We start from the raw sequence: 94,417 nt of genomic DNA, 5'->3' as shown, positions 1-94,417 counted from the left end.
GCCGCTCTGCAGATAGCGATTGTAATACTTGCGGAAGGTCTGCGAGCAGGTCCCGTGGTGCCGATAGAAGTCGCCGACCCGGTTGAACAATGGCGATCGTCCAGCCTTCACCGCCTCATACTCCGGGATCAGAAAACGCCACTTCTGCAGATAGTTGCGCTCAATCGTCCGGTCATAGCTGTTGTCGCGCATCGGATCGTCCTCCGCTGGAGCGATCCAATCAGCGAATTAGTGAACATGCACAGCAATGACGGAGCTGCGGTAACAGTCCCGCCTAAATCTTCAGCTCTTTCCCCGTCACGCGCCGATACGCTTCCAGATATCGCTTGCTGGTCGCCTCCACCACGCTCGCCGGCAGCGGGGGCGGTGGGGCGTCGCCGTTCCAGCGGCCGGCGCGGCGCTCGACGTCGAGATAGTCGCGCAAGGGTTGCTTGTCGAAGCTCGCCTGCGGCTGGCCGGGCTTGTAGGTATCGAGCGCCCAGAAGCGCGAGGAATCCGGCGTCATGACTTCGTCGATCAGGATGATGCGGCCGTCCTTGTCGCGGCCGAACTCGAACTTGGTGTCGGCGATGATGATGCCCTGCTCGCGGGCCAGCTCCTCGCCGAGCGTGTAGATCGCGCGCGTCATGCTCTCCAGCGTGTAGGCAACCTCGTCGCCGACCACCGCGCGCATCCTCGCGATGGTGATGTTCTCGTCATGGCCGCTCTCGGCCTTGGTTGCCGGGCTGAAGATGGCAGGCTCCAGCTTCTCGCTCTCGACGAGCCCCGTCTTCAGCTTCTCGCCGGCCAGCGTGCCGCTCGTGGCATATTCCTTCCAGGCCGAGCCCGAGAGATAACCGCGGATCACGCATTCGATCGGGAACACGGTGGTGCGCTTGCACAGCATGGCGCGACCGAGAATCTCGGCGCGGTGGGGCATCAAGGCCGGCACGGCCGAGATGATCGCGTCGGTGTCGGCGCTGATCATGTGATGCGGCACCACGCCCTCCAATTCGTTGAACCAGAACGCGCTGATTTGAGTCAGCACCGCGCCCTTCATCGGGATGGTCTCGCCCATCACGACGTCGAAGGCGCTGATGCGGTCGGTGGTGACGAGCAGCAGACGGTCGTCGTCGACGGCGTAGATGTCGCGCACCTTGCCGCGTCCGATCTTGGGGAGCGGCAGGTCGCTTGAGAGCATGGTGGTCATCGGCAAAGCCTTCGCACAAGGAATCCGGCCGCGGCTGACAGCGCGGCCGGAAACCGGGATAGCCTATTCCGGCAGCGGAATGAACTCATGTTCCTGCGGAACTGCGGCGAAGCGGCCGGTTTTCCAGTCCTGCTTGGCCTGCTCGATCCGCTCCTTGCTGGAGGAGACGAAATTCCACCAGATATGGCGCGGGCCCTCCAGTGCATCGCCGCCCAGAAACATCATCCGCGTGGCCTTCAGGGCCTTCACCGTAATGCGGTCGCCGGGGCGAAAGATTAAGAGCCGCGGCCCCTCGTAGCGCTCGTTCGCGATCTCGACCTCGCCGTCGACCACGTAGATCGCGCGTTCCTCGTGATCGGGATCGAGCGGCACGCTCGCGCCCGCTGCCGCCGTGACCTCGGTGTAGAACCAGGGCGACACCATCGTAACAGGCGAGGCGATGCCGAATGAGGAGCCCGCGATCACCCGCGCGGTGAAGTCGCGCTCGGAGACCATCGGCAGGTCGCCGGCGGCATAGTGCTGGAATGACGGCGCGATCTCTTCAGATCCGGCCGGCAGTGCGATCCAGCTTTGCAAGCCGAGCATCTTCTGACCCGAGGCGCGCTGCGCGTCGGGCGTGCGCTCGGAATGGGCGATGCCGCGCCCTGCGGTCATGAGGTTCATCGCGCCAGGCGCGATCTCCTGGACATTGCCTTCGCTGTCGCGATGCATGATCGCGCCGTCGAACAGATAGGTGACGGTGGCAAGCCCGATGTGCGGATGCGGCCGCACGTCCATGCCCTTGCCGGAGACGAACTGCACCGGCCCAAAATGATCGAAGAAGATGAAGGGCCCGACCATCTGCCGCTTGCCATGCGGCAATGCGCGCCGCACCGCGAATCCGTCGCCGAGATCGCGCGTGCGCGGCACGATGACGAGATCGAGCGCATCGCAGGACATGGGATCGCCGAGCACGGGATCATTGGAGGGTTGCCAGCTCATGGGTGGGCTCCTTTTGACTTTCTTCGGCGCGATCGTAGCACGATTTCGCATCGCCGTCGCGTCAGAGCCTGCTGTCATGCCCCGCGAAGGCGGGGCATCCAGTGCGCTGCAGCCTTTCGGTTGAATCGCAACCGTCTCGGAGTACAGGATCGCCCGGTCCCGTCTCCGCAACGCTGCGCCGGGCCCACAGCAATGCTCGGCCGGCGAAGCTGGAGCGAAGACGGCAAGCCGGCCGATGACAATTGTGGTGCGAATGGTCCTTGAAAAAATATGCCTGACGAAAGATGTTCGCCTGATTTCAACCGCGACCGTCGCATCGCCGATGACATTTACCGCAACAGAACTAGCCTTTTGCGCCGCGTCCGTGGCGCTGCTGCTTGTGCTTGGGGCCTCGCTCGTCGCGGATTTCCGCAACGTCCTCGCGGCCCGGCTTGGCGCGGCCTTCGCGCTTGGATCGGCCGCGCATGCGGCGAGCTATTCGGTCGGCGTGTCGTCGCTGGCGCCGGCCTCGCATGCGCCGCTGATTGCATTGTCGACGGGCAACATCGTGGTGTTCTGGCTGTTCACGCGCGCGCTGTTCGACGACGAGTTTCGCCTGCGCTGGTGGCACGGATTGATCTGGGGACTGGTGACCGCGTTCAGCTTCGCTAACTGTCTCTGGATCGTAGCGGGCGGAAGCGTTCGGCTCGCCGTCACCATTGTCAATCTGATCGTGCTCGGTTTCATTGCGCTCGCGGTGGTGCAGACGATCAATTCGTGGTCGACCGATCTGGTCGAGCGCCGTCGCCGCGTTCGCGTCTTTATCGTCTGCGCGGCCGCGCTCTATGGCGGGGTGAACGCGCTGCTCCAGATTGGCGTGGCCGGCACGGAGGTTGGCGATATCGCCGACACGGTCAATGCGGGCGTGCTCGCCTGCATCGTTGCGGCCATCGCCTATGCGATGATGCGCGTCGATGGCGCCGGCCTGTTTCCTCTTACCGCTGAAACAGCGCGGCCGATTATTTTGAGCCAATCCCCAGCGGCAGAGCAAGCCTCCGACCAGAAGCTCATCGATGCCCTGATGCGGCTGATGGCGGACGAGCGGATCTATCGCCAGGAGAACGTCACAATCGGCGCGCTGGCGAACCGGCTGAAAATTCCCGAATACCGGCTGCGCCGGCTGATCAACCAGCGGCTCGGCTATCGCAACTTCAATGTATTCCTGAATAATCATCGGATCGAGGAAGCCAAGGCCGCGCTCGCCGATCCCGCCCAGGCCGAGGTCCCCGTCATCACCATCGCCATGGATGCCGGCTTCCAGTCACTCGGTCCCTTCAACCGCGCCTTCAAGGCGGTGACCGGCGTGACCCCGACGGAATATCGGCGGCTCAAGGCCAGCCCGGCGTGATGGGCTCTTCGCCTCTCCCCGCAAGCAGGGCGAGGGGACTGAGCGCCGTTGCCGCAGCATTCCCTATAATTCTGAAATAGCTCACTTATTTCAAAATCGGCCAGCCCATGCGCAATTCCGGCGAGGTCGTTTTCCAAATCCGGCGAGCAGTCCTCCCACGCCTCCTGCTTCGTCTCCGGCACACGCCCCCAAGCCGGAGACAGCCCGTGACCTGCCGCCACAACATCGTCCTCCTCACCACCATCGCCTGTGCCGGCCTCGCGCTCGGTGCTGCGCGCGCCCGCGACGTGCCGAAGGTCGCCACCGGCTTTGTCGCCGGCATCCTGTGCTCTGAGACCTTCGTCTCCGACCTCGATCCGCGGCGCACCTTCACCGAAACCAACGATGCGATGCCCGGGACCGGCCTGATCAGCTGGGCGATGGACTACCGGATCGATCGCGTGCGCAAGGACGTTACGGTGACACTGTTTGGCCTCGGCCGCAGCCATGCCGTCTATCGCGAGGGGCTCGGCTGCACGCTCGCGCATGGCGAGCCGCTCGCCGAAGTCATGCCGCCGCTGGACGACAGGCAGCCCGCGCTGCTTCCAGAGATCGCCGGCCCCGCGATCGTGCCGCCGCAAAGTCCCGAGGTTGCTGCCGCGCTCGACCGCGCCTTTGCCGAGCCGGCGCAGCCGCCCTATCGCCGCACCCGGGCGGTCGTCGTGGTGAAAGCGGGCCGCGTCATCGCCGAGCGTTACGCCGACGGTATCGGACCGGAGACGCCGCTGCTCGGCTTCTCCATGACCAAATCGGTGATATCGGCGCTCACGGGCGTACTGGTGCGCCAGGGCAAGCTGAAGCTCGACGGACCTGCGCCGGTCGTCGCCTGGAACGATCCGGATGATCCGCGCCATGCCATCAGCGTGGATCAATTGCTGCGCCACACCGCAGGGCTCGCGCTCGGCAGTTCGTTGCAGGCCTCGCTCGGCTCCGCCTTCGAGCCGGTCAACCGCATGAAGTTCGTCGAAGGCGACATGGCGGCCTATGCCGCGAGGATGCCGCTGGCAACCACGCCGGGCGCGGCGTGGAATTATCACGACGGCAACACCATGCTGCTCTCGCATCTGATCCGCAACGCGGCCGGTGGAACTCCCGCAGATGCACTGCGCTTCGCGCGCCGCGAATTGTTCGTCCCGCTCGGCATGCGCCATGTCACGCTCCAGCTCGACGGTGCCGGTACAATCGAGGGCTCGAGCGAGATGCTGGCATCGGCGCGGGATTGGGCGCGCTTCGGCCAGTTCTATCTCAATGACGGCATCGCCGGCGGCCAGCGCATCCTGCCCGAGGGCTGGGTGAGCTATTCGTCCTCGCCCACGCCGAAGGCCTGGGTCGGCATCGGCGCCGGCTTCTGGACCAACCTGGGCGACAGTTTCGGCGCGAAGTTTCGCATCGAGCGCGGCTGGCCGCGCGATGCCTTTTTTCGCCAAGGGCACGATTGGGCAGTACACCATCGTGATCCCCTCGGAGCGGCTGGTCATCGTGCGGCTCGGACGTTCGCCGAACTGGCCGCCAGAAGCGGATCGCGTGTTCGACCTCGTGCGCGACGTGGTGGACGCAACGCGCGAGAAGGGAAGGTAGCCGGGATGAATTGATGAAAGCAGAGCGAAGTGCCGCCTTTTCTTCCTTCTCCCCTTGTGGGAGAAGGTGGCGCGAAGCGCCGGATGAGGGGTCTGCATCCGCGAGTTCAACTGCTGAAGAGTTTGCGGAGGCAGACCCCTCACCCGTCTCGCCGCCGTCGCGGCGAGCCACCCTCTCCCACAAGGGGAGAGGGTGCAGCGTTCGTGTGGCGAGAGCTTACGACCTCCCCAGCTCGGTCGCCTTCGCCACCCGGTCGAACCGCTCCAGCGTCATGATCGCATCCGCAAACTTCTCCGCCCGTGCGTTCAGCACGGGCCGCGCCAGCGTCAAAAACTTCTGCTGCATCGCCTGCGTGTCGGGAAACGAATTCGGTTCGCCCGACGGGTCGGCATACAGTCGCTCATGCACGCCATCGTCCGTCGTGATGCTGACGCGGGCGCCGAACGGATGGGTGCGGCCGATTTCGAGCCGGTCGTCCTGCACGACGTCGAACCTGTCGGCGAGCGCGTCGATGGCGGCATCGCCCAGGCGGCTGTAGTCGTCCCAACCAAATGAGCCCTGGTCCAGCGCGAGCGCGCCGGTGAAGAACATCGAGAACTGACCGCCGACGATCGAGGTCGGATGCCGCTTGGTGGCGGCATCGCCGGTCAGCGTGATGCCGTTGCGATGCAGGCCGATCTCGACGCGCTTGACCTGGTCCGGCGTCAGATTGTGCTCGCGCCGCATCGCGATCAGCGCGTCGATCGCGGCATGGGTGTAGCGGCAGCTCGGATAGGGTTTGACGCCGATCTTCATGGTCTCGTAGCTCTTGCCGAGCTCGGCGACCGCCTTGCCCGGATGCGCGTCGTCAGTGTAGCCGGCGAGCAGGCCGTGCCTGCCCTCGACCGATTCCGTCGCGCCGACGAAATCGTTGCGCGCCAGTGTCGCGGCGATGACGCCGTTCATTGCGGCGGCGCCGACCTGGTAGCGCTTGTTCCAGGCGCCGTTGACCAGGAATTGCAGCGATCCGGCGGCCTGGCTGCCCGAGACGCCGAAGGCGGCGATGATCTGTTGCTCGGAGAGGCCGAACAGTTTTGCGGCGGCCGCGGCCGCACCATAGGTGCCGGCGGTCGCAGTCGGATGGAAGCCGCGCGCATAATGCGAGGTCGAATCGAGCGCATTGCCGAGCCGGCAGCAGACCTCATAGCCCGCGACGATCGCCGTCAGCACGTCGCGGCCCGACGCGCCGACCATCTCGCCGACCGCGAAGGCGGCCGGCACCACCGGAGCGCTCGGATGCAGCGAGGAATCGGCGTGGGTGTCGTCGAAATCGAGCGAATGTCCCAACGCGCCGTTGAGCAGGGCCGCCACCGCTGGCGTCCAGGTCTTGCTGTCGCCGAATACGGTGGCCTCGCCCTTGGTGTCGAGCGCGAGGGCTTCTAGCGTCTTCAGCATCGACGGGGTCGATTCCGCCTCGTTGCGGGCGCGGATGGCGCTGCCGAGGAAATCCAGCGTCAGCACTTTGGCGCGATCCAGCACCTCCGCCGGAATATCCTGGTATTTCAGATTGAAGACATAGGCGGCGAGCGTTGCGGTTTCGTGGGCCATCGTGTTTCCTCGTTTTGGCCGGCAAGTTAGGCGGGCTGATTTCGCCTTTCAAGCGGCCATGCCGGGGCGGGCATCAGCCATGCTTTTGCCTGGCTCAAGAGGATCTGACCAGGACGTTGACGATGACACGCGCAAGAGAGCTGTTCGACCAGATCCGGGCGCGACGGACGCAACTGGGGCTGGCGATCCGGGTCACCGTGGCGGCCGTCGCGGCCTATGCCATCGCCACCGCGCTGCATCTGCTCTTGCCGCTCTGGGCAGTGCTGACCTCGCTGATCGTGACCCAGATGAGCGTCGGCCGCTCGCTGAAGGCGACGCGCGACTACATGCTCGGTACCATCGGCGGCGCCATCTATGGCGGCGCCATCGCGATCCTGATCCCGTACTCCAGCGAAGCGGGCCTGTTGGGGCTTCTGGTGCTCTCGGTCGCCCCGCTCGCCTTCATCGCCGCGATCAATCCGAGCCTCAGCGCCGCGACGGTCACGGCCGTGATCGTGCTTCTGGTTCCGACCATGCATCACTCCGATCCCATGACCTCGGCGATCGATCGCGTCAGCGAGGTCGCGGTCGGCGCCATCACGGGGCTGCTCGTTTCGTTTCTGCTGCTGCCGTCGCGCGCGGTGCGGCAGATCCGCGCCAGCGCAGCAAAACTGCTCGAGCTGATCGCCGATGCCTTTACCGAGCTGCTCGCGGGCCTCACGCGCGGGCGCGACAACGATGCGCTGCACCGGATCCAGGACGGCATCGGCGCTGCCATGGTCAGCCTCAACGCGATTGGCGCCGAAGCCGAGCGAGAGCGCGCCGCGCGCCTGTCGAGCGGGCCGGACACCGGTCCCTTGCTGCGAACCATCCTGCGGTTACGGCATGACGTCGTGATGATCGGCCGCGCCACCGTGGTGCCGCTGCCAGCCGAAGTGCAGACGCGGCTCGCAGCCCCGCTGACGGAGGTCTCGACGGTGATCGCGCGTTTCCTGCGCTCGGCCGCCGCAGCCTTGCGGGAGGGCGCCGGTGCGCCGCCGATCCATCCCGTTCACGTCGCGCTCCAGCACTACGCCGAGGCCGTCGCCGCCGTTCGTCACGACGGTCTGATCCGCGGCCAGCCCAGCGACACCGCCGAGCGCTTCTTCGCGCTCGGGTTCTCGCTGGAGCAGATGCACCAGAACCTCTGCGACCTCGATCGCGTCGTCGGCGAATGGTCGGAAGCGGCGGCCGACAAGCCGGCGCGGTTGGCGGAGTGAAGCTAGCGCGTCACGATCCGTCCCATCATGCTGCGGACCACGAGCTTGTGAAAGGGCATGATGAGGCCGAGATAGGTCCTGCCCAGGAGATTATGCGTCCGCACCAGCGTTGTGGATGTTACCCACCGGCCGTCGGCATCGCAGGCAACATCGACCACGATACGGAAGTCGAGATGATGATCGTTGAAGCCAGCGATCAGCCGCTCCGGTGTTTCGCTCAGCACCGGAAAAAGGCCGATCATCCCGTGCGGTGCCGGTGCGCCATCGCCGGATGTTTTCAGCCCGAACGGCGTCACCAGGATGTTGCGCAGGCGAATCAGCACATCGATCCAGCGCGGCCCGTGCAGCACCATCCGCATGCAGGCCTCACGGGCATTCACGGTCGCAGCGCCGATCTCGACGCGAAACGCGTCGACGAACTGCGCGCCTGCTAGCAGCGTGCCGGCATCGACATTGGGGGTGACTTCGCGGACGGTCCCGATCATCCCGCCAATGTGCGCGTCAGCGTGCGGAAGCGCAAGATCAGGAGACCGGCATAGACGAAGGTCCCGACCGAGAAACCGATCCAGACGCCGACTGCGCCAAGGGCGGCGTTGAAAGCCAGCAGCCAGGCGATCGGGAAGGCGACGCACCAATAGCCGATCACCGCGAACAGCAGCGTCATCTTGGTGTCGTTGATGCCGCGCAGCGCGCCGCCCATGATGGTCTGGAGGCCGTCGGCGATGAAGAAGGTCGCGCCGACCACCAGCAGTGTCGCCGTCAGTTCGACGGTTGCCGCGCTTGCCTCGCTGCTGCCGAAGAACAGCCGTCCGAGCTGGTAGCGGCCGAGGATGATGGCGACCGTCAGCGCGGAGATCAGGACGATTCCGAGCACGGCCGCGACCAGCCCCGCGCGGTTCACCGCGAGCGGGTCGTTGCGGCCGAAGGCGTGGCCGACCCGTACGGTGGCGGCCATGCCGATGCCGAGCGGCACCATGAACAGCACGGCGGTGACCTGGAGCGCGATCTGATGCGCGGCGAGCGCGGTGGTCGAGATCAGCCCCATCAACAGCGCCGCCGAGGAGAACAGTCCGTATTCCATCAGCAGCGCGAACGAGATCGGTGCGCCGATCGCGATGAGCTGGCGCATCAAGGGCCAGTCGATCCGCCACAGTCGGGCGAGCGGGTGATAGTCCGCGAACGGTTTTCGCCATGCGGCAATGGTGAGCGCGGCGAGGAAGGTGCCGAGATTGACTAGCGTGGTCGCAAGCCCCGCGCCGAACAGGCCGAGCTTTGGTAGGCCGAACAGACCGTGGATCAGGACATAGACCAGCGCGGCATTGGCGGGGATCGCGGCGAGCGTGATCCACAGCGGCGCCTGCGGCCGGTTCACCGCGCTCATCATGCTGCGCAGCGCGATGAAGCCGAGCGCCGGCGCAATGCCCCAGGCCAATCCGTTGAGGTAGCGCTGCGCCAGCGCTGCCGAGTCCGGCGCTTGCCCGAGCGCGAGCAGGATGTGCTCGCCATAAAGCGGCGAGGCCATCATCGGCAGCGAGATCAGCAGCGCGGCCCACAGCCCGACGCGCAAGGAGCGGCGTATCAGCCTGACGTCGCCGGCGCCAAACGCCTGCGCGGCGAGCGGCGACACCGCCGACATCAATCCGAGCCCGAAGGTGAAGCTGACGAAATAAACCGTATGCGCGAGCGCCGCCGCGGCCACGGCGTCCTCGCCAAGCCGGCCGATCATCGCGAGATCGGTCGTGATCATCGCGATCTGCCCGAGCTGGGTCAGCATCAGCGGAACAGCCAACCGCAGCGTCTCGGCGAATTCCACGGCGAGATGATTTGACGGCACGCCGGCTTGCGGCTGCGAATGATGGACGGTGTCGAGCATGGCCGGTCCTTAGCACAGCCACACGTCGAAAACATGGCCTGCGTTTTTCCCCTCTCCCCTTGTGGGAGAGGGTGGCTCGCCGCGATAGCGGCGAGACGGTGAGGGGTTCTCTCCGCGAATTCAAATCAGAGCTTAGTTCGCGGATAGAACCCCTCATCCGGCGCTTCGCGCCACCTTCTCCCACAAGGGGAGAAGGGAAGAAAAAACTCACCCCTTCCGTTCCGGCACGCGCTTGATCTTCGCGCCCAGCGCGTTCAGGCGTTCCTCGATGCGCTCGTAGCCGCGCTCGATCTGGTCGGCGTTGTTGATGGTGGAGGTGCCCTCAGCGCAGACGGCCGCGAGCAGCATGGCCATGCCGGCGCGGATGTCGGGCGAGATCATCGATGCGCCGCGCAGGCGGCTAGGACCGGCGATGATGGCGCGGTGCGGATCGCACAGCACGATGCGCGCGCCCATCGCGATCAGCTTGTCGACGAAGAACATCCGCGATTCGAACATCTTCTCGAACATCAGGATCACGCCCTCGCATTGCGTGGCGGTGACGATCGCGATCGACATTAGATCGGCCGGGAAGGCCGGCCAGGGCTGGTCCTCCAGCTTGGGCACGTGGCCGCCGAAATCGTCCTGGATCTTCAGCGTCTGGTTCGAGGGCACGATGAGGTCGTCGCCCTCGACGCGGCAGAGGATGCCGAGCCGCTCAAACCCCATCCGGATCGAGCGCAGATGCTCGACGCCGGCGCGGGTGATGCGTAAGGGCGAGCGCGTCACCGCCGCAAGCCCGATGAGCGAGCCGACCTCGATATGGTCGGGCTGGATCCTGTAGGTCGCACCGCCCAGCGTGGCCTGACCGTGCACGACCATGGTATTGGTGCCAATGCCCTCGATCTTTGCGCCGAGCGCGACCAGGAAGTTGGCGAGGTCCTGCACATGCGGCTCGGACGCGGCATTACGCAAATAGGTGACGCCGCCGGCGGCGACCGCCGCGACCAACGCGTTCTCGGTCGCGGTGACGCTCGGCTCGTCCAAAAATACGTCCGCACCGGCGAGCTTTGGCGCGCGGAATTCGAGCCGGTCGGTTGCGGTCACCTTGGCACCGAGCTGTTCCAGCGCCAGCACATGGGTGTCGAGCCGGCGCCGGCCGATGACATCACCGCCGGGCGGCGGCAGCATCACTTCGCCGCAGCGGGCGAGCAGCGGACCTGCGAGCAGGATCGAGGCGCGGATGCGCACGCACAGCTCCGGGTCGAGATCGGCGGCACGGATGCTCTTGGCGTGGATGTGCAGCGTATTGCGCTCGGTCCACTCCGCCGCGGCGCCGACCGAGCGGACCAGCTCGACCAGTGTCTCGGTGTCGCGGATCCGCGGCACGTTCTGAAGCGTCACCGGTTGTTCGGTGAGCAGCGCGGCCGCAATGATCGGCAGCGCCGAGTTCTTGTTCCCGGACGGCTCGATCGAGCCCGAGAGCCGGTGACCGCCCTCGACGATGTATTGGATGGGCGCCAAATGGGGTCTCGCTGTCTTGTTGGTGGGGGTGGTTTTCGAGCCGGAAACTACAGAGAATTGAGTGCGGGAGCAATTGCGCTTGCTGCCGCTGACGTCCGTCCGTCAGCCCCGAAAGGCTCAAAGCAGGCCGATGATATTGCCGACCACATGGAGAATTGCGATCAGGATCAGCGCGCCGATCACGACGAAGGAGATCTCGATCGCAATGGCGCCGGTGCCGAGAATGGCCGAACCGGCCAACGGGGTTCATGCCACTTCGTCGCGATGGCGGTTGGGCAGGTTCACCTTTCCCGCCGGGGAGAGGTGAGCCCGCAGAGCGCCAAAGCGCAGCACGCCTCAGATATCGATCGTCGCGCTGAGCGAATGTTCCTGGATAAAGTCGCGGCGCGGCTCGACCACGTCGCCCATCAGCTTGGTGAAGATATCGTCGGCCTCGTCGACTTCCTTGACCTTCACCTGGAGCAGCGAGCGCCCGTCGGTGTTCAGCGTCGTTTCCCAGAGCTGTTCCGGGTTCATCTCGCCAAGGCCTTTGTAGCGCTGGAGCGTGATGCCCTTGCGGCCGGCGTCGGTGACGGCCTCGAACAGATCGACCGGACCGTAGACCATGTGCTCGACATCTCTGCGCCGCAGCTTGCCTGGGCGGGCATAAACGTCTTGAAGCTTTACCGTGTACTCGTCGAGCTTGCGGGCCTCGGCGGACCCCAGGAAGGCGTCGTCGATCACAGCGGCCTCCTTGACGCCGCGCACCGTGCGCTCGAACTGAAAGCCCTGGCCCTCGACATATTGCCCGACCCAGCCGCGCTCGACCTCCTCGGCTTGGTTGTCCAGCCGGCCTGCGATGTACTGCGCCGCAGCCGCGGCCTTCTCGGGATCGCCGTAGATCGCCTTGTTCAGCACGCCAGTGATGGCGGCCTGCTCGATGACCTTGCGGTTGTAGCGGCTGTGCAGGTTGCGCAAAATACTGCGGACCACGCGGGCGTCGTCGACCAGCGAGCGCAGGTCGCGGCCCGTACGGTCGCCGCCGGTTCCGGGAACGAAGACGCAATCATCGAGACCGGTGTCGATCAGATAATCCTCCAGCGCGCGTTCGTCCTTCAGATATTGCTCGGACTTGCCTCTGGAGACCTTATAGAGCGGCGGCTGGGCGATGTAGAGATAGCCGCCGTCAATGATGTCGCGCATCTGCCGATAGAAGAAGGTGAGCAGCAGCGTGCGGATGTGGGCGCCGTCGACGTCGGCGTCCGTCATCACGATGATCTTGTGATAGCGCAGCTTCTCGATCGAGAACTCGTCGCTGATGCCGGTGCCCAGCGCGGTGATCAGCGTGCCGATCTGCTCCGACGACAGCATCTTGTCGGGACGCACGCGTTCGACGTTGAGGATCTTGCCGCGCAGCGGCAGCACCGCCTGGAACTCGCGGTTGCGGCCCTGCTTGGCGCTGCCGCCTGCCGAGTCACCCTCGACGATGAAGAGTTCGGATTTGGCCGGGTCCTTTTCCTGGCAGTCGGCGAGCTTGCCGGGCAGCGAGGAGACCGACAGCGGGCTCTTGCGTGTCAGCTCGCGCGCCTTTCGCGCAGCCTCGCGGGCCGCGGCCGCCTGGATCACCTTGCCGACGATCACCTTGGCTTCGCTCGGGTGCTCCTCGAACCAGGCCTGGAGCGCCTCGTTGAGGATGTTCTCGACCACGGGACGCACCTCCGAGGACACCAGCTTGTCCTTGGTCTGCGACGAGAATTTCGGGTCGGGCACCTTCACCGACAGCACGGCGGTGAGGCCTTCGCGGCAATCGTCGCCGGTCAGCGCGATCTTTTCCTTCTTGGCGTTGGCCTCGGCATAGCCGTTGACCTGGCGCGTCAGCGCGCCGCGGAAACCGGCCAGATGGGTGCCGCCGTCACGCTGCGGGATGTTGTTGGTGAAGCACAGCACATTCTCGTGGTAGCTGTCGTTCCACCACAGCGCGGCCTCGACGCCGATGCCGTTGGCTTCCGCGCGCACCATGATCGGCGCCGGCACGATCGCCTTCTTGTTGCGGTCGAGATATTTGACGAACTCCTCGACGCCGCCGGAATAGTGCATCTCCTCGCGCTTCTCGACCGCGTGGCGCATGTCGGAGAGGGCGATGTTGACGCCGGAATTGAGGAAGGCGAGCTCGCGCAGCCGGTGCTCGAGCGTGGCGAAATCATATTCGATGTTCTTGAACGTCTCGGTCGAGGCGAGGAACGTCACCTCGGTGCCGCGCTTGCCCGGGGCATCGCCGACGACCTTGAGCGGTGCGACGGCATCGCCATGGGCGAACTCGATATAGTGCTCCTTGTTGTCGCGCCAGATCCGCAAGCCGAGCTTGCTGGACAGCGCGTTGACGACGGAGACGCCGACGCCGTGCAGGCCGCCGGAGACTTTGTAGGAATTCTGGTCGAACTTTCCGCCGGCATGGAGCTGGGTCATGATGACCTCGGCCGCCGAGATGCCTTCGCCCTTGTGGATGTCGACCGGAATGCCGCGGCCGTCGTCGCGCACCGTGACGGAATTATCGGCATTGAGGATGACGTCGACGCGCGTCGCGTGGCCCGCGAGTGCCTCGTCGATCGCGTTGTCGACGACCTCGTAGACCATGTGGTGCAGGCCCGAGCCGTCGTCGGTGTCGCCGATATACATGCCCGGGCGCTTGCGGACGGCGTCGAGACCCTTGAGCACGCGGATCGATTCCGCGCCGTAATCGCTCGCGTTGGAGAGCTCGTTTTCGGCAGCGGGCTGCCGAGCAGGTTCTGTCATGAGAGGCCTTCGAGATGTCGCCCGAATCAGCGGCGCAAAAGGCGCTGATTTGCAGGCTATTTGTGCCATGAAAGAGAGTTTGCGCCTAGCGCAAAGTATCTCCTTGCAACCCTTTGGGAAGATAGGGTTTTTGGACCGATTTTCAAGGCTTCCGAAAGCCGATTCACGGCGGTGCAAAAAGCGCGATTCGAAGGCGCGTTTTGGGTCTCGAAGCCCTGGTTTTCGCGGCTTGGAGGAGTGGTTCCGGGGCGTCTTGGAGTTGCTTCGAAATGGCTCGGTGACGCTTTACTCTCTCAATTCCGGCGCACCGGCGACACTGCTGCGCGCGCGGCATCAGCGCCGGGGCAGGGTGAGACTGTTCGTGGTGGCTGAATGACCCGGCACGCTCAGTCTATAGGCGTATTGGCCTGGCAGGTCCGGCGCTAGCGGCCTCAAGCAGCTAATTGCTGATGGAAACGGCCGGGGTTCAATGTGGCGGTCTACCTTCGGGCAGAAACTCGTCCGCTTTCGACGTCAAAGACTTCGCCGCTGGCGCCGATCTCGGCGAAGGCAGCGGGGTCCGCGCCGGTCAGCCAGACCTGCGCGCCGAGCTTCTTCAGCTCCTCGAACAGCGCCGCGCGGCGGTTCGGATCGAGATGCGCGACGACTTCGTCGAGCAGCAGCAGCGGCGCGATGCCAGTCATCTCGGCGACCAGACTCGCATGCGCCAGCACGAGGCCGATCAGCAGCGCCTTCTGCTCACCGGTCGAGGCATCGCGCGCCGGCATGCTCTTTGGCGCATAGACCACCTGGAGGTCGGTGAGATGCGGGCCGTCGGTGGTGCGGCCGGCGATGGCATCGCGCGGACGGTTATCGCGCAGGATCTGGCGGTAGCGGTCCTCGACCGACGTCGCGGTCTCGTTAAGCAGCGCGTTCTCCATCCAGCCGTCGAGCGCGATGTGCGCCGACGGGAAGGCGGAGGCCTGCGCGCGCGTATTGAGCATGCCGGTCAGCCGTGCCGCGGTCTGGCCGCGCGTTGCGGCGACCGCGACCGCAAGCTCGGCGGTCTCGCGCTCGATCGCGTCACACCAATGGTCGTCGTAATTGCGCGTCTCCAGCAGGCGGTTGCGCGAACGCAAGGAACGCTCCAGCGCCGCGATACGGCTGGAATGGTCGCTGTCGATGGCGAGCACCAGGCGGTCGAAGAAGCGACGTCGCTCGGAGGCCGCGCCCATGAACAGGCCATCCATCGCCGGCGTCAGCCACACCATGCGGATGTGGTCGCCGAACGAAGCGGCGGAATTGACCGGCTCGCGGTCGATACGGCAGCGCCGGCTCACGGGGCTGTCAGGCCGCGGCGCATCGATGCCGGTGCCGAGCGTGGCGAGCCCGAGCGCGCCCTCGACCTGCGCCGACACCGCCCAGGAGCCGTCGCCCTGGTTGTCGGCGACCTCTTCCAGCCTCGCCCGCCGCAGGCCGCGCCCCGGCGACAGGAACGAGATCGCCTCGATGCAATTGGTCTTGCCCGCCCCGTTCGGCCCGACCAGCGCCACCATATCAGCCGCCGTCTCGAGCCCCGCCGCCCGGTAATTGCGAAAATGCGTCAGGGTCAGGCGATGAATGCGGGAGGGGGTCATCAGTTCTTCGTCGTGAACGGGATTCTTCCCCTCTCCCCTTGTGGGAGAGGGTGGCGCCTCACGTAGTGAGGCGACGGGTGAGGGGTATGTTACCGCCCGGCAAGCTTTGCAAGGATGTCCTCCAATACAGAGGCGGACTGCTGAAGCACGTCATTATTCCAATAGCGCGCTATAGAGAAACCTTCTGCGGAGAGCGCGGCTTCACGAGCTGCATCGCGTTGCGATTCAACGTGCTGGCTTCCGTCGATCTCGATCACAAGACGCTTCTCGAAGCAGACGAGTCGAGAATGTAATTCTTGAACGGGACTTGCCGGCGAAACTTGAAGTCCGACAGGCGTCGCTCCCTGAGCAGCCGCCACATCGCGCCTTCCGCATCGGTCGGCTCGCGCCGCATATTCTTCGCAAACGCGCGGAGATGTTTGGGGACCGGCCGATGGGACGGCTCTTGCGGCACTAACCCCTCACCCGATCGAATATATATCCGCCAGCGGAGCTGCCCTCTCCCACAAGGGGAGAGGGCGCAATAATGCGCATCGCGCCTGGCTCACGAAGGATTGCTCGGGGCCGAGAGCCACCTCCCTCACACCCGCATCGGCATCAGCACGTACAGCGCGCTCTTGTCGTCGCGGTCTTGCACCAGGGTGGGCGAGCCGGGGTCGGCGAGCCGGAGCGTTGCGACGTCGCCTTCGATCTGGGCGGCGATGTCGAGCAGGTAGCGGGAGTTGAAGCCGATATCGAGGGCATCGGAGGCGTATTCGACCTCCAGCTCCTCGGTCGCGCTGCCGGAATCCGGATTGGTCACCGACAGCACCAGCTTGCCCGCCGACAGCGACAGTTTTACCGCTCGCCCGCGCTCGCTCGAAATCGTCGAAACACGGTCGACCGCGTTCTCAAAATCCTTCTTGTCGACGATGAGCTCCTTGTCGTTGCCTTGCGGGATGACGCGGCCGTAGTCGGGGAAGGTGCCGTCGATCAGCTTCGAGGTCAGCACCACGTTGCCGATCGTGAAGCGGATCTTGGCCTGTGACAGCTCGATCGTCATCTCGGCCTCGGTGTCCTCGATCAGGCGCTGCACCTCGCCGACGGTCTTGCGCGGCACGATCACGCCGGGCATGCCCTCGGCCCCCTTGGGCTGGACCAAATCGAGCTGGGCGAGGCGGTGGCCGTCGGTGGCGACGCCGCGCAGGGTCGCGGCCTTAGGCGTGCCGGCCGCATGCAGATAGATGCCGTTGAGATAGTAGCGCGTCTCTTCCGTCGAGATCGCGAACTGGGTGCGGTCGATCAGCCGCTTGACGTCCTTGGCGGCGAGCGAGAACGAGTGCGACATGTCGCCGGCGGCGAGATCCGGAAAGTCGTTCTCCGGCAGGGTCTGCAGCGTGAAGCGCGAGCGGCCGGCGCGGATCGCCAGCACCGCACGGTCGCCGTCGGCCTCCAGCACGATCTGCGAACCGTCCGGCAGCTTGCGCACGATGTCGTAGAACATGTGCGCCGGCACGGTGGTGGAGCCCGCGGTTGCGGTCTCCGCCGGCAGCGTCTCGGTCACCTCGAGGTCGAGGTCGGTCGCCTTCAGCGACAATTTCGCGCTCTCGGCGCGAACCAGCACGTTGCCGAGGATCGGGATCGTGTTGCGGCGCTCGACCACGCGATGGACATGGCCCAGCGACTTCAGGAGTTGCGCGCGTTCAACCGTAACCTTCATTGCACTACTCGCCCGATCCCCAAGATGAGAAGGCCGGGCGGCGGGACGCGCGCCACGGCACCGAAGACCCCAAAAAGCCGGATCATCCTGCCGATATGACCAAAGCTGCCAGGGTCGCGCAAGGTGGCGCGGATGGCCTCCGGATTCAAGGGATCGGAGGCAGTTCCCCCACGATTTACCGCCCAGAACGAAAGCCGCCGCCCAGGCCTGGCCGGGGCGGCGGGAGCATGGCGGGAGCTCTAGGCGTTTATTCCTGAAGCTGGCGCTTCAGCGATTCCACTTCCTCGGACAGCGCGGTGTCCTTGGAAACCAGCGCCTCGATCTTGCGCACCGCATGCAGCACCGTGGTGTGATCGCGTCCGCCGAAGCGGCGGCCGATCTCGGGCAGCGAGCGCAGGGTGAGCGTCTTGGCGAGATACATCGCCACCTGGCGCGGGCGGACCACGTTGGCGGTGCGACGCGAGGACAAGAGATCGGAGCGGCTCACGTTATACTGCCGCGCCACCACGCGCTGGATGTCCTCGATCTTGATCCGCTTGGGCTCCTGCGGCCGGACCAGGTCGCGCACCTCGTGCTCGGCCATTTCCAGCGTCACCGGGCGGTTGTTGAGTTTCGAGTGCGCCAGCAGACGGTTGATCGCGCCTTCGAGGTCGCGGCCGTTATGGGTGATGGTGCGCGCCAGATAGTGCAGCACCTCCTCGGGCACCTCGAAAGTTGCATGGTGGGCGCGGGCCGCCGCGACACGTGACTTGAGAATGCCGTGCCGCAGCTCCTCGCCGAGCGAGCCCATCTCGACCACGAGGCCGCCGGCGAGCCGCGAGCGGACGCGATCGTCCAGGCTCTCGAGGTCGGACGGCGGACGGTCGGCCGCGATCACGACCTGGCGGCCGGCGTCGATCAGCGCGTTCAGCGTGTGGCAGAACTCGGCCTGGGTCGACTTGCCTTGCAGGAACTGGAGATCGTCGATGACGAGCACGTCGATGCCGCGCAGCGCTTCCTTGAAGGCCAGCGCCGTCTGCGTCTTCAGCGCGGCGACGAAGCCGTACATGAATTTCTCCGCAGTGAGATACAGCACTTTGCGCTCGTTGCCGGAATTGCCGGCCCAGGTCACCGCCTGCAGGAGATGCGTCTTGCCGAGGCCAACGCCGGCATGGATGTAGAGCGGGTTGAACATCACGGGGTCGCCGCGGCGTCCTTCGGCGACCTGGCGAGCGGCTGCATGCGCCAGCGTGTTGGAGCGGCCGACGACGAAGCTCGCAAAGGTCAGGCGCGGATCGAGCGGCGAGCCGCCGAGCGCATCGTGATTGGCCGAGACTGGCGCGGTCGCGGTCGAGCGCAGCTCCGGCGCCGGCGTGCGGCGCGCCTCGACCGGGGCGGGCGCTTCCTTCGGCTGGGCGAGCGGGCGCACCGCCGAGCGGACCGTGAGATCGATGCGATGCACTTCCGGCATCTCGGCCTGCCAGCACGACAGCACGCGCTCGGCGTAATGGGCCTGAATCCAGCTCTTCAGGAAGCGGGTCGGGACCGAGAGCCGCACGCTCTCGTCCTGCACGCCTTCCAGATCCATGCGCGCAAACCAGCTCGTGTAAACGTCTTCGCCAACGCTTGAGCGCAGCCGACCCTTCACGCGTGACCAGCGATCCTGTTCCATTGTCATCGTCTGAAAAACTTCTCTTGAGAGATAAGGTTGCGTTGTGAGCGCCATGCAGGGTTCCTGCCGGGATCCCTGGAATGGCACGACCTCAAGCGAGTCCATCGTCAGGCATGGCTCGACCGTCCGGCGAGAACGCCGCGTCCGATCAGCGATGTCAGAGATGAAGGGGTCGCGAGGTCAGCGCGTACTCTGCGCGCTCTCACACGTGGGAGGCTGGCCGTATGACGGATCGGAGACGGCATCGCCGAAAGAAGGACACTGTGTCAATACCGCGTTGAATCCGTAGGACATGATACCTCCCCGTCCCGCCGTGATTGCTCACGACAAGGTCCTGCGTGTGAAAGACAGCCGCACCTGAAAGCCCCAGTCGCGGATGCCCTGCCCGTCTATACTCGTCCGCTCGACTTCGCCGCCTTGCGAGCCGGGGTAGCCTTGCGATGTCTCTCGTGAGCGCTTGGCGCGAGGCGGGAAGATCCCACTTGGAGACATTCAGACAAAAAACTACCATTCCCATATTGCTATGGGTTTTGAACCGACATCGCTTGTTGAAGCGTCGCCTACGTGCACATCGCCGCCGATTTGCACGCTCGCCCCGTTTCCTAAACCGCGCTGGTCTGAAGATCGTGGGCGCCGCTGACGACTTAAGGAATACACTAAGCGGAAAGACTCGCAATCGAATTGATTCACACTTGAGGCATCAAAAAACTTGATCTGCGTTAATGGCGCGCCCGAGTTGTTCACAGGCTGCGAAGCAAGTTTTTGGATTCGTGCACAGAATCGAGAACGCCGCGCCTCATGTGACAAATTCTCCGCCACCGCCAATATTTTTTTACAAATTCGTCACGCCCCTGACGTGCCGGCGATTTTTCCAAACGCTTGCGATCACTATGTCGATAAGTGATTAGCGAGACATCGTTTTTTGAGTCTCGTTTTGCAGGGTAACTCCACGCCGACGTGCGTTCCTGTGAATCTACGGTGTGTAGAACTTTCGTCACTCGCGGATTCAATTCAAGCCGGCAGCGCAGGGGTTTTTGCAACGCGGTGAAAGTTTCCGCTGTTGCAGAACATCTGCAGGTAGAATTACGGTACGAAGAATAGTGCAGACGATCCAGATCTTCCAATGCGAAGATCGAGCAATGGCGTCACTGCTTGCGTGAATCAACAAAAAAGCCCGGCGCGATGCCGGGCTTTGTTTGACGTGCTGATCGGGTCGGGCCGATCAGATCACGCCGATTACTTCGCGAGCTTGGCGATCTGCGCGGTGAGGCGCGAGACTTTGCGGCTGGCGTTGTTCTTGTGAATGATGTTGCGCTGCGCGGCACGCATCAACGCCGGCTCGGCATTCGCCAGCGCCTTCACGGCAGCGGCGCGATCGCCGGTCTTGATGGCTTCCTCGACGGTGCGCACGGCACCGCGCATCTGAGTGCGGCGCGACTTGTTGACGGCGGTGCGGCGGGCGATCTTGCGCGTCGCTTTCTTGGCGGAAGTGGTATTGGCCATGGTCTCAATGTCCTTTGCGGTACCGGTCGCGTCTTGGTCGGGTAGCGCCGGCTGCTTGACCGCTTAATCGACGCTCGGATTTAGGGTGTTCGGTTGCTGGGCCGTTCCCGGAACATGAGCGACGGCCTTGCGGTCGTCTCTGAGGCTCCAAAGAGTCTTAAGCTCAAGGTGCCTGCAATTGCTCAAAGAACAGCGGCGGCAGGATTGCGCCCACCGCCAGTTGGCGTCCTTATAGAGAGGGTCTTCGGCACCGTCAACGCTTTCGGGAGTTGGAAAAGCGGCCGCGAACGGGCTGGAGGCGGGCCCTAACGCTCTGAAGAGGTTGAATTTCTGCCGTCGCCCGGCTATTGGCTGGCGACGTTCCGCAAGGCCGTCCGGTCGGACGACCATCGTAGGTGAGGCATGATCCGCGGCTTTTTCCGACTTATTGGGCTGTTGCTGCTCGCCGGCGGGTTCATCTTCATGGTCTATGACGGCGCCCGCTGGGTGGCCGACCAGACCCTCAAGTTCACCCGGTTCGGCCAGTTCTGGAACGATATCAATCAGGCCAGCCAGACCGCGTTCCGGACCTGGGTCGAGGCCAAGGCGCCTTGGCTCTGGACCTCGGTGATCCGCCTGGTGCTGGATCAGCCGGTGTTCGCCGTTCTCGGCGTTCTCGGCATCCTGCTGATGATCCTGTTCCGCCCCCGGAAACCGCTGATCGGCTATTCTCGGGATTGAGCGCGCGCGGGCCACGTAACAGAGCTACCTCTCGCTGCGTAGATGCTTATATTCCCCACTGATCGCGAGCTCGCCGCCTGAGCGCTTGTCTCATGGACCGGACGGCTCGTTGCGGAGACCCAATCATGCTGTTCATGCGCAAGACCACCGCATTGCCGAGCGCAACTGAGGCGCTGCCGGGCCGTGCGCAAGCCATCCCGACTGCGACCACCCATTTCGTCAACGGTGCGAAGCTGCAGCCGCCTTATCCCCCCGGTCTCGAGCAGGCGGTATTCGGCCTCGGCTGCTTCTGGGGCGCCGAGCGCAAGTTCTGGGAGCTCGGCGATGGCGTCCATGTGACTGCCGTCGGCTATGCCGGCGGCCACACGCCGAACCCAACTTATGAAGAGGTCTGTTCGGGCCGCACCGCCCATACCGAAGTGGTGCTGGTCGTGTTCGATCCCAACAAGATCTCCTACGACAGGCTCTTGAAGACATTCTGGGAGAGCCACAACCCGACGCAGGGCATGCGCCAAGGCAACGATGTCGGCACGCAGTACCGCAGCGCGATCTACACCTTCAGCGACGCGCAGAAGAAGGCCGCCGCGGAATCGAGAGCGCTCTATCAGAAGGCGCTTACCGCAAAGGGTCTCGGCGACATCACCACCGAGATCGCGCCCGCCGGCGCATTCTATTTCGCCGAGGACTACCATCAGCAATATCTGGCGAAGAATCCCGCCGGCTATTGCGGCTTAGGGGGCACCGGCGTGTCCTGCCCGATTGGAGTCGGTGTGAGCGCGTAATTGAAAGTGGTCGAAGCGTGCTGCGCTTACCCGCCCTCTGGAGGGTAGAGCATCGCATATGACTTCTCGCAACGCCGGAGCGCAGGCCTCGTCCTTCGAGACGACCGCTTCGCGGTCTCCTCTGGATGAGGCTAAGCAGCACGGCCCGTTGACACTGCTGCCACGCATTCCGTCCTTATCCTGAGGCGCCCGCCTAAAGCGGGCGTCTCGAAGGATGGCCACAGGAACCCGCTCTCAACCTCCAGGCGAGGGTACGAAACGCTTTATTAACCATAACCGGTGCAAGACTGGAGCTGTCTCGTTTCGAGGGATGGGTCCGGTGCCGGTTGCACGCGCGTTTCGATGGTCGAGTTTGGCAGCGTCCCTGGCAGCGTCCGCGGCGCTTGCCCTTGGCGGCTGCATGCAGACCGCCGGCCCGGTCGCGGTGATGCAGCCGCGCCCCGATCTCGACTCCATGGCCTACGGCCAGCCCTATGGCGCGCCGCAGCCCGTTGTCGTCGCCGACGGTGGCGGCGCCATCGGCGCGCTGCGCAATTCCTTCGCCTCGTCGCCCGCGCCCATGCCGGTCGGCTATGCCGTGCCCATGGCGGCGCCGGTGCGCTATGACTCTTCCTACCATCTCGATGCTGGCGACAAGCTGCGCGTCGTGGTCTACGGCCAGGAAGGTCTCACCAACAGCTATGCGATCGATGCCGGCGGCTCCATCACCATGCCGCTGATCGGCGCGGTGCCGGCGCGCGGACGCACCACGGCGGGCCTTGCCGGCGAAATCGCCGCACGCCTGCGCAACGGCTATATCCGCGAGCCCTCGGTCGCCGTGGAGATCGAGGCCTATCGCCCGTTCTTCATTCTCGGCGAGGTCCTCGCGCCCGGCCAATATCCTTACGTGCCGAATATGACGGTCGAAAGCGCGGTCGCCATCGCCGGCGGCTTCTCGCCCCGCGCCAAGCGCGATGTGGTCACGGTCACGCACACCGAAGCTGGCGGCGCTATGCGCGCCGTCGTCCCGCTCGGCACGCCCTTGGCGCCGGGTGACACCGTGTTCGTCGGCGAGCGCTGGTTTTAGGTTTCAGCCGACTATCTCCGTCATCATTCCGGGGCGCACGTGAGCGCGAGTCCGGAATCCATTCCTCCACCAACTCTGTGGCAAGATGGATCTTTCCGGGTCTGCGCCTGTCGGCGCGTCCCAGAATTGACGAAGGTGAGAGTGGGGGCGCTACGTCCGCATTTCACCTTCGGAAATCCAGCCGCCCGTTCGGAAAACACCCGTCGATCCGCGTATCGTCGACCACGCGCCCGACCCATGGCCGTGTGATCGCCGGCGTGGTCAGGTTGATGTACTTGCCGACCAGGCGATCCGCGCCCTCCCGCGCCGCATCGATCAGCCCGTGCCGGCGGCCGTTGTCCCAGTCGAAGCGCAGGTAGATGCGGCCTCCCGTGATGCGGATTTCCGCGCGCCCTTCTTTCCATCTGTCCGATGTATCGCCGGCAATGGTCGGATCGGCGCCGCCATTCCAGCGGCTCTGCCAGCAGCCCTCGAGCGGATCGGAGGGCGAAGCGGCTATTGCCCACGCCGCCGCGTTGGCGTCCGCGGCATCGCCGGACAGCGTGGCCGTCGCGGCATAGTTCCTCACTTCGGAATCATCGGGCTCTGGCACGTCCATGGTTCCGAACGGATTGCGACGGATGAGGTGCGTGATGGCTTGCTGCATGGCGAAGCTCCGGAGCGAGTTGGCTTGATCGGCCAGCTCTATCGCCGCGCGGCCTGATGCAGCCACCCGATTTCCGCTCTCTCCGTCATGTCCGCGGCGCAACGACGTCGCGAGCGCAAAATCCATTCTTCCACTAACCCTGACGCACAATGGATACCGGGCTCGCGCTCCGCGCGCCCCGGGATGACGGAGAGAGAAATGCTGTGCTCTACTTCAAATGCTTTGCGAAAAAATCCATGCTGCGCGGCCAGGCGATGTCGGCGCTGGCCTTGTCGTAGCTTGCCCGCTCGTCGCAATGGAAGCCATGCTGCGCGCCCGGATAGACGAAGACTTCGACATCGGGCCGCTTCGCCTTGATGGCGTCGACGTCGGTCAAGGAAATGCCGGCATCCTTCTCGCCGAAATGCAGCTGCGTCGGCACCTTCGGCGTCTCGTCCGCGAAGCGCACCACCGCGCCGCCGTAATAGCCGATCGCGGCCTTGAGGCCCGACAGCCGCGTCGCCGCGAGGAAGGCGATGCTGCCGCCAAGGCAAAAGCCGATGATGCCGACCGGGCCAGCACCCCGCGCCGCATCGATCGCCGCCTGGGTGTCGCGCAGCATCGCGGCCCAGTCCGGATTGGCGACGAATTTGCGCGCCTCCGCGATCTCGTCGGGCGAGTAGCCCGATTGGAAATTCGGCGCGGTCCGATCGAAGATCGACGGCGCGATCGCGACATAACCCTCCTTGGCGAGCCGATCGCAGACCGAGCGGATGTGGTGATTGACCCCAAAGATCTCCTGGATCACCACCACCGCGCCCTTCGCGGTGCCTGCGGGATCGGCGCGATAGGCGCCCAGCTGGAAATTGTCCGAAGCCGTCAGCTTGATATCTTGTCCCACGCAGGTTGTCCTTCTTGGTTGGTCTTCGATCCGAAAGCTATTTCCCCTCATCTGAGGAGCGCGTCAGCGCGTCTCGAAGGATGCCAGGCCGAGATGTCGCCGCGGGGCCTTTAGTTCGAGACACGGCTTCGCCGCTCCTCACCACGGGGAGGTCCACCTCACTCCCACATCCAGTTCTCGCCGTAATCCTCCTTCCATCCTGCCAGCCGGCCGTGACGGAATTGCAGGAACAGGCGGTGGCGGTTGGGGATCAAGCGGCTGCCGCCGATGTTGCGCAAAGCAAGATAGATTTCGTCGCCAGGACGCCCGCGCACATATTGCAGCGGCTGGCCGAGGGCACGGGCGGTCTGTTCGGCATCCATGCCGAAGGCGAGCGGCGTGTTGTTCGACAAGGTTGCGAGGAACGGTCGGCGCGGCGGCACGGTGCCGAACGGCTCGGCCTGCGCCGCCGACGCCAGCAGCGACACGACTGCGCCCACCGCGAAGATCCCTCGCATCATGGTCTTGCGTCCTCGATTGACCGGCCTATCCCGGCAAGTTCTTCAGGAAAGGCGCGACCGCGTCAACAAAAGCCTCGGGCTGATCGATGTTGACGGCGTGTCCGGCGGCGGGGATCACGACCTTTTGTGCGCCGGGGATCTTTGCCGCCATGTAGTCGGACGCCGCCAGGAACGGCGTGTCGTCGGCGCCGACCACGATCAGCGACGGCACCGTGATGTCGGGCAATAGCTCGATCACGCGCGCGTCGCGCTGGGTCAGCATGCCGCGTGCGGCGAGCGCCAGCCCGTCGGCGTTGCGATGGCTGGCGGTGGCGCGCTCGCGCGTCGCCGATTTGAGGACGTCAAGGCCTTCGCGGTCGAGCCTGTCGGCGGTGGCAAGCGCGCGCGCGTTCCAGGCCTCGCGCGCATCGTCTTTCTTGAAGCCCGGGCCAGTGTCGATGATCAGCAGCGCGCGGGCGCGCTGTGGGTAGGCGCGATAGAACGCAAGCGACATGTAGCCGCCGAGCGAGAGACCCCCGATGATGGCGCGCTCAGTGCCGACAGCATCGAGGATCGCCGCCATGTCGCCGACCGTGAGTGCTTCACTGTAGGCGTCGGGATCATCGGGGTAATCGGACTGGCCGTGGCCGCGCATGTCCCACAGCACGAGCTTGTGGTTTTTCGCGAGCGCATCGATTTGCCCATGCCACATCGCCGATGTCGATGAATAGCCGTGAGTGAGCAGCAACGGCGGCCCCTCACCATGAACCTCGTAGTAGATTCCGACGCCGTCTCGATCGATCCTTGGCATTGCTCCCGCCCTGTTGTTTCTGGTTTCGTCGCCGCGATAACGGTGCACCCTCTCCCCTTGTGGGAGAGGGTGGCTTCGCGCAGCGAAGCCGGGTGAGGGGTTCTCCCCTCACAAACAGTCTCGCGAGCCGAGAGATACCCCTCATCCGGCGCTTCGCGCTGAGCAACCGGCGACATGGGTAACAGTTCAAACCGACGACATGGGTAACACAATTCTCGTTTCGTTCAGGCCTGCTGTTGTTGGGGCTGTGGACCCTGGGGGCAACGCGCAGCGTTGTCCCCAAGGTCCACAGCGCTTTGGCGTTCTTAATTGATCCGCCCGATAAGCAATGGTGCCGAGCGTGACCGGGCCGTAGGTGACCGTTTGGCCATCCTCGGACGCCACCAAGCCTACGGGCTCGCATGTCGGATGCGCTTGCCGTTGTGTCCAGTGGCTGCACCGCGTCCTTGGCGCGGCGCACAACGAGCAAGTGCAGAGCTGGTTTTTTCGACCCATTCCAAATTGCATTTGCCTCCGCGCGTTAACGCGATCATGCTCGCCGTCAAGGTCGACGCCAGCCCGGTGGGCGTCCGCCGCACAAGTTGCCGCCGTAAGCGGCTTCATGCACCGGCAGGGGAAGACGCCTATGCCAACACTCACCATCAACGGGCGGAGTCTGTCCGTGGATGCGGCGAACGACACGCCGCTCCTCTGGGCGATCCGCGAGCAATTGCAGATGACCGGCACCAAGTTCGGCTGCGGCGCCGGGCTGTGCGGTGCCTGCACCGTGCACGTCAACGGCGAAGCCGTGCGTTCGTGCCAGACCATGGTCGGAGACGTCGCCGGCAAGAAGATCACCACCATCGAAGGCCTCTCCGCCAAGGGCGATCATCCCTTGCAGAAGGCGTGGATCGCCGAGCAGGTGCCGCAATGCGGCTATTGCCAGTCCGGGCAGATCATGCAGGCAGCCTCGCTGCTGTCGAAGAATCCCAATCCGACCAAGGAAGAGGTCGTCGCTCACATGGATGGCAATCTCTGCCGCTGCATGACCTATTCGCGGATCCAGAAGGCGATCATGCGGGCCGCGTCCGAGATGCGCACCGCATCCACGGCCACCGAACGGAGGCCCACATGAATAAGCACGTGAACAACGTCGTCCCAGAGGCGACCGATCTCAGCCGCCGCTCCTTCCTCGTCGGCACCGCCGCGACGGGTCTCGTGCTCGGTTATTCCGGCGTGCCCGGCATCAGCGACGCGCTTGCGGCGCCTTCGAACTTCGAGCCGAGCGTCTGGTATGCGATCTCGCCGGACGGTCTCGTCACCGTGACCTGCGGCAAGGCCGATATGGGCCAGCATATCGCCTCCACCATGGCGCAGATCGTCTGCGAGGAACTGGGCGCGAAGTGGAGCGACATGCGCGTGTCGCTTGCCTCCAACGACCCGAAGTTCAATGATCCCGTACTGGGCGCGCAGATCACCGGCGGCAGCTGGTCGACGATGATGAACTTCGACGCCATGAGCCGCGCGGGCGCCGCGGGCCGCATGGCACTAACGGAAGCCGCGGCTGCCGCCATGGGTGTGCCGGCCTCGGAGCTCGTGGTGCGCGATTCCATGATCGTGCATCCGAAGTCGAAGAAGCAAATGTCGTTCGCCGATGTGGTGAAGAGCGGCAAAGCGACCAAAACCTTCACGCCGGATGAGCTGAAGGCGATCAAGCTGAAGACGCCGGATCAATACACCATGATCGGCGTGTCGGTGCCGCAGCTCGACATCCCCTCAAAGACCAATGGCACGGCAAAGTACGGGATCGATGTGATGTTGCCGGGCATGGTCTATGGCGCGGTGGTCACGCCTCCGGTGCGCTTCGGCGCCACGGTGACATCGGTCGACGACAGCGGCGCCAAGAAGGTGCCGGGCTTCATCAAGGCCGTCACGCTCGACGACAAGACCGGAACGACGTCGGGCTGGGTCGTCGCGGTGGCCGGCACCTACGCCAACGCCAAGAAGGCGGCGCAAGCGCTGAAGATCGCCTATGACAATGGTCCGAACGCCAAGCTGTCGAGCCAGTCGCTGCTCGATGAAGCCAAGCGGCTTCAGATGTTAGAGGATTCCGGCCAGTTCTTCGTCAAGGACGGCGATCCCAATGCAGCCCTCGGTTCGGCGGCCAAGGTGGTGGAGGCCGAATACACCACCAGCATCAACATCCACGCGCCGCTGGAGCCGATGAACGCCACAGCGGAGTTCAAGGGCGACATCCTGCACATCTATTCCGGCAACCAGTTCGCGACGCGCTCCGGCGCGATCGCTGCAGGTGCAGCCGGGATCGATCCGAAATTCGTGGTCATGCACCAGATGTGGCTGGGCGGCGGCTTCGGCCGGCGTCTCGATGCCGACATGATGATTCCGGCGGTGCAGGCGGCAAAGGCGGTCGGCAAGCCGGTGAAGGTGATCTATTCGCGCGAGAACGACATGACGATGGATTTCTCGCGCCCGCTTACCTATCAAAAGGTCAAGGCCGGCGTGGACGGCGATGGCAAGCTCATTGCGATCAGCCACGACGTGGTCTCGGCCTGGCCGACCGCGCGCTGGGGAATCCCCGACTTCCTGACGCCGTCGGTCGACAAGAAGGGCCCGCTCGATTCCTTCACGGTGAATGGGGCCGACTTCTTCTACACCGTGCCCAACCATTATGTGCGCGCGATCAAGAACGAGCTCGCGCACAACGCCACGCCGTCCGGCCAGCTCCGTTCGGTGGCGCCGGGCTGGACCTTCTGGGCGGTCGAAAGCATGATCGACGAGATCGCGGCGGCCACGGGCAAAGACCCCGCGCAGTTCCGCATCTCGCTGCTCGATGGCGCCGGCAAGAACGACGGCGGCGCGCAGCGGCTGCGCAACACGCTGCTCGCCGCGATGGGACTGTCCGGCTATGGCACCAAGCAGCTGCCGAAAGACGAGGGCATGGGTGTGGCCTGTGTATCGTCGCAGGAGCGTGCGACTGCGAGCTGGACGGCCTGCGTCGCCCATGTCGCGGTGGCGCCATCGGGTGAGGTGACGGTGAAGAAGCTCACGGTCGCAACCGACGTCGGCACCCAGGTGCATCCCGACAACATCCGCGCCCAGGTCGAGGGTGCGGCGCTGTGGGGCCTGTCGCTGGCGATGTACGAGAAGGCGACACTCAAGGACGGTGGCATCGAGCAGACCAATTTCGACAGCTATACGCCCTTGCGCATGAGCCAGACGCCCGAGGTCGCCGTCGCCGTGATCGCCAACGGCGAGAAGGCAACTGGCGTCGGCGAGCCCGCGGTGACGGTGGTGGCGCCCGCCATCGGCAATGCCATCTTCAACGCCTCCGGCGCCCGCGTCCGGGCGCTGCCGATCACGGCCGAAGCCGTGAAGGCGAGCATGAAGGCGTAAGGCTGGCCAAGACAGCTTGAGACGATCCGCCGGAGGGCAACCTCCGGCGGATTTGTTTTGGCGCCGCCTCCACACTGTCGCTGTCAAGCCGGGCGATGACAGCGGAGGGTGTGGCTATGGCGCCCAAAATTCCCCTTATTCCTCAATGGCCCGCTACTGTGCATGGGGTTGTTTTTCGACTTTTTTGTTTCAGCCGCCCCACAGCGGAAATTCCTCAAATTGCCTCCAATTGCGCAGGGTTCCATTGAGGACGCCTCTTAAGGGCCAGAGAACCTGATCCGGCTTAGGCTTAAGGCCAATACGCACGTGCTCTCGGTACCCTTTTGGGGAAGTCATGAACGCCTCAGCCAAACCTGCCGCCAAACGCCGGCTTCTGCTCGCTTCCGACCGGAGCGACGAGAGCAGCGAGCTCGTCAGCATCCTGAAAGCGGTCGGCGAGGTCTCGACGGTGACGACCCAGGACATCCCCGACAGGCCGTCGCGGGATCTCTCCGGCCTCGTCGTCGACATCAATCTGCGCTCGCCCGAGAGCGTGCAGCGGGTGCGCAACAAGCTGCGCGGCGACGCCTATCGGTCGATGCCGCGCCTGTTCGTACTCGCCGATGCCCTCCACCACGGCACCATGCAGGCCTGGGCGCTGGGCGCCACCGACACCATCTCGCGCCCGCTGCAGGCGGACGCCATCCTTCAGCGCATCCGCTCAGCGTTCCCGGACACCGCCCTCTATGACGCGACCGACCGCGGCAAGACGCTCAACCGCGGCGTCGAGGCGGCGCATGCCGTCCTGGCAAAGATGTTCGAGAAGCTTCCGCTCGGCGTGCCCCTGACCTTCGACGACGTCATTGCCGCCGAGAGCAAGATTCTGAAAGCGATCAAGCACTCCTCGTTGCGCGAATGGCTCACCACGGTCGGCTGTCACCATGTCGGCAGCTATCGGCATTGCCTGTTCGTCACCGGCTTTGCCGTCGCCTTCGCGCAGCATCTCGGCATGCGCGAGGACGACCAGCGCCGCCTGACTCGCGCCGCGCTGCTGCACGACGTCGGTAAGGCCTTCGTTCCCTCCGCACTGCTCGACAAGCCCGGCAAGCTCACCGACGAGGAGATGACCGAGGTGCGCCAGCATCCCCGCCGTGGCTATGACGCGCTCGCCGCGCAAGGCGGCTTCCCGCCGGAGATGCTCGACGTGGTGCTGCATCATCATGAATTCCTCGATGGCTCCGGCTATCCCAACGGCCTGTCGTCGAACCAGATCAGCGACATCGTGCGGCTGACGACAATCGTCGACATCTACGCCGCTCTCGTGGAGAAGCGCGCCTACCGCATGCCATTCACCCACTCGCGTGCGTTCACGATGATGGAAGGCATGGGCGGCAAGCTCGACCAGCAGCTGTTGCAGGCGTTCCGCCCGGTGGCGCTGGGATCGTTCTAAGCGAGACGCTGCAATTCCAGAGGCGCGCGGCCTGCTTACCCTCCCCTCCAGGGGAGGGTGAAGTCACTCCACCATCTTGCGCAGCTCCGCCTTCGCCACCTTCTCCAGCGTCGAGCGCGGCATGTCGTCCACGAACCTGATCTCGCGTGGCACCTTGAAGTCGGCGAGGCCGGCGCGGCAGGCCGCCATCACGCGATCATGCAGATCGCGTACCGCACCGGCGACGCCGCCCTGCGGAATGATGAAGACGACCGGCACCTCGTCCAGCATCGGATGCGTCTTCGCCACCACCGCCGCCTCGCGCACGCCGGGAACGAGCGCGATCACCTGCTCGATCTCGGAGGCCGCGACGTTCTCGCCGCCGACCTTCAGCATGTCCTTGGCGCGGTCGCCGAACTTGATGTAGCCGTTCGCCAGCCGTTCGACACGGTCGCCGGTAAGGAAGAAGCCGTGCTCGTCAAAACTCTCGCGCGTCGCCTTCTCGTTGTGCAGATATTCGGCGAACAGCGATAGACCGGGGATGCCCTTGATCGAGAGATTGCCGGTGCCGCCGACTTCCGTCGGCCGGCCGTCGTCATCGGTGATGCGGATCTGGTACTCCGGCGCGGCGCGGCCGATCGACATGGGTATGTTGGGCTGGTCGACCTCGCCGACGATGCCGTGGGTGATGGTCTCGGTCATACCCCACCAGCCGATGATCTTGACGCCGAACGCGGCGAACGCCGGCGGCTCGTTGATCGCGCTGCCCCACAGGCGGAATTTGTGATCGTGCGGGATCTCCTGCTCGAGCAGCGCTTTCATGCAGAACGGAATCGTCGAGGTCCAGGTCGCGCCGTGCTCGCGCGCGACGTGCCAGAACCGGCTGGCGGAGAAGCGCGGTTGGATCACGCAAGTGGCGCCGACCCACAGCGTCGCCAGCATGGAATAGGCCAGCGCGTTGGTGTGGAACAGCGGCAGGTAGGTCTGGTGCACGTCGCCGGCATGAAGGTCTTCATGCGCGGCGTTGATCTTGGCGCCCCACAGTGTGTTGGCGTGGGTCCACAGCACCGCCTTGGGGCGCGACGTCGTGCCCGATGTGTACTGCACGCTGCACGGCGCGAGCGGATCGGGGGCGCGCCTGGGACGGTCGGCACTGTCGGCGAACAGGGATTCAAAACTGTCGCCGCGTGCGACCGCTTGCGCAGGCGCTGTGCCCGCATCGTGTGAGGTCACCGCCATCCAGCGGATGTTGCGGCAATTCTGCGCGACGACTTCCGCATAGGACGGCTGAGTGATCGCGGCGGCCGCGCCGCAATGATCGGCGAAGTACGCGATCTCGGCTGGCGCCGAGCGGGTGTTGGTGGTCACCGCGATTGCGCCCAATTCGACGCAGGCGAACCAGGCCAGCATCGCCTCGATGCAATTGTCGAGATGGATGAGCACATATTCGCCGGGCTTGACGCCGCGCTTGGCGAGGCCCGCCGCGAGCGCGCCGACCCGCTCGTGAAACTCGCCATAGCTCCAGCGCCGCGCCGGCGCATCGAACGGCGCCCAGATCAGGAACGGATGTGAGTGGCGCACCTCGGCGCGCAGCTTCAGCAGCCAGGGCACGTCGAGCCCGTCGAAAGGGCCTATGATCCCGGCGGCGGTCTGTGGATTGGTCATGTGTCCTCCCGTGCAGCCCTGCATCTTGATGGCGGCTGTCTTTGGATGATTGCGTCTTCCTGCCATTGGACAGCGCGGGGAGCAACTCGGCGGGGCGGCATGGAACAGCCAGCGCTCGCTCTCTCGACGAGCGCGCCCTATTCCGCGTAAGACGAGATCTCGATCAAGCTGCCGTCGGGATCCCGGCAATAGACCGAGCGCAGCGTGCCGCGGGCACCTTGCCTCGGGCCCGGCCCTTCCTCGATCGCAACGCCGTGCGCCTGCAAATGCGCCATCACCTCTTCGGGCGTGGAGGAGGTGAGGAAGCACAGATCCTCGCTGCCGGCGGTCGGGTGGTCCGCGGTGAACCACTCCACCTTATCGCCATCGCGCGGCCGCACGTTGATCTTCTGGTCACCAAATACGAGCGAAGTCCGCGGCGCTTTGCCGCCGCCGGGGTCGAACACCTTGACTTCCATGCCGAGATTCCTGCGGTACCACTCCGCAGTCACTGCGACATCGGCGACATTGATCACGAGATGATCCAGGGCATGAACCTTGACCGGCATGTCTTATCCTTTCGTCGTGATGCGCCCCGTGCACTTTCCGCCTGCGGCAAGCTTTGTTACAACCGCGCCGACGCCACTTTCAAGATATCCGTCTTTCAAGAACAACACTGGGAGAACCCTTGAGATGATCACTCGCCGTACCGCGCTGGGCCTGCTCGCCGCCAGTCCGCTTGCAGCCGCCCCGCTGTCCAAGGCCCTTGCCGCCGATTATCCGGCCCGTCCGGTGAAATGGGTGGTCGGCTATCCGCCGGGCGGGGCCACCGACATCCTGGCGCGGCTGATCGGCCAGCGGCTGTCGGAAAGGCTAGGCCAGCAATTCGTGATCGAGAACAAGCCGGGCGCCGGCAACAATATCGCCACCGAATCGGTCGTCAACGCCGAGCCCGACGGCTACACGCTGCAGCTGGTCAACCCGGCCAACTACATCAACGCCTCGCTCTATACCAACCTGAAGTTCAACTTCGTGCGCGACATTGCCCCGGTCGCCTCGTTCCAGCGTGTGCCGAATGTGATGACGGTCAACAAGGACGTGCCGGCCAAGACCGTCGCCGAGTTCATCGAATATGTGAAGGCCAATCCCGGCAAGGTGAACATGGCCTCGTCCGGCAACGGCACCTCGGTGCATCTGTCCGGCGAGATGTTCATGGCCATGACCGGCTGCAAGATGCAGCACGTGCCGTATCGCGGCGCGGCGCCCGCGATCACCGACATGCTCGGCGGCCAGGTGCAGGTGATCTTCGACAACATGCCCTCGATCATCCAGCACATCCGTTCCGGCAGCTTGCGTGCAATCGGCGTCACCACCACGGAACGCTCTGCGCAATTGCCCGACGTGCCCGCGATCGCCGAGACCGTCAAGGGTTATGAGGCCAGCGCGTTGTTCGGTATGGGCGCACCCAAGAACACGCCCAAGGAGATCATCGCCAAGCTCAACAATGAGGTCAACGCGCTGATGAAGGAGCCCGACATGACCAAGCGTCTGGTCGAGCTCGGCGGCGAGCCGCGGGTGCAGACGCCCGAGGCGTTCGGTGAGGAGATCAAGGCCGAAACCGAGAAATGGAAGAAGGTCGTCGAGTTCGCCGGCCTGAAGGTCGAGTAGATATCTTGTGATCAACGCGCTTGAAGCCCTGCCGTCCGGCAGGGCTTTTTTCTTACGCGCGCTACACTCGATCTGGAATAAATTGGCGCGACCAAACCTGATGAGGATGGTGGCGTATCTCACGCCAGCAGGAGAGGAGTTGGATCATGCGCAATATCCGATTGGCGCTGCTGACGCTCGGCGTGACGGTCCTTGCCGGTTTCGCCGCCATTCCTCCAGCCGCCGCGCGCGACTATCCCTGGTGTGCCCAGGGCGGCGAGTATGACTATCCCGGTGAATGCGCCTACAGCACCTATGAACAATGTCAGGCCAGCGTCTCCGGCCGGCTGCTGTTCTGCGATCGCAATCCCCGTTTCGGCTACGGCCAGCTGCAGCCGCTGCAACCGCAGCCGCGGGTGCACCGCAGGCGGGCCGTCGCGCCGTACGAGCCGCGCCCCACGTCCCACTGACCGCTGCCTGATCACGCGCTCGTGCAGAACCGCGTGCGGGCTTTCTCGCTTGACGCGTCACCGTTCGCGGCTATACTAAACCTAATGGTTAAGTATCAGGACGAGACGCTGGACCGGACCTTTGCGGCGCTATCCGACCCGACGCGGCGTGCCCTGCTGGCGCGGCTCGGCGAGCAGGACGCCCTGTCGGTGAGCGAGCTGGCCGCACCGTTCCCGATCTCGCTGCCGGCGATCATGAAGCATCTCGACGTGCTCACGGATGCGGGTCTGATCGTGCGGGAGAAGACCGGGCGAACGGTCGCCTGCCGGCTCACCGCGCAGCCGATGGAGCAGGCGATGAACTGGCTCAATCGCTACGCCCAATTCTGGTCCGACAATCTCGATCGCCTCGCCGCCTTTGTGGAGGAAGAGACATGGCCAACGCAGCCGCCGCCGAATGCTCAACCGAACGCCCAAAGGAAAGTCCAAGCCTCACGCTCACGCGCCGGCTCCGCGCGCGGCCGGAAAAGGTCTACGCGGCCTGGACGCAAGCCGAGCAGCTAGCGCAATGGTTCGGGCCGCCGAACATGAAGCCGGCGACGCTTCGGGCCGAGCTCGACGTTCGCACCGGCGGCAGCTTTCGCATCGGCTTCACCCGTGACGACGGCGAATATTTCGAGGCCGGCGGTACCTATCGCGACGTCGTGCCGAACGAGCGGCTGGTCTTCACCTGGGCCTGGCATTCGACGCCGGAACGCGAATCGCTGGTGACGATCACGCTGAAGCCGGACAGCGCCGGCACCTTGATGGTCTTCCATCATGCCCAGTTCTTCGACGAAACCGCCCGCGACAATCATTTGCGCGGCTGGAGCTCGTTCTTCGACAAGCTCGACGCCTTCGTCGGCTCACCCCGATCAGAGGAGGATACCATGCAGCAACATCAGATCGTCTCGCGCGAGCAATGGATCGCCGCCCGCAAGGTTCATCTGGCCCATGAAAAGGAGCTCACTGCCGCCCGCGAGCGTCTGGCCGAGGAGCGCCGTGCATTGCCCTGGGTCAAGGTCGACAAGAACTACGTGTTCGACGGACCGAACGGCAAGCTGACGCTCGGCGATCTCTTCAAGGGCCGGCCGCAGCTCGTGGTGCAGCACGTGATGTTCGCACCCGATTGGGACGCCGCCTGCAAGAGCTGCTCGTTCTGGGCCGACGGTTTCGAGCGCATGGTGCCGCACCTGGCGGCGCGCGACACCAGCATGGTTGCGATCTCGCTCGCGCCTGTTGCCAAGCTCGACGCGTTCAAAAAGCGGATGGGCTGGACCTTCGACTGGGTCTCCTCGGGAAGCAACGACTTCAACTACGATTATGAAGTCTCGTTCACGCGCGAACAGATCGACAAGGGCGTGCCGAAGTACAATTTCGGCACCACGCCGTTCTATGGACCCGAGCTGCCCGGCATCAGCGTGTTCTTTCGCAACGAGGCGGGCGAGATCTTCCACACCTACTCATGCTTCGCCCGCGGCCTCGATATGATGAATGCCGCCTATCAGTACCTCGACCTTACGCCGCTCGGCCGTCACGAGGACGGTTTGCCCTATCCGATGGACTGGGTTCGCCTGCGCGACGAGTACGAACCGCAGGCGGCGAAGGAGGCGTGCTGTCACGGCTGAGAGGCCGCCTCGTTCAGCCATGTCGTCCTGGCTTTCGTCGGGACGATGGCGGCGTGTGGGACGCCGCCAGCCGCCGTTCTACCGCTTCGCGTCGGCCTGCTCGGTCGCATTGCACGAGATCAGCATCGTGTAGGCGCGGGCATTGCCGGCGATGTCGGTGGTCTTGAGCTCGCCCTTCGGCTCGGCGGTCTGGTAGGGCACCACGGAATTGTCGAGGAAATCGCGTAGCGCGCCGGTTTTGATGGCGAAGTTGATGTTCTCGGGAATATCGCCGGTCGCAGCGGCGATGCGCAATCCGGGGATCTTGCCGGTGACCACGCCCACGATCTGGCCGGTGGTGTCGAACAGCGGGCCGCCACTATTGCCGGGTTGCACGGGTGCACTGATTTGCAGAAAACGCGTGTCATTGCGCATGCCGCTGAGCGAGCTCACGATACCGGTCGTCACGGTGAAGTCCGAGCTGAGCAGTCCGTGGTAGGGAAAGCCGATCGCGACGACGGAATCGCCGGAGTGAAACGAGCGGTCGCGGATCCGGGCAAAGTCCTTGAATGCCGTCGGCGACGGCGCCTGAAGGAGAGCAAGATCATTGTTGGCGTCGGTCGAAACGACGCGCAGCACCATTGCGGCCTCGCCGGTGAGATTGCCCCTGATGTCGCCGACGCAGCCATTGATCACGTGATTGTTGGTGACAACATGCCCGCTGGCGCTGACCACAAAGCCGGTGCCGCTCCTGGCCCTGGCAACTTTGCTTCCAGCCGGCGGAGACGCCTGCTTCTCCGCCGTGGCCGCCGGCTTGGCCGCACCCTTGGTGAAGTCGCCGGCCTTGTCGAGCCCGTCGGCCTTCACCTTGCTCACGCAATTGGCCAATGCCGCGATGACCGGCCCGGTCGATGTCAAATCGAAATTCAGTACGGCGCGGCCGGCTGTTGCCACCATAAGGCTCGCCTTTTGAAACGTACGCACGACATTGAGCGGCATAATGGCCGTGAGCATGTTGGACTGATACGCCGTAGCGTACAGCCTAGCTTGCTCCTGCCCGTCAAAGGTCACGTCGATCGCGGCGTTCTCGCCCTTGTTGAAGCGGTAACCGGGACTCGCAAAGGCGAGCGACCAGGTGCCGGCGGCGTTTTGGCTGACGACGAGGATGACGCCGTTCGCATAGGGCGTCGTCGCAGCGCAATGGGAGAAGCCGCCCGTTTGGTCATTGCTGAAGGCGCCGCCGATCCAGTTGCCGACATTGACGGAGCCGAACGGTCCCGCCGCACGCGCGGCGTTGATGACACCCACTTGCAACAAAGACGCAACGACAAACGATTTAAGCCACATACCAGCCCCCGGGAATGCTTTGGCTGCATCTTAGCCGTGGCGGGATCGGCAACGCAACCGGCAGTTGCCCGCGCGGACAAGATCTCCTTGCCGCGACATTCGGGCTTGCCTTTACTTTGCAGTGCCATATACTTTGCAATACAAAGCGGCGGGAATGATCCCGGGAAGCATGAGCGGAACGAGATTTTGGCATTGCCAATGCGCGATCTCGACAAGGCACTGGCCGATATCGTGGCGATCCGCAGCCAGATCGCGGCGGGCACCGCGTTCCGCGGCTACGGCCCGGCGACTATGGCGGCGACAGGTGCCGTCGCGCTCATCACTGCGATCCTGCAATTCTGGCTGATCGGCGATCCCACCAGCCAGCCGCTCGCCTTCTTCACCGGCTGGTTCATTGCCGCCGCGCTCTCCGGCCTCCTGATCGGGATCGAGATGCGCGCACGCTCGCGCCGCCATCATTCCGGTCTTGCCGATGCCATGATCTACCAGGCGGTCGAGCAGTTCCTGCCGGCAGGCGCTGCCGGCGTGCTGCTTGCGGTGGTGATGTGGAAGTTCGCGGCCGAAACGCTGTGGCTGTTGCCCGGCTTGTGGCAGATCCTGGTGTCGCTCGGCATCTTCGCCTCCGTCCGCACGCTGCCGCGCACCGTCGCGCTCGTTGGCGCCTGGTATTTCGTGTCCGGCTTTGCGGTGGTGACGCTGGCGAGCCAGACCAAGATGCTGTCGCCATGGACCATGGGTCTGCCCTTCGTGATCGGACAGTCGGTGATGGCTGCCATTCTGTATTTCGCATCCGGAGACCATGATGTCGAAGTCTGACAGCGCGCCCTTCTCCTATGAGGGGCTTGATCGCGTCATCCACGAGAAGGCGAGGCTCGGCCTGCTGACCTCGTTGATGGCGCACCCCAAGGGGCTGGCATTCGCCGACCTCAAGCAGCTCTGCGGCCTCACCGACGGCAATCTCAGCCGGCACATCGCCGTGCTCCAGGAGGCCGGCCTCGTCGAGGTGACCAAGGGTTATGAGGGCAATCGCCCGCACACGACCTGTCGTCTTACCAAGTCCGGCCGCCGCCGTTTCCTCGATTATCTCGCCGTGCTCGAACGCCTCGTGCGCGACGCCGCCAAGGCCGCCGGCCGCGAGGCCCCGCCGCTCGGCCGTCTCGGCTTCGCTTCGGCTTGATCCCCTTTTTTGACCGGAGACTTTGTAATGCAAAGTAAGCCTGTGTTCGACGACAAGCTTCACGTTGGCATCATCATGGACGGCAACGGTCGATGGGCGACGCGGCGCGGCCTGTCGCGCCTGCGCGGCCACGAGGCCGGCGTCGAGACCATCCGCCGCATCGTCGAGGCCGCGCCAAAGCAGGGCATCGGCACGCTGACGCTCTACGCCTTCTCCACCGACAATTGGCGAAGGCCCAAGGCCGAGGTCGCCGCGCTGATGACGTTGCTGCGCTTCTATCTTTCCAATGAAGTGCAGAGCCTGGTCAAGAACGGCGTGCGCCTAACCGTGATCGGCCGTCGCGACCGTCTGCCCGACGGCATCGCCAGCGCGATCGCGCGTGCCGAAGAGGCGACCGCCCATGGCAGCACGCTGCATTTGCGCATCGCCGTCGACTATTCCGCGCGCGATGCCATCCTCAATGCCGCGGCCAAGGCAGCGGCGCTGACCAGCCTCACCCGCGAGGCGTTCTCGCAACTGGTCACCGGCGAGGCCAGCCTGCGCGACGTCGATCTCATCATCCGCACCTCGGGCGAGAAGCGGCTGTCGGACTTCCTGCTCTGGGAAGGCGCCTATGCCGAGCTGCACTTCACAGAGCGGATGTGGCCCGAATTCGACGCGGGCGATCTCGCCGAAGCGCTCGCTGCTTTCCACGGCCGCGAACGCCGTTTCGGCGGCCTCCAGGCGATCATGCCCGAGGAGTGCCCGCGCTCTCGCGAGCATGATGGGACGCGCGTGATCGATCTTGGCCTGAGACGATCGCCGGCGGTGCCATGATCATCGGTGCGAGAGCACGCTGCGGCACGCATGGCGACCGGGTCGCGCAGGACTGGACCAGATCATCGAATTCTGATCTCGTGACGCACCCTCAACCGCTCTTGTCCGCATGACCTCCTTCAAGACCATTCGTGCCCGCGCCGAGAAACGCAAGGGTGGGCCCAAGGCGCTGGAGAAGTTGATGCCGGCAAGACCAGACCTCAAGCGGCTGGCGAAGCTCGGCGACGACCGCATCCTCGCCGAGATGACGAGACGGGTGTTCTGCGCCGGCTTTGCATGGAGCGTGATCGAGTCGAAATGGACCGGTTTCGAAGCCGCCTTCCTGCATTTCCAGCCGGCCAAGCTCAGCTTCCAGCCCGAGGATTATTGGGAAGGCCTGCTGCGCGATACACGCATCGTACGCAATGGCGCCAAGATCATGTCGGTGCGCGACAATGCCGCTTTCGTGCAGGAGATCGCGAAGGAGCACGGCAGCTTCGGCAAGTTTCTGGCGAAATGGCCATCGTCCGACGAGATCGGCCTGCTCGATCTCCTCACCAAGCGCGGCAGCCGGTTAGGGGGCAACACCGGCCAGATGCTGCTGCGCTTCGTTGGCTGGGACGGTTTTGTGACCTCCAAGGACGTTGTCGCCTGCCTGCGCGGTGCAGGTCTCGACATTGCCGAAGAGGTGAGATCGAAGGGTGATCTCGCCAAGGTGCAGGCGCAATTCAACGCCTGGGCCGAGGAGACCGGCCTACCCTACACCTATCTATCACGCATCTGCGCGCTGTCGTCCGGCGGAGACCGGAGCGAGTAGCGGGTTAGTGGAAGGCCGTCGGGTCGCTGGATCGTGTGGTTCCTGTGGCGATCTCGTGCCGCGAGCGCGGCAGATGCGGCGCGCGATCACGAAATACATTTCTCAGGAACAATTGTGCGCAGCACTTGTTCGGACGTTTGAGCCAGGCGCATCGAGGCAGGGAACGTCCGCTCTGGCTCAGCTCAACGAAACCCGACGTGACAGAACGGAGCAGCTCATGAAGCTCACATCCGAACAGGTGAAGCAGACCGTCAACCAACTCGGCGCTCAGGTGCTGCCCGACGAGCATCCGGCCATGCCGCAGCTCAACAGCATGTTCGGCGAGCACACCTTCTTCGTCGACGAGATGGGCCTCAAGGTCCTCGAACCCACACCGTCGCTCGGCGCCGACCGCCAGAGTGGCGAGGTCGTCAGCCTCGCCGATTGGGGCGATTCCGACCTGACCCGCCTCATGGCGCACGAGCCCGAGCCGACCGGCGTGATCGTGGTGTTCGAGCACGTGAGGCATTGATCGGCCCGAGCGGATCGACTTTCATGGGTGGCGGGATTTGAAAAAATTCCGTCACCATCAGTCGCGCGCGAGCGCTCTATGCCCAGGCGGCTCCAAGGTGGTCGCAGGAAACTGGAATCTCGATGGCGATCTGAGTTCCCGGACCCGCCTTGCTCTCGAGGCGCAAGCGCCCGTTGAGCGATGAGACAACCAAATTGAACGCGATGTGGAGCCCCAGGCCGGCGTTGCCACGCTGCCGGCTGGTCGTAACGAACGGATCGAAGATGTGAGCCTGCAATGGCTCGGGGATTCCGATGCCTTCATCGGCGCAGACCAGGCGGACTGACGTCGGGTCCGGTTGGCTAACGGTGATGACAAACCTGCCGCCTCTCTTGTCAGGGTACGCGTGCGCGGCACTGTTGAGAGCGAGATTGCTGATCACCTGAGCGAGCGCTCCGGGATAGCTGTTGAGCGTGATTCCGGCCGGGCATTGCACGTCGACCGTCAGGGCGTGGTGCGACAATAGCGGCCCGAGTTTGGACATCAACTCTGACAGCCAATCCTTGAGCTCGAAGGTGCGCCGGTCCTCATCGGCTTGATGCACCGCGACCTGCCTGAAACTATGCACCATTTCGGATGCGCGGTGCAGGTTATCGAAGGTCAGACCGAGCCCCTGCTTGAGCCTGTCAATTCCCTTGGTCAAATCGGATCGCCGGACCGACACTCCACCTAATGCCTCAGCCATTGCTTGGAGATCAGTCTGCATGGCCGTCGAGGTCGTCAAGGCCAGGCCGAGCGGGGTGCTGACTTCGTGAGCGACGCCTGCCACCAATTGTCCGAGCGAGGCGAGCTTTTCTGCCTGCACAAGGTGCTCCTGGGCCGCACGTAGATCGCGCAGCGATTTCTCCGAGCGTTCTTTTTCCCGTTGCAGCGCCTCGGACGTTCGGAATTGCTTTCGCGCCCGGTACTCGCGCGCCGCTACGGCATAGAGCGACAATGCGTAAGCGTTTCCGACGAGAGAATGATTGATGAATCGCAGGCCCGTCGGCATCGCCAGCGCGAACGTCTCGGCCACCAGCAGCGCCACCCAGGAGAGCAAACAGAAAATAGCCAGCGAACCGATCCGCAACGGCAGCATGGTCGAGACGAACAGGATGATCATCATCATGCCCGGAGCGGCAAACGTGAAGCCCGACGGCAGGACGAGATAAATGCTCGGCAGGATACAGCCGGGAATGACACAATAGACCAGGAAGATCGTCTCGGCCCACGGCTTCATCCATCGCCGTGACAGCAGCGCGGTCAGTGGTAGCAGCACGAACAGAGCCGTGCCGCCGCGGATGGCCAGCGTGGTCGGAACGACTTCGGGGTAGAGCACCCAATCCCAGATGGTGTAGCCGGCATAGGTGGCGGCACCGAGCAGCATCGCGATCTGCGTCCACCCGAGATTGCCCCGGACGTATTGGTCGACAAACCGCCGCTCCTCGATGCGGTCTTCGAAGCGCAGTCCAAGGCGTATCAATAGGGCAAGCATTCCAACATCAATCGCGAAAAGTCGTGTTTTGCTGTCTCTACGACAGGTTTGGAGGCGCGTCGCGGACAAAGATGTCGCGTTTGCCGGGATCCCCGCCGGTCTCGTTCAAATGCCCAATGTCAGCTGCGGCTGCGCATCGTCCCCGGCCTGGAGCGAAGACAGCGAGACCCCCAGCAGCCTGACGCGCTTGGGCAGCGGCATCTCGATTTTGAGCAGGCCGCAGGCCAGCCGCTCCAGTTCGTCTCGTCCCGCAACCGCCCCCGGGACGGACCTGCTGCGCGTGATGATCTCGAAGTCGGCAAACTTGATCTTCAGAGTGACGGTGCGGCCGCGGTTGCCGGTGGCCTCGCAATGGTGCCAGACCTTGTTAACGAGAGGTCTGAGCTCGGCGACCAGCGCATCGAATTCGGTGAGATCGCTTGAGAACGTGTTCTCAGCGCCGATGGACTTGCGGATCCGGTCGGCCCGGACTGGACGTTCGTCCACCCCGCGTGAGATCCAATAATAGTACGCGCCCGACTTGCCGAAATTCGCATTCATGAACTCCAGCGTCTGGTTGCGGATGTCGAGACCGGTGAACATGCCGAGCGCGTTCATCTTCGCGCGCGTCGCCGGGCCTATCCCGTGGAACTTGCCGACGGGCAGCGTCTCGACGAACGCGGGTCCCATCTCTGGCGAGATCACGAACTGGCCGTTGGGCTTGCGATGATCGGAGGCGAGCTTCGCCAAAAACTTGTTGTAGGAGATGCCCGCCGACGCGTTGAGGCCCGTCTCGGCCTTGATCTTCTCGCGGATGCGCAGGGCGATGTCGCGCGCGAGCGGAATGCCTTGCAGGTTTTCGGTGACGTCCAGATACGCTTCGTCGAGCGACAACGGCTCGATGATGGGCGTGTGTTCGGCAAAGATGTCGCGGACTTGCCTGCTGATTGCCTTGTAGACCTCGAAGCGCGGCTTGACGAAGATCAGATCGGGGCACTGCCGCTTCGCAGTCACGGATGGCATGGCAGAGCGAACACCGAACTTGCGTGCTTCATAGCTGGCGGCCGCGACGACGCCGCGTTCCGCAGAGCCTCCGACTGCGACCGGCTTTCCGTGCAGGTCCGGATTATCGCGCTGCTCCACGGACGCATAGAAAGCATCCATGTCGATATGGATGATCTTGCGGATGGGCGAGGCTTCGCCGGTCATCGTGTCGGATCCGGTCATGGAAGGATAATACATTTGAGAGACGTCAAGCGCGAGATGATGGACGTTTCAGTTGTCGCTCTTCGTCGCCACCGGGGCCGGCATCGTCTGGCTGAACTCAGCCGCATGGCCCGACGCTGCGCGACGCTCTGGAATGTATCGGATCATCAACCGGCAATCTCACGCTTGTGAGTGGCGAGCGCGGGCCTGCAATCTAATATAAGCCCGCGGAGGACAGCCAATGCAATACAGCTCCGAACTCATTCAGACGATGCGGCAGGCGCTGGAGGCCGTGATGGCGAGCGTACCGGCCGATCAGTCGGTGTTCGGCCTGAAAGCGGCCGTAGCGGAATACATCTTGAAGGCTGCGGCACATGGTCAGACGTCATATGACGGGCTGGTCTCGTCCGCCTCCGACCAGATCCAGACGATCGTCTCGATGCTGACCTAAGCGCCGGCATGAAAACGGCGACAAGGCTGGCGCACCCGACACGATTCGAACGTGTGACCTTTGCCTTCGGAGGGCAACGCTCTATCCAGCTGAGCTACGGGTGCAGTGAGGCTTCATGTAGCCGATTGGCGAGGGGCGGGCAACCGCTTCTCACCGGCTCGCGATTAAGCCGATTTGCGCCGGACCGGGGCCGGAACCGGCTCGTCCTCCCGGGCAAGGTCGGCGAATTCGGCGAGCAGCCGTTCGGCGCAGATGACGCGGTTGCGGCCGAGCCGCTTCGCCGCATAGAGCGCCTGATCGGCCGCGCCGAGCAGCCGGTCCGGCCCGCCATCGGCTTCGCCGGGAATGTGGCTCGCGACGCCGACGCTGAGGGTGACGTGGTCGCCGGCGCCAGTGGCGCCATGGGCGATCCGCAAGCTCATGACAGCGCAGCGGATCTCGTCGGCGACGACGCAGGCGGCGTCGCAAGTCGTGTCGGGCAGGATCAGCGCGAACTCCTCGCCGCCATAGCGGCTGGCAAGATCGAGCGGCCGCACGGCGTGCCGGCTGACGGCAGCGGCGACCGCGCGCAGGCATTCATCGCCGGCCTGATGGCCGTGGCGGTCGTTGAACAGCTTGAAATGGTCGACGTCGACGAACAGCACTGCCAGCGGCTTCTGCGTGCGCTGGGCGCGGGCCCATTCGCTCATCAGCATCTGGTCGAAGGAGCGGCGGTTCGACAGGCCGGTCAGCCCATCCTTGGTGGCGAGCTCCTTCAGCGCCATCTCGGCGCGCTTCTGGTCGGTGAGGTCGCGCAGCGTTTCCACCACGGCGATCAGTTGGCCGGCCTCATCGTGGATCGGGCCGGCGTCGATGGCGAGATAGAGCTGGCTGCCTAGCTTCGGCATCACGCACCAGTTCTCCGCGGAAAAGCCGAGGCCGTTATGACCGCGCGCCGCATATTCCGAATAGAACTCGGGCAGCTGCTCCGGACGGTCGAGAGCGACCAGGTCGGCGAGACAGGGACGCTTGGTCTCGTAGAAGGCCTGCCAGTGCTTATTGGTGCCGATCACCTCCGAGGCGGCGACGCCGGTCAGCCGCTCGCAGGCACGATTCCAGATCACGACGCGGCGCTTCGGGTCGATCACGAAAGTCGGCACCACAAGATGCTGCATCAGCCGCACCGCGTAGGAGTCCGCGACATCGACGGTCTTGGAAGGACTCTTTGACTTCGTCATCACGCCACCGCCGCCACCGGTGCGGCATCGCCTGTGCGAAACAGTTTTCGCACCTCGCTGGCCGGCTTCGGCGCGCTGAAAAGATAGCCCTGCATTTCCGTGCAGCCGAGCTTGCGCAGCATCTCGCGCTGGGCTTCGGTCTCGACGCCTTCGGCGACCGTGGTCATGCTGCTGGCGGCCGCGATGTTCACCACGGCCTGCACGATGACCGGCGCACCGTTCGTCTCCGCGATGTCGGCGACGAAGCAGCGATCGATCTTGATCTTGTCAAACGGGAAGCGCTTCAGATAGCTCAGCGAGGAATAGCCGGTGCCGAAATCGTCGAGCGCGATGCGCACGCCGATGGCGCGGAGCTGGTGCAGGATCGAGAGCGCCGCCTCGTCGTCGCGGATCAGCACGGCCTCGGTGATCTCGAGCTCGAGCCGGCGCGGGTCGAGCCCGGAGGCGGCGAGCGCGCCGGCGATCCGCAACGCCAGCGTGTCGCATTTGAGCTGCACCGGCGAGACGTTGACCGCAACCCGCACATGCGCCGGCCAGGTCGCGGCCTCGTTGCAGGCCATGCGCAGCACCCAGTCGCCGAGCTCGTTGATCAGGCCGGTGTCCTCGGCGATTGGAATGAATTCGGCGGGCGACACCATGCCGCGCTCGGGATGGCGCCAGCGCAGCAACGCTTCGCAGCCGGAGACCTCGCCCGAGCGTAGATCGACCAGCGGCTGGTAGTGAATCTCGAAGCCGCCGTTCACCAGGGCCTGGCGCAGATCCTGCTCCATGGTCAGACGCGCCTTGGCGCAGGCGTCCATCTCCGGCTCGAAGAAGCGGTGGGTGCGACGTCCTTCGGCCTTGGCGCCGTACATCGCGAGGTCGGCATTCTTGATGAGCTGATCGAGATCGGAGCCGTCCTGCGGTGCCAGCGCGATCCCGATGCTCGCGTCGGTGGAGAGCTGATGGCCCAGACAGTGATAGGGCTGCCGGATCGCTTCGTACATCCGCGTCACGAACGACACCACGTCGGCGGAGGACTGGATCCCGGTCTGGATGACCGCGAATTCGTCGCCGCCGAGCCGCGCGATCAGATCGCCCTGCTTGAGGCAGCCGCGGAGACGGCCCGCGATTGCCTTCAACAGCTCGTCGCCGACATGGTGGCCGAGCGAATCGTTGATGCCTTTGAACTCGTCGACGTCGATGTAGAGCAGCGCGAACTGCCCGCCGCCGGCGACCTCCGCCAGCTCGCGTTCGATCTGCTCGCGAAACAGCGTGCGGTTCGGTAGATCAGTCAGCGCATCGTAATGCGCCATGTGCGCGATCTTCTCGTCGGCGCGACGCCGCTCGGTGACATCATCGATGACATGAATGAGATAGCGCGGCTCGCCGGCTTCGTCACGGATGCCGATCCGGGTCGAAGTAATGTAGCGAAGCCCCATGCCTGGCATCTGCCAGGGGTGTTCGTCCTTGAACAATCCCTTGGCCGATTTCAGCGCGCTGCTGTCATCTTCGGTGATACGGGCGGCAGGCGCCTCAGGGAAGATGTCGAAAGCGGTCTTGCCGACGACATCCTGGCGAGACTGGCCGAACAGTTGTTCGGCGACGCCATTGAGCAGCAGATATTGCCGCGTGCGCGCATCCTTCACCGTGATCTGCGAGGGAATGTGGTCGATGATCTCGCGCAGGAAGGTGTGGTTGCGGTCGCGCTCCTGCTCCAGGTTGCGACGCTCGGTAATGTCTTCGATCGTGGCAACCCATCCGCCTTGCGCCAGTGGCGTGTTGATGACCTGGAATGCGCGGCCGTTGGCTAGCTGATGAGTTCGCGTGGAGACCGTGCCTTCCGCCGCGATCCGCATGACCTCGGCGCAAAATTCCTCGACATTGCCATCGAACGCGCCGCGCTCCTTGCGGTGATACATCGCCTCGCGGATGTGGCAGCCGGGTTTGATGACGTCGTGCGAGAGACCGAACATGTCCGCGTAGCGGCGGTTGCAAATGACGATATATCCGGCGGCATCGTACAGGATCAGCCCCTGCGACATGTTGTTGAGGGCAGTGTCAAGCCGCTGCCGCTCCAATTCGATTCGCTCCTGGGCCTCGCGGCTCTGCCGGTTGATCTGCCGGATGATCAGATACAGGATCAGCGCGATCATAGCGGCCGAAAGCGTCGCGGTCGTGACCATGAAGCCGGTCTGCTGCCGCCAGTCGGCAAGCGCAGCCGACATCGTATTGGTCGCGACGATGACCAGCGGAAAATGATTGAGGGACGCGGCCGAGCCGAGCCGCTCCTCGCCGTCGATCGGACTCCTGACGCGAAGCGTGTGCTGACCGCCATTGGTCAGCACCTTCCGCATCAGCGGGGCATCCTTGAAGCTCCGTCCGATCAATTCTTCGACGTGCGGATAGCGCGCCAGCATCTTGCCTTCGCGATCGAACAGCGAGATCGCCGTCCCCTCGGCAAGCGCGACAGATGCAAAATATTGCCGGTAGCTGTCGGGATCAATTCGCCGGACCATCGCGCCGAGGAAGGAGCCGTCGGCGCCGTTCAGCCGCCGCGCGACGACCGTGGTCCATTTACCAATGATGTAGCTGCGGACGGATTCCAGGATGACCGGCTCGGCCTTGGGATCGGATTTGAACGACTGGAAGTAGGCGCGAGAAGAGATGTTGATCTTCGGCAGCGGCTGGGCCCGCGACCAGTTGATCAGCTCGCCGTCGGCGTCGTAGATCGCGATGTCGCCAAGATTGGACACCGAACTGATCTTGCTGCGTAGCATCTGGTTCGTCGCGAGCCCGGACATGTGCTCGCGGAACATCGCGGGCGAGCTGATCTCCGGCAGGTTCATCTGCGCGATTACATCGGTGGCGACGACGTCGGAATCCTCGAATTGCTGATCGAAGTGTCGAGCGATCAGTTGCACGGTGTTTTCCAGCTCGCGTTCGCGGTTGGCCAGGGTTCGCTCGCGAAACTCGCCGACGGCCATGGCGGTCACGGTGAAGATGCCCGCGACCAGCAGCACGCCGCACAGGGTCAGCCACAGCACTGGCCCGCGCCGAATGGCCGCCCTCCGGCCGTTGCTCGCGGCCTGCGACATTCCGGCAGCGATCGTTGCAAATACCTGGCGCATTCCCCCTCCCGCAACAGCAGGAATACACCACACAAATGGCCTAAAGCTTAGGAAAGCCAGTTACCTGAGCATTAATCCCGTCGCGCGATCGCGTCTGTGTGCAGCGAACCGCTGCGCTGCATCACTAACAGCGGCTTAATGCGAGGCGCTGCCGCTCTTGGCGCCGCCGGCATTGCGCAGCCGTCCGACCACGCCGGTCGGGAAGAAGTACACGCTGGCGATGAACAGCAGCCCGAGCCACAGCAGCCAGCGGTCGGGATGCAACAGCCCCGGCAGCAGCGGTAGCCCGGCTTCCGACGCCGCCTTGGACGCGACGCCCATCAGCGACTGCAAATAGTTCTGCGCGAGGATGAAGATGGCAGCCCCGATGATCGCGCCGTAGATCGTGCCCATGCCGCCGATCACGACCATCAGCAGGATGTCCAGCATGATCGAGAAGCTGAGGGAGGTGTCGGGCCCGGCATAGCGCAGCCACAGCGCATTCAGGATGCCGGCGCTCGCAGCGACCGATGCGGCGATGCAGTTGGCGTAGGTCAGGTGGAAGACGGTGCGGAAGCCCAGCGCCTCGGCGCGAAAACGGTTCTCGCGGATGGCCTGGAGCACGCGTCCGAACGGTGAGTTCACCACCCGCAGCAAAGCGAGGATCATCAGGGCGGAGATGGCGAATACCAGGTAGTAGGTGAGGATGCGGCCGTTGATCTCGAAGCCGAACAGGTTCTTGGAGACCAGCACCGTGCCGGGCCGCAGCAGCTCGGGAAGCTGAAAACTGCGTCCATCCTCGCCGCCGGTCAGCCAGGACAGCTGCGAGGCCAGCACCTGGAAGGCGGAGGCGACCGCGAGCGTGATCATGGCAAAGAAGATCGCGGCCACCCGCAGTGAGAACAGCCCGATCGCGAGCGCCAACAGGGCCGCGAGCGGCAGGCCGATGACGATGCCGGTCGCGACCGCGGCCCAGTTCGGGCCCATCCCGTACAGCGCGATCGCGATCGCGTAGCTGCCGATGCCGTAGAACATGGTGTGGGCGAACGACACCGAGCCGGTATAGCCGAGCAACAGGTCGTAGGATGCGACAAGGGCGGCGAAGACGCAGATCTTGGCTGCGACGTTGAGCGCCTTGGCGCCCGGGAACAGGAATGGCGTCGCCGCCAGCGCCAGGATGATGAGGACGAGAACAAGCGTGAGAACACGGCTGCGCGGCGGGTCGCCTGAGAGGATCATCATCGGCTGGTCACCGCATAGAGGCCGCGCGGCCGCCACATCAGAATGGCGACCATCAGCAGGATGTTGGAGACGAGGGCGAGCTTCGGCACCAGGAAACCGCCGTAATTGGCAACCATGGCCACGAGGATGGCGCCGATGAAGCAGCCGCCGATCGACCCGAGCCCGCCGATGATGACGACGATGAAGATCAGCACGGTGAGCTCGTCGCTCATGGAGGCATGGACCTGCTCGCGATAGAGCGCCCACATCACACCGCCGAGGCCCGCGAGCGCCGATCCCGTCATGAACACGCCCAGGAACAGGCGGCGGATACGATAGCCGAGCGCCTCGACCATCTCGCGGTTCTCGACGCCGGCGCGGATCAGGAGGCCAAGCTTGGTGCGGTTGAGCACGAGCTGGATCGCGATGAAGACGGCGAGGCCGATCAGCATCGCCAGCACGCGGTATTTGGCGATCGCGACGTCGCCGAGAATGAAGGAGCCGCGCAGCGAGGTGGGCAGCGGCATCGGGATGATCTGCGGTCCCCACAGCGCATACAGCGTCTGCTCGGCGACGATCAGGCCGCCGGTCGTCATCAGGATCTGCTTCAGATGCTGGCCATAAACAGGAAGGATCAGCACGCGCTCGACGACCAGGCCGAGCGCGCCGGACACGGCCATCGACAGCAGCGCTGCTGGCGCCAGCACCGCGAGGTTCACCCACAGCGAATCGGCCTGGATCGAGGCTGCAAACGGCGCCAGCACCAGGGTCGCGACATAGGCGCCGACCGCGATGAAGGCGCCGTGGCCGAAATTGAGCACGTCCATCAGGCCGAACACCAGGGTTAGACCGGAAGCCATGATGAAGATCATCATGCCCATGGCGAGGCTGGCGGCGGTCAAGGTCAGCCAGGTGCTGGGCGAGCCGATCAGCGGGATCATGACAAGCGCGAGCGCGACCGGCAGCAGGATCGGTGCGATGTCGCGCTTCGGCTTCGGCAGCGGATCATTTGCGGCGAGTTCAGTCACTGATGCGCCTCCAGGCTCAGGCCGAGCAGTCGCTCTTGCAGCGGCATGTCGGCGGCCAGCGCCGCCATCTCGCCGCGATGGACGATGGTACCGTTGTCCATCACCAGCACGTTGTCGCCGAGCTCGCGGGCGGCAAAGAAATTCTGTTCGACCAGCAGGATCGTCGCGCCCTTGCGCTTGATTTCCTTCAGGCACTCGATCAGCGCCATGACGATGGCAGGCGCGAGGCCCTTGGTCGGCTCGTCGATCAAGAGAAGCTTGCGCGGCTCGATGATGGCGCGCGCGATCGACAACATCTGCTTCTGCCCGCCCGAGAGGCTTCCCGCACGCGACAGCCAGAAGCGGCGCAGCGCCGGGAAGAAGCCAAAGATCCAGTCGAGCTGGGCATCGTCCAGCGGACCATCGCGCGCCGCCAGGACCAAATTCTCTTTCACCGTGAGGTCGGAAAACACGGCCATGCTCTCCGGCACGTAACCGACGCCGAGCCGCGCGATGTCGGGCGTGGCGCGGCGCTCGATCCGCTGCCCGGCGAAGCTGATCTCGCCGTGCGAGGCCTGCCACAGGCCCATGATGGTGCGCAGCGTCGTGGTCTTGCCGGCACCATTGCGGCCGAGCAGCATCGTGGTCTGCCCCTGCGGAACCGCGAGATCGATGCCCTGGAGAATGTGATAGCGGCCGATATGGGTGTGCACGCCGGAGAGTCTTAAAAGGTCGGTCATGCTGCACTCCCTGCAGCCGTCTTGGGCGCCACGCCGAGATAGGCCTCCTGCACGATCGGCGAGGCGATCACTTCGGCAGGCCTGCCGTCGGCGACGAGCTGGCCGTTATGCAGCACGATGATGCGGTCGGCGAGCGAGCGCACCACGTCCATCTTGTGCTCGACGAGCAGGATGATCTTGTTTAGGTCCTGTTTGAGCTGCGCGATCAGGTTCAGGACGACGGGCACCTCGTCGATGCTCATGCCGGCGGTCGGCTCGTCGAACATGAACACCTTCGGCTCCAGCGCCATCATCAGCGCCACCTCGAGCTTGCGCTGGTCGCCATGCGACAGGGCGGTCGCGGCGACGCCGCGCCGGCTGCCGAGCGCGACCTGGTCGAGGATGCCGTCTGCGCGGGTGATCAGGTCGCGGCGGACCATCCAGGGCCGCAGCATATCGTAATGAGTGCCGTTCGCAGCCTGCACCGCGAGGCGGACGTTCTCCTCCACGGTGAGGTTCGGGAAAAGATTCGTGAGCTGGAAGGCACGCCCGAGGCCTGCGCGCGTCCGCATCGGCGCGGACTGCCCCGTGATATCAATGCCGTCGAACAGGATGCTGCCGCTGGATGCGCGCAGCTGACCCGAGATCAAATTGAAATAGGTGGTCTTGCCGGCGCCGTTCGGCCCGACGATGGCGGTGAGCTCGCCCGGGCGGAACGTGCAGGTGACGTTGTTGACCGCGACATGGCCGCCGAAGCGGATGGTGAGGTCGCGGGTTTCGAGGGTCAGCGGCATTGGAGTCCGGCGAATGATGGAAACGGAGATATATCCGCGATCACGCTGCGCTCCCTCCCCCGCTTGCGGGGGGAGGGCTGGGGAGAGGGCTGTTTCGACAATCGAGAATCCCCAAGAGGAAAAACCCTCTCCCGGCCTCTCCCGCAAGCGGGAGAGGTGAAGCACCACCGCCCTACCGCTTGTTGCGGACCGGCACGTCCATGTCCTCGATCTTCAGCTCGCGCACCGGCTCGAGCACGGCCCAGGCGACGTTCGGATCGACCTTGACCTTGAAGTGATACATGCTCTGGAGCGCCTGATGGTCCTCTTTGCGGAACACCATCTTGCCCTTCGGCGTATCGAATTCCAGGCCTTCCATTGCCGTGATCAGCTTCTCGGTGTCGGTCGACTTCGCCTTGGTGACGGCGGCGACGACGGACATCGCGGCGGCAAAGCCGCCCGCGGTGAAGAAGTCCGGCGGCGCTTTGAAGCGCTTCTGGTGCTCGGCGACCAGCCAGTCGTTCACCGGGTTCTTCGGGATTTCGTAGAAATAGTAGGTCGCGCCTTCCATGCCGGGCAGGCCCTTATAGGCGGCGAGCGCCGGCAGGATGTTGCCGCCGGTCGACAGCTCGATGCCGTAGCGCTTGGGATCCATGTCCTGGAGCTTGGCCAGCGGATTGCCCGCGCCGGCCCAGATCACCCAGATCACCTTGCGGCCTGGCTTGTCCTTCAGCGCGTCGAACAGGCGCTGGCCGACGGCGGTGAAGTCGGTGGTCGAGGTCGGCGCGTATTCCTCGGCGGCCAGCGTCGCGCCCGTCTTGGCGAGCGCCTCCTTGAAGGCGGCGACGCCGTCACGGCCGAAGGCGTAGTCCTGCGCCAGCGTCGCGACTGTGACGCCCTGCTTGCCGATGGCGACCGCGTTGGAGATCGCGTCCTGCGAGGAGTTGCGCGCCGTCCGGAAGATGTAGCGATTCCACTTCTCGCCGGTAATCTGATCCGCGACCGCAGGCTCGACGATCAGAATCTTCTTGTTCTCCTCGGCGACGGGAAGAATGGCGAGCGCCGCGGCCGACGAGGTCGTGCCGATCGCGATGTCGGCCTTGTCGTCCTGATAGGCTTCCGCGAGGGCGGCCTTGGCGAGATCGGGCTTGCCCTGGTCATCCTTGGTGATGACGACGATCTTGCGGCCGTCGAGCGTCATGGTGCCCTTGGTGGCGTATTCAAAGCCCATTTGCAGGCCGGTCTCGGTCTGCTTGGCATAGGCCTCCAGCGGACCGGTCTTGCCATAGATAAGCGCGATCTTGAGATCGTCGGCCCGTGCGGACGCGCCCGCGGCGAGCGCGAGGACGGCTGTTGCCATGATAAATGATCGACGCACGATATTCCCTCCTGATTTAAAGCTTCTGGCAACAGCGATTTGCACACGCCGAGAAACTTTGCAATTCCACCTTACGGTGGTCTGGCGCGTGAGACCATGTGTGACAGCTGTGACAGCGTCTTGTCTTGATCGCCGGTTGCCGCCTGCCCAGGAAATCGGCAGAGCAGATCTTGCAGGTGCGCCGCAATCATCACAGGATCGGGTTACCAGGCTTTGAATCTACCTGCCTGAAAGGCAACCCTATCGCCGGTACCCGCTCGCCCGCGAATAGCCTTGGCGGTTCTGCTGCGTCGGGCGGCTCACCATGTTGACGCGCGCTTCGCTGGAGATTGGTGTTACGAGCTTCAGCTCCTCCAGGAAGATCGGCCGGGAGAAGTAATAGCCCTGCGCGTAGCGGATCTTGGTCGCGGCCTGGAGATAGGCGAGCTCCTCGTAGGATTCGAGGCCCTCGGCAATCACGGTCATGCCGAGCGCTTCGCTCAAGGATTCGATCGCGCGCAAAATGCCCTGGCTGCGCGGACGCTTATGGATGTCGGTGATGAAGGAGCGGTCGATCTTGATCTCGTCGGCAGTGATGTCGGCGAGCGCCGAGAGCGAGGAATAGCCGATGCCGAAATCGTCGATTGAGATGCCGACGCCGAGCTTGCGGAACGTCGGCAGGATTTCGGCCTGGAAATGATTCTTGGCGACAAAGGCGTCTTCCGTTACTTCGATCATGAAGCGGCTGGGAAAGCCAGTGTCGTCCAGCGCTTGCGCGAAGCTGCGCATGAACTCGGGGTTGCCGGCCTGCTTGGCGGCGACGTTGATGCTGATGGTTGCTTCGGCGCCGAAGGTCTCGTTGATCAGGTCGATCGACTTGACGATCTCGGCCAGCACGAGATGGGTCAGCTCATCGATCAGTCCGAGCTCGCTGGCGAGGTTGATGAACGAGCCGGGCGCCTGGATCACGCCTTCGTCGTCACGCAGGCGCACCAGGGCCTCGATGCCCGTCACGGCCTGCGTCCTGATGTCGACCTTGGATTGGAACGCGCAGCAGAAGCGCTTCTCCAGGATGGCAAGTCGTAGCGACTGCTCAACCTTCATTCGCGCCAGCGCCTCTCGCTCCATGCTGGAATCGAAGAAAGCCGCCGACCCCTTGCCATCGTTCTTGATGCGGTACATCGCGATGTCGGCGTTCTGGCGCAGAGTCTCGAAGCTGCGTCCGTGATCGGGGTAGAGGCTGATGCCGACCGAGGTGGAGGCGAAGACTTCCGAAGTGTCGATGAAGAACGGCGCGGTGAGCCGCTCCAGGGTCGATTGCATGAATTCGGCAACTTCCTCCTGGCTCTGGATCGGCGACAGCAGCAGCAGGAATTCGTCGCCGGAGATGCGCGAGAGCATGTCGGAATCGCGCAAGTCGCGTCCGAGCCGCTTCGACAGCTCGACCAGCAGCGCATCGCCGACTGCGTGGCCGTAATAGTCGTTGATGTGCTTGAAATTGTCGACGTCGAGAAAGGCCAGCGCGAACCGCTCGCCGCCATCGCGCGCGAGCAGGCCGTTGGCGTGATGCTCGATCACGCGCCGCGAGGGCAGCCCGGTCAGCTCGTCGAAATAGGCCGAGCGGAACAGCTGGTCCTCGAAATTCTTCTGCTCGGTGATGTCGGAGGAAGCCGAGATCAGGAGCTCGCGTCCGGCGAGGCGGACGGGACGATGGGTCGTGAGCAGCACCTGGCGCGCGGCGCCGTTGTGAATGGCTTCCTCGGTGACGACCGGCTGGCCGGCGCTCAGCGCCTGCCGACAGGCTTCGCGGCGCGGCGACAGATCGGGCGAGGGACGGCTGCCGTCGATGCCGAGCTGGGCAGCCGCGGCATCGTTAACCAGCAGCAGCTCGCCGTGCGCGTCCTGCACGGTCAGGCCGGCCGGCAGCATTCTAACGATTTCCTTGAGAAATCCGAGCTCGGCTTCGCTCGCGCCAAAATATTTATTGTCGTTCATAGAAGTCATGAATCTTGTTGTTTCAGCGCGCCTTTGCAATGGACGCGATCTTGCGCGGTTCCCTCTTAAGTTTGGTTAAGGGGTCCGAAGAAATACGGGGGTGTTTTGGCCGAAACTTGCGACCATGCGACGCGCGCCGCCGATCGTCATTAACAGGGCGTCAATGCGCCCAGGGAAACTGCGAGTGGAGCGCGCGTTCTCTTTCGCTTGTAACAATCCGGCGGCGCGATGAGCTTTGGCTGAACCGATGCGAGCCCCGGGCTCGATCACCTCTCTCTCCGGGGAGAGGTGACCCGATCGACCGAACTTTGTTGTCCGTCAGCCGCTCTTGGGGATACGGCATTGCATGATGCAATGGAGGCCGGTTTTCAAGAATGAGAGCTCGGTCTTGCCGTCGAAGGCGGTTAGCGCCGACTTCAGCAATTTGGTGCCGAAGCCCGGTGCCGACACCTCGCCGATGCTCGGCCCCTCGGTCTCATCCCAAGTGATGGTCAGGCGATCGCCGGTGACCGTCCAGGACACCTGCAACAATCCGCGCGGTGCAGAGAACGCGCCATATTTGCCTGCATTGGTGGCGAGCTCGTGAAACATCAGTGACAGCGTGACCGCGAGCTTCGGCGGCAGGAACAGCCGGTCGCCGTTGAGGGTGAAGCGCACATGGCCGTAAGGCCCGAGCTCCGCGATCAGGAGGTCGCGGATGTCGCAGCCCGCCTTGTCGATCCGTGAGATCAAATCGTCGGTGCTGGCCAGCGACCGCAGCCTCGGATCGATCCGGGCCCAGACCTGCGGCTGGTCGTGCAGCACCTGGTGCAGCACGGCGTGCACCGTCGACAGCTTGTTCTTGAGCCGGTGCTGGAGCTCGTCGACCAGCAGCTTGCGATAGTCTTCTTCCTCGATCAGGCGTTTGGAAATCCGGCGCTGCTCGATCAGCAGGGTACGATAGTGCTCGACACCCCAGATGGTGAGTGCACAGACCACCCAATAGAGCGTCAGCAGCGCAAACCGGGCGCGGTCGGCAGAGGCATCGCCGAAATTGACGATCACGCCGAGCACGCCGCCGAAAAGTGCGGTCACGATGCCGATCCGGAAGCCTCCGAACGCGGCGGCGAAGAACACGGCCGGGAAATACGGGGTGAAGTAGACGTCTGGCCGCACCTGGGCGAGAGCCCAGCGCGACAGCGTCGCGAGCAGCAGGCAGGCGACCGCGAAGGCGATGCTCAGACCGAGCGATGGCGGTGCCACGCCCTGCCAGCCCTTGCGGAACTCGTCGATCAGCTTCCCCATGCCCAGCCCGGTCGCGATGCCCGTCCGAAAGTCGAGCCATGGGTTCGAATGTTACGCATGTCGGACACGCAAGCAAAGCTTGCCTTGCCACGGGTCGGCGGGAATAGTGACCGTCGCGGCGCCGTCATCTGTCAGTGTCCGCCATCTGAAAATCAAATCATTCGAAAACGGGAACATTACATGGGCAGGCTGGACGGCAAGATTGCGATCATCACCGGCGCGACGAGCGGGATCGGATTGCGCACCGCGGAAGTCTTCGTTGCCGAAGGTGCCAAAATTGTGATCGCGGGCCGGCGCATCGCCGAAGGCGAGGCGCTGGCGAAGCAGCTCGGGCCGACTTGCGTCTTCCGCCAGACGGACGTGACGGTCGAAGCGCAGATGCAGGCGCTGATCGCGCTCGCGGTGGACAAATTCGGCAAGATCGATTGCCTCTTCAATAATGCCGGCGGTCCGGCGCAGACCGGGGGCATCGAAGGCCTCGAGGTCGAGCGGTTCGACGCGGCGATGGCGACGCTGGTGCGCAGCGTCATGCTCGGCATGAAGCACGCAGCGCCCCACATGAAGAAGCAGGGTTTTGGCAGCATCATCAACAATGGCAGCATCGCCGGCCGTCTCGCCGGGTTCTCGTCCTCGATGGTCTATAGCGCGGCCAAGGCGGCGGTGATCCATCTCACCAAATGCGTGGCGATGGAGCTCGGCGAGTCAAACGTGCGCGTCAACTCGATCTCGCCCGGCGCGATCGCAACCGGAATCTTCGGCAAGGCACTCGGGCTGTCGACCGACGCAGCCGAGAAGACGCCGGCGGTGATGCGCGAGGTCTACAAGACCGCGCAGCCGATCCCGCGCGCCGGTCTCCCTGATGACATCGCCCACGCCGCGGTGTTCCTGGCGAGCGACGAGTCCAGCTTCATCAACGGCCACGACCTCGTCGTCGACGGTGCCATGACCGGCGGCCGCAACTGGAGCCAGCAGCAACAGGGTTACGTGGCCTTGCGCAAGGCGTTCGATCAGGGGGCGTAGCGGCGAGCGGGAGGCGGGCTCCAACACCTCTCCCGCTTGCGGGAGAGGGAGTGCGCTTCTTGTGCTGCGAGCTATCAATCCGATCTCGTCATTGCGAGGAGTCCGCGATCAAATTGCGAAGCAATTTTGTCGCGGGCGACGAAGCAATCCAGCCTGTTTCCGCGGAGATAGTCTGGATTGCTTCGCTTCGCTCGCAATGACGGTGTGGCGCTAAATCGCCTTCACCCGCACCTGCAAGCCGTCCCGCGGCTTCGGGATCGGCCACATCTGCCAGTCCGGCTTGTAGCCCGGTTCCAGCGACACCTCGATGTTCTGCAAAAAATGCCGCGCGAAGCATTTCGTCTGCATATAGGCGAAGTGCAGGCCGAGGCACATATGCGCGCCGCCGCCGAACGGCACAAAGGCGAAGCGGTGGCGGTTGCGCTGGGCTTCCTCGGTGAACCGCAGAGGATCGAAGCGGTCCGGCTCCGGCCAGATGTCCTTCATGTGATGTGTGTAGAGCGGATTGACGCCGACGGCGGTGCCGGCGGGGATCGTAAAGCCCTTGAAAGTGAAAGCGCGCATCGCGCGGCGCGGCATCGATGGTACCGGCGGCTTGATCCGCAGCGCCTCCTTAAACGCCATCTCCGACAGCGGCATCTTTTCCAGATCGTCGAAGCTGCTCGGCGCATTCGGAGCGAGCCCCAGCGCGAGGACCTCCTCCCGCAGCCTGTTCTGCCAGTCCGGATTTGCCGCGAGCTCGCCGATGAAGGAGGTCAGGGACGAGGTCAGCGTGTCGTGCGCCGCCATCATCAGGAAGCTCATATGGTCGACGATGTCCTGCTCCGACAGCAGCGCGCCGTCTTCATGGGTGGCGCGGCAGAGCTGCGAGAACAGGTCGTCGCCGCCATGATTGCCGCGTCGCAGCGGAATCTGCTCGCGGAAATAGGCGACGATGCGTTTGCGCCCCTTCACGCCTCGCGCCATCTGGGTGCCCGGCAGGGGGCGGCGGATCGGGGCGACGGCGGCCGCGACCATGTCGATGAAGGCACGGTTGATCTCGTCGACTTCCGGTCCGATGTCGGCGCCGAGAAACGAGGCCGCAGCGAGATCGAGCGTGAGCTGCTTCATCGCCGGGTAGAGCTGCATCTCGCCGGGCTTGGCCTTCCACTGCGCGACGCGCGCGGAAATGCCGCGATCGAGATCGCGCAGATACGACTTCATCGGACCGGACTTGAACGCGACCGACAGCGCCTTGCGATGCAGGCGGTGCTCATCGAAATCGAGCAGCATCAGCCCGCGCGGAAACAACAGACCGAGCACCCTGTTCCAGCCGTGTGTCGACGAGAACAGCTTCTGCTGGTCGAACATCACGAGCTCGTTCGCTTCCGGACCGAGCAGCACGACATTGGTCTCGCCGAAAATGTGCGTGCGGTAGACCGGGCCGTATTTGGCGCCGTTCGCCTCGACGTGGCCCTTGGGGTCGGCGAGCACCTGAAAGGTCTTGCCGATGATCGGCCAGCCCTCGTCGCCGGGAATGTGCGTCAGCTCGTTGCGCCTGGGCGCAGTGAACTGAAGCGCAGGGGCGGCCACATTCTGCATCGACATGACGATCGCTCCGGTTGGCGGACACGGTCAGCATAGCACAGCCGATTGCGATGACACGGCGGTCGTTTGCGCACAAAATCGTCACACGCGCGTCGTTGTCGTCCCGGCGAAGCCGGGACAATCGCATTTGAGAGCAGTCCTTGCGGCCGATCCTTCGAGACGCCCGCCTTTGGTGGGCCCTCAGGATGAGGACGGAGCGCGCGGCAGCAGATTCGGCGGACGCCGATGCCGCTTAGCCTGATCCTGAGGAGACCGCCACCGGGTCCGCGCAAAGCGCGGCCCGATGACAGGCTCCGCGGTCGTCTCGAAGCACGAGGCGCTCGCTCAGGCGCCGCCAAGTATATGCGACAGCCCTGCGGGAGCGCAGATCGGCGCCTACCGCTTCGCCGCTTCCTTCTGCAAATCCGGTGCGTTCACGGCGGGAATCGCGACACGGCCGGGGCCAGTCACCTTCAGCGCCTCGGCGGCCTTCTCGTTCTCCATGATCTTGGCCATCACGGCCTGGCCCGCGCGCTCGAAAATCGCGCGATTCTCGATCACGAATTTTTGCGACTTGCGAAGACCGTCGATATAGCCGTTGATCTCCGGCACGACGTAGCGCGCGACCATGTCCCAGCTGCGGCGCGTATTCTCCGGATTGGCCCAGTCATGCACGAAGCCGATGATGGCGCCGACGCCGCCGGACACTTGCATCACATTCTTGATGGTTTTGACGAGATCGTCGGGCGTGCCGATGGTGGATGCCGCGCCTTCGACGAAGGCGGTCTTGTCCACGGCCTCATCAGGTGAGGAAAAAGCCGTGAGGCCCGGACGTTGCAACGTGCCGACATTATATTCGTTGTGCCAGCGCATCAGCCCTGCACCGGCCTCGCGGCGCGCCTGCTCGCGTGTCTCGGCGATATGCCAGGTCAGGAGCACGCGCCAGTCGGCGCGGCTCACATTGGTGCCGTGTTTTTTCGCCGCGTCCTCGGCGAACTGCCATTGCTGCTGCAGCGACATCAGTCCCTGCGTCGTCATCGAGCCCAGCGAGATGATGCCGATGCCGTATTTTCCGGCGAGCGTCATGCCGGAGGGAGAGATCTGCGAGGCCACCACGAACGGCATCTCCTCCTGCAAGGGTAGGATCTGGAGCGCGGCGTCGTTCATGGTGAACCAGTCGCTCTTCGCGGTGACGCGCTCGCCGTTGAAGAGGCGGCGGATCACGCCGATCGCCTCGTCCTGGCGGTCGCGCTGCGTCATCGGGTCGATGCCCAGCGTGTGCGCGTCGGACGCCAGCGCGCCCGGGCCGGAGCCGAAGATGGCGCGGCCGCCGGTCATATGGTCGAGCTGCACCATGCGCTGGGCGACGTTGAAGGGATGGTGATAGGGCAGCGACACCACCCCGGTGCCAAGCTTGATCCGCTTGGTGCGCTCGCCGGCCGCGGCCAGGAACATCTCGGGCGATGCGATCATCTCCCAGCCGGAGGAGTGATGCTCGCCGCACCAGAACTCGTCATAACCGAGGCTATCCAGCTGCTCGACCAGGTCGAGGTCGCGCCGGAACTGGAGCATCGGATGCTCCCCGATCGGATGATGCGGGGCAAGAAAGGCTCCAAACTTCAGGCGCGCCATGGCGTTCTCTCCGGCTTTGATTTTCTGTTTGTTGAAGCGGCGAGGCTACGTGCTCGCGGAAGCGAACGCAATCGTACGATGTCCCGCATGGCGGAATGCGCGCATGCGTCTGTCTTTTTCCTCCCCCATTCTTGCGTGCAGGCGCTTACGGCCGGGCTTGTCCCGGCCACCCGCGACCTTTGTCAGGGCACGAAGAACGTAGATGCCGTGCTCTGGCGCCGGAAGGCGATCGCGTTTGATCATTCACAGGAGATCGTCATGCTCGGACGGTAGCTGGCGCAGGGCGCGACCGCCGCCTTGATGGTGCGAGCAGGTGCCGGCGATCCTGCATCTGTTGGTCACCGACGATTGGGGCAGCCGCGCCTTCAGCGCGCGCAGGATTTCTCATCTCGCTTGGGCTGTCTGTCACATTGATCATGATCTGCGCCGCATTTCTGGCGTGAATGCGCCCCGCATCGGCACGAAGTCAGGGCATTGCGGTTAATGAGCACAGATTCCACGGGAAATCCCGTCGATTTTGCAGGATTGACAGCACACGGCCTTTTTATTTCGCAATGCAGCAACTATCTGGTTTGGCTGGAGTTGAACCTCGCCCACCAGGAAGTTGCCGTGTCGTTAGCCAGAAATGTCGATCTCTTGAGACGTCTGCCAAAGCTGGACGGTCTGCGCTTTGCCGAACTCGGCCGCAGCGCAGGTTCATCCAGCCCACTGCAAGAGGTCACGGGCTTCGGTGTCAATCCCGGGACCTTGCGCATGTTCGCGTTCGTGCCGGCGCAGCTTCAGCAGCCGCGCGCGCTCGTCGTCGTGCTGCACGGCTGCGGCCAGACCGCTTCCGGCTACGATCTCGGCGCCGGCTGGTCGACGCTGGCGAAGCATTACGGCTTCGCGCTGCTGATGCCCGAGCAGCAGCGCATCAACAACGGCAACACCTGCTTCAACTGGTTCAATCCGGAAGACACCGCACGGGACAGCGGCGAGGCGCGTTCGATTCGCGAGATGATCGCGCACATGGTGGAAGCGCATCGCATCGACCCCAAGCGCATCTTCATCACCGGCCTGTCCGCCGGCGGCGGCATGACGTCGGTGATGCTCGCGACCTATCCGGAAGTCTTCGCGGCCGGCGCGATGATCGCCGGCTTGCCCTATGGCATTGCCTCGAACCTGCGCGAGGCGCTGGACGGCATGTTCCATTCCCCGGCGCGTCCGGCGCGCGAGCTCGGCGATCTCGTGCGCCGCGCCTCTGATCATCGTGGTCCCTGGCCGAAGGTGTCGGTGTGGCACGGCAGCGCCGACCGCACCGTCAACCCCGGCAATGCCAACGAGATCGTCAAGCAATGGCTCGATTTGCACGATCTGCCCGAGGTGCCGATGGCGGAGACCATTGTGGACGGCTATCCGCGTCAGGCCTGGTGGAACAAGGACGGCGAGACGCTGGTCGAGTCCTACGCCATCACCGACATGGCGCACGGCACGCCGCTCGGTCTCGCCGACAACGATCAGCGCTACGGCATGGAAGGCGCATTCCTGATCGAGGCCGGCATCTCCTCGTCCTATCACATCGCAAAGTTCTTCGGTCTCACCGGCTGGATTCCGGAGGCGGCAAAGAAGGCGCAAGCCAAGTCATCGAAGCCGGCGCTGACGCCCGCGCCGCATCTCGCCCGCTCGATCCTGACCGCTGTCGCCGAAAAGCCGGCCGAGCCGAAGCGCGAGAGAACACGCAGCTTCGATCTCGGCCGGATCATCACGCGCGCGCTGACGGCGGCGGGGTTGATGAAGTAGTTTGTCGCGCAGGCAGATGATACTCACTACGCCGTTGCGCCAATCATCTCGATCGGCGTCACCGTGACCTCGCCGCCGGCCACCTTGCGCGTCATCTCCTGATAGGCCCGAAAGAAGTCGCGCGATTGCAGGGTCTTTTGCGCGGTATCGTCCATGACGCTGGCGAGGTGGATATAGCTGCCGTCGTCGCGGTGCTTCAGGACACGATAGCCGATCCGCCCTTTCAGCTCCGGATCGCCGTCGATCGCCCTGATGAAACGGCCGACCTCCTGGTGCCAGGCCTCCGTCGTGCCGCTCCTGAATTCATACTTGATCATGAAGTGCTTCATGTGACGCTCCCTGTTCGTCATGTGCGTCAATCATCTGCGCCTTGCACGCGATCCTGCAAGTATGGACAAAATTGATAGTATGGATTTTTTCGGCGCCGCCCCTATTCTCGTGCAAGCTGGATGCGCATGGAGGAGACGACATGGCCAAGGCACTGGTGAAGGCAACAGCGAACCCGGCGCGCACCTGTCCGGTCGCGGCGTTTCAGAAGATGATCAGCGGCAAGTACAAGCTGCGCATCGTCTGGGATTTGAAGGATGGTCCGCGCCGCTACGGCGAGATCAGGAGCGGTCTGCTGCGCGGCACGGAAGGCAGCGCGGAGATCACCCCGCGCGTGCTCAGCCGCGAATTGAAGGCGCTGACGGCGAGCGGCCTGATCGACCGCAAGGATTTTGGCGAGGTGCCGCCGAAGGTCGAGTATCGCCTGACTCGCAAGGGCAGGAGTTTTGTGCCGGTCGTCGCCGCGATCCGGGAATGGGGCGACCGTAACCTGAGCGAACCCGCGGCGCTGGCGGACGCCGCCGAGTAGAACCTTACATCTCGCCGGTGATGAACGGATTGGTCATCCGCTCCTGGCCGATGCTCGAGCCGGCGCCGTGTCCGCAGATGAAGCCGACGTCATCGCCGAGCGGCAAGAGCTTGGTCTTTATCGAATTGATCAGCGTGGCGTGACTGCCGCCGGGCAGGTCGGTGCGTCCGACCGAGCCGGCGAACAGGACGTCGCCGACATGCGCAAAACGCAAGTCCTTGTTGAAGAACACCACACTGCCGGGCGAGTGGCCGGGGCAGTGCAGGATGTCGAACTGCAAGCCGCCGATCGAGACGCTGTCGCCTTCGTCGAGCCAGCGGTCCGGCGCAAAGTTGCGCACCCCCGTCATGCCGAAGCGCGCGCCGCTCTCGACCACATTGTCGAGCAGGAACTTGTCCGTTTCATGCGGGCCCTCGATCGGCACCTTCAGCGCGTCGCGCAGATCGGCCGCGCCGCCGACATGGTCGATATGGCCGTGGGTCAGCCAGATCTTCTCCACGGTGACGCCGGTCTGCTTGATCGCATCCAGAATCTTCGGCACGTCGCCGCCGGGATCGATCACCACGGCCTTTTTGGAGGGCTCGTCCCAGATGATGGTGCAGTTCTGCTCGAACAGCGTCACGGGCACGATGATCGCGCCGGCTTTGGCTTTGGTGTCATTTTGCTCGGTCATGGCCTCACAATGCCGATTTTTGCCAGGCCGCCAAGCAAAAGATTCGGGCCAAACAGCCGGAACGAGACCGGGAACAATGGTCACACCGCCGTCCCAATTGATCTGCCAATTTGAACCGGGGCGTCGCTGTCGCGTTCTCCCGCGCGAGGGCGCAGATTTGGGTGGTCTTTCGGCATGGCTCAAGGCAATGCGAATTGGTGGCGCGACGGGATCTTCTATCAGATCTACCCGCGCTCGTTTCAGGATTCGAATGGCGACGGCGTCGGCGATCTCGCCGGCATCCTCAGGCGGCTGCCTTACGTCAAATCGCTCGGCGTCGACGCGATCTGGCTGTCGCCGATCTTTCCCTCGCCGATGGCGGATTTCGGCTACGACATTTCCGACTATACCGGCATCGAGCCGCTGTTCGGCACGATGGAAGATTTCGATGCGCTGCTCGCCGCCGCCCATGACAACGGCCTGAAGCTGATCCTCGACCTCGTTCCCAACCACACCTCGGACCAGCATCCCTGGTTCATCGAGAGCCGGTCCTCACGCGACAATCCCAAGCGCGACTGGTACATCTGGCGCCATCCGGCGCCGGATGGCGGCGTGCCGAACAACTGGTTGTCCGAGTTCGGCGGCAGCGCGTGGCAATTCGACGAGACCACGGGCCAATATTATTACCATGCTTTCCTGGCCCAGCAGCCGGATCTCAACTGGCGCAATCCGGAGGTTCGCACGGCGATCTACGACGTGATGCGGTTCTGGCTGGAGAAGGGCGTCGACGGCTTTCGCGTCGACGTGATTTGGCACCTGATCAAGGACGCCGAATTCCGCGACAATCCACCGAACCCGCACTACGTCGAGGGCCGGGCGCCGAACGAGAAGATCCTGACGCAATACTCGACCGATCAGCCGGAGGTGCATGACGTGATCGCGCAGATGCGGCGTGTCACCGATGCCTTTGGCGCGCGCGTCTTGATCGGCGAGATCTATCTGCCGCTGCATCGATTGGTGGCCTATTACGGCAACGATCTGACCGGCGCGCAGATGCCGTTCAACTTCGCGCTGCTCTCGACCTTCTGGAGCGCGCGCTCGATCGAGAAGATCATCGAGGATTACGAGAAGGCGCTGCCGCGCGGCGCCTGGCCGAACTGGGTGCTCGGCAATCATGACCGTCCGCGCGTTGCCAGCCGCGTCGGTCCCGAGCAGGCGCGTGTCGCCGCCATGCTGCTGCTGACGCTGCGCGGCACGCCGACGCTCTATTACGGCGACGAGATCGGCATGCATCAGCTCGCGATCGCGCCGGAGGACGTACGCGACCCCTTCGAGAAGAACGTGCCCGGCATCGGTGTCGGCCGCGACGGCTGCCGCACGCCGATGCAATGGGATTCCTCCAACTTCGCCGGCTTCTCGGAGGTCCGGCCATGGCTGCCTCTGCCGGAGGATCACATCCGCGAAAACGTCGTCAATCTCGAAGCCGATCCACGCTCGATCCTCACGCTATACAGGCGCCTGATCGCGTTGCGGAAAGCTTCCCCGCCGCTGGTCGCAGGTGATTATCACCCGATCTCGGCGCAAGGCGATCTGCTGATTTATCGCCGCGAGGCCGGCGGCAAGGCGGTGATCGTGGCGCTCAATCTCGGCGCCGATCCGATCGCTGTCACCACCAGCGCCATCCCCTTCGGCAGCGAGATCCTGCTGTCGACGTTTCTCGATCGCGAGGGGGAGAAGTTGGAGGGCGTGCTGGACTTGCGCGGCAACGAGGGCATGGTGCTGGCGCCGCCGACGTAGCCACGCTTTCGCCAGGAGAACGTCGGAAGAGTGACCACTGCTATCTCCCTGTCATTGCGAGCGCATCGAAGCAATCCAGACTGTCACCGCGGCGCGATTCTGGATTGCTTCGCTACCCTCGCAATGACGATCGTTGAAGCAGTGGAGCAGATTGCGGCTCTCGACGTCACCCCGGATGCTTCTTCGCCCGCACCGTGCTCCCGTCGATGTCGCTCCGCTTCAACAGATAATCCAGCCCGCCGACGCGGTACCAGCGATAGCCGTAGGGCTCCAGCACGACGCGGTGCTGGCCGCGCTTGTCGGCGTGGCTGTGGTCTTCCGCGAGCAGATTGACGAGGTGCGCGCCGGCCCCATCAGGCAATCCGGCCGAGAACGCGATCTCGCGCGGCTTCTCGTCGAGATTGTGCACGAACAGCACCGAATTGTTGCGCCAGTCATAGCGCATGATGAACACGGCGGGATCGCGCACAGGAATTATCGCGAAATCGCCCCAGCCGACTTCCGGCACCTCCTTGCGCATGCGCACGATGCGTTCGGTCCAGTTCAGCATCGAGTTGGGATCGCGCCGCTGCTTGGCGACGTTGACGTGGTCGTAGCCGTAAGGGCCCTTGTCGATGACGGGGCATGCCGGCTTGTTGCTCTTGGTGAAGCCGCCATGCGGCTCGGTCGACCATTGCATCGGCGTGCGCGCGCAGTTGCGTTCAGGCAGCGAGAGATCGTCGCCCATCGCGATCTCGTCGCCATAACGGATGACGGGCGTCCCCGGCAGCGTGCACATCAGGCTATAGGCGAGCTCGAGCCGCCGGCGGTCGCCGCCCAACATCGGTGCGAGGCGCCGCCTGATGCCGCGGTCGTAGAGCTGCATGTCCTTGTCGGGACCGAAGCATTTGAACACGATCTCGCGCTGTGCCTTGGTCAGGCGGCCGAGATCGAGCTCGTCGTGATTGCGCAGGAACAGCCCCCATTGCGCGGTGGCCGGCCGCGGCTTGGTCGCCTTCAGCGCCTTCGCCAACGGCCGCGAGTCGGCCGAGGCCAACGCGTAGAACAGGTTCTGGTTGACGTGGAAGTTGAACATCATGTGCATGCGATCGCCGTCGCGCCCGAAATATTCCATGTCCGTCTTCGGCAGCACGTTGGCTTCGGCAAGGATGATGGCGTCGCCCTGGCGCCATTGCAGGAATTCGCGGAAGGCGCGCAGCATGTCGTACTGCTCGACCGGCTTCCTCACTTTCGCGCCCTTGGTCGCGATCACGAAGGGCACGGCATCCATGCGGAAGCCGGAGACGCCGAGCTGGATCCAGAACCCCATGATCTTGAGGATCTCGGCCTGCACGCGCGGGTTTGAGGTGTTGAGATCGGGCTGGAAATCGTAGAAGCGATGAAAGTACCAGGCACCGGCTTCCTTGTCGCGCGTCCATGTCGATTTCTGCACGCCTGGAAACACCATGCCCTCGTTGGCGTTGGCCGGCTTCTTGTCGGACCAGACATACCAGTCGCGATAGGGCGAGTTCTTGTCGCGCCGCGCCTCCTTGAACCAGGGATGCTGGTCCGAGGTGTGGTTGACCACGAGATCGATGATGATTCGGATGCCGCGCTGCTTGCAGCCATGGGCGAACTCGACGAAATCGCCGAGCGTGCCGTAGCGGGAATCGACGCTGTAATAGTCTGCGATGTCATAGCCGTCGTCGCGGCCCGGTGAGGTCTGGAACGGCATCAGCCAGATCGTGGTGATGCCAAGCCCGTGCAGATAGTCGAGCCGGCGGAGCAAGCCCTTGAAGTCGCCGATGCCGTCGCCGTTGGCGTCCATGTAGGAGCCGACGGACAGGCAGTAGATTATGCCGTTCTTGTACCAGAGATCGTCGATCATGCGCCGCAGCCTCGATGGATCCGCCCGGGCGCGGCGGCTGCGTGATAAGTGTGAAGGAGAAGGGAGGTTCCGCCCTCTCGCCTCACACTCGCTGTCGTCCCGGGGCGCGTAGCGAGCCCGAGACCCTTAACCCCCAGGGAGAAGTTTGGCGAAGATTCGAAGTGACCGTCTTCGTTAAGCAACCACTTCCTGTGGTTATGGATTCCGGGCTCGCCCCAAGCGGGCGCGCGCCGGAATGACGGGTGGGGAGACAGTGTCCGTCCCTCACGGAATCGGCTATCCTCCTCCCATGGACAACACCGCCCGCAACATCGCTCTCGTACCGCCGCCGGACCGTCGCCAGTCGGAGACGGCGCTTGCGGTTGCGCGCGGGACGGCGCGGCTGTTGCGATCGCTCGGCTTCTCATGCATCAGCGAATTGCCGCTGCCGTCGGGCCGCCGCGCCGATCTCGTCGCGTTGAACGAGCGCGGCGAGGTCTGGATCGTCGAGATTAAGTCGTCGGTGGAGGATCTGCGCGCCGATCAGAAATGGCACGAATACCGCGCTCATTGCGACCGGCTGTTCTTCGCCTTCACGCAGGATCTGCCGTGCGAGATCTTTCCTGAAGATACCGGCCTCATCATTGCCGACGCCTATGGCGCGCACATGCATTGCGAGGCGCCCGAGCACAAGCTTGCTGCCGCCACGCGCAAGCAGATGACGGTGCGCTTCGCGATGGCGGCAGCGCTGCGGATCAACCGCCTGGTCGATCCGCAGGGACACGCGGATTTCTGGGAGTAGGGCGCACTCGTGTCCCGGACGCGCTGCAGCTGAACGCTGCGGCGCAGAGCCGGGACCCAGAAGGCGACAATGTATGCTGAGGCATGGGCCCCAGCTCAGCAGCGCACCACTTCGTGCTGCGCTGCGTCCGGGGCGCAAGTGCGGCGAAAACTACCTCGGCGCGCGCTTGGCCAAAATCCGCTGCAACGTGCGGCGGTGCATGTTCAGCCGGCGCGCCGTCTCCGAGACGTTGCGGTTGCACATTTCGTAGATGCGCTGGATGTGTTCCCAGCGCACGCGGTCGGCGGACATCGGATTGGTCGGCAGTTCGGATTTCTCCGCGCTGGTCGAGAGCAGCGCCGCGACGACGTCGTCGGCGTCCGCGGGTTTCGAGAGATAATCGACCGCGCCCATCTTTACCGCGGTCACGGCGGTGGCGATGTTGCCATAGCCGGTCAGCACGATCGCGCGCGCGTCCGGGCGCTTCTTCTTCAGCGCCGAGACCACGTCAAGGCCGTTGCCGTCGCCGAGCCGCAAATCCACCACGGCGAAGGCCGGTGCCGATTTGCCGATCTGCGCAAGACCGTCCGAGACGGTGTCGCAGGATGTCACGGCAAAGCCCCGCGTCTCCATCGCGCGCGACAGCCGCTCCAGAAACGGCTTGTCGTCCTCCACGATGAGAAGCGAGCGGTCGGTCTGTTCGTTCAGTTCGGCGATGGCGTTCAAGGTGTTGTCCTCTCTCCAGCGCATTGACATATGGCGTCGCAATCGTTCGGTGCCAAGGCGGCCAATAGTCGATCGGCCCCGTTGTGCGACGCAAGGTCGCGGCCTATCCTATTGTTTCTTCAAGCGTCTCGATAGCCTCAAAACGCTCTCGCGGCCAATTGATCTGGACCACCGCGCCGTGATCCGGAAAGGTCCGGTTGGTAAAGGAGACCTTGGCGCCGGTGCGTTCGAGCAGTGTGCGCGCGATGAACACGCCGAGACCGAGGCCGCGCCGCTCGCCGCCGCCTTCATCCTGGGTGCGCCGCCGCGACAGATAGGGCTCACCGATCCGGTTGAGGATGTCGGGCGGGATGCCGGGACCGTCGTCGGAGATCACGAGTTCGATATGGTCCTTGTTCCACCAGGCGTTCACCTCAACGGTGGTGCGAGCGAAATCGACTGCGTTCTCGACGATGTTGCCGATGCCATAGAGGATCGCGGGGTTGCGTGAGCCGACCGGCTCGGCCGCGACGGCCACCGCGATCCGCACCTTGATCTCGACACCGAAGTCGCGATGTGGCGCAACCACCTCCTCGATCAGCTCCGACAGCTTCATGCGGTCGAACGGCGCGCCGGTGGAGGACAGCTGCGTGATCTTGCTCAATATGTCGCGGCAGCGCTGGGTCTGCTCGCGCAGGGTTTTCAGGTCGGCGGCGATGGTCGGATCGTTCACCGTCTTTTCCAATTCGCGCGAGATCAGGAAGATGGTCGCGAGCGGCGTGCCGAGCTCATGCGCGGCTGCGGCAGCTAATCCGTCGAGCTGGGTCAGATGCTGCTCGCGCGTCAGCACGAGCTCGGTTGCAGCCAGCGCGTCCGCGAGCTTGCGCGCCTCCTCGGTCACCTGGAAGGAGTAGAGGCTGGTGACGCCGATCGCGAGCGCGATCGAGAGCCAGACGCCGATGAGATAGATCGGCGGCAGCACCAGGGGATCATCGGAATCCCAGGGCAGCGGCAGATGAAAGAAGAACAGGATCGAGGCGCAGGCAACGGCAAGCAGGCCGAGGCCAAAGGTGAAGCGGGCGGGCAGCGCCGTGGCCGAGATCAGCACGGGTGCGAGGAACAGGAACGAGAACGGGTTCTGGAGGCCGCCGGTGAAGAACAAAAGCCCAGCCAATTCCACGATGTTGAGTGCCAGCAGTCCGGCCGCCTGCATCGGCTCCAACCGCTGCATTGGATTGGCCACCGTCTGGAGCGCCAGGTTGAGTGCTGCCGACAGGAAGATGATGCTGACGCAGGGGACGATCTCGACGTTGAATTCCAGCCCCTGCGCCACGATGAAGATCGCGGCGAGCTGCCCCAGCACCGCGAGCCAGCGCAGCCGCAGGATCGTGTCCAGGCGGATATGCCGCTGCGCGTGGCGAAAGCCGGAATCGGCAATTTCGGTCATGTCGGCCAATGTGGCGGTGCCTTCTCGATCACAAGCGCTGGGCTCACGGAACCACCCAGGAATTACAAGCCTTGCGCTATCGGCTGCAATAGCAGAAGAACGGCCAGCATGACTGAGAATGACAAGGCTTCAAGTCGGCCGACTGTCGCGGATCGCAGCGCACCTGCGGCGATTGCGGTCGATCATCTCGTCAAGGTCTACAAGCAGACCCGCGCCGTCGACGATATCTCCTTTTCGTTGCCGCGCGGCAGCATCACCGGGCTGCTTGGCGGCAACGGCGCCGGCAAGACCACGACCATTGCGATGATCATGGGCCTGGTGCTGCCGACCTCCGGCCGTGTGCAGGTGCTCGGGCGAAGGATGCCTGAGGAGAGCGCGTCCGTGCTGGGGCGGATGAATTTCGAGAGCCCCTATGTCGACATGCCGATGCGGCTCACGGTGCGACAGAACCTCACCATCTTCGGCAAGCTCTACGCGGTGAAGAACCTGTCCGAGCGCATCGCCGAGCTCGCCGATGATCTCGACCTCAGCGATTTCATCGATCGCGCCAACGGCAAGCTCTCCGCCGGGCAGAAGACCCGCGTCGCGCTCGCGAAAGCGCTGATCAACCAACCCGAGCTGCTCTTGCTGGACGAGCCGACCGCCTCGCTCGATCCTGACACCGCCGATTGGGTGCGGGCGCATCTGGAGCGCTATCGCAGGCAGCACCACGCCACCATCCTGTTGGCCTCGCACAACATGCTCGAGGTCGAGCGGCTCTGCGATCGCGTCATCATCATGAAGCGCGGCCGCATCGAGGACGACGACACGCCTGAGGCGATCATGGCCCGCTACAACCGCACCACGCTGGAGGAGGTGTTTTTGGACGTCGCACGCGGGCGGGTGAACGGTGCGAAGGAGGCGGCGAAGTGAGAGTGAGAAGGCAGCGGGTGCTCCTTTCGTCACTGCGAGCGAAGCGAAGCGATCCAGAATCTTTCTGCAGAAGGACTCTGGATTGCTTCGTCGCATCAGCGCAAAATTGCTACACAATTTTGTCGCGAGCTCCTCGCAATGACGTCTTGGATAGATCGTGCGCGGCATTTCCATCGCTATGCGGGAGGGCGCCATGAGCCAGCTCTCGCTCCGCCGCGGCATCTCCGCCCATCGCATCGGCGCGATGATCCTGCGCTATTGGTATCTGCTGATGTCGTCCTGGCCGCGGCTGCTCGAGCTCTTGTATTGGCCGGCGCTGCAAGTCATCACCTGGGGCTTCCTCCAGCTCTATATCGCCGAGAATGCCAATTTCTTCGCGCGCGCCGGCGGCACGCTGATCGGCGCCGTTATCCTCTGGGACATTCTGTTCCGTGGGCAACTCGGCTTCTCCATCTCGTTCCTCGAAGAGATGTGGGCACGCAACATCGGCAACCTCATGATGAGCCCCTTGAGGCCGATCGAATTTCTGCTGTCGCTGATGGTGATGAGCCTGATCCGGCTCGCGATCGGGATCATTCCGATGACGCTGCTCGCGCTGTTCCTGTTTCACTTCAATGTTTATGCCCTCGGCCTGCCACTGATCGCCTTCTTCTGCAATCTGATCTTCACGAGCTGGTCGGTCGGCATCTTCGTCTCGGGCCTGGTGCTGCGAAATGGCCTCGGCGCCGAGAGCATCGTCTGGACCTTGATGTTCGCAATCCTGCCGCTCGCCTGCGTCTACTATCCCGTCAGTGTGCTGCCTGCCTGGCTGCAATACGTCGCCTGGGCGTTGCCCCCGACCTATGCCTTCGAGGGAATGCGCGCGCTCCTGATCGAGCAAACCTTTAGGACCGATCTGATGCTGGAGGCGTTGGCCATCAACGCAGTGCTGCTGGTCGCATCTTTTGGGGCATTCCTTGCCCTATTGCGAAGCGCCAGGAAGCACGGTTCGCTGCTCTCGGCTGGCGAATAACGTCACTTTCCCGTGGATTCATGCTGGTTTTGGCGCTTCCGCTACGTAGATGTACGGAACCATGCATTGACGCAATATTGCGCATTCGGCAGTATGCTGCGATGCGAAGAGGGATATGAGCGATGCCTATTGGTGAGTTTGGCGGCGCGCCGCCCCTGGCGGCTGAAGGCAGTCCGGTCCTGACGACGCCGATGTACTGGATGTACGAGATGGCGCAAGCCTCTCTCAATCCGGCGCGCGCGGTCACCGATGCGACCAAGCTCCTGTTTCAGAATCCTCTCAATCCCTGGGCGCGTACCGAGGTCGGCAAGTCGGTCGCCGCGGCCTGCGAATTGTTCGAGCGCACCACGCGCCGCTACGGCAAGCCGGAATGGGGCCTCAACGACACCGAGGTCAATGGCATCCGCGTCCCCGTCGAGATCCGTTCGGTCTGGGAAAAGCCGTTCTGCAAGCTGCTCTATTTCGATCGCAAGTTCGCTCGCCCCTTGCGCAGTCCGCAGCCGCGCGTGCTGATCGTGGCACCGATGTCCGGCCATTATGCGACGCTGCTGCGCGGTACGGTCGAGGCCTTTCTGCCCGCGCATGAGGTCTACATCACCGATTGGGCCGATGCCCGCATGGTGCCGCTCAGCGAGGGCCGCTTCGATCTCGACGACTACATCGACTATGTCATCGAGATGCTGCACGTTCTCGGCGGCAACACCCACGTTATGGCGGTGTGCCAGCCCTCCGTCCCCGTCGTCGCCGCCGTCTCGATCATGGAAGCACGGCGTGATCCCTTTGTGCCGACCTCGATGACGCTGATGGGCGGGCCGATCGATACCCGCCGCAATCCGACCGCGGTGAACAACCTCGCCCAGGAGCGCGGCATCGACTGGTTCCGCAACCACGTCATCACCAAGGTGCCGTTCCCGCATCCGGGCATGATGCGCGATGTCTATCCGGGATTCTTGCAGCTCAACGGCTTCATCAGCATGAATCTCGACCGGCATATGGATGCCCACAAGCAGCTCTTCGCCAATCTGGTGAAAGGCGACGGCGATCTCGTCGACAAGCATCGCGAATTCTACGACGAATATCTCGCAGTCATGGATCTCTCCGCGGAGTATTATCTGCAAACCGTCGACACCGTGTTCGTGAAGCACGCACTGCCGAAGGGCGAGATGACCCATCGCGGAACACGCGTCGATCCTTCCAGGATCACGCGCGTGGCCTTGATGACGGTCGAAGGCGAGAAGGACGATATCTCCGGCCTCGGTCAGACCGAAGCAACGCACACTTTGTGCAGCGGGATTCCCGATCATCGCCGCGTTCATTACGTCCAGAAGGGCGTCGGGCATTACGGCGTGTTCAACGGCTCGCGTTTCAAGTCGGAAATCGTGCCGCGGATCCATGATTTCATGGTGTCGGCGGCGAATCCGACCTCGCTGCAGGCGCTCGCGGCCGAATAGTCGCGTATTTCGGCTTTCCCGTCGAAAATTCCTGCCCTGCCGGGGCCTTTTGGAGCGGGCGGTTCCGTCCAGATTCGCGGTATTAAGGTAACCTCAAAGGAGTGAGTCGCTACTCACCCCTTGGGGGTGCCGCATGCGTCCAGCGGGGAGGAAAATTGATGGTTCCAACCCCAGTCTGTAGGGTCTCCCGGACGCCTGACCGCTGTATATTGGGCAAATGATTTGTTTTTGCGCCGAGCGCTTCCCATGGCGGCGGTTATGGCAGAATCGGGGCGCCCTCCTGCCCCCCGGACTGACAGACATGGCCACTCGCGCGCTCCTTTATCGGCGGCCCCACGAACCAAAGACCCTCGTCATCACCCACGGCTCGCAATTTTTTGCGATCCGGCTGCGCCGCCACAGACGCGCGCGACGCTATACGCTCAGAATCCATCCGAGCGATCGCGAAGCCATCCTCACCATGCCGCCGCGCGGCACGCTCGCCGAAGCAAAAGACTTCGCGCAGCGTCACGGCGCTTGGATCGCCGCACGCCTCGGCCGGTTGCCGAAGGCGGCTCCGTTCCAGCCAGGCACGGTGATACCGTTGCGCGGCACGCCCCATCGCATCGTTCATCGCGCCGGCCAGCGCGGCACGGTGTGGACCGAGATGCGCGAGTCCGGCGAACGCATTCTCTGCGTCGCCGGTGGTCTCGAGCATGTCGACCGCCGCGTCAGCGACTTCCTCAAGCGTGAGGCGCGCCGCGATCTCCAGCGCTCAGCCGAGGCCTACGCGGCCGAGCTTGGCGTCAGGGTCAAGCGGCTCTCGATCCGCGACCAGTCCAGCCGCTGGGGCTCCTGCACCTCGGCGGGCTCGCTGTCGTTCTCCTGGCGGCTGATCCTCGCACCGCCCTTCGTGCTCGACTACCTCGCCGCCCACGAGGTCGCCCATCTCGTCGAGATGAACCACTCGGCGCGGTTCTGGCGCGTCTGCGGTAAGATCTGCCCGTCGATGGAACGCGCCAAGAAGTGGCTCGACACGTGCGGGAATGATCTGCACCGGTATGGGGTCGAGGATTAGGCCCTGCTTTTGCTGGAAGGTGTCATTGTCGGCCTTGTCGGCGCTTGCGCACTGGAGCGGGCGATCCGGTATTCGAGAGGCAGTGATTGTTTGGTCGAGAGGCTGCGGCGCGCTGGATTCACCGCCCAGCCATCATCGGCCTCCGTCGAACGCTGCTGTTTTGCCCCGACGTGTCAAATGGTCTTGCCGCCAGCGTCAGCTGTTTTGCGATCCGCGTAAGCCGTTGATTCCTCTATCACCGGCTACTGTGCATGGGGTTGTTTTCGCAGTTTTGTTTTGATGCGCTCAGGACCTCAACCCGAATCTACCTGGTCCCGCCGAACAGCCGGTCCATCAACCAGCCGTCGAGCCCTGCCGCCGCCTCGGGGCGTACATTGGCGCGCGTGGGAGGCGGCGGGCGATAGCCGCCATTGTTCGTCGGTGCAGGTCCGGCCGCTGTCGGCGGGGAGACTTGCGAGGCGGCCTGCGCAAGGTTCGAAAGGCCCCAGCCGCCTGGTGAGCTCGGCAAGGCGGCCACCGGCACACCCTCATGTGCCGTGCGCATGAAGCGCGTCCAGACTTCCACCGGCAGCCCGCCGCCGGTGGCCTTCTTGGTCGGCGAGTTGTCGTCATTGCCGAGCCAGACGCCGGTGACGAGGTTGGCGGTGTAGCCGATGAACCAGGCGTCGCGGTAATCCTGGCTGGTGCCAGTCTTGCCGGCCGCCGGCCAGCCCGGGATCTCGGCCTTCTTGGCGGTGCCGTTGATCAAGGTCTCCCGCATCATCGTGTTCATCATGCCGACATAGCGCGGGTCGATCACCTGGTTGCGCTCGTCCGGCTGGCGCATGTAGAGCAGCTTGCCGCCGAGCGTCTTGATCCGCGTCACGACATGCGGCGCCACCGCGAGGCCGCCATTGGCGAACGGCGCATAGGCGCCGACCAACTCGACGACAGAGACTTCCGATGTTCCGAGCGCGATCGAGGCGTTCGGCTCGAGCTTCGAGGAGATGCCGAGCCGGTGCGCCGTGCGCACCACGTTCTTCGGTCCGACCTCGAGGCCAAGGCGGATCGCGACCGTGTTGAGCGACATCGCCAGCGCCTGCGTCAGCGTCACCGCGCCGAAATATTCGTGGGTGTAGTTCTCAGGCCTCCAGCCCTTGACCTCGATCGGGGCGTCCTGGCGAACGGTATCCGGCGTCAGCCCCTGCTCGAGCGCCGTCAGGTACACGAACGGCTTGAACGAGGAGCCCGGCTGGCGCTTTGCGGTGACCGCGCGGTTGTACTGGCTCTCGGAATAGTTCCGTCCGCCGACCATGGCGCGTACCGCGCCGTCAGGCGTCATCGCCACCAGCGCACCCTGGCTGACGTTGAACTTCACGCTCTTGGCCGCGAGCTCGTCGATGATGGCGGCTTCCGCCACGCTCTGCAGCTTCGGATCGATCGTGGTTTCAACCTTGATGCTCTCGTCGATCTGGCCGACGAGATCGTCCAGCACCTCGCCGATCCAGTCGGCGACGTAATTGACCGTTCCGGCGCCGACCGGCTTCACGTTATAGGAGGGATGGCCGATCGAGGCCTTGGCTTGCGCGTCGGTGATGAATTTCGCATCCGCCATCGCCGCGAGAACGATTTGTGCGCGCGCTTCCGCGCCCTCGGGATTGCGATTCGGCGCAAGACGCGAGGGCGATTTGACGAGGCCCGCCAGCATCGCGGCTTCGGCGATCGTCACGTTCTTGGCCGACTTGCCGAAATAGCGCTGCGCCGCGGCCTCGACCCCATAAGCGCCGGAGCCGAAATAGACGCGGTTGAGGTAGAGCTCCAAAATCTCGTTCTTGGAATGCTTGCGCTCCAGCCAGATCGCGAGCTCCGCCTCCTGCAGCTTGCGCTGCATGGTTCGCTCCTGGGTCAGGAACAGGTTTTTGGCGAGCTGCTGCGTCAGCGTCGAGCCGCCCTGCGAGACGCCGCGATGGAGCACGTTGGTGACGAGGGCGCGCAGGATGCCGACCGGGTCGATGCCGAAATGGGAATAGAAGCGGCGGTCCTCGATGGCGATGAACGCCTTGGGCAGATAGGGCGGCAGGTCTTTCAGCGCGACGTTGGCGCCGGCCATCTCGCCGCGCTGCGCCAGCATGCTGCCGTCGATGCCGACGATCTGGATCGTCGGCGGGCGCTTAGGGATTTCCAGCGACTGGATCGGCGGCAGATGGGCGCCAACATAGATCACGACGCCGATCACGGCGATCACGCCCCACAAGCTCAGCACCGCGCTCCAATAGACCAGACGGCCGAGGCTGAAGCCTCCGCGCGACTTTGCCCGTCGCTTGGCGCTGCCGGGGCCGGCCGATACCTTGCGCTCGCGCGGCGGCTCGTCGCCGGCATCGTCGCTCTTGCGCTTGGCGGATGATTTCGCTGATTTCTTCGGCTTGTCGTCGCCACCGGGAATGCGGTCCGCCGCGGTCAGGCGCAGGTCGGCGAGCGCCGCAGGCAAGCCGAATAGCGGCTCCTTCCGCCCACCCTTCTTCTTTCCCCACGCCATACGCCAAACGCCCGGTCAGCCCACCCCGCCGCACGCTAGCGGTCGCTGTTTAAGGCCCGGTTACCCAGAACTTAACGCGCAATTAGGAGGTGCGGCATTCGCCGGCCGCAGTTCCGCTTCTGGAGCGCCAGAGCTAGGATCGCTCGCATCAAGAAAAAGGAAACTCGCATGGGCCATATCGATCCGACCAAGGAGATCTTCGCGCATTTCCGGGAGAACGACCGCCCGGGCCCGATCCACATGCTCAATCTGGTGCGGCTACGCAAAGAGGCAGCCTATCCGGACGGCCGCAAGGCGAGCGGCGCCGAAGCCTATGCGGCCTATGGCCGCGAGAGCGGCCCGGTGTTCGAACGCCTCGGCGGCCGCATCGTCTGGCAAGGCAAATTCGAGCTGATGCTGATCGGTCCCCAGGAGGAGCGCTGGGACCATTGCTTCATCGCCGAATATCCGAGCGTCTCAGCCTTCGTCGAGATGATCCGCGATCCCGTCTATCGCGAGGCCGTGAAGCATAGGCAGGCAGCGGTGGAGGATTCGCGCCTGATCCGACACGCGGTGTTGCCGGTGGGGAAGAATTTTGGGGAGATACCGGAGTAGGCCCCGTCATTCCGGGGCGATGCGAATGCATCGAATGATGGTGCGCACTTGCGCACCTGAGAATCTCGACATTCCGGGTCTGGCGCTTGCGCGCCATCCCGGAATGACCGTTTAGCCTAGCCCGACGGCCCCGTGTCCTCGATGACCGGCCCGAACAGCTCCCAGCGTTCGCCGTTGAATTTCATCATCTGCATCTGCTTGTTGACGCGGTAGTCGTTGGGACCGGTGGTGATCTTGATGCCGGGCAGCGCCAGGCTCGGCGTATAGCCCTTGATGTTGGCGACCTGCTTCATGACGTTCTCACGCGTCAGGTCGTCGCCGCATTGCTTCAGCACCTGGACCAGGAGCTCCGCCACCGAATAGGCATAGGTGTTCACGGTGTTGAGCTTGTCGCCTTCCGGGAAATACTTGTCCATGAAAGCGAAGAAGGCCTTCACACCCGGATCGTCCTTCCACTGGGGATCGCCGGGGTCCTTGCCGTAATTGGTCGAGATGATGCCCTTGGAAATATCGAGGCCGGCCGGCTTCAGCGTCGCTGACACCGGGCTCGCATTGATGTCGAGGATATGCACCGGAGACCAGCCGAGGTCGGCGAGCTTCTTGATCGCCTGCGCCGCGAATTTCGGCGTCGAGGCGTCATAGAACAGGTCGACGCCCATCGACTTCAGCTTGACCACCTGGGAGTCAACGGTCGGATCGGTGACCTCGTAGGAGACCTCGCCGACGATCATGCTGGCGGCCTTGTCACCCAGGCCGCTCTTGAGGCCCGCGAGATAGTCGCGGCCCATGTCGTCGTTCTGGTAGAGCACGCCGATCTTGGCGTTGGGGTGGTTGGCGAGAATGTACTTGGCGTAGATCCTTCCTTCGGACACGTAGTTCGGATTGTAGGCAATGGTCCAGGGAAAGTTCTGCGGATCGTTGAAGCGCGCGGCGCCGGTGGACGCCAGCAGTTGCGGCACCTTCTTGCCGTTGAGATATTTTTGCACGGCGGCATTGGCTGCGGTGCCGATCAGCTGGAAGGTGAACAGCACCTCGTCGCCTTCGACCAGCTTGCGCACCTGCTCGACCGTCTTCGGCGGCGAATAGGCATCGTCATACTGGATCAGATTGATCTTGCGGCCGTTGATGCCGCCCTGATCGTTGATCATCTTGAAATAGGCGGCCTGGGTCTTGCCGATATTGGCGTAGACCGAGTAGGCACCGGAGAACGGAACGGTCTGGCCGATCTTGATCTCGGTGTCGCTCGCGCCGGTGTCGTATTTCTTCTGGGCGAGGGCTTGGCTTGCGGAGAATGCGAAGGCGAGCGCCGCCGTGGCAGCTAGGAAGGCTCTGCGATTGTCCATGTTGGTTCGTTCCTCCTGACGGAATTTTCGATCGATGGTCTTTGTCCGTTGATGCAACGGTCGCCATCGCTGCCGAAGATTGTGGAGGAACGTTCGCCGCCGCGCAAGGATCACGGCGCTGCGCCGTAGCGTCTCACGCTAAAAACTAGGCCAGGAACAATGCCACTAGCGCAACCGCCGCCGGCCGCGATCACGCACGGCTTGGTCTGGAACGCTAAGGCGGGATTGCCGTGGACGAGAGCGCAGAGGTTGGCAATCAAAATCAGGTTGAGCCCCCCCAAGCGTCAGCTTTCGGGTGGACGTTAGTACGGCCGGCGTGGCAAGTCCGGCGGCGTGTTTCGATGCAATGGTGCCGCAATGCCCGCTGGACCAACCAAAACGCCTGAACGCTTTGGTCTCGATCGCCTGGTGACGCCGATCGGGATCGCCCTGCTCGTCACCGATGCCGATGGCGCCTTGCGCGCGCTCGACTGGGCGGATTACGAGCACCGCATGCGCGAGCTGTTGCGCCTGCATTATGGGGTGGTGGATCTGAGCAATCAGCCTGCGCCGACGCAGATGCGGGCTGCGCTGTCGGGCTATTTTGAAGGCGATCTTGGCCAGCTCTCGTGCATCGCATGGCGCACCGCCGGCACGTCGTTCCAGCAGAAGGTCTGGACCGCACTTGCGCGGATTCCCGCCGGGACCGCGATGAGCTACGGCGCACTCGCGGCAAAGATAGGCATGCCCAAAGCCATTCGCGCCGTTGGCCATGCCAACGGCTCCAATCCGATCAGTGTGGTGCTGCCGTGTCATCGCCTGATCGGCGCCGATGGGTCGCTGGTGAAATACGGCGGTGGGCTGGAGCGCAAGCGCTGGCTGCTGCGGCACGAGGGGGTGGAGCTTTAGGTCTCTTCTTTTCGTCATTCCGCGGCACCCCGGAACGACAGACGAGATCACGCCGCCGGCTGCACCGCCTTGTCGCCGGCCATCACATGGGTCAGCGCGCTCTTGATCGCGGCCTGGCGGGTCGGCGCGTTGATCTGTGCGCCCAGAAGGTCGGTGACGTAGAACACATCGCGCGCGCGCTCGCCGAACGTCGCGACATGGGCCGAGGCGATGTTGAGGTTGAGCTTCGAGATCGCGGTGGTCAGCTCGTAGAGCAGGCCGGGCCGGTCGAGGCCGGAGACCTCGATCACGGTGTAGCGGTCGGACCATTGGTTGTTGATGGTCACTTCCGGCTCGATCACGAACGGCTTCGCCTTGCTGCGCACGGTGCGCCGCGCCACCACTTCCGGCAGGCGCAGCTTGCCTTCCAGCACGTCCTCGATCATCTCGCCGATCCGGGTGGCGCGCCGTCCCTCGTCCTCGTCGCGGTCATACTCCCGCGAGATCGAGATCGTGTCGAGCGCACGGCCGTCGGTGGTGGTGTAGATCTGGGCGTCGACGATGTTGGCGCCGGCCGAGGCGCAGGCTCCGGCGATGATCGAGAGCAGCCAGGGATGGTCGGCGGCGAAAATCGTGAGTTCGGTGACGCCACGCATCTCGTCGAAGCCGACATTGATCGCGAGTTTGTGGCCGGCCTGCTCGCTGGAGCGGACGAAGCGGGCATGGCGGATTTTTCGCGGCAGCTCGACCTTGAGCCAATAGGCCGGATAGTGCCGGCCGATATAGGCATCGAGCTCGTCAGCCGGCCATTCGGCGAAGGCCATGCGGAATTCGGCGTGCGCAACGGCGAGGCGCTTTCCGCGGTCGACTTCCGAGAAGCCGCCGGTGAGCACCGGCTCGGTCTCGTAATAGAGCGAGCGCAGCAGCTGCGCCTTCCAGCCGTTCCACACGCCCGGGCCGACGCCGCGGATATCGGCGGTTGTCAGGATGGTCAACAGCTTCATCTGCTCAACCGACTGCACCACGGCGGCGAAATTCTCGATCGTCTTGCGGTCCGAGAGGTCGCGCGACTGCGCGACCGTGGACATCGTCAGATGCTCCTCGATCAGCCAGGCCACGAGCTCGGTATCGGCCGGGCTGAAGCCGAGCCGGGGGCACAGCCGCCGCGCCACCTTGGCGCCGGCAATGGAGTGATCCTCGAGGCGGCCCTTGGCGACGTCGTGCAGCAGCGTCGCGATGTAGATGACAGGCCGGTGCTCGGGCCTGATCTTGCGGAACAGGTCGCTGGCCAGCACGAACTCCTCGATGCCGCCGCGCTCGATGTCCTGAAGGAAGCCGATGCAGCGGATCAGGTGCTCGTCGACGGTGTAGTGATGATACATGTTGAACTGCATCATCGAGACGATCTTGCCGAAGGCGCGAATGAAGTGGCCGAGCACGCCGGTCTCGTTCATCCGCCGCAGCACGATCTCGGCATTGTCGGAGATGAGGATCTCCATGAACAGCCGGTTGGCCTCGGGATTCTCGCGCAGTTGCGCGTTGATCAGGCCCAGCGAGCGCGTCACACCGCGCATCGCATCCGGATGGAAGGCGAGGTTGTTCTTCTGCGCCAGGCGGAAAATGCGGATCAGATTGACCGGATCGTGCTTGAAGACGTCGGGCGCGGCGATGTTGATGCGATTGTTGTCGACGATGAAATCGTCGCTGTCAGGCACGCGCCGCTTCACGGTGCTGGGCCGCAGCCGCGCCATCATCCGGCTCAGCACCGGCGCGGGCTTGGCCTGCTGGTCCTCGAGCTTGGCGCAGAGAATGGCGGTGAGGTTGCCGACTTCCTTGGCGACCAGGAAGTAGTGTTTCATGAAGCGCTCGACGTCCTGCATGCCGGGATGCGAGGTGTAGCCGAGCCTGACCGCGATCTCGCGCTGGAGGTCGAAGGAGAGGCGCTCTTCGGCGCGATTGCAGTAGAAATGCAGATTGCAGCGCACCGACCAGAGGAAATCGGCGCAGCGGCGGAAGCTGCGATATTCCTGCGCGTCGAACACGCCGCGCTCGACCAGCTCGTCGGTGTCGCGGACGCGATAGACGTATTTTGCGATCCAGAACAGCGTGTGCAGGTCGCGCAGGGCGCCCTTACCGTCCTTGACATTCGGTTCGACAAGATAGCGCGACTGGCCGCCGCGGCGATGCCGCTCCTCGCGCTCGGCGAGTTTTGCGGTGACGAATTCGGACGCGGTGCCCTGCACCACCTCCTTGTCGAAGCGCTCGACCAATTCGTCATAGAGCGGCTTGTCGCCGGTCAGGAAGCGCGTCTCCAGGATCGCGGTGCGGATCGTCATGTCGCCGCGCGCCTGCCGGATCGACTCGTCGACCGAGCGCGTGGCGTGGCCGACCTTCAGTCCCATGTCCCAGAGGCAGTAGAGGATGGCTTCAGCGACCTGCTCGCCCCAGGCGGTCTGCTTGTAGGGCAGGATGAACAGCAGATCGATGTCGGATTCCGGCGCCATCAGCCCGCGGCCATAGCCGCCGGTCGCCACCACCGCCATGCGCTCGGCGCCGCTCGGGATTGGTGAGCGGTAGAGATGCCGGGTCGCGGCCGAATACAGGATGCGGATGATCTCGTCCTGGACGTGGCACAGTCGCTCGGCGCAGCGCCTTCCGTGGCGGTCCCTGAGCAGGATCGCCTGTGCGGCGGCGCGCGCCGCGATCAACTCGGCCTTGAGCAATTGCGCCATGGCGGTGCGGAACGCGTCCTCGCGGCCCTCGTGCTTTTCGGCGAGCGCATCGACCGCGGCGGTGATCCGCGCGCTGTCGAAGCGGTCATCCGTTTCGGGCTTCTGCTCAGTCGCGACGCTGTCCATGTCTCACCGGATATAAGAGGCGGCAGGCGCTGTCACCCGCGATTCTCTGGCAATAGTCGTTCCATGCTGGAAAGCTGCGGCTTTGGGTAAATCTGTTCTCGGGCTGCGCGCCTGCAAGGGACGGATTTTCTCGTTGACCTCTAGAAATAACTCCTTGAAAAACAATGAAATTTTGGAGGAGCTGGGCATGGCCAGGATTACACGACGCATTCTGTTGGCAGGAGCCGTAGCGCTCGCATTGACCCCTGCGGCACGAGCGGCGGATCCGCTCAAGGAGATCCGCATCGACTGGGCGACCTACAATCCGGTGTCGATGGTCCTGAAGCAGAAGGGACTGCTGGAGAAAGAGTTCGCCAAGGACGGGGTCACGATCACCTGGGTGCAGTCGGCCGGCTCGAACAAGGCGCTCGAATTCCTTAACGCCGGCTCGATCGATTTCGGCTCGACCGCGGGCTCCGCCGCGCTGGTCGCCCGCATCAACGGCAATCCGATCAAGTCGATCTATGTCTATTCGCGTCCCGAATGGACGGCGCTGGTGACATCAAAGGATTCCAAGATCGCTGGCGTTGCCGATCTCAAGGGCAAGCGCGTTGCGGTGACGCGCGGCACTGATCCGCACATCTTCCTGGTTCGCGCACTGCTTGGCGCGGGTCTCACGGAAAAGGACATCACGCCGGTGCTGCTCCAGCACGCCGACGGCAAGACCGCGCTGGTCCGCGGCGACGTCGATGCTTGGGCTGGCCTCGATCCGATGATGGCGCAGGCCGAGGTCGAAGAGGGCGCAAAGCTGTTTTACCGCAAGGCCGATGCCAATACCTGGGGCATCCTCAATGTGCGGGAGCAGTTCCTGAAGGATTATCCGGACACTGCTCGCCGCGTCCTCGCGGTTTACGAGGAAGCGCGGAAATACTCGCTGGCGAATTACGACGAGCTGAAGAAGACTTTCATCGCGGTCACAAAACTGCCCGAGGCGGTCGTGGACAAGCAGCTCAAGGAGCGCACCGAGCTCACCCACAGCCGCATCGGCGCGCCCCAGCGCGAATCGATCCTCGCCGCGGGTCTCGCGCTCCAGCAGGCAGGCGTCGTCGACGCCAAGGTCGACGTCAAGGCGACGCTGGATGCCCTGATCGACGACCAGGTTCCGCTGCCGACGAATTGAGGCTCCTTGCATTCCCCGACCAGACGCGCTTGCTATGGCCATGATCTCCGACGCGCCAGTCCTGCAACAATCCTCGGAGCCAGCCGAAACCGCGGCTGCGCCTTCGCGCATCGTCCGCTACGCGCGGCCGGTGCTGGGTGTGCTGCTGCCGCTGACGTTGGCGCTTGGCTGGGAGCTCGTGGTCTGGGTCGGCTGGTCCAACGGACGGCTGGTGCCCCCGCCCTCGCGCGTGTTTGCCAACATCACCGAGCTCGCCCGCTCCGGCGAGCTGGTGCGCCACATCACAGCGACGCTGTGGCGGGTCGCTCTCGGCTTCGCCTTCGGCGTGGTCGCGGGCACACTGTTAGGCGCCATCTCCGGCTATTGGTCGCTGGCGCGGCGGCTGCTCGATCCGACCGTGCAGGCGCTGCGCGCGATCCCTTCACTGGCCTGGGTGCCGCTGTTCATTCTCTGGCTCGGCATCTTCGAGACCTCGAAGATCGCGCTGATCGCGGTCGGCGTGTTCTTTCCGGTCTATCTCGGCGTGATGGGCGCGATCCTCGCGGTCGACCGCAAGATCGTCGAGGTCGGCCGCACCTTCCGCCTCTCAGGGCCCGCCATGATCCGGCGCATCCTGTTGCCCGCGGTGCTGCCGGCCTATGTCGTGTCATTGCGCGTTGGCCTCGGTCTGGGCTGGATGTTCGTGGTGGCGGCCGAGCTGATCGGCGCCTCCGAAGGCCTAGGCTACCTCCTGCTCGACGGCCAGCAGCTTGGCAAGCCCGCACAGATCCTCGCGGCCATCGTGATCTTCGCCATTCTCGGCAAGCTCACGGACTGGCTGATCGAAGTCGCGGCCGCGCCCTTCCTGCGCTGGCAGGATGCCTTCGGACGCGCGAAGGGAGCGTGACGCGATGCTGGCGCTCCACCGGGTCAGCAAGACCTATCCCAACGGCGTAGAGGCGCTGGCGCGCTTCTCCGCCGAGATCCACCAAGGCGAGATCGTCGCCATCATCGGCGGCTCCGGCTGCGGCAAATCAACATTGCTGCGCGCCATCGCCGGCCTCGATCGCGCCAGCTCCGGGACGGTGACGCTCGACGATGAGGCGATCGCCTCGCCGCATGCCAAGATCGGCATCATCTTCCAGGAGCCGCGGCTTTTGCCCTGGCTCAGCGTCGCTGACAATATCGGCTTCGGACTTGCCGATCTGCCCGCAGCCGAGCGGCGCGAGAAGGTGGCGCGCGCGCTCGAACGCGTCCGGCTCACCGAGAAGGCGCAGGCCTGGCCGCGCGAGCTCTCCGGCGGGCAGGCGCAGCGCGTCGCGATCGCACGCGCACTGGTGCCGCAGCCGGAGGTGCTGCTGCTCGATGAGCCGTTCTCGGCGCTTGACGCCTTCACCCGTCGCGACCTTCAGGATCATCTGCTCGACCTCTGGGCCGATACGCGGCCGACCTTGATGCTCGTCACACATGACGTCGACGAAGCTGTCGTGCTGGCCGATCGCGTGCTGGTGATGCGGCCGCGGCCCGGCCGATTGTTCGATCGGATCGAGATCAATCTGGGTCGGCCGCGCGACCGCAATTCGCCGCTGTTCGAGAACTTCAAGCGAAGTGTGCTGACGTCACTCGACCGTTCACTCGACCGCAGCGTGCCCGACCGTGACGCAACCCAGGGTCCCGGTCAGGCCATGTGGTGGTGACAATTCGTCTCCAAGCCGGTACATCGAGGGGCAATCTTCCGGGAGAGAACGAACATGGACGCTGCCCAATTGCGCCGGATACAGGCCCCGATCAAGGAGCGCTACAAGACTGATCCGAAGGCCGCGCTGATCACGCTGAAGGCGAAGGGTTCGACCGACAGCGAAGGCATCGCCTGCAAGGTCGAGACCGGACGCGCCATTGCGATGGCCGGCCTGCATCCGGCCACCGGCGGCTCCGGCCTCGAGCTGTGCTCCGGCGACATGTTGCTGGAAGCGCTGGTCGCCTGCGCCGGCGTCACGCTGAAATCGGTTGCGACCGCGATCGAGGTGCCCTTGAAGACCGGCAACGTCTATGCCGAGGGTGATCTCGATTTCCGCGGCACGCTCGGCGTCGATAAGGAGACCCCGGTCGGCTTCGCCGAGATCCGGCTGCGCTTCGAGGTCGACACCGACGCGCCGCAGGATAAGCTCGATCTGTTGCTGAAGCTCACCGAGCGCTATTGCGTGGTCTATCAGACCATCAAGAACGGCCCGAAGGTGTCGGTGTCGATGCAGCGGATGTAGCTGCCCATTTCCATTGGGAGAGGTTGCGCCGACGGCGCGGGTGAGGGGCGTTCTCTCGTGGGGACCTGAAGCCGTCACCCGATGTGCTGTGCAAATCGACCTCTCCCTCCGGGAGAGGTGAACGAACCCGCGGATAATTCGCCTCAACAAAAATCATCCCGCGCTAGATGTCCCCCGATCTCCACCTCATCCTTTTCCTTCTCCTGCGCATGGCGATCGCGGCGGCGTTCGTCGTGACGGCGTCGATCATCACCGAACGTTCCGGCCCAGTGATCGGTGCGCTGGTGGCGACGCTACCGATCTCAGCGGGTCCTTCCTATGTCTTTCTCGCGCTCGACCATGACGCCGCCTTCATCGCGCAAGGGGCGCTGTCGAGCCTTCCCGTCAACGCGGCGACGATCGTGCTTGGCCTCTGCTATGTCGTGCTGGCGCAGCGGCACAATCTGCTGGTGAGTGCCGGCAGCGCGATCGCCGTGTGGATCGTGCTGGCCTCCATCATCCGCCTGTTCGACTGGACCTTGACGGCCGGACTCGCCGTGAACCTGATTGCCTTCGGAATCTGCATTCCGCTGCTCGCTAAGTACCGCCATGTGAAGATGCCGTTAGTGACGCGTCGCTGGTACGACATTCCGTTCCGCGCCGCTTTGGTGGCGACGCTCGTCGCCATCGTGGTTTCCACCTCGGGCTGGGTCGGCCCGCGCGTCTCCGGCGTCATCGCGCTCTACCCGATCGTCTTCACCAGCATGATGGTGATCCTGCATCCGCGCATCGGTGGCCCGCCGACCGCCGCGGTGCTTGCCAATTCTGCCTGGGGCTTGCTCGGCTTCGGTATGGCGATTGCCGTGATGCATGTCGGCGCCGCAAACTTCGGCTCCGCGATAGGCCTCAGCATGGGGCTCGCCACCTGCATCGTGTGGAACCTGACGCTGTGGTGGAATGGACGAAGGAAGCGGCTGGCGCACTAACCTTCGTCGTTGCAAGGATCGAGGCGACGAAGCATCCAGACGATCGCGGGGAGAGAGAATGGATTGCTTCGCTCCGCTCGCAATGACGATTGCGGTCGCGGCGTGCTTATTGCTTCGGCAGCTTGGCCTTCAACGCATACAGCGCATCCAGCGCCTCGCGCGGCGACATCTCGTCGGGATGTAACGCCTTCACCGCTTCCATGAGAAGCTCCGCTTCGCTCGGCGGCGCGGCCTCCGCCGCGGCGCGCGAGGGCACGGCGAACAGCGGCAGATCGTCGGCGAGGGCGCGGGCGGTCTGGCCGCGGTCCTGGGCCTCCAGCTTGGCCAGCACCGATTTGGCTCGCGTGATCACGGCCGGTGGCAGGCCGGCGAGCTTGGCCACCTGAATGCCGTAGGAGCGATCGGCCGAGCCCGGCAGCACCTCGTGCAGGAACACGACATTGCCCTGCCATTCCTTCACGCGCACGGTGGCGTTGAACATGCGCGGCAGTTTTGCCGAGAGCGCCGTCAGCTCGTGATAATGCGTGGCGAACAGCGTGCGGCAGCGATTGCTCTCGTGCAGATGCTCGATCGCGGCCCAGGCGATCGAGAGGCCGTCGAAGGTCGCGGTGCCGCGGCCAATCTCGTCGAGGATCACGAGTGCGCGCTCGCCGGCCTGATTCAGGATCGCCGCGGTCTCGACCATCTCCACCATGAAGGTGGAGCGGCCGCGGGCGAGATCGTCGGCCGCGCCGACCCGCGAGAACAGGCGATCGACGATGCCGATCCTCGCCCGCGCGGCCGGCACAAAACTGCCGATCTGCGCCATCAGGGCGATCAGTGCGTTCTGGCGCAGGAATGTGGATTTACCTGCCATATTCGGACCGGTGAGCAGCCAGAGCTGGCCTGACTTCTGTCCGGGTGCCGGCGAGAGGTCGCAGGCATTGGCGATGAACGGCTCGCCATTGCGCTTGAGCGCCTGCTCCACCACGGGATGGCGGCCGGCTTCGATCGCAAAGCCGAGCGAGGTGTCGACCTCGGGCCGCACGTAATTCTCGTCGACCGCCAGCTTGGCCAGCGACGTCGCGACATCGAGCAGCGCAAAGCCGTGCGCGGCGGCGCGCAAGTCTTCGCTGATCTCGAGCGCCTTGGCGCAGAGCCGCTCGAAGATCTCGAGCTCGAGCCCGAGCGCGCGGTCGCCGGCATTGGCGATCTTGGCCTCCATCTCGCCCAGCTCCGAGGTCGTGAAGCGCACCTGGCCCGCCAGCGTCTGGCGATGAATGAAGGTCGCATTCAGCGGCGGCGACATCAGCTTGTCGCCGTGCTGCGCGGTCACCTCGACGAAATAGCCGAGCACATTGTTGTGCCGGATCTTCAGGGCCTTCACGCCGGTTTGGTCGGCGTAGCGGGCTTGCATCGAGGCCACCACCAGGCGCGAAGCATCGCGCAGGTTGCGGGCTTCGTCGAGCGCAGGCTCGTAAGCCTGGCGCACGAAGCCGCCGTCGCGCTTGATCAATGGCAGTTGCTCATCGAGCGCGCCGGCAAACTCGGTCGCCAGCGCGCGAGATGGCTTTTGCAGCGCCGCCATCACCGCCACGATCTCCTGCGGCGGCTGGTCGAGCTCGGACAGCCGCGTCAGCACCTGGTCGGCGGCGATGATGCCGTCGCGGATGCCGGCGAGGTCGCGCGGTCCGCCGCGGCCGACCGAGAGACGGGCCAGCGCCCGTGACATGTCGGGCGCGCCGCGCAAAATGCTGCGGATGTCTTCGCGCGCGGCGGAATCGGTAACGAAGGTTCCGACAGCATCGAGCCGCCGCGCGATCGCCAGCGCATCGGTCAGTGGCGCCGCCAGTCGCTGCGCCAGCAGCCGCGAACCGGCCGAGGTCACCGTGCAGTCGATCGCGTCGAGCAGCGAGCCGCGGCGTTCGCCGGCGAGCGTGCGCGTCAATTCGAGATTGGCGCGGGTGGCCGGATCGATCGCCATGGTTGCGCCCGAGGCTTCGCGCGCCGGCGGCGGCAGCGGCGGATGCTTGCCGACCTGGGTGCGGTCGACGTAGGTGACGGCGGCGGCCGCAGCGGTGGCTTCCAGACGCGTGAGCTGCGCCAGCCCATCCATTGTGGCGACAGCGAAATAGTCGCACAGCCGCTTCTCGGCGGTGGCGCCGTCGAACACGTCGCGGGTCAGCGGCGTTACCGCCGGCAGCTCGCGCAACATCTGTCCGAGCTCGCTGTCGTTATAGAGCGCGTCGGTGACGATCGCCTCGTTCGGATTGATGCGCGCCAGCGTGGCGGCGAGCTCGCCGCCGCCGCACTCCGTCACCATGAATTCGGCGGTCGAGATGTCGATCCAGGCAAGGCCGAAGCGGTCGCCACCGGCGGAGGAGCGGGCGCGCGCGATCGCCAGCAGGTAGTTGTTCGCACGCGCGTCCAACAGCGTGTCCTCGGTCAGCGTGCCCGGCGTGACCAGCCGCACCACGCCGCGGCGCACCACGCTCTTGTTCCCGCGCGCCTTGGCCGCAGCGGGATCCTCGGTCTGCTCGCAGACAGCGACCCGGTGGCCGGCTGATATCAGGCGGTGCAGATAATCCTCGGAGCGTTCGACCGGCACGCCGCACATCGGGATATCCGCGCCCTGATGCTTGCCGCGCTTGGTCAAGACGATGCCGAGCGTCTTCGAGGCAATTTCGGCGTCCTCGAAGAACAATTCGTAGAAATCGCCCATCCGGTAGAACAGCAGCAAGCCCTGATGCGCCGCCTTGATCTCGAGGTACTGTTCCATCATGGGCGTGACACGCGCGGCAGCTTCCGCCTGCGGCGCGGGCGTGTCGTCGGGAGGCGGTACAGGTATTGGCTGTTGCATTGTCATGGGCGGTGCAACCTACAAAATTTCGCTCCCCGGTCCTATCGCTTTGGCCGGGCAGGTGAGGTTTTCCACGTTGTCCGCACCGCGGCATGCGTTGCGGGCGGCTGGCCCCCTGCGAGTCGCACGCGAAACCGTCAATTGACCTGCCGCGGGCGCCCTCCTAAAACTCCGCCCTCATTGAAGAAATTGGGCCGAACCGCGGCATTCAGGGAGAACAGCGATGCGTGACGTCTTTATTTGCGATGCCGTGCGGACCCCGATTGGCCGTTTCGGCGGCTCGCTCGCCAAGGTGCGCGCCGACGACCTGGCGGCCGCGCCGATCAAGGCGCTGATGGCCAAGCGTCCCAATCTCGACTGGGGCCAGGTCGACGAAGTCTTCTTCGGCTGCGCCAATCAGGCCGGCGAGGACAATCGCAACGTCGCACGCATGGCGCTGTTGCTGGCGGGCCTGCCGGATTCGGTTCCGGGCCAGACCCTGAACCGGCTCTGCGCGTCCGGGCTGGATGCGGTCGGCGCCGCGGGGCGCGCCATCCGCTCCGGCGAGATCGAGCTTGCGATTGCCGGCGGTGTCGAATCCATGACCCGTGCCCCCTTCGTCATGGGCAAGGCGCAGGAGGCGTTCTCGCGTTCGGCCGAGATCTTCGACACCACGATCGGCTGGCGCTTCATCAATCCGCTGCTCAAGGCGCAGTATGGCGTCGACGCGATGCCGGAGACCGGCGAAAATGTCGCCGAGGAATTCCAGGTCTCGCGCGCCGACCAGGACGCCTTCGCGATCCGCTCGCAGCAGCGTGCCGGCGCGGCGATTGCATCCGGCTATTTTGCGGAAGAGATCACCCCGATCACCATTGCCGGCGGCAAGGCCGGCCCTATCACGGTGGACAAGGACGAGCATCCGCGCCCCGAGACCACGCTGGAGGGGCTCGCCAAGCTGAAGCCGATCGTGCGCAATCCCGGCACGGTCACTGCCGGCAACGCCTCCGGCGTCAATGACGGCGCCGCCGCGATGATCCTCGCATCCGAAGCTGCGGTGAAGAAGCACGGGCTGACACCCCGCGCGCGCATTCTCGGCCTCGCCTCGGCCGGCGTGCCGCCGCGCATCATGGGCATTGGACCCGTGCCGGCGACGCGCAAGCTGATGGAGCGACTCGGCAAGAAGATCAGCGATTTCGACTTGATCGAGCTGAATGAAGCCTTCGCCTCGCAGGGCATCGCCTGCATGCGTCAGCTTGGCGTGGCTGATGACGCCGACTTCGTCAATCCGCATGGCGGCGCCATCGCGCTCGGCCATCCCCTCGGCATGAGTGGCGCCCGTCTCGCGCTCACCGCCGTGCATGGCATGGAAAAGCGCGGCGGCAAGCTCGCGCTTGCCACCATGTGCGTCGGCGTCGGCCAGGGCGTCGCGGTCGCGATCGAGAAATTGAACTGACGGGGCGCGGCGCATCTCGTCATCCCCGGGCGTGGTGCGCTTGCACCGAACCCGGGATCTCGAGATTTCGGGTTCAGCCCTCTCGGGCTGCCCCGGAACAACAAGTAATAGGGGCTGCGAAACCCGCTTCCCCAAATTAGTTATGTCCTATAATGATTGTCGAGCGTTGACCGGCCCCTGAACGGCCGGGGAGGAGTTCGCCAATGACGTTCATCTATCCCGTCGACAGCAACAAGGCGCATCCGCTGCCGCTGTCTCCCGAGTACAAGAGCTCGATCAAGCGCGCGCCGCACCAGCCCTTGATTCCGATGCGCCACACCCTGTCGGAGCTGACTGGCCCGGTCTATGGCCACGAGACCGTGCGCGAGGGCGACAATGATCTGACCCGCCAGCACAGTGGCGAGCCGCTCGGCGAGCGCATCATCGTGCATGGCCACGTCCGCGACGAGGACGGCCGCGGCGTGCCGAACTCGCTGGTCGAAATCTGGCAGGCCAATTCCTGCGGCCGCTATGTCCATGTCCGTGACCAGCACCCGGCACCGCTCGATCCAAATTTCACGGGCGCCGGCCGTACCGTGAGCGATGCCTCAGGTTACTACCGCTTCGTCACCATCAAGCCGGGCGCTTATCCCTGGGGCAATCATCACAATGCGTGGCGGCCCGCGCACATCCACCTCTCGGTCTTCGGCCATTCCTTTGTCACGCGCCTCGTGACGCAGATGTATTTCCCGAACGATCCGCTGTTCCCGTTCGACCCGATCTTCAATTCGGTGCCGGACGAAAAGGCGCGGGCGCGGATGGTCTCTTCCTTCGATCTCGAGAACACACAGCCCGAATGGGCGCTGTGCTATCGCTTTGACATCGTGCTGCGCGGCCAGAACGCCACGCCTATGGAGAACCATTAAGTGCAGGATTCTGTGAAGCCCAACGGGATCACCCCATCGCAAACCGTCGGTCCGTTCTTCAAATACGGCCTGACGCCGAACGGCGAATACGCCTGGAACGACGCGTTCACCAACTCGACGCTCACGCCCGACGTTTCTGGCGACCGTATCCGCATCGAGGGCCGGGTATTCGACGGTGATGGCGTCGCCGTGCCGGATTGCATGCTGGAGATCTGGCAAGCGGACGCGCAAGGTCGCTTTGCCGACCCGCAGGACAAGCGTGCGCTGCCGAATGCGAGCTTCCGCGGCTTTGCCCGCTGCGGCACCGACAAGGATGGCAATTACGCCTTCGAGACCATCAAGCCCGGCGCCGTGCCGGATCCCGACGGCAAGCCGCAGGCGCCGCACATCCTTCTTGCGGTCTTCGGGCGCGGCATGCTCAGGCATCTCTATACCCGCATCTATTTCAGCGACGAGGCCGGCAATTCCGCCGATCCCGTGCTGGCGCTGGTGCCCACTGAGCGCCGCGCCACGCTGGTTGCGACGCGCGAGGCCGGCAAGGCGGTTTACCGGCTTGACCTGCGGCTCCAGGGCGACGACGAGACGGTGTTCTTCGACGTTTAACGCCCGCGTCGTCACGGACCTGCGGGCGCGCCTGAGACGCGCTTGTCCGGGACGGGGGCCGGGGGCGTCTTCCGTATCGGAGCCGCCCCTGATGCTTCCCGTAGTTTCCCCGTAGTTTCCCCGGAGTTCGCGGAGCGCAATTTCCGCGCGTAGCAATCCCGTGTTTACCGTAGTCGTTTAGTATCCATTTGGATTTCGACCGCGCGACCGGATTGTTCCATGAAAATTCGTTTTTCGCTTTCCTCGGCAATCATTGCATTCGGTGTCGTCCTGGCCCTCGGCTTTACGGCCGTGGTCTCCACCAGCCTCTACGCCCTAAGAGAGCTCAAGGTCGGCGGCCCGCTCTATTCCGATATCAAGCTCGGCAACGACCTCATCGCCGATATCCTGCCGCCGCCGGAATATGTCATCGAAGCCTATCTCGAGGCCACGCTTGCCATGCGCGAGCCGGACCAGCTTGCCACTCATGGCGAGCGCCTAGTTCAGCTCCGCAAGGATTACGACGAGCGCAAGGCATTCTGGGTCGCCTCCAGCCTCTCGGCAGACCTGAAGACCGCGCTGGTGTCGAAGTCCGATGCCGAGGTGCAGAAATTCTGGAAGGCGTCCGACCAGCTCCTGCCAGCCCTCAAGGCCAAGGACGCGGCCGCTTCCGAGCGCGCCTATGCGCAGCTGAAGGGCGCATACACCGCGCATCGCGCCGTCATCGACAGCATCGTCGAGAGTGCCAACAAGCAGAATGCCGCCATGGAGAAGCTGGCCGCGGACCGCGACAGTTCGATGCTCTTTATCCTCCTCGGCGTCTCCGCCGCCGTCCTCGCCTTCATTGCCGCAGGCCTGCTCGGCGTTGCGCTCGGCGTGGTGCGCCCGATCGTACGAATGACGGACACGATGCAGAAGCTCGCGACCGGCGATCTCGCAGCCGACATTCCTTTCGCGCAC

General features: G+C 64.2%; 81 protein-coding genes, 1 tRNA gene and 3 pseudogenes (1 of these 85 cut by a window edge). 41 read left to right on the top strand and 44 right to left on the bottom strand.

Translation table 11 applies throughout. The features are described from left to right. The 3 genes from IVA78_RS17885 to IVA78_RS17875 all read right to left on the bottom strand — a co-directional run. On the bottom strand, positions 1-192 hold a 192-nt coding region (locus IVA78_RS17885; protein ID WP_247466552.1), incomplete at its 3' end, for a hypothetical protein. 82 nt (positions 193-274) lie between these two features. Further along, complete coding sequence (locus IVA78_RS17880; RefSeq protein WP_247282042.1) at positions 275-1,189, bottom strand: phosphoribosylaminoimidazolesuccinocarboxamide synthase; 915 nt, start codon at positions 1,187-1,189, stop codon at positions 275-277. A 63-nt stretch (positions 1,190-1,252) separates the two neighbouring features. Then, positions 1,253-2,170, bottom strand: coding sequence for a pirin family protein (locus IVA78_RS17875; RefSeq protein WP_247282041.1), 918 nt, complete (start codon positions 2,168-2,170; stop codon positions 1,253-1,255). A 322-nt stretch (positions 2,171-2,492) separates the two neighbouring features. Here IVA78_RS17875 and IVA78_RS17870 point away from each other — a divergent pair, with 322 nt between their 5' ends. Next, positions 2,493-3,557: a helix-turn-helix domain-containing protein gene (locus IVA78_RS17870; RefSeq protein ID WP_247466740.1), complete on the top strand. Its 1,065-nt coding sequence runs from the start codon at positions 2,493-2,495 to the stop codon at positions 3,555-3,557. A gap of 206 nt (positions 3,558-3,763) precedes the next feature. Then, positions 3,764-5,174: pseudogene (locus IVA78_RS17865) on the top strand (serine hydrolase). Between the two features lie 216 nt (positions 5,175-5,390). Here the strand turns inward: IVA78_RS17865 and IVA78_RS17860 are convergent. Further along, positions 5,391-6,761 carry an MmgE/PrpD family protein gene (locus IVA78_RS17860; protein WP_247282039.1) on the bottom strand — a complete coding sequence of 457 codons (1,371 nt, stop codon included), beginning with the start codon at positions 6,759-6,761 and terminating at the stop codon, positions 5,391-5,393. 122 nt (positions 6,762-6,883) lie between these two features. On the opposite strand from IVA78_RS17860, the gene IVA78_RS17855 reads away from it, so the two are divergent. Next, positions 6,884-7,999 (top strand): FUSC family protein, encoded by a 1,116-nt coding sequence (locus IVA78_RS17855; protein ID WP_247466737.1) that lies wholly within the window; start codon positions 6,884-6,886, stop codon positions 7,997-7,999. Positions 8,000-8,001: 2 nt separating this feature from the next. Here IVA78_RS17855 and IVA78_RS17850 read toward each other — a convergent pair whose 3' ends face one another. The 10 genes and pseudogenes from IVA78_RS17850 to rpsT form a co-directional block, all read right to left on the bottom strand. Continuing rightward, positions 8,002-8,484 carry a DUF2867 domain-containing protein gene (locus tag IVA78_RS17850; protein ID WP_247466734.1) on the bottom strand — a complete coding sequence of 161 codons (483 nt, stop codon included), beginning with the start codon at positions 8,482-8,484 and terminating at the stop codon, positions 8,002-8,004. After that, positions 8,481-9,872 carry an MATE family efflux transporter gene (locus IVA78_RS17845; protein ID WP_247419742.1) on the bottom strand — a complete coding sequence of 464 codons (1,392 nt, stop codon included), beginning with the start codon at positions 9,870-9,872 and terminating at the stop codon, positions 8,481-8,483. Before IVA78_RS17845 ends, IVA78_RS17850 begins: the two co-directional genes overlap by 4 nt. A gap of 207 nt (positions 9,873-10,079) precedes the next feature. After that, positions 10,080-11,375 (bottom strand): UDP-N-acetylglucosamine 1-carboxyvinyltransferase, encoded by a 1,296-nt coding sequence (gene murA, locus IVA78_RS17840; RefSeq protein WP_247282035.1) that lies wholly within the window; start codon positions 11,373-11,375, stop codon positions 10,080-10,082. Positions 11,376-11,492: 117 nt separating this feature from the next. Then, the gene (locus IVA78_RS34410) at positions 11,493-11,615 is read right to left on the bottom strand and encodes a hypothetical protein (RefSeq protein WP_256464605.1); all 123 of its coding nucleotides are present in this window, start codon (positions 11,613-11,615) and stop codon (positions 11,493-11,495) included. 96 nt (positions 11,616-11,711) lie between these two features. Beyond that, positions 11,712-14,147 (bottom strand): DNA topoisomerase (ATP-hydrolyzing) subunit B, encoded by a 2,436-nt coding sequence (gene gyrB, locus IVA78_RS17835; RefSeq protein WP_247282034.1) that lies wholly within the window; start codon positions 14,145-14,147, stop codon positions 11,712-11,714. Positions 14,148-14,626: 479 nt separating this feature from the next. Then, on the bottom strand, positions 14,627-15,763 hold the full coding sequence (gene recF, locus IVA78_RS17830) for a DNA replication/repair protein RecF (protein ID WP_247282033.1): 1,137 nt from the start codon (positions 15,761-15,763) through the stop codon (positions 14,627-14,629). Positions 15,764-15,852: 89 nt separating this feature from the next. Further along, positions 15,853-16,217, bottom strand: a pseudogene (locus IVA78_RS17825) (DUF559 domain-containing protein). Between the two features lie 126 nt (positions 16,218-16,343). Continuing rightward, positions 16,344-17,462: a DNA polymerase III subunit beta gene (gene dnaN / locus IVA78_RS17820; RefSeq protein ID WP_247282032.1), complete on the bottom strand. Its 1,119-nt coding sequence runs from the start codon at positions 17,460-17,462 to the stop codon at positions 16,344-16,346. Positions 17,463-17,709: 247 nt separating this feature from the next. Beyond that, on the bottom strand, positions 17,710-19,119 hold the full coding sequence (gene dnaA / locus IVA78_RS17815; protein WP_247282031.1) for a chromosomal replication initiator protein DnaA: 1,410 nt from the start codon (positions 19,117-19,119) through the stop codon (positions 17,710-17,712). A gap of 1,230 nt (positions 19,120-20,349) precedes the next feature. Continuing rightward, positions 20,350-20,616 carry a 30S ribosomal protein S20 gene (gene rpsT / locus IVA78_RS17810; RefSeq protein ID WP_027549990.1) on the bottom strand — a complete coding sequence of 89 codons (267 nt, stop codon included), beginning with the start codon at positions 20,614-20,616 and terminating at the stop codon, positions 20,350-20,352. A gap of 402 nt (positions 20,617-21,018) precedes the next feature. On the opposite strand from rpsT, the gene IVA78_RS17805 reads away from it, so the two are divergent. The 3 genes from IVA78_RS17805 to IVA78_RS17795 all read left to right on the top strand — a co-directional run bounded on the left by IVA78_RS17805 (position 21,019) and on the right by IVA78_RS17795 (position 23,184). Continuing rightward, on the top strand, positions 21,019-21,336 hold the full coding sequence (locus tag IVA78_RS17805) for a hypothetical protein (protein ID WP_008540289.1): 318 nt from the start codon (positions 21,019-21,021) through the stop codon (positions 21,334-21,336). A 125-nt stretch (positions 21,337-21,461) separates the two neighbouring features. Continuing rightward, the gene (gene msrA, locus IVA78_RS17800; protein ID WP_247282029.1) at positions 21,462-22,118 is read left to right on the top strand and encodes a peptide-methionine (S)-S-oxide reductase MsrA; all 657 of its coding nucleotides are present in this window, start codon (positions 21,462-21,464) and stop codon (positions 22,116-22,118) included. A 319-nt stretch (positions 22,119-22,437) separates the two neighbouring features. Further along, complete coding sequence (locus IVA78_RS17795; RefSeq protein WP_247282028.1) at positions 22,438-23,184, top strand: polysaccharide biosynthesis/export family protein; 747 nt, start codon at positions 22,438-22,440, stop codon at positions 23,182-23,184. A 163-nt stretch (positions 23,185-23,347) separates the two neighbouring features. Here the strand turns inward: IVA78_RS17795 and IVA78_RS17790 are convergent, their stop codons facing one another. The 4 genes from IVA78_RS17790 to IVA78_RS17775 all read right to left on the bottom strand — a co-directional run bounded on the left by IVA78_RS17790 (position 23,348) and on the right by IVA78_RS17775 (position 26,000). Continuing rightward, a complete protein-coding gene (locus tag IVA78_RS17790; protein WP_247282027.1) occupies positions 23,348-23,830 on the bottom strand; it encodes a hypothetical protein in 483 nt (160 codons plus the stop codon). Between the two features lie 208 nt (positions 23,831-24,038). Beyond that, the gene (locus IVA78_RS17785; RefSeq protein WP_247282026.1) at positions 24,039-24,710 is read right to left on the bottom strand and encodes a dienelactone hydrolase family protein; all 672 of its coding nucleotides are present in this window, start codon (positions 24,708-24,710) and stop codon (positions 24,039-24,041) included. A gap of 158 nt (positions 24,711-24,868) precedes the next feature. After that, a complete protein-coding gene (locus IVA78_RS17780) occupies positions 24,869-25,210 on the bottom strand; it encodes a hypothetical protein (RefSeq protein WP_247282025.1) in 342 nt (113 codons plus the stop codon). 25 nt (positions 25,211-25,235) lie between these two features. Then, entirely contained in the window at positions 25,236-26,000 is a 765-nt protein-coding gene (locus IVA78_RS17775) for an alpha/beta fold hydrolase (RefSeq protein ID WP_247466731.1), read from the bottom strand. Between the two features lie 625 nt (positions 26,001-26,625). Here IVA78_RS17775 and IVA78_RS17770 point away from each other — a divergent pair. The 3 genes from IVA78_RS17770 to IVA78_RS17760 all read left to right on the top strand — a co-directional run bounded on the left by IVA78_RS17770 (position 26,626) and on the right by IVA78_RS17760 (position 30,822). Then, positions 26,626-27,114 (top strand): (2Fe-2S)-binding protein, encoded by a 489-nt coding sequence (locus IVA78_RS17770; protein ID WP_247282023.1) that lies wholly within the window; start codon positions 26,626-26,628, stop codon positions 27,112-27,114. Continuing rightward, the gene (locus tag IVA78_RS17765; RefSeq protein WP_247282022.1) at positions 27,111-29,393 is read left to right on the top strand and encodes a molybdopterin cofactor-binding domain-containing protein; all 2,283 of its coding nucleotides are present in this window, start codon (positions 27,111-27,113) and stop codon (positions 29,391-29,393) included. Before IVA78_RS17770 ends, IVA78_RS17765 begins: the two co-directional genes overlap by 4 nt. A gap of 334 nt (positions 29,394-29,727) precedes the next feature. Beyond that, positions 29,728-30,822, top strand: a complete 1,095-nt coding sequence (locus IVA78_RS17760) for an HD domain-containing phosphohydrolase (RefSeq protein ID WP_247282021.1) — start codon at positions 29,728-29,730, stop codon at positions 30,820-30,822. A 63-nt stretch (positions 30,823-30,885) separates the two neighbouring features. Here the strand turns inward: IVA78_RS17760 and IVA78_RS17755 are convergent, their stop codons facing one another. Together IVA78_RS17755 and IVA78_RS17750 are read right to left on the bottom strand one after the other, a co-directional pair. Continuing rightward, positions 30,886-32,466, bottom strand: a complete 1,581-nt coding sequence (locus IVA78_RS17755) for an ATP-dependent acyl-CoA ligase (RefSeq protein ID WP_247282020.1) — start codon at positions 32,464-32,466, stop codon at positions 30,886-30,888. Positions 32,467-32,603: 137 nt separating this feature from the next. Then, a complete protein-coding gene (locus IVA78_RS17750) occupies positions 32,604-33,014 on the bottom strand; it encodes a VOC family protein (protein WP_247282019.1) in 411 nt (136 codons plus the stop codon). 124 nt (positions 33,015-33,138) lie between these two features. Here IVA78_RS17750 and IVA78_RS17745 point away from each other — a divergent pair, with 124 nt between their 5' ends. The 5 genes and pseudogenes from IVA78_RS17745 to IVA78_RS17725 all read left to right on the top strand — a co-directional run bounded on the left by IVA78_RS17745 (position 33,139) and on the right by IVA78_RS17725 (position 36,208). Beyond that, the gene (locus tag IVA78_RS17745; protein WP_247282018.1) at positions 33,139-34,113 is read left to right on the top strand and encodes a tripartite tricarboxylate transporter substrate binding protein; all 975 of its coding nucleotides are present in this window, start codon (positions 33,139-33,141) and stop codon (positions 34,111-34,113) included. Between the two features lie 146 nt (positions 34,114-34,259). Continuing rightward, positions 34,260-34,562, top strand: a complete 303-nt coding sequence (locus IVA78_RS17740) for a DUF3551 domain-containing protein (RefSeq protein ID WP_247282017.1) — start codon at positions 34,260-34,262, stop codon at positions 34,560-34,562. Positions 34,563-34,646: 84 nt separating this feature from the next. Beyond that, positions 34,647-35,105: a metalloregulator ArsR/SmtB family transcription factor gene (locus tag IVA78_RS17735; RefSeq protein ID WP_247282016.1), complete on the top strand. Its 459-nt coding sequence runs from the start codon at positions 34,647-34,649 to the stop codon at positions 35,103-35,105. Between the two features lie 11 nt (positions 35,106-35,116). After that, positions 35,117-35,383 (top strand): annotated as a pseudogene (locus IVA78_RS17730) (SRPBCC domain-containing protein); the annotation flags it as partial. A gap of 87 nt (positions 35,384-35,470) precedes the next feature. After that, complete coding sequence (locus IVA78_RS17725) at positions 35,471-36,208, top strand: DUF899 domain-containing protein (protein ID WP_247282058.1); 738 nt, start codon at positions 35,471-35,473, stop codon at positions 36,206-36,208. A 78-nt stretch (positions 36,209-36,286) separates the two neighbouring features. Here IVA78_RS17725 and IVA78_RS17720 read toward each other — a convergent pair whose 3' ends face one another. After that, positions 36,287-37,534: a serine protease gene (locus IVA78_RS17720; protein ID WP_247282015.1), complete on the bottom strand. Its 1,248-nt coding sequence runs from the start codon at positions 37,532-37,534 to the stop codon at positions 36,287-36,289. 198 nt (positions 37,535-37,732) lie between these two features. Between IVA78_RS17720 and IVA78_RS17715 the strand changes: the two genes are divergently transcribed. From IVA78_RS17715 to IVA78_RS17695, 5 genes are all read left to right on the top strand, one after another. Further along, complete coding sequence (locus tag IVA78_RS17715) at positions 37,733-38,350, top strand: hypothetical protein (protein ID WP_247282014.1); 618 nt, start codon at positions 37,733-37,735, stop codon at positions 38,348-38,350. Beyond that, positions 38,337-38,711 (top strand): transcriptional regulator, encoded by a 375-nt coding sequence (locus IVA78_RS17710; RefSeq protein ID WP_247282057.1) that lies wholly within the window; start codon positions 38,337-38,339, stop codon positions 38,709-38,711. Before IVA78_RS17715 ends, IVA78_RS17710 begins: the two co-directional genes overlap by 14 nt. A 27-nt stretch (positions 38,712-38,738) precedes the next feature. Next, positions 38,739-39,527, top strand: a complete 789-nt coding sequence (locus IVA78_RS17705; protein ID WP_247418271.1) for a di-trans,poly-cis-decaprenylcistransferase — start codon at positions 38,739-38,741, stop codon at positions 39,525-39,527. A 109-nt stretch (positions 39,528-39,636) separates the two neighbouring features. Next, positions 39,637-40,323, top strand: coding sequence for a DNA-3-methyladenine glycosylase I (locus IVA78_RS17700; protein WP_247466728.1), 687 nt, complete (start codon positions 39,637-39,639; stop codon positions 40,321-40,323). A 217-nt stretch (positions 40,324-40,540) separates the two neighbouring features. Continuing rightward, on the top strand, positions 40,541-40,834 hold the full coding sequence (locus IVA78_RS17695; protein WP_018319488.1) for a hypothetical protein: 294 nt from the start codon (positions 40,541-40,543) through the stop codon (positions 40,832-40,834). A gap of 76 nt (positions 40,835-40,910) precedes the next feature. On the opposite strand, the gene IVA78_RS17690 is transcribed toward IVA78_RS17695, so the two are convergent. Beyond that, positions 40,911-42,347, bottom strand: a complete 1,437-nt coding sequence (locus tag IVA78_RS17690; protein ID WP_247282011.1) for a HAMP domain-containing sensor histidine kinase — start codon at positions 42,345-42,347, stop codon at positions 40,911-40,913. A 105-nt stretch (positions 42,348-42,452) separates the two neighbouring features. After that, entirely contained in the window at positions 42,453-43,553 is a 1,101-nt protein-coding gene (dinB, locus tag IVA78_RS17685; protein ID WP_247418284.1) for a DNA polymerase IV, read from the bottom strand. A gap of 220 nt (positions 43,554-43,773) precedes the next feature. Between dinB and IVA78_RS17680 the strand changes: the two genes are divergently transcribed. Then, positions 43,774-43,983 (top strand): hypothetical protein, encoded by a 210-nt coding sequence (locus tag IVA78_RS17680; RefSeq protein ID WP_247282010.1) that lies wholly within the window; start codon positions 43,774-43,776, stop codon positions 43,981-43,983. 27 nt (positions 43,984-44,010) lie between these two features. Here the strand turns inward: IVA78_RS17680 and IVA78_RS17675 are convergent. From IVA78_RS17675 to IVA78_RS17630, 10 genes are all read right to left on the bottom strand, one after another. After that, positions 44,011-44,087: transfer RNA gene (locus IVA78_RS17675), tRNA-Arg, on the bottom strand. A 60-nt stretch (positions 44,088-44,147) separates the two neighbouring features. Continuing rightward, the gene (locus IVA78_RS17670; protein WP_247282009.1) at positions 44,148-45,200 is read right to left on the bottom strand and encodes a diguanylate cyclase; all 1,053 of its coding nucleotides are present in this window, start codon (positions 45,198-45,200) and stop codon (positions 44,148-44,150) included. Beyond that, positions 45,200-48,310, bottom strand: coding sequence for an EAL domain-containing protein (locus IVA78_RS17665; RefSeq protein WP_247282008.1), 3,111 nt, complete (start codon positions 48,308-48,310; stop codon positions 45,200-45,202). The genes IVA78_RS17670 and IVA78_RS17665 overlap by 1 nt, the downstream gene beginning before the upstream one ends. Positions 48,311-48,445: 135 nt before the next feature. Further along, the gene (locus tag IVA78_RS17660) at positions 48,446-49,531 is read right to left on the bottom strand and encodes a branched-chain amino acid ABC transporter permease (protein ID WP_247282007.1); all 1,086 of its coding nucleotides are present in this window, start codon (positions 49,529-49,531) and stop codon (positions 48,446-48,448) included. After that, on the bottom strand, positions 49,528-50,538 hold the full coding sequence (locus IVA78_RS17655; protein ID WP_247282006.1) for a branched-chain amino acid ABC transporter permease: 1,011 nt from the start codon (positions 50,536-50,538) through the stop codon (positions 49,528-49,530). The genes IVA78_RS17660 and IVA78_RS17655 overlap by 4 nt, the downstream gene beginning before the upstream one ends. Then, positions 50,535-51,257, bottom strand: a complete 723-nt coding sequence (locus tag IVA78_RS17650) for an ABC transporter ATP-binding protein (RefSeq protein ID WP_247282005.1) — start codon at positions 51,255-51,257, stop codon at positions 50,535-50,537. The genes IVA78_RS17655 and IVA78_RS17650 overlap by 4 nt, the downstream gene beginning before the upstream one ends. Then, positions 51,254-52,030: an ABC transporter ATP-binding protein gene (locus tag IVA78_RS17645; RefSeq protein ID WP_247282004.1), complete on the bottom strand. Its 777-nt coding sequence runs from the start codon at positions 52,028-52,030 to the stop codon at positions 51,254-51,256. The genes IVA78_RS17650 and IVA78_RS17645 overlap by 4 nt, the downstream gene beginning before the upstream one ends. 172 nt (positions 52,031-52,202) lie before the next feature. Continuing rightward, entirely contained in the window at positions 52,203-53,387 is a 1,185-nt protein-coding gene (locus IVA78_RS17640) for a substrate-binding domain-containing protein (RefSeq protein ID WP_247282003.1), read from the bottom strand. 240 nt (positions 53,388-53,627) lie between these two features. Then, positions 53,628-55,361, bottom strand: a complete 1,734-nt coding sequence (locus tag IVA78_RS17635) for an EAL domain-containing protein (RefSeq protein WP_247282002.1) — start codon at positions 55,359-55,361, stop codon at positions 53,628-53,630. A gap of 318 nt (positions 55,362-55,679) precedes the next feature. Next, positions 55,680-56,645, bottom strand: coding sequence for a sensor histidine kinase (locus IVA78_RS17630; RefSeq protein ID WP_247282001.1), 966 nt, complete (start codon positions 56,643-56,645; stop codon positions 55,680-55,682). A gap of 180 nt (positions 56,646-56,825) precedes the next feature. Here IVA78_RS17630 and IVA78_RS17625 point away from each other — a divergent pair, with 180 nt between their 5' ends. Then, complete coding sequence (locus IVA78_RS17625) at positions 56,826-57,665, top strand: glucose 1-dehydrogenase (RefSeq protein ID WP_247282000.1); 840 nt, start codon at positions 56,826-56,828, stop codon at positions 57,663-57,665. 210 nt (positions 57,666-57,875) lie between these two features. Here the strand turns inward: IVA78_RS17625 and IVA78_RS17620 are convergent, their stop codons facing one another. Continuing rightward, positions 57,876-59,252: a cytochrome P450 gene (locus IVA78_RS17620; protein ID WP_247281999.1), complete on the bottom strand. Its 1,377-nt coding sequence runs from the start codon at positions 59,250-59,252 to the stop codon at positions 57,876-57,878. 375 nt (positions 59,253-59,627) lie between these two features. Further along, positions 59,628-60,863, bottom strand: coding sequence for an LLM class flavin-dependent oxidoreductase (locus IVA78_RS17615; RefSeq protein ID WP_247281998.1), 1,236 nt, complete (start codon positions 60,861-60,863; stop codon positions 59,628-59,630). Here IVA78_RS17615 and IVA78_RS17610 point away from each other — a divergent pair. Further along, positions 60,807-61,136 (top strand): hypothetical protein, encoded by a 330-nt coding sequence (locus IVA78_RS17610; protein WP_247282060.1) that lies wholly within the window; start codon positions 60,807-60,809, stop codon positions 61,134-61,136. The two genes, IVA78_RS17615 and IVA78_RS17610, sit on opposite strands and share 57 nt — an antisense overlap. Positions 61,137-61,472: 336 nt before the next feature. Continuing rightward, complete coding sequence (locus IVA78_RS17605) at positions 61,473-62,642, top strand: PHB depolymerase family esterase (RefSeq protein ID WP_247281997.1); 1,170 nt, start codon at positions 61,473-61,475, stop codon at positions 62,640-62,642. Between the two features lie 26 nt (positions 62,643-62,668). On the opposite strand, the gene IVA78_RS17600 is transcribed toward IVA78_RS17605, so the two are convergent. Next, positions 62,669-62,971 (bottom strand): hypothetical protein, encoded by a 303-nt coding sequence (locus IVA78_RS17600; protein WP_247281996.1) that lies wholly within the window; start codon positions 62,969-62,971, stop codon positions 62,669-62,671. A gap of 140 nt (positions 62,972-63,111) precedes the next feature. On the opposite strand from IVA78_RS17600, the gene IVA78_RS17595 reads away from it, so the two are divergent. Then, the gene (locus IVA78_RS17595) at positions 63,112-63,498 is read left to right on the top strand and encodes a helix-turn-helix domain-containing protein (protein WP_247281995.1); all 387 of its coding nucleotides are present in this window, start codon (positions 63,112-63,114) and stop codon (positions 63,496-63,498) included. Positions 63,499-63,502: 4 nt separating this feature from the next. Here IVA78_RS17595 and IVA78_RS17590 read toward each other — a convergent pair whose 3' ends face one another. Next, complete coding sequence (locus IVA78_RS17590; protein ID WP_247281994.1) at positions 63,503-64,171, bottom strand: MBL fold metallo-hydrolase; 669 nt, start codon at positions 64,169-64,171, stop codon at positions 63,503-63,505. Between the two features lie 174 nt (positions 64,172-64,345). Between IVA78_RS17590 and IVA78_RS17585 the strand changes: the two genes are divergently transcribed. After that, positions 64,346-65,947, top strand: a complete 1,602-nt coding sequence (locus IVA78_RS17585; RefSeq protein ID WP_247281993.1) for an alpha-amylase family glycosyl hydrolase — start codon at positions 64,346-64,348, stop codon at positions 65,945-65,947. A 166-nt stretch (positions 65,948-66,113) separates the two neighbouring features. Here IVA78_RS17585 and IVA78_RS17580 read toward each other — a convergent pair whose 3' ends face one another. Next, positions 66,114-67,814: an alpha-amylase family protein gene (locus IVA78_RS17580; RefSeq protein WP_247281992.1), complete on the bottom strand. Its 1,701-nt coding sequence runs from the start codon at positions 67,812-67,814 to the stop codon at positions 66,114-66,116. A gap of 289 nt (positions 67,815-68,103) precedes the next feature. Here IVA78_RS17580 and IVA78_RS17575 point away from each other — a divergent pair, with 289 nt between their 5' ends. Continuing rightward, on the top strand, positions 68,104-68,595 hold the full coding sequence (locus IVA78_RS17575) for an MmcB family DNA repair protein (protein WP_247281991.1): 492 nt from the start codon (positions 68,104-68,106) through the stop codon (positions 68,593-68,595). A 150-nt stretch (positions 68,596-68,745) separates the two neighbouring features. Here IVA78_RS17575 and IVA78_RS17570 read toward each other — a convergent pair whose 3' ends face one another. Both IVA78_RS17570 and IVA78_RS17565 read right to left on the bottom strand, forming a co-directional pair. Next, positions 68,746-69,300 carry an ActR/PrrA/RegA family redox response regulator transcription factor gene (locus IVA78_RS17570; RefSeq protein WP_275974801.1) on the bottom strand — a complete coding sequence of 185 codons (555 nt, stop codon included), beginning with the start codon at positions 69,298-69,300 and terminating at the stop codon, positions 68,746-68,748. Between the two features lie 103 nt (positions 69,301-69,403). Beyond that, positions 69,404-70,726 (bottom strand): ActS/PrrB/RegB family redox-sensitive histidine kinase, encoded by a 1,323-nt coding sequence (locus IVA78_RS17565; protein WP_247281989.1) that lies wholly within the window; start codon positions 70,724-70,726, stop codon positions 69,404-69,406. Positions 70,727-70,834: 108 nt separating this feature from the next. On the opposite strand from IVA78_RS17565, the gene IVA78_RS17560 reads away from it, so the two are divergent. The 4 genes from IVA78_RS17560 (at position 70,835) to IVA78_RS17545 (ending at position 75,158) form a co-directional block, all read left to right on the top strand. Next, on the top strand, positions 70,835-71,638 hold the full coding sequence (locus IVA78_RS17560; RefSeq protein WP_247281988.1) for an ABC transporter ATP-binding protein: 804 nt from the start codon (positions 70,835-70,837) through the stop codon (positions 71,636-71,638). A 193-nt stretch (positions 71,639-71,831) separates the two neighbouring features. Next, entirely contained in the window at positions 71,832-72,650 is an 819-nt protein-coding gene (locus IVA78_RS17555) for an ABC transporter permease (RefSeq protein ID WP_247281987.1), read from the top strand. 122 nt (positions 72,651-72,772) lie between these two features. Continuing rightward, a complete protein-coding gene (phaZ, locus tag IVA78_RS17550; RefSeq protein WP_247281986.1) occupies positions 72,773-74,101 on the top strand; it encodes a polyhydroxyalkanoate depolymerase in 1,329 nt (442 codons plus the stop codon). 217 nt (positions 74,102-74,318) lie between these two features. Continuing rightward, positions 74,319-75,158, top strand: a complete 840-nt coding sequence (locus tag IVA78_RS17545) for a SprT family zinc-dependent metalloprotease (protein ID WP_247281985.1) — start codon at positions 74,319-74,321, stop codon at positions 75,156-75,158. 304 nt (positions 75,159-75,462) lie between these two features. Here the strand turns inward: IVA78_RS17545 and IVA78_RS17540 are convergent, their stop codons facing one another. Next, the gene (locus IVA78_RS17540) at positions 75,463-77,673 is read right to left on the bottom strand and encodes a penicillin-binding protein 1A (RefSeq protein WP_247281984.1); all 2,211 of its coding nucleotides are present in this window, start codon (positions 77,671-77,673) and stop codon (positions 75,463-75,465) included. 168 nt (positions 77,674-77,841) lie between these two features. On the opposite strand from IVA78_RS17540, the gene IVA78_RS17535 reads away from it, so the two are divergent. After that, positions 77,842-78,267, top strand: a complete 426-nt coding sequence (locus IVA78_RS17535; RefSeq protein WP_247281983.1) for a DUF1330 domain-containing protein — start codon at positions 77,842-77,844, stop codon at positions 78,265-78,267. A gap of 116 nt (positions 78,268-78,383) precedes the next feature. On the opposite strand, the gene IVA78_RS17530 is transcribed toward IVA78_RS17535, so the two are convergent. Beyond that, a complete protein-coding gene (locus IVA78_RS17530; RefSeq protein ID WP_247281982.1) occupies positions 78,384-79,610 on the bottom strand; it encodes an ABC transporter substrate-binding protein in 1,227 nt (408 codons plus the stop codon). A 357-nt stretch (positions 79,611-79,967) separates the two neighbouring features. Between IVA78_RS17530 and IVA78_RS17525 the strand changes: the two genes are divergently transcribed. Next, positions 79,968-80,498, top strand: a complete 531-nt coding sequence (locus tag IVA78_RS17525) for a methylated-DNA--[protein]-cysteine S-methyltransferase (protein ID WP_247281981.1) — start codon at positions 79,968-79,970, stop codon at positions 80,496-80,498. Between the two features lie 47 nt (positions 80,499-80,545). Here the strand turns inward: IVA78_RS17525 and IVA78_RS17520 are convergent, their stop codons facing one another. Continuing rightward, entirely contained in the window at positions 80,546-83,335 is a 2,790-nt protein-coding gene (locus IVA78_RS17520) for a [protein-PII] uridylyltransferase (RefSeq protein WP_247281980.1), read from the bottom strand. 187 nt (positions 83,336-83,522) lie between these two features. On the opposite strand from IVA78_RS17520, the gene IVA78_RS17515 reads away from it, so the two are divergent. The 5 genes from IVA78_RS17515 (at position 83,523) to IVA78_RS17495 (ending at position 87,699) form a co-directional block, all read left to right on the top strand. Further along, positions 83,523-84,494 carry an aliphatic sulfonate ABC transporter substrate-binding protein gene (locus IVA78_RS17515; protein WP_247281979.1) on the top strand — a complete coding sequence of 324 codons (972 nt, stop codon included), beginning with the start codon at positions 83,523-83,525 and terminating at the stop codon, positions 84,492-84,494. A 40-nt stretch (positions 84,495-84,534) separates the two neighbouring features. Beyond that, positions 84,535-85,380: an ABC transporter permease gene (locus IVA78_RS17510; RefSeq protein ID WP_247282056.1), complete on the top strand. Its 846-nt coding sequence runs from the start codon at positions 84,535-84,537 to the stop codon at positions 85,378-85,380. Between the two features lie 4 nt (positions 85,381-85,384). Next, positions 85,385-86,170 carry an ABC transporter ATP-binding protein gene (locus tag IVA78_RS17505; RefSeq protein ID WP_247281978.1) on the top strand — a complete coding sequence of 262 codons (786 nt, stop codon included), beginning with the start codon at positions 85,385-85,387 and terminating at the stop codon, positions 86,168-86,170. A gap of 54 nt (positions 86,171-86,224) precedes the next feature. Beyond that, positions 86,225-86,734, top strand: a complete 510-nt coding sequence (locus IVA78_RS17500) for an OsmC family protein (RefSeq protein ID WP_247466725.1) — start codon at positions 86,225-86,227, stop codon at positions 86,732-86,734. Between the two features lie 167 nt (positions 86,735-86,901). Beyond that, positions 86,902-87,699: a hypothetical protein gene (locus IVA78_RS17495; RefSeq protein WP_247281976.1), complete on the top strand. Its 798-nt coding sequence runs from the start codon at positions 86,902-86,904 to the stop codon at positions 87,697-87,699. Positions 87,700-87,805: 106 nt separating this feature from the next. Here the strand turns inward: IVA78_RS17495 and mutS are convergent, their stop codons facing one another. Further along, a complete protein-coding gene (gene mutS / locus IVA78_RS17490; RefSeq protein WP_247281975.1) occupies positions 87,806-90,544 on the bottom strand; it encodes a DNA mismatch repair protein MutS in 2,739 nt (912 codons plus the stop codon). A gap of 217 nt (positions 90,545-90,761) precedes the next feature. Here mutS and pcaF point away from each other — a divergent pair, with 217 nt between their 5' ends. The 4 genes from pcaF to IVA78_RS17470 form a co-directional block, all read left to right on the top strand. After that, positions 90,762-91,970: a 3-oxoadipyl-CoA thiolase gene (pcaF, locus tag IVA78_RS17485; RefSeq protein ID WP_247281974.1), complete on the top strand. Its 1,209-nt coding sequence runs from the start codon at positions 90,762-90,764 to the stop codon at positions 91,968-91,970. A 203-nt stretch (positions 91,971-92,173) separates the two neighbouring features. Beyond that, positions 92,174-92,875, top strand: a complete 702-nt coding sequence (gene pcaH / locus IVA78_RS17480; protein ID WP_247281973.1) for a protocatechuate 3,4-dioxygenase subunit beta — start codon at positions 92,174-92,176, stop codon at positions 92,873-92,875. After that, on the top strand, positions 92,876-93,478 hold the full coding sequence (gene pcaG, locus IVA78_RS17475) for a protocatechuate 3,4-dioxygenase subunit alpha (RefSeq protein ID WP_247281972.1): 603 nt from the start codon (positions 92,876-92,878) through the stop codon (positions 93,476-93,478). It begins immediately after the preceding gene. 219 nt (positions 93,479-93,697) lie between these two features. Further along, a protein-coding gene (locus tag IVA78_RS17470; protein ID WP_247418255.1) for a methyl-accepting chemotaxis protein crosses the window boundary here: on the top strand, positions 93,698-94,417 show its start. 969 nt of this gene lie beyond the right edge of the window; the window shows 720 of its 1,689 coding nt (coding positions 1-720); it begins with the start codon at positions 93,698-93,700; its stop codon lies off the right edge, out of view.

The sequence above is a fragment of the Bradyrhizobium sp. 137 genome, from assembly GCF_023074095.1.
Taxonomy (GTDB): domain Bacteria; phylum Pseudomonadota; class Alphaproteobacteria; order Rhizobiales; family Xanthobacteraceae; genus Bradyrhizobium.
This window is presented reverse-complemented; position numbering and strand designations above follow the sequence as displayed.

Bases quoted from the DNA above. Each gene is read 5' to 3' on its own strand.
- IVA78_RS17880 (WP_247282042.1), bottom strand. From the start codon at position 1,189: ATGACCACCATGCTCTCAAGCGACCTGCCGCTCCCCAAGATCGGACGC.
- IVA78_RS17875 (WP_247282041.1), bottom strand. From the start codon at position 2,170: ATGAGCTGGCAACCCTCCAATGATCCCGTGCTCGGCGATCCCATGTCC.
- IVA78_RS17870 (WP_247466740.1), top strand. From the start codon at position 2,493: ATGACATTTACCGCAACAGAACTAGCCTTTTGCGCCGCGTCCGTGGCG.
- IVA78_RS17860 (WP_247282039.1), bottom strand. From the start codon at position 6,761: ATGGCCCACGAAACCGCAACGCTCGCCGCCTATGTCTTCAATCTGAAA.
- IVA78_RS17855 (WP_247466737.1), top strand. From the start codon at position 6,884: ATGACACGCGCAAGAGAGCTGTTCGACCAGATCCGGGCGCGACGGACG.
- IVA78_RS17850 (WP_247466734.1), bottom strand. From the start codon at position 8,484: ATGATCGGGACCGTCCGCGAAGTCACCCCCAATGTCGATGCCGGCACG.
- IVA78_RS17845 (WP_247419742.1), bottom strand. From the start codon at position 9,872: ATGCTCGACACCGTCCATCATTCGCAGCCGCAAGCCGGCGTGCCGTCA.
- gyrB (WP_247282034.1), bottom strand. From the start codon at position 14,147: ATGACAGAACCTGCTCGGCAGCCCGCTGCCGAAAACGAGCTCTCCAAC.
- recF (WP_247282033.1), bottom strand. From the start codon at position 15,763: ATGACCCCCTCCCGCATTCATCGCCTGACCCTGACGCATTTTCGCAAT.
- dnaN (WP_247282032.1), bottom strand. From the start codon at position 17,462: ATGAAGGTTACGGTTGAACGCGCGCAACTCCTGAAGTCGCTGGGCCAT.
- dnaA (WP_247282031.1), bottom strand. From the start codon at position 19,119: ATGACAATGGAACAGGATCGCTGGTCACGCGTGAAGGGTCGGCTGCGC.
- rpsT (WP_027549990.1), bottom strand. From the start codon at position 20,616: ATGGCCAATACCACTTCCGCCAAGAAAGCGACGCGCAAGATCGCCCGC.
- IVA78_RS17805 (WP_008540289.1), top strand. From the start codon at position 21,019: ATGATCCGCGGCTTTTTCCGACTTATTGGGCTGTTGCTGCTCGCCGGC.
- msrA (WP_247282029.1), top strand. From the start codon at position 21,462: ATGCTGTTCATGCGCAAGACCACCGCATTGCCGAGCGCAACTGAGGCG.
- IVA78_RS17790 (WP_247282027.1), bottom strand. From the start codon at position 23,830: ATGCAGCAAGCCATCACGCACCTCATCCGTCGCAATCCGTTCGGAACC.
- IVA78_RS17780 (WP_247282025.1), bottom strand. From the start codon at position 25,210: ATGATGCGAGGGATCTTCGCGGTGGGCGCAGTCGTGTCGCTGCTGGCG.
- IVA78_RS17775 (WP_247466731.1), bottom strand. From the start codon at position 26,000: ATGCCAAGGATCGATCGAGACGGCGTCGGAATCTACTACGAGGTTCAT.
- IVA78_RS17770 (WP_247282023.1), top strand. From the start codon at position 26,626: ATGCCAACACTCACCATCAACGGGCGGAGTCTGTCCGTGGATGCGGCG.
- IVA78_RS17765 (WP_247282022.1), top strand. From the start codon at position 27,111: ATGAATAAGCACGTGAACAACGTCGTCCCAGAGGCGACCGATCTCAGC.
- IVA78_RS17760 (WP_247282021.1), top strand. From the start codon at position 29,728: ATGAACGCCTCAGCCAAACCTGCCGCCAAACGCCGGCTTCTGCTCGCT.
- IVA78_RS17755 (WP_247282020.1), bottom strand. From the start codon at position 32,466: ATGACCAATCCACAGACCGCCGCCGGGATCATAGGCCCTTTCGACGGG.
- IVA78_RS17750 (WP_247282019.1), bottom strand. From the start codon at position 33,014: ATGCCGGTCAAGGTTCATGCCCTGGATCATCTCGTGATCAATGTCGCC.
- IVA78_RS17745 (WP_247282018.1), top strand. From the start codon at position 33,139: ATGATCACTCGCCGTACCGCGCTGGGCCTGCTCGCCGCCAGTCCGCTT.
- IVA78_RS17740 (WP_247282017.1), top strand. From the start codon at position 34,260: ATGCGCAATATCCGATTGGCGCTGCTGACGCTCGGCGTGACGGTCCTT.
- IVA78_RS17735 (WP_247282016.1), top strand. From the start codon at position 34,647: ATGGTTAAGTATCAGGACGAGACGCTGGACCGGACCTTTGCGGCGCTA.
- IVA78_RS17725 (WP_247282058.1), top strand. From the start codon at position 35,471: ATGCAGCAACATCAGATCGTCTCGCGCGAGCAATGGATCGCCGCCCGC.
- IVA78_RS17720 (WP_247282015.1), bottom strand. From the start codon at position 37,534: ATGTGGCTTAAATCGTTTGTCGTTGCGTCTTTGTTGCAAGTGGGTGTC.
- IVA78_RS17715 (WP_247282014.1), top strand. From the start codon at position 37,733: ATGCGCGATCTCGACAAGGCACTGGCCGATATCGTGGCGATCCGCAGC.
- IVA78_RS17710 (WP_247282057.1), top strand. From the start codon at position 38,337: ATGTCGAAGTCTGACAGCGCGCCCTTCTCCTATGAGGGGCTTGATCGC.
- IVA78_RS17705 (WP_247418271.1), top strand. From the start codon at position 38,739: ATGCAAAGTAAGCCTGTGTTCGACGACAAGCTTCACGTTGGCATCATC.
- IVA78_RS17700 (WP_247466728.1), top strand. From the start codon at position 39,637: ATGACCTCCTTCAAGACCATTCGTGCCCGCGCCGAGAAACGCAAGGGT.
- IVA78_RS17695 (WP_018319488.1), top strand. From the start codon at position 40,541: ATGAAGCTCACATCCGAACAGGTGAAGCAGACCGTCAACCAACTCGGC.
- IVA78_RS17690 (WP_247282011.1), bottom strand. From the start codon at position 42,347: ATGCTTGCCCTATTGATACGCCTTGGACTGCGCTTCGAAGACCGCATC.
- dinB (WP_247418284.1), bottom strand. From the start codon at position 43,553: ATGACCGGATCCGACACGATGACCGGCGAAGCCTCGCCCATCCGCAAG.
- IVA78_RS17680 (WP_247282010.1), top strand. From the start codon at position 43,774: ATGCAATACAGCTCCGAACTCATTCAGACGATGCGGCAGGCGCTGGAG.
- IVA78_RS17670 (WP_247282009.1), bottom strand. From the start codon at position 45,200: ATGACGAAGTCAAAGAGTCCTTCCAAGACCGTCGATGTCGCGGACTCC.
- IVA78_RS17665 (WP_247282008.1), bottom strand. From the start codon at position 48,310: ATGCGCCAGGTATTTGCAACGATCGCTGCCGGAATGTCGCAGGCCGCG.
- IVA78_RS17660 (WP_247282007.1), bottom strand. From the start codon at position 49,531: ATGATGATCCTCTCAGGCGACCCGCCGCGCAGCCGTGTTCTCACGCTT.
- IVA78_RS17650 (WP_247282005.1), bottom strand. From the start codon at position 51,257: ATGACCGACCTTTTAAGACTCTCCGGCGTGCACACCCATATCGGCCGC.
- IVA78_RS17645 (WP_247282004.1), bottom strand. From the start codon at position 52,030: ATGCCGCTGACCCTCGAAACCCGCGACCTCACCATCCGCTTCGGCGGC.
- IVA78_RS17635 (WP_247282002.1), bottom strand. From the start codon at position 55,361: ATGAACGACAATAAATATTTTGGCGCGAGCGAAGCCGAGCTCGGATTT.
- IVA78_RS17630 (WP_247282001.1), bottom strand. From the start codon at position 56,645: ATGGGGAAGCTGATCGACGAGTTCCGCAAGGGCTGGCAGGGCGTGGCA.
- IVA78_RS17625 (WP_247282000.1), top strand. From the start codon at position 56,826: ATGGGCAGGCTGGACGGCAAGATTGCGATCATCACCGGCGCGACGAGC.
- IVA78_RS17620 (WP_247281999.1), bottom strand. From the start codon at position 59,252: ATGTCGATGCAGAATGTGGCCGCCCCTGCGCTTCAGTTCACTGCGCCC.
- IVA78_RS17610 (WP_247282060.1), top strand. From the start codon at position 60,807: ATGCTCCCCGATCGGATGATGCGGGGCAAGAAAGGCTCCAAACTTCAG.
- IVA78_RS17615 (WP_247281998.1), bottom strand. From the start codon at position 60,863: ATGGCGCGCCTGAAGTTTGGAGCCTTTCTTGCCCCGCATCATCCGATC.
- IVA78_RS17600 (WP_247281996.1), bottom strand. From the start codon at position 62,971: ATGAAGCACTTCATGATCAAGTATGAATTCAGGAGCGGCACGACGGAG.
- IVA78_RS17595 (WP_247281995.1), top strand. From the start codon at position 63,112: ATGGCCAAGGCACTGGTGAAGGCAACAGCGAACCCGGCGCGCACCTGT.
- IVA78_RS17590 (WP_247281994.1), bottom strand. From the start codon at position 64,171: ATGACCGAGCAAAATGACACCAAAGCCAAAGCCGGCGCGATCATCGTG.
- IVA78_RS17585 (WP_247281993.1), top strand. From the start codon at position 64,346: ATGGCTCAAGGCAATGCGAATTGGTGGCGCGACGGGATCTTCTATCAG.
- IVA78_RS17580 (WP_247281992.1), bottom strand. From the start codon at position 67,814: ATGATCGACGATCTCTGGTACAAGAACGGCATAATCTACTGCCTGTCC.
- IVA78_RS17575 (WP_247281991.1), top strand. From the start codon at position 68,104: ATGGACAACACCGCCCGCAACATCGCTCTCGTACCGCCGCCGGACCGT.
- IVA78_RS17565 (WP_247281989.1), bottom strand. From the start codon at position 70,726: ATGACCGAAATTGCCGATTCCGGCTTTCGCCACGCGCAGCGGCATATC.
- IVA78_RS17560 (WP_247281988.1), top strand. From the start codon at position 70,835: ATGACTGAGAATGACAAGGCTTCAAGTCGGCCGACTGTCGCGGATCGC.
- IVA78_RS17555 (WP_247281987.1), top strand. From the start codon at position 71,832: ATGAGCCAGCTCTCGCTCCGCCGCGGCATCTCCGCCCATCGCATCGGC.
- phaZ (WP_247281986.1), top strand. From the start codon at position 72,773: ATGCCTATTGGTGAGTTTGGCGGCGCGCCGCCCCTGGCGGCTGAAGGC.
- IVA78_RS17545 (WP_247281985.1), top strand. From the start codon at position 74,319: ATGATTTGTTTTTGCGCCGAGCGCTTCCCATGGCGGCGGTTATGGCAG.
- IVA78_RS17540 (WP_247281984.1), bottom strand. From the start codon at position 77,673: ATGGCGTGGGGAAAGAAGAAGGGTGGGCGGAAGGAGCCGCTATTCGGC.
- IVA78_RS17535 (WP_247281983.1), top strand. From the start codon at position 77,842: ATGGGCCATATCGATCCGACCAAGGAGATCTTCGCGCATTTCCGGGAG.
- IVA78_RS17530 (WP_247281982.1), bottom strand. From the start codon at position 79,610: ATGGACAATCGCAGAGCCTTCCTAGCTGCCACGGCGGCGCTCGCCTTC.
- IVA78_RS17525 (WP_247281981.1), top strand. From the start codon at position 79,968: ATGCCCGCTGGACCAACCAAAACGCCTGAACGCTTTGGTCTCGATCGC.
- IVA78_RS17520 (WP_247281980.1), bottom strand. From the start codon at position 83,335: ATGGACAGCGTCGCGACTGAGCAGAAGCCCGAAACGGATGACCGCTTC.
- IVA78_RS17515 (WP_247281979.1), top strand. From the start codon at position 83,523: ATGGCCAGGATTACACGACGCATTCTGTTGGCAGGAGCCGTAGCGCTC.
- IVA78_RS17510 (WP_247282056.1), top strand. From the start codon at position 84,535: ATGATCTCCGACGCGCCAGTCCTGCAACAATCCTCGGAGCCAGCCGAA.
- IVA78_RS17505 (WP_247281978.1), top strand. From the start codon at position 85,385: ATGCTGGCGCTCCACCGGGTCAGCAAGACCTATCCCAACGGCGTAGAG.
- IVA78_RS17500 (WP_247466725.1), top strand. From the start codon at position 86,225: ATGGACGCTGCCCAATTGCGCCGGATACAGGCCCCGATCAAGGAGCGC.
- IVA78_RS17495 (WP_247281976.1), top strand. From the start codon at position 86,902: ATGTCCCCCGATCTCCACCTCATCCTTTTCCTTCTCCTGCGCATGGCG.
- mutS (WP_247281975.1), bottom strand. From the start codon at position 90,544: ATGACAATGCAACAGCCAATACCTGTACCGCCTCCCGACGACACGCCC.
- pcaF (WP_247281974.1), top strand. From the start codon at position 90,762: ATGCGTGACGTCTTTATTTGCGATGCCGTGCGGACCCCGATTGGCCGT.
- pcaH (WP_247281973.1), top strand. From the start codon at position 92,174: ATGACGTTCATCTATCCCGTCGACAGCAACAAGGCGCATCCGCTGCCG.